The sequence below is a fragment of the Streptodolium elevatio genome (genome assembly GCF_053592165.1).
Window position 1 is genome coordinate 57,672 of record NZ_JBSFVE010000004.1, and the last position, 113,962, is coordinate 171,633.

Consider the following 113,962-nt stretch of genomic DNA (forward strand, 5'->3'; position numbering starts at 1 on the left):
TCCTCGGCGGCACGCTCGGCAACCTCACCCCGGACGAGCGGGCGACCTTCCTCGCGGACGTACGCGCCCAACTGCGCCCCGGCGACGGCCTGCTGCTGGGCGCCGACCTGGTGAAGGACACCGGCGTGCTGGTCCGGGCGTACGACGACGCGCAGGGTGTCACAGCCGAGTTCAACCGCAACGTGCTGCGTGTCGTCAACCGCGAACTCGACGCGGACTTCGCCGTCGAGCGCTTCGAGCACGTCGCGGTGTGGAACGACGCGGACGAGTGGATCGAGATGCGGCTGCGCTCGCGCGGCGCGCAGACCGTGAAGGTGCGCGACCTCGACCTGGTGGTGGAGTTCGCGGACGGCGAGGAGATGCGCACCGAGATCTCCGCGAAGTTCCGGGCGTCGGGGCTGGCGATGGAACTGGAGCGCGCGGGCTTCTCGGTGGCGCGCTGGTGGACGGACGCGGAAAACCGGTTCGGACTGGCCCTCGCGATCCCCGTGTAGTCCGCGCCCGGCGGCGTGCGTCAGCAGAACTTCCGTTCCGCGGCGAAGGGATCGCGCGGGATGCGGAACTTCGTGCGGTCGTACGCCCCGGTGAGGTTGTCCACGAAACGCGACAGGCTCATGGGCTCGCGCACCGACGCCAGGAGCTCCTTCAGGTCGCCGCACGCCAGCGCGCGGCGCGCGGCGGCCAGCGCCTCCGCGGTCACGCCCGGCATCTCGGGCACGTAGGTGACCGACGGGTCGAGCTCCAGGGCCAGCAACCACACCTCGTCCAGCGGTTTCCGGTGGCCGGGCCACAGATGGCCGGGTGCGGGCTCCATGTGCGCGCCGACGGTGTTGGCGAGCCCCCAGAACTCGATGATGTAGCCGTCGAGCGGCACCAACGCGCCCGCGACGCCGAGGTATCCGCCCGGGAACGAGATCCGGCTGCCGCCGTGCACCGGGGCGAGCGGCAGCAGCAGAGGCGGCCCGCCGGCGGGGTCGAGCCGGACGAGTACCGGGCGGTCCGCGGCCAGTCCGGCGTCCACCGCGGCCTTGAGGCCCGGGAAGGCGATCGTCCACCGGCTCGTCCGGTCCGCGTTCCGGGAACCGGTGATCTCGATGTCGCTGATCCGCACGCGAGCCGTCAGATCGGGGTTGGCCACCTGGTGCGCGCCGTCGTTCCACGGCCCGGCGACGGCCACCGCCCACACGGCCGTGGCGGCGGCCACGGCGCCGAGGCGCGGGGTCGCGGGCAGGAGGAAGCCCGGGAGCAGCATGAGGAACAGCGCGGGCAGCAGCATGCGGCCCTGCATGTAGTCGCCGCCGACGCGGATCACGTATGCCGCGGAGACGAGGGCCGCGGCGACCGGGGTGAGGACGACGGCGAGACGGCGGCGGTCACCGCGCACCCGGGGCACCGCCCACGCCACGAGCAGGACGACGAACAGCGCGGCCGGGACGTACAGCGCCACCGGGTCGACGAGGTCCCACACGTAGCGCAGTCCGCGGTCGGCGTTGTCCTCCCCCGCCTCCTTGGTCAGCGCGGGAAGGGGCACCAACAGGCCGTAGTAGCCGGCCCGGAAGATCTCGTACGCGAGCGGCAGCGCGGCCGCGGCGGCGGCGTACCCGGCCGTGCGCCACGGCGACGGCCTCAGCAGCAGCCACAGTCCGACGAGGAAGACCGCGCCGATCACCGCAAAGTCGGGCCGGACCAGGAAGCCGAGTCCGAACCAGACCGCGTGCCACGCCTGCCATCGGGCACCGGGGCGCAGGTAGGAGCGCACCAGCAGCCACCAGCTCCCGCCCAGCCAGCAGGTTCCCAGTCCGGTGTCCAGCCCCGCGGTGGCGAACTCCCAGTACACGGGCAGCCCGACGAGGACGAGCACACCTGCGGGGACGACCCGGCGCGCGCGGCCGTGCAGGAGCAGCCTGCGGGTGGCGTCCAGGCCGAGGGCCACCCCGGCTGCGGTCAGCAGCAGCCCGGTCACGACGGCGGCGAATCCGATGTCGCCGGGGGTGACGGCGCCGATCAGCACCAGGAGCCACTGCCACAGCGTGCTGGTGTTGGCCTCCACGCGTTCGCCGGTGTTCACCACGGGGCCGTTGCCCGCGAGGATCTGCCGGACGGTGCGCAGGAAGATCGTGCCGTCGTCGGTCAGCGCCCGGTCGCGCCAGCCGAGCGCCGCGACGGCCAGCGTGGGGAGGGTCACCGCCGCGACGTTCCAGGCTCTCGTGACCCGGTCGCCGGTGTCCGGCGTCGCCCTGGACGGGGCTTCGCGCGGCGCCTCCGCCGTTTCGCGCGCGACCTCCGCGTCGGCGTTCGCAAGCGCGTCGACGGCTTCCTCGGGCCGGGCGGCTGGGCTGGGGCTGACAGTCACGAATCATTTCCTTCTGGGTATTTCGGGCAGACCGGAGGTGCGTCGGGCCGTGCCGGGACACCGCCTGACCGGCAACTGCCGGACCGTGCCCTGTGGGGGTGTACGTGATGCGCCGCTTGGGCCGAGTGGGGCTCCCGGGTGCGGCTGCGTGCGGCTATGTGCCGCCAGGTGCGGTGGAGTGCCGTGGGTGCGGCGGAGTGCCGCGGGGTGCCGTGGAGTGCCGTGACGGTCAGGCGTCCCAGGCGGGTGAGACCGCGATCGCCTCCATCTGCTCGCGCGTCAGGCCGCCGCCCTGTACCGGGACCGCCTTCTGCTCCTTCGGGTCCAGCACCCCCGAGTCGAGGCGGATCTCCAGGCCGCCCGGGTGGCGCACGGTCAGGACCTGCTGGATGGAGACCCCGTCCTCGACGACGTACGTCTCGGCCTTCACCGGCAGGCCGCCCTGGGTGCGGCCGACTTCGCACCCGCCCCGCTCGCAGACCAGCGGCGTGTTCTCGGCCACCGCCCTCAGGTGGATCCGGACTCTCGTGATGCTCTTGCCCGAGTGGACGAGCCCGTCCACGGTGGTCGGTCCGGCCGCCAGCCATGACATGTACGCGCCGGGGATGCCGGTCTGGATGATCCCGGGCAGGATTCCCGGCATCAGCGCGGCGTGGGGCGTGAGTGCGGCGCGGATGTCGTCCCAGGCAGGACTGGCGGCCACGGCCATGATCTCCGCCTTGCTCAGGACCGGAGCGGCGGCAGGGTCGGACGGCGCCAGGTTCGTCGCCCGGACCACGGTGCGGGTGTTGTCGGGCCCCAGGTGCATCGCCGACCAGGTCGTCATCGGCGGTGACGGCACGTACGTGGTCACGGAGCTGCCGTCCACGCCGTAGCTGACCTCGCAGCCGGAGTCCGGGCAGAAGACATCCCTGGCCAGGTCGGGGCCGCCTTGGGGTCGGTCGATCGAGACCTCGACACGGGACAGGCCGAACGCCTTGAGGAAGTCCGCCGTGACATGCGCTTCGCCGCGCAGCACCAGAGGACCGGACGCGGCGAACGACGTCACACCGTTCGACAGCATGCCGTCGCGCGGCAGGGCCGCGGTGAGGTTGTCGAGGAGGTTCCCGGTCCAGTTCTTCCGCAGGTCGACGGACCGCATCGCGGCCGGGTCGGGGGCATCGTCGCCGCCGGACAACCCGAGGCCACCGGACCTCGTGCCCACCAGCACGCTCCCCACGCAGAGCATCACGACCAGCGCGCCGGTCCAGCGCATCGCGTTCACGCGCCGCTGCCGGCGCCCGCGTTCGATCACCCGGCGCACGAGGTCCGGGCTGGGACCGCGGAACTCGTCCACCGCCGCGCGCATGACCTCGGGCAACTCGCGCTCGAAGCGGTCGGCGGCGGTCGGGTCCTCGGTGCCCCGCCACTCGGCTGCCGCACCGCCCCTGCGCGGCGGCGGTGTCCCGGGACCGGTCAGCACGACGCCGCCAGCAGCGTGATGTCGGCGCCGAGCACCACCCGCAGCCGGTCGAGCGCGCGCTTCGACCGGGTGCGGACGGCTCCCGGGCTGACCCGCAGGATCTCCGCGGTCACCTCGACGGAGCGGTCCTCCCAGTAGCGCAGCACGAGGACCGCGCGGTCCTGCGGCGACAGCCGGGACAACCCCGCCATCAGCGTGACGCGCAGATCTATGTCGTCGGACGCGCCCGCCGCCGTGTCCGGGAGCGAGTCGTCCGGCCGCTCCGAGGAACGCCTGAGCCGCTGCGTGGAGACGAACGTCCGGACGAGAGTCGTGTGCGCGTACGCGACCGGCGACTCCATCGCGCTCACCCGGCGCCACTTGCGGAAGAGCTTGCCGAGTGTGTCCTGCACCAAGTCCTCGGCCAGGTGCCAGTCACCGGTGAGAAGGCACGCGGTACGCAGCAACTGGCCGCTTCGCGCATGCGCGAAGTCCTCGAAGTCGCCCACCCCGCCCCCCGTCATGAAGCCTCCGCCCGTCGACGTCCCGGAGTCATGCGAGTAACGCTTCAAACCATCGGTTGCGTTACCCCCGCGCGCGATTTGGCCGCCGAATCGTTTCCGGAGCGGGGCGCGGACCGGGGCGTGAGGGTGAGGTTGCCGGATTCAGCCGTGGTCGAAGGGAGATGGCCGCGCGGGACGGGCGACGGCGAGTGATGACGGGAGCCGCCGCGCACCGCAGCCGGTGCGCGGCGGCGGTCAGGGGCGGGCCGCGGCGAGGGTCGCGACACCGCCGAGGTCGGCGTCGGTCGCCGCGGGTACGAGGACGAGCTCGTCGACACCCGCCGCCGCGTAGGCGGCCATTCGGGCCGCCGGTTCGCCGGTGACGGCCACGACGTCGACGATCTCCGGCGGGATCGCGGCCAGCAGGTCCCGGGGGTGGGGTCGGGTGCGGGCGTACGCGACCACGTCGCCGAACCCGGCCCGCGCGAACATGTCGCCGTACCCCGGGGCCGCAAGGTACGAGACCAGTCCGCGGCGCAACTGCTCCACACCCGGACCGGTCCCGCCGCCGAGCGCCGCGCACGCCCACAACGCCACCGTCGGCCGCGGACGGCCCGCCGCGCGGGCCGCCTTCTCCAGGTCCGCGACCAGGTCCGCGGCGGTCTCCGGCGAGACGAGGTTGAGCACCAGCCGGTCGGCGTGCCGGGCCGCGGTACGCAGCGCCGCCGGCCCGAACGCCGCGACGGTCAGCGGCCCGGAAACGGCCGGCAGGCGCAGGCGATAGCCGCTGCTGCGCACCACTTCCCCGACGCCGTCGGAGCGGCCGCCCGCGAGCAGGGTGCGCACCGTGCGCGCCGAGTCCTCGAGGGCGCGGGCCGCGCGGGCGCGGGAGCGGCCGTGCCAGTCCTCGACCACCACGGTCGACGACGTGCCGAGCGCGACGGCGACCCGGCGGCCCGTCAGATCGGCGACGGAGGCGGCACCCGCCGCGATCATCGCGGGGTCGCGCACGGTGACCGCGATCGGGCCGAGGACCAGCGGGATGCGGGTGGTGCGCGCGGCGACCGCCACCGCGAGGGCGAAGGCGTCGTACGTCGCCATCTCGCCGATCCACAGCTCCTCGTAGCCCAGCCGGTCGGCCGCCTCCGCGGTGCGCAGCGCCTCCTGCGGCGGCCGGTCCTGCCAGAGTCCGAGGGAGACCGAGAGCTTCACGCGACCGCCTCCAGCACCACGGCGCTGCCCAGGCCGGCCGCGCCGCTCACGGCGGCGACGCCGTAGCGGGCGTGCGAGCGGGCGAGTTCGTCGGCGCAGGCGCCGATCAGGATCGCGCCGGTCGCGCCGAACGCGTGGCCCATGGCGATCGTGCCGCCGTTGACGTTGAAGCGGTCGGCGCCGAAGCCCAGGTCGCGCTGGATCTTGACGCACAGCGCGGCGAAGGCCTCGGCGTACTCCACGACGTCGACGTCGCCCGAGCGCAGGCCCGCCCGCTCGATGGCGCAGCCGACCGCGGTCTGCCCGGCGACGAGCATGCGCACCGGGTCGGCCCCCGCGGTGGCGGACGAGGCGATCCGGGCCATCGGGGTGATGCCGAGGCGCTCGGCCTCCCGGGCCGTGCCGATGAGGGCGACGCAGGCGCCGTCGGCGAGCGACGGCGAGGTGCCGCGGGTGTGCACCAGGCCGGTGCGGTCGACCAGGGCGTCGAGGAGCTGCCGGACGAGGTCGAGGGGTGTCACCGAGGCCAGTCCCCCACGCTGCGTGGACTTGCCGCGCGGGGTCCGCACGTACGCGAGCAGGTAGGCCTCGTCGAGTGCTGCCGTCACGCGGCCCCTCCCCGGGAGATGACGGTGGCGACGGCCGTCGTGAAGGAGCCGCCGATGTTGACGGTGAGCGCGGTACGGGCGCCTTCGACCTGGATCGGCCCCGCGGTGCCGGCGACCTGGCGGGCCGCGTCGACGGCCATGCGCACGCCGGTCGCGCCGACCGGGTGGCCGAGGGCCAGCAGGCCGCCGCCGGGATTGACGGGCAGCGAGCCGCCCGGGTCGGTGACCCCCTCCTCGACGACGCGGCCGCCCTCTCCCGGCGCCGCAAGTCCGATGTGCTCGAAGGCGACCAGCGAGCTGATGGTGAAGCAGTCGTGCAGTTCGGCGACGTCGAGGTCCGCGACGCCGCCGATGCCGGCCCTGCGGTACGCGTCCGAGACCGCGCCCGCGAGGTGCGGGAACAGCGGGCCGCCGGGGTCGCGTCGGGCGAGCTTGTCGGCGAGCAGCAGGCTGTCGGTGCGGTGGCCGAAGCCGCGCAGGCAGGGTACGCCGCTTAGTTCGCGGCCTCGGGCGCGCGCCCAGGCGGCGGCGTAGCGCGGGGACGCGAGCAAGAGCGCGGCCGCGCCGTCGGTGATGCGTCCGCAGTCGGTACGCCGCAGGCGCCCTTCGACCAGCGGGTTCGCGGTGTCGTCGGGGGTGAAGGCGGCGGGCTCGAAGTTCCAGTCGCGGGCCTGGGCGTACGGGTTGCGGCGCGCGTTCGCGAACGCGCCGCGGGCGATGGCCCCGAGGTGGGCCGGGTCCAGGCCCCAGCGTTCGTCGTACGCGTCGGCGACCTCGGCGAACAGCGCGGGCCACGGGAACGTCGCGCCGACCGCCTCCCGACCCGCCCATGCGGCGCTGCCGAGGTTGGCGGCGGCGGCGTCCGCCGAGACGTTGCGCATGAGTTCGACGCCCACGACGAGCGCGAGGTCGTACCGGCCCGCGCCGAGGTCGGCGTCGGCGGCCAGCAGCGCGGTGCCGCCGGAAGCGCACGCCGCTTCGTGGCGCGTGCTGGGGAGGCCGGTGAAGGCGGGTACCGCGCTGACCGTGAGGCCGCCCAACTGCGATTGTCCGGCGAACAGTTCGCCCGCGTGGTTGCCGACGTGCAGCACCTCGACGTCGGCGGCGTCGACGGACGCGTCGGCGAGCGCGCCCTCGACGGCTTCGCGCAGGAGGTCGACGAGGCCGAGCCCTTCCTTGGCCCAGTTGCGGGCGAAGTCCGTCTGGGCGCCGCCCAGGATGTACGCGGTCATGTCGCCTCCTGGCCCGTGGGGTCCGTGGGGTCCGGCGTACCGGCATAGCGGGCGCGGAGTTCGGCTTTGAGCACCTTGCCCACCGGGTTGCGCGGCAGCGCCTCGACGAGTTCGAGGCGCTCGGGCAGCTTGTACGTGGCGATCCGGCGGTCCTTCAGGAAGCCCACCAGTTCGTCGAGCGTGAGCGCCGCACCAGGCTTCGCCACCACGACGGCGCAGGCGCGCTCGCCGAGCACGGGGTCGGCCACGGCGACCACCGCGACATCGGCGACGGAGGCGTGGGCGAGGATGTGGCCTTCGAGTTCGGCTGCGGAGATGTTCATGCCGCCGCGTACCACGATGTCCTTGGCGCGGTCGACGTAGCGCAGGTAGCGCGGGTCGCCGTCGGCGTCACGGGCGTACGCGAACACGTCGCCGGTGCGGAACCAGCCGTCCTCGTCGAACGCGTCGGCGCGGTTACGGCCCAGGTACCCGGCGAAGACGTTCGGCCCTTGCAGCCGCAACTCCCCAGGCACGTCCGCCTCGTGGATCTCCGCGCCGGTGGCGAGGTCGACCAGGCGCGTGCGCATCCCGTGCGCGGCACGGTTGTCCCAGGTGTGGTCGGGCGAGCCGAAACGCGGGAAGTAGTGGGCGCGTTCGCGGTGGTCGGGGACGGTTGCGGGGCCGGAGACGAGGCTCGCCCCCTCGTTCGACCCGAAGAAGTTGAGCACCTCGATGCCGAAGCGCTCGTGCCATCCGACGGTCACCGCCTCGGTCAGCGGTGCGGAGCCGGAGCCGACGACGCGCAGGCTCGCGAGCGCACCGGGCGGGAGGGCGTTCTGTGCGTCCTGGGCGAGCACCATGGTGAGCAGCGCGGGCGGGACGACGGTGTACGTGACGCGCTCGCGGGCGATCTGGCCGAAGAACGTCTGCGGGTCGAACGGCTGGTGCTGCACCAGCACGGCGCCCGTCATCAGCCACGGCACGAACATGCCGCCGATGCCGGCCATGTTGACCATCGGAAACGGGTTGAGGAGCACGTCGTCGGCGGTCAGATCGGCGGCGTCCACGCTGCCGAGCGCCATCGGCGTCCAGTCGTCCGGGCACCGGGGCACGCCCTTGGGCACGGCCTCGGTGCCGGAGGTCCAGCAGATGGTGACGCAGTCGCCCGGGTGTGCCGTGAACGACTTTAGGTGTGCGGCCAGCGACTCGGCCGCCCTGGCGTCGGTTGCGCGGGAGTCGGCGTCCCGGGCGGCCGCGTCCCCGGGCGCGGCGAGGGTCGCGTCCAGGCCGACGATGCCTTCGACGCCGTCCGCGGCACCGGTCGCGTCGCCGAACGCGAGCACGCGGATGGTGTCCGGGTAGACCTCCCGGGCGGCGCGGGCGGATGCGCGGGTGCCGATGCGCGTCGCGGTCACGAAGGCGGTGACACCGGCGAGTTCGCCAAGCGTCCCGATTTCGTGCTCGCGGTGCTGGACCGGGAACGGCGTGACGATGCCGCCCAGCCTGGCGACGGCGAGGTAGACGGCGGCGAGTTCGACGCAGTTGGGCAGTTGCACGCCGACCACGGATTCGCGGCCCACTTCGTGGTCCAGCAGCATGGCGGCCAGCCGGTCGACGAATGCGTCCAGTTCGGCCCAGGTCAGGCGTCGGGCCGAGCCGTCGAGGTGCGTCGCGCGGTTCGCGGGGTCGACGACTGCGGTGGCGTCGGGGCGTTCCGCGACGCGGGCCCGGAACAACTCGTCCCAGGTGGGCACTCCCCACCAGCCGGCCTCGGTGTACGCGGCCTCCCGCTCGGAGGGATGCAGTCTCACCGCGCCTGCTCCAGCTGCTCGGCGCGGATCCAGCACGAGTGGAAGCCGGTGGGCACGCGCTGCGGCAGCAGGATGCGGCACACCGGGCCCGCGCCCAGGTCGGCGGCGTCGAGCACGACGACCTCGGAGCGGTCCTCGCGCTCGTCGTGCACGAACGACACGAGGTAGCCGTCGTCTTCCGCGGTGCCGCCGTCGCGTGGCGCGAAGGGGGCCTCGGAGCCCCACCTGCCCGGTCCGAAGCGGTGGTCCTGGCGTTCGCCGGTGTGCAGGTCGTAGCGTACGAGGCCGTCGAACAGCAGGGTGTCCTCCCGGGCGATGTGCACGGCGTACCCGAAGCGGTTGCGGCGGCCGGTGACGCGCGAGTCGATCATCGGGAACTCGGTGTTGTCGTCGTCGCGCGGGCCTTCGGTGGTGGTGCCGGTGCGCAGGTCGAACCGGTAGCGCCACAGCTGCGCGTCGAGGCGCAGGTACGCCAGCATGCGGGCGAGCGGGTGGCTGATGCGCGGCTGGTGCTGCGGGTCTTTCACCCGGCAGACGTCCATGACGATCTCGTGGCCCTCCTCCCACGCGTTGACGACGTGGTAGATGTAGCCGGGCCGCGCCTCGAACCACCGCACCGACGAGTTGTCGCTGCGCCTCGGCAACACCGCGAACCGGGACGGGAGTTCGCGGTCGAAGTGGATGCGGTAGCGGCCCTGGCGACGCGCCTCCTGGTCCTGGACGAGCGGCAGGTCCATGAGGATCGCGTGGTTCTCGGTGATCGCCATGTCGTGCGGCAGCCGGGGAGCGGGCAGGTCGATCGCGGCGACGTGCTCGACGACTCCGGCCGGACCGACGATGCCGTACCTAAGGTACGGCGGCTCGGGTCCGTAGTCGAACCAGAACAGCTCTCCGGTCGCCTCGTCCACCTTGGGGTGGGCCATGAAGTCGCCGGCCAGGGTGCCGAGGAAGGTCTCGGCGCCGATCGTCCGCAGCGACAGCGGGTCGAGGCTCATCGGGGTCCCGCACAGGTACCACGTGGGCAGGACGCGGCCGTTGAAGAAGACCACGTCGGTGTTGGCGGAGTCCTTGATGCCGAGGCCGTGGCCGTTCCCGAACGGGTTGCCCTTGGGGTCCTCCATGACGCCGGACCACAACGCATGTCCGGCCGCGGTCTCGGCGTCGAAGGCGGCCGTACGCACCCACCGGTTCATGTACCTGGCGCGGCCGTTCTCGAAGTGCAGGCCGTGGATCATGCCGTCGCCGTCGAACCAGTGGTAGCGGCCGGGCGCGGCGAAGCGCCGATTGGGGCCGTTGCGCAGGTAGACGCCGTTGAGGTCCCTCGGGATCTCACCGATTACTTCCAGATCGTCTGCATCGATCTCGGTCCCGACCGGGGCGTACACGCCCAGCAGGTACGGGTTCTCCTCGCCCTCCGGCACGGCGCGCTCCGCGGAGTCGTCGCGCTGGATCCGGTTGATCTGTGGGACTTCCGTCATTTCCGCCTCCGCCGAGCACATGAACCTGATCGGGACATCCGGGTGGTGCGGCGTGCGACGTGCGCTTGCGACGGTACTTCGTCAATCGGGATACTTCCAGAGTGAAAGTGACTGCTCCGGCTCCCACCTCGCTCGGGCACGGGCTGCTCGTCATGGGCGACCTGTGGAACCTGCTCATCGTCCGCACGCTGCTCACCGAGGGCCCCGCGCGCTTCGGCGACCTGCGGACGCGCCTGGGCATCTCGGACCCGGTGCTGACCCGACGGCTGCGCGACCTGGCGTCGGACGGGCTCGTCGAGGCGCACGAGTACCACGCCTCGCCCCCGCGCCACGAGTACCGCCTGACGCCGTCGGGCGAGGAACTGTGGCCCGCGCTGGCGGCACTGCACGCGTGGGACCGGCGCTGGGCGCCCGGCTCGGCCCTCCGGCTGCGCGGCGCGCTGACCCACGCGGCGTGCGGCAACCGCACGGACCCGGTGTTCGGCTGCGGCGCGTGCGGCGCGATCGGCCTCAGCGCGCGGGACACGACCGCCTCCGTCGACAGATCGGTGCCCTTCGCCTCGACCAACCCGCGCCGCCGCTACCACCGTTCGGCCTCGGTCGGCGGACGCGACGGCACCGCGCCGCACAACGGCTCCGCCCCCGCCCCGGACGCGCCCGTGGCGGGGGCGGCGGTGCTCGCCGACCGCACCTCCACATCGCTGCTCGCCGCCGCGCTCCTCGGCCACCGCCGCTTCGGCGACTTCCAGGCGCTGCTGCACGACACCGCGCCGCACACCGTGACCACGCGCCTGACCCTGCTCACCGACCAGGGCATCCTGGATAGAACACCCCTACGCGACGGCGGTCGGCGACACGGCTACCGACTCACCCCCAAGGGCCACGACTTCTTCCCGACCTTCGCCTTCCTCATCGCCTGGGCCGCCCGCTGGTTCCACCAGGACGGCCGCCCCGGCGTACACATCACCCACCGCGCCTGCGGCGCCGACCTCCTCCCCCGCTGGACCTGCAACGCCTGCAACGGCGAACTGACCACCTTCACCCTCACCCCGCCCCCAGAACCCACCTGACCGTGGCAGGGCCGGCGGACGGGCCTCGACCCATTCAGCCGCGAGGACCTGAGGGCGTGAGGATCTGAGGGCGTGAGGATCTGAGGGCGTGAGGAATGAGGGTGGAAGCCGTGATGACGTCAAGCCGCGAGGTTCGTGAAGCCGTCGGCGGGGCGAGTGTGCGGGGGGTCAGTCGCGGGCGGAGGGGGCGGGGCCGGTGTTGCCGCGGGCGGTGTACATGGCGACGGTGAGGTCGCGGATGAAGTCGGTGCGGCCGTCCTCGTCGAGGCGTACGAGCGCGCGGCGGGTGAACTGGTCGACGGCCTGGGAGACGGTGTCGACGACGTCGTCCAGTACGGCGGTGCGGGTCGAGGCGTCGAGGGCGGCGATGCGGCGGCGCAGCATCGACTCGGCGACCTGCGGCGCGTAGTCGATGTGCAGCGCCTGGGCGGAGAAGACCTGGACGCCGGCCGCGGTCATCGCGCCGGACAGGCGCCGGGTCATCTCGTCGTTGACGTGCTCGGTGTCGCGCAGGGACGCGGCGCCGCGGGTGAAGCTGTCGCACGGCAGGCTCGCGGTGACCGCGCTCACCGCCGCCTCGATCTGCTGCCGGAGGTACTGCTCGTGGTCGCGTACCGCGAACTTGGCGCGCGCGGTGTCCCGGACCTGCCACACCACCAGGACCATGACCTGGAGCGGGGTGCCCTGACGGTCGGTCAGGTCCATGGGGCGGCTGCGCCAGTGGCGCAGGCGGGCGTCGACCTTGCGGCGCCGCCGGAGGGGCACCGCCCACACGAGGCCGGTGCGCCGGACCGTGCCCTTGTAGCGGCCGAACCGGCTCATGACGCGTACGGAACCGGCCGGCACGACGAACATGCCGAGCAGGAGCACCAGGCCGAGGACCGCCGCGCAGGCGCCCGCGGCGACGGCGGCCGGTTCCGAAACGTCCAGGAGTGCGCTGCCGCGCAGCTGGTCGGGCAGCCGCGAGTCGACGTGGCCGGACGCCGCGACCGCCCACACGACGCCGCACACGGATGCGAGCAGGGCCGTGCCCGCGAGCCAGCCGGGCAGGACGAACGCCGGGCGTTCGCGGAGCTCCTGGTCGGCGCGCGGGAATCGTACGCGGGTGAGGGAGGGGGAGGGGTCCTCGGGGGCGGCGACGAAGTGCGCGTCACCGAAGGTCGCGGTCGCCGCCGCCGTGGTCGCCGGTGTGGCCGGTGCCGCGGACTTGCCGGCCGGGACCGGGGCGACGGCCGCGTCGGTCTGCGTGCGGGTGCTCTTGGTGGCCATGTCCTTGCCCCGTTCCGGCGGGTCGAGCGGGTCACGTTGCGGCGCGTACGGCATCGCGGCGTCGGCTGCGGTGCCCACGGGGCTCGCCGTCGCCGAGCCCAAGCCGGCGGCGGACAGCGCACGGATCTCGGCGGTGTCCAGGACGCGGCCGTCCAACGGCGTTCCGCCGGAGCTGTCGGCGCGGTCCAGGACGGTCACGATCACCGGCGCGGCGCCGCGGCTCGGTCCCGTTCCGGAACCGGCCTCGGTGGTGTATTCGGTACCGGTTCCGGTGCTGGTTCCGGTTCCGGCGCTCGTACCGGCGCCGGTTGCGAACCCCGTGCCCGTGACGCTGCCGACGCCTGTGCCGAGCCTGCGGCGGCCTCCTGGCCCCGTCCATTCCCCTGTCGAGTCTTCGCGTGTCACCTGTGCTCCTCACGCGTCGCCGTCGACGCCGGTCCGGTGGCGGCGGAGCCTCGGGCCGCCGCCTGGTGGTTCTGGTGATGGTGCGTCAGCAGTGGGGTGCCGATGCCGGGACCCCGGTGCCGGAACTTCAGTGCCGGGACTTTGCCGCCACGACTTCGGTGCCGCGACACCGGTGTTGTGACGTCACCGCATGAGCAGGGCCCACGTGTCCTTGCCCGGTATTCCGTCGGCGTCGGCGCGGGTCCAGCCCTGCGCACGCTGGAACGCGGCCGTGGCCTGCTGGTCGGCCGTACCCCACGACGGGCCGGGCCCCTCGCGGTAGTAACTGCCGTACCCCTTGCGGACCAGTGCCTGGCCGAGCTGCGTGATGTACGCGTTGGACTTCCCGGGCCCGAAGTACTCCGCGCCCGGGAACGCGGTCGCGCCGGGAGTCGTGGGTGGCGGAGCGGGGTTGCCGCCGCCGGCTCCACCTCCCGTTCCGCCGCCGAGTCCGGCCATGAGGCGCGCCCACGTCTCGCGTCCGGGTATTCCGTCGGCGTCGGTGCCGGTCCAGCCCTGCGCACGCTGGAACGCGGACGTCGCCCGCTGGTCGGCCGTACCCCACGACGGGCCGGGCCCCTCGCGGTAGTGACTGCCGAACCCCTTGGCGACGAGGGCCTTGCCGAGTTGGGTGATGTACGCGTTGGACTTGCCCGGACCGAAGTACTGCGCGCCCGGGAACGGGGTCGTGGCGGGGGTGGTCGTACCGCCCCCGCTGCCGGTCCCGGCGTCCCCTTCGACCACGTTCTTGTAGCGGTACGCCTTGTAGCTCGACGAGTAGTTGAAGTACGCGTACGGGATGGTGCGATGCTTGGTGCCCGGCTGCGTCTGCTCGTAGCCGACGTAGCTGCCGCGCGACGCATCGGTCCACCGCTCGAAGATGACGACGTGCGAACCGCGCACCGGGTTGGCCGCGTTGTGGAAGAGCAGGATGTCGCCCGGCTTGAGGTCGCCCTTGGCGATGGGCGCGGCGTAGTCGGCGAGGTTGCCGGTCCACGCGTTCTCGGCGAGCCCCCAGGCCATCGAGACAAATCCGGAGCAGTCGGTGCGGTAGCCCCCGCGGTAGGCGGACTGGCTGTACGGCACGGCCACGTCGGACCACGATTGGGCCCGCTCGATTATCTGCTCGCGCGTCACGGTCGCGAGGCCGGTGCGGGCGGGCGTGGCGAGGACGGGGGCGACGCTCTTGCCGCCCGAGGAGCCGAGGCGCAGTGGGCCGGGCTCGCCCTGCGGTGAGTCGTAGGTGCCCTCCCAGACGGCCGGGTCGGGTGCGTGCGGGGGGAGTTGCTCCTGGTCGACGAGCGTGTCGGCGAGGGGCTGGCGGGGTCCCTGGTCGTCGAGGCTCTTGTCCGGGTCGAGGGCGCGAGCGGCGGCGGGTGCGACGCCTGCCGCGACGAAGCCGGCGGTGACGACGGTCGCGGCGGTGCGACGCGCGCGACGCGCCGGACTGCCGCCGGAGCGCAGGGCCATGGCCTCCTGCCGACGCGTCGCGACACACGCAAGGCACGTGCAGGACGGGTCGGCGATATCGTCGAATACGGGGGCTTCCATGCGCACCTGCCTCGCCGTTGTACCAGTGACTTGGATGATCAACACGATTGAACACCATTAATCACACAAGTCACGCCCATTCGTACTAATTCGGACATCAATTGACCCGGGCCCGGTAAACCTTGAATCACCCGAACAGCCCTACGTACCACGGGTGGAGGGGCAGCGAAGGGGCTCAAGCGGCACACACGGGGAACGAGTCATCGCGGTACGGGTGACGGGCGTGGCGCCGTGCCGTCGAGGTATCCACTCGTACGCCCGCCCGGCTCGGCCGTCGCTCGCCACCGAAAGAAGCTCCGGTGGACGAGAGCCTGGCAACGCGGTCCGCAAAGCGCCGTCAAAGCACGCGCAGGCCCGTGCCTGAGGGGCTGGTGACAGTTCGTCAGGCACGGCATACTGCGCCCGATGTCACCTGCGGGGAGGGGCACAGAATGCACACGCGCGACTGGATCGACGCGGAGACGTACCACCGCGACATCGTGCCCGGGCTGCTCGCCGGCGAGCGGGGACTGCTCGCCGCGACCGGCCTCGCGGGGCTGCGCCCGCTGACGCTGGTGGTCGGCGAGGCGGCGTGGACGTACCGTGCGGTGGACGGACGTCTGCGGGTCGATCCCGCGGCGGAGGCCGGCGCCGCCGACGCCTGCACCTGCCTGATGTCACCCGGCGCGTGGACCGACTTCGTCACCCAGATGCGCACCGGAGCGGCGCTGGCCATCGCGGGCGAGGTCGCGGTCCGGGACGGAACCGTCCTCGACCTGTTCGCCTGGGAGCCCGCGCTGCGCGCGCTCTACATGGGCGTCCCGATCTACCAGCCCACCGGCGCCCCGCCCACCGACGCCGCCGGGCGACCGGTCGACCTGGAACGCGCCTGGACGCTCGCCGACTCGGACGCCGACCTGGCCGCGTTCTTCGACGCGACCGGTGTGATGCGGGTACGCGGAGTCTTCACCGCCGACGAGGTCGCCGCCTTCAACGCCGAGGTCGACCGGCTCGCGGCGGACGCCCGCGTCGGCGACGACCGGTCGTGGTGGGCCGCCACCGAGGACGGCGAGGACGTCCTGTGCCGCCTGGTCTACGCGAGCGAACGCTCACCGCTGATCGCGGAACTCGCGCGGGATCCGCGCATGCTGCGCCTGTCGTCGCTGCTGCACGACGACCTCGCGGCGTCCACCGACCGCATGGAGGGCGTGGGCGTGCTGCTCAAGCCGCCGGGGCGGCTCAAGGGGCTGGCGAACATCCCGTGGCACACGGACTGCGGGCTCGGCGGCCACCACATCATGTGCCCGTCGGTGGCGATCGGCGTGCAGCTGACCGGGTCGTCGCCGGAGACCGGGTGCCTGGAGGCGGTCGCGGGCACGCACGGGAAGACCTGCCCGCCGCCGGACCAGGGGGACCTGGCGGACCTGCCGTACATGCTGATCCCGACGGATCCGGGCGACGTCACCGTGCACATCGCCGACGTCTTGCACGCGTCGCCGGCCCCGACCGGGGTCGGCGGGCGGCGCACGATGTACGTGACGTACCACCCGCCGTCCCTCTTCGAGAACGTCGGACCCGGGCTCGCGGTCAACGACCTGATCCGCAGCCGCAGCGCGGACCAACTGGACGCGGGCCTCGGCCGCTGAGCACCGCGGCCGCGGTCGGTTCGCGAGCCGCGGTCAGTTCTTGAGCAGCTCCGGGTGGAACTTCTCGACCATGCGGCGCATGCCGTCCTTCCAGTGCACGTCGGTCGTGCCGATGATCTCGTGCATGCGGGTGACGTCGAGTGCGACGCTGCTGATGGTCTGGTCAGTCTCCTCGAACTCCGGCTGAAGGCCGGTCAGTTCACCGAGGTAGGCGCACCACTCCTCGATGCTGACCGCCTCGCTGCCGCCCCAGTTGACCACCGTCGCGGGCGTGGACGCCGCGGCGAGCAGCTTGGGCAGCGAGGCGACGATGTCCTCTTCGTGGATGGGGTGGTACACGCTCGGGGTGTCGCTGTGCACCTGGACCGGCGCTCCCGCGATCATCATCTCGAGGTGGATGGCCGGCCAGCCGCCGTTCTCGCCGTACGGGACGCTCAGGCGCGCGATGGTCGTCGGCAGCTGGTACTTGGCCGCCCCCCAGCGCGCCGCGCCTTCCGCGGCGATCTTGCAGATGCTGTACGTCTCCAGGAACGACCACACGCGGTGGTTGTCGCCCAGCGCGTCCGACTCCTTGAACGTGCGGTGCCCGTTGGGCTGGTAGACCGCCGTCGACGAGCAGTGCAGGAACGCGCGCGCACCGCGCAGGTGGTCCATGAGCCAGAGCACGCCGCCGGCGTTGCCGTCCAGGTCGGCGCCCCAGTCACCGCTCTTCGCGACCGCGAAGTTGACCACGTAGTCGGCGTCGGCGGGCAGGGCCGCGACGTCGCCGGCGGCCAGGTCGATCTTGACGCAGTTGACTCCGGCGGCCTCCAGGCGCGCGCGGGACTCGTCGTCGTTGAAGCGCGCCGCGCCGTACACCTCGTTGTCGCGTGCGAGGAGCTTGGCGACCGGCTCGGCCACCTGGCCGGTGACCCCGGTGACGACGATCTTGGAGCCTTCGAGTGCCATGCCAAGCCCTCCTGCGCAACAACTACGGGTATTGGGCCGCAACGTAGCGCAGACACTTGACCGGGGCAATGATCAGGAACACGCGTAGGATGCGCCCTCGTCGCACGCGGATTCCCGTACGCTACAGCCCGCTTCCGGCCCCTTCAGGCCGCTTCACTTCAGCCGGCTTCGGCGGCGCGCTCGCGCGGGTCGTCGGCGGCCAGCGCCTCGTCGAGGTCGGGATGCACGTCGAACAGCCTCCGCAGGCCGAGCGCCGTGAACACGCGGTTCACGTGGTGCTCGCCGCTCTCCGGCATCACCAGCCGCAATTGGCCCGAGCACGAGCGCAGCAACCGCCTGGCCCCCACCAGTGCGCCGATCCCGGTCGAGTCGCAGAAGACAACCTCGGTGAGTTCCAGGATCAGGTGGTGGCGCCCCTGGGCCACCGCCCGTCTCACGTGTTCCCCCAGCTCCGGGACGACGGCGAAGTCGACCTCCCCGGCGACGAAAAGCACGGTCCAGCCTTGGCGGTCCTCGGTGGTCACCTGAAGGTTCACTCGCGGGCGCTCCCTGGTCGGCAGGCGGGCACCGCCCGTGCGGACCGCTTCCAAGGCCGCGCGGCGCGGGGCCGGGCGGGAGACCCGGCCGCGATCCACCGTAGTCCTCAGTGGATGACGTGGCGTAGGCGGCACGGTCACGCCACGGTCTCGTTTGTTGGCCGAGTTTGTCACCGCGGCAATGCAAATGCGGGTGTCGCCAAGCAATGTGACGTGGAGTCAGGATACGTCGCACCCTGCCCTGCCCGGCGTGTCGCGTGGCCGCGCGTGGCCCGGATCCGAGCGGCCCGGATGACCGCGACCGGCCCCGGCCGCACGGTCGGCGGACGGCGAATCAGGCGCCCCGCAGCCGCAATTCCGGCAAATCGGCCACCACCGTGCAGGAGCCCGGCGCGATCTCGGTGAACCCCGCGTCGCGGACCAGCGGCAGCCCGGAGTCGGTGAGCGCCGGCCACGTCGTGACGGGAGCGCTACGCACCGCGAGGCGGAAGCCGTCCGCCGCCCAGCGCTTGCGGGCCTCGGCGTCCAGTCGCATCCAGGCCAACTGCGCACCGTGACCGGCCTGTGCCATCGCCTTTCCGGCGCTCATCTCGAGGCCCGGGTTGAACCACAGCACCGGAATCCCGCGGGCGGGGGCGGGCGGCGGCTCCGGGTCGTCGAGTTCGGTGCCGGAGACCTGGAGCCGGGCGAGTTCCTTGGGCCACGCGTCGAGCGGAACGGGCGGGAAGACGCGTACCTCGGCGCCTTCGTGCTCCAGCGTGATGCCGTCCAGCGCGGAGGCGCGCCGCCATTCGGCTCCGCGCGCCCGGCGTACCACCTTGCGGATGCGGCCGTCGGTCCACTCCGTGACGCGCTCGGCCCACTCCCCCTCGGTAGACCGCTCGTCGGCGAGGAAGGCCAGCACGCCGCGGGCGGCGGCCTCCAGGGCGGCGGTACGCGTCGGCGGGGCCTCGCGCTCGATGCGCACCACGAGGGGTAGGACGAACTGCGGGACGGTGTCCCTGTCAACGGCTGGACTCACCCCATGATCATGCCGCACCGGGAACTACGACGGGCGCAGGCCCGGTCGCGTCGCGAGCGGGCGCGCCGCCACCGGTCCGCCTGACCGCCACCGGTACCGTCCCGGCCCGACCGCGGTCGACTCACACTGGAGGGACGAGCACGAAGTACCGTTCGGCGACACTCCGGTCACCCGCGACGGCCAGACGGTCCAGGGGCACCCTGCCCCACAGGTACAGCATCAAGTCCGAGGCGTAGCCGCGTAGTTCCACGTCCGCCGCGGCCGCTTCGCCCGCCTTCCCTCCTCGGGCGGGGTACTCGACATCCGCGCCCGAGAACCGCACCGTCCACGACTCCGGACCGTCCGTCGCGGCCAAGCGGTACGTCTCGCCCGCCCCCTCCGGCGCGGGCAGCCTCTCGCGCCGCCCCCGGGCCATGACCTCAAAGGTCTGCGCCACCGCGTCGCATGCCAACGACCGGTCCATCGGACCCGGCTCACCGACCGAGAGTTCGGCGTCCCAGCGGTGCACGGCGGCCTCGATGGCCTGCATGCGCAGCCAGAAGCCCGCGCTCTGCTCGGGAGCCCATGTCCAGACCCGCGTCGCCGGGTCGGTCTCCGCGAACCTGTCGCCCAACAGCCGCGCGCCGTCGGCGAACCACTCGACCAGCGCGGTCGGGACCGGCCCCGCCGTCGGCCCGCCGCCGGGTTCCGGCCACCCCTGCCGCTCGGCCGGGAGCCCGAAACCCGGATCGGTGCCCTGCGGCGGGTCGGTCAGCCGGGTGCGCAGCACCGCTTCCACCACGCGGTGCACCTGGCCCAGGTGCAGGACCAGATCCGAGACCGTCCACCCCGGGCAGGAGGGCACCGGCGGTGCCTCCGGCTCGGCCGCCGCCTGCCGTACCGCCGCCTCGAACAGGGCGACTTCGTCCCGGAACCGCGCCACCAGGTCCATGGACGGCAGCGTGCCACGCGACGGCGGGTACGGCCGGGCGCCACGCCCGCAAGACGGGTGGGACGATGTCGGCCACGGAGTCGAAGCGGCGGCTCGGGTCGGTGCGGCTCGGGTCGGTGCGGTTCGGGTCGGTGCGGTTCGGGTCGGTGCGGTTCGGGTCGGGTTCGGTTCGGGAAGCGCATCAGCCACTGTGTCGGGCATCCGGGCATCAGGGCCGCGAGCGGCGCATCTCCGGGCTCCATAGGCGGTCAGGTACGCCGCGACCCCGGTGCCCGCCCCTCCCCCGGCGCCCCCACGTACGCCTGGGCGATGTCGAGCCATCGGTCGGCATCCGGCCCGTCGGCCGTCAGCGCCGTGTCCTGCCGGTGTACGCGGCGGGTCGCGAGGAGGGCGAAGTCGTAGCCCGGCCCGGTGACCTTCTGCGGTGCGTCCGGCGGCCCGAACTCCCAGCTGCCGCCGTCCGGGCCGACCAACTCGACGCGGAACTCCACGTCGGGGGCGGCGAGTCCGTGGGTGGCGAACGCGTGGTCACGGGCGTGGACGCCGAGGCGCACGATGTGGCGTACGCGCGCCGTCGGTTCGCGTCGTACGCCCAGTGCGTCCGCGACGTCGCCGCCGTGCGCCCAGGTCTCCATGAGACGGCCGGTCGCGATCCCCGCGGGGCTCATGGGCGGGCCGAACCACGGGAACCGGGTGCCCGGCGGATGGCCCTGGAGCGCCGCGACCACACCCTCGCGACCGGCGCGCCAGCGGTCCAGCAGTTCCGCGCCCTTCTCCTCGTCGCGCCGACCCGACATGCCGTCGAGCCCGGTCGCCAGCGCAGCGACCACGGCCGGCACCGCCGCCCGGAAGGCATCGGGGTCACGTGCCGCCATGATCGCCATCTCGTCGGTCGAGGCCAGATGGCCGATCTGGTCGGCGATCGTCCACCCCGGAGCGGAGGTGGGCAACGACCACTGCCCGTCGTCCAGATCCGCGACCAGGGCGAAGAGCGCATCGCCTTCGGTGCGCAAGTCCTCGAATACGTCGGTGCCTTCATTGGATGCCACGCGCGTGCCTCCTCAGACCGGACGTGCACTTCCCTGACAAAGTCAAGCATGCCGCAACCCCATCCCAGACCGACAGCTCCACCGACGGCCCCCTCGGCCCGACCGCCGAGCCCGGGCCTCGGCGTCCGGCCTCTGCCCCTGCCCCTGCCCCTGCCGGTAGCGTCCCGCCGCTCCCGGCCTCTCTGCCAGACCCGATCCTGCGCGGGTTCCATGCCTCCGCCACAAGCGTTCGCCCCGTTCCCCTGCGCTCCCCGCGGTCGCTTTCAACCCCACTGACCTGCACGGCACTTCGCATCGCCATCGGTGACCGGTACGGTCCCCGGATGAATTTCGAGCCTCGCCCGATGAAATCGGCCGTCGACCAACTCGACGAAGCGTTGAATCCGCCCGACGTCGCCAAGGTCGCCGTCGCCGTCAACGCGCTTCTCACCGCGCTGCCGCTCACCGACCGCGACGACGCCGCCGCGGCGGTCCCGCGGCTGACCGGATTCCTGCCGCACGTGCCGATGGTTCACGAAGGCTTGCTCTCGGTGATCATCGGGGCCTGCGTGGAACTCGGCGCGGACCCCGCCGCCTGCGCGCCGGACATCCTCGACCGGGCACGCGACAACCTGCGCAGGGCCGCCGACTTCCCGGCGGCGTGGTCCGCGGCAGGCGGTGGCGCGCTGCCCGTTCCGGCGTCCGTCGACATCCCGGCCGAGGTCATCGATCGGGTGGGCGGGGCCGACGCGGGCGAGGACGTCCTGCTGAGCCTCATCGCCTGGTGGCAGGTCCAGCAGTGGGAGTTGGCCACTGTGGCGATGCTCTCGCACCGCCCGGTGCGCGACGAACTCACCGCGCGTGCGCAGTTCCGGGCCGAGGCCGAGCGGGTCGCCCTCGTGTGGCACAGCGGGCTCGTGTCGCTGCGCCACATCGTCCGCATGGTCGACGACGAACCGATCCTCGTGCTGCACCGCCCGACCGGCAGCGCGTACCGCATGCGGATGGGCGGGCTGGGCTGCAACCGCCAACTGTCCACACTGCTCGCCGACATCCTCGTCGGCGGCGGCCACCTGCCCGGCACCGCTCCCGACCCGGCAGCCGTCAGCCTGGCGCGGAACGGGCCGTACGGCCCCGGCACCGCTCCCCCGACCGTCTCCGCCTAGGCCGAGTTCGCACTCGCGAACGCCGACGGCACCGCGGTGCTGCTCGACGGCTGCCCCGACGACATCGAATTCGTCGGCGGCACACGGCTCGTGGTGCTCGACCCGCCGCGCGAACGGTACGCGTGGAACGCCGGGCGCCTCTTCGCCCGCGTCGCCGGCGAACTGACCCTGGAGGGCGTGCTGCCCGAAGACCAGGCCCGCGCCTGGTTCGCCGAGATCGCCCCACCCTCTCGGTGACGCCTCGGTGACGCCTTCATGGCGACGTCACGACGCCGTACGGCGCTGTCCCGGCGGCTCGGTCCGTACTCCCGCGCGCATTCGGGTGATTGCGGGGCGTGCGCAGTGGGCAGGCCCTTGATCGCCGGGCCGCAGAAGGGCCGGCGGGCACCAAGCAGGTGCCCGAGACGTGATCGAAGGGGACCGGTCGATGGCGACAGGCACCGTGAAGTGGTTCAACGCGGAGAAGGGCTTCGGCTTCATCAGCCAGGACGGCGGCGGAGCCGACGTGTTCGTGCACTACTCCGCGATCAACGCCACCGGCTACCGCGAACTCCAGGAGAACCAGCGCGTCTCCTTCGACATCGCCCAGGGGGCCAAGGGGCCCCAGGCCGAGAACGTCACCGCCGCGTAGCGGCACCGCTTGCGAGAGGCGGTCCCTGTCGTGTGGGGAAGCACGCAGGGGCCGCACCCGCCTTGAACCGGCTTTGTGGGCCGCTCAGTTGTCGCGCAGGAAGCGGGCCATCGTGGCGAGCGCACGTGTCGACTCCGGCAGGTCGGGGAACACCGTGGGCCACACATGCTGCATGCCGGCGACGAAGTGGGCCTCGACGCTGACCCTGGCCGCGGCGGCCCTCTGGGCGAACTGCGTCGCGTCGTCCAGCAGCACTTCCGAGCCGCCCGCGAAGAGCAGCGTCGCAGGCAGGCCCGCGAGATCCGCCAGGACCGGGGACACCAGGGGATCGCGCGGGTCGTGGCCCTGGAGGTAGAGATCCGAACCGGTGCGAGCCGCCTCCAGGCCGAAGAGCTGGTCCGTCGCGCCACTGCGCGCATACGCTCCCGACTCGAAGGTCTGGTCGAGCCACGGAGAGAGCAGCATCAGCGCGACCGGCGCCGGCCGTCCGGCGTCCCGGATCGCCAGGGCAAGGGCCGCCGCGAGGCCACCCCCCGCCGAGTCGCCGCCGACGGTGACCGGGCCGAACGCGGTAAGCACGGCGTCGTACGCGGACGCGGCGTCGCGCAGCGCGCCCGGGAACGGCGCCTCCGGCGAGAGCCGGTAGTCGACCAGCACAATGCGCGCATCGGCGGCCGCGGCCAACCGGGACGCGAAGCCGGTCCACCCCGCCGCCTCGCCCAGCCGATAACCGCCGCCGTGCAGGTAGAAGACGGTGCGCACCGGATCGGGCACGGCGACGACGAGCGAGGGCACGCCCCCGAAAGCCTCCTGGGACACCGTGGTGCCCGGCTCGACCTGCTGCGGGATCGCGGAGATCGCCTTGCGGCGCTCGGCGAGGTCGTCGGGCGCCGGCCGTCCCGCGCGCTCCCCCGGCAGGTTCCATGCGTCGAGCCCCATGAGGCGGCCTCCCTTGCGTCCGCAGCCCGCGTCGTGCGGCCTGCCGTGCCTGCGGTGACCCCGTGATCACCGGCTTGCATCGCATCGTGGCACGGATGGCGCAAGGTTTTGAGGGGCGGGGGCCAGGGTGTGGAAGAGCCGGGTCGTGGTCGCCGAGCTGTGGACAACGCGCTGGTGGCCAGGGTCGGTGCAGATACCCTGCCCGGCCGACCGGGCTCACAGCCGCCGTGCCGACGATTCGTCAGGGCGCGCTGCGACGGTTCGGCGGGGGTTCGCCGGTCAGCAACTCCCGGGTCTCGGTGTCCGCGGTATCCGTGATATCCGCGGCGTCCGCTTCGGCGCTGTCGGATTCGCCCCCCGGACGTGCGCCCCTGGCATCTGACGCCCGAGGGCCCGAGTCGTCGGCCGTCTCGGTGTCGCCCCGACCGACCGCCCGGTCCACCGCGGCGGATCCGTCGGTGGCGAGACGGCGTTCGTCGCGGGCTGCCGCCTGCTTCTCGGCCGGGGTCGATCCGGGATACCCGGAGCCCGCCACATCGGCGCGGGCCTCGGCAGGCAGGGCGGAGCCGTCCGACACCACCGCATCCTGGGTGCTTTCGGCGTCGCGCCCGGCGTTTTGCCCGGCGTTCTCCTCGGACACGTCGTCGTGGTCGTGGCGGCGGCGGATCATCTGCGGCGCTCCCTCGGACGGTTCCCGCGGCTCCTGGCGACGGGTACGACGCTCTCTCGGACGCTGCGCGGCTACCCGCACGCCCGCAGCCCATGCCCGCGCGGCGGCGGCAAACGCACACGGCCTGACGACCGGCGGGGTGGCCGCAATGCGCGAACCAAGGAGGACGCAGCCGACGACGGAAGTCCGGCTACGCGGCGGGGCCAGGGGCGGAACCGCCGCCGGACCCACCGTCGAGCCCGCCCTCGGACCTGCCCTCGGGCCTGCCCTCTGACCCGCCGCCTGACCCGCCGCCGGACCCGCCGTCGGACCCGCCGTCCGCAGTGTCGGCGGGACGCGGCTCCAGAACCACCACCGCGGTCTCCGAAGGCCGTCGCGCCGCGAAGGTGTCGAGGTGTTCGGTGACCTCACGCCAGCGCGACCACAGCCGTTCCCGTTCGTCGCCGGTGGCTGCGCGGGCGCGTACGAGCCGCGTCCCGTCCACGAGTTCGAGGGTCGCGTCGGGATCCGCAAGCAGGTTGAGCCACCAGGCGGGCTCGGCCGCGCCCCAGCCGTTCATGGCCAGGGTGACCAGGTTCGGGCCGTCCTCGAAGTACCCGACGATGACGCTGCGCTGCCGTCCGGTACGCCGCCCGGTGGTGGTCAGCCGCAGGGTGCCCCACTTGTCGGCCTCGTCGTCCGGTCGCCACAAGCCGATGCGGCCGCGGAAGACCCGGTATAGGCCGCGGTGCACGTACCACGCCGTCCGGATGAACCAACGCGGCGGCAAACGCGGGGACTTCGGCTTCTTCTCGGACGACATCGCGCACTCCTCACGCCGTGCCTGCTCCGGCTACGGACAGGACAGTAGCCCCCGGCGCCCGCCCCCGCGGCCGTATCCGCAGCCCCGGCCGACCGGCGTTCGGCGTTCGGCGTTCGGCGTTCGGCGTTCGGCGTTCGGCGTTCGGCCGACAGCGTCAGCGGTCGCCTGCGCGGGCTGCCACGCCGTCGACCACCAGCGCCGTCAGGGTGTCCACGAAGCCCTCCGGAATGTCGATGTCGTAGTGCGCCACCGCACGCGTGAAGACCGCACCGAGGACCGCGTCGAACAGGACGTCCGCGTCGGCGTCCGCACGCACCGCCCCCCGCTCGCACGCCGCCCGCACCAGCGCGCGGAACTGCTCGCGCACCCGGTTCTCCAGCCCGTCGATCACCTCTGCGCGCAACTTCGGGTCCTGGCTGAGGTCGGTGAGCAGGCCGGGCAGTGCGGCGCGGGCCTCCGGGCGGGCGTACGACGCGACCGTGTCCGTGATCATCCGCCGCACGTCCGCCGCGAAGTCCCCGGTGTCCGGGATCAGCACGGCGGAGTCGCTGCGCGCCGGGAAGACCGCCTCGTGCACCAGCTGCGGTTTGGACGACCAGCGCCGGTAGATGGTCGGCCGGGTCACTCCCGCGCGGCGCGCGACGGTCTCGAAGCTGAGCCGCCCGTACCCCTCCTCCGCCAGCAGTTCGCGCACGGCGGTCAGGATCGCGGCGTCGATCTGCGGGTCGCGGGGGCGGCCGCCGACCGGGCGGCGCGCTGCGGAGGTGGGGGTCGGCACGGTCCGGGATTCTTCCAGCGCGGTGGTTCCCTTGACTAGTTCACCTAGTTAAATTACAACCTGCATCATAACTACCTGAGCATTTCCGACAGCAAGGAGACGGCCGTGGCCGATCTGCTGGTACGTGGAGGAACCGTCGTCGACGGCACGGGCGCACCCGCCGTCCGCGCCGACGTCCGCATCACCGACGGCGTCATCGCCGAGGTCGGCCCCGACCTGGAGCCGCGCGGCGAGCGCGAGATCGACGCGACCGGGGCGTACGTCTCCCCCGGCTTCATCGAGGCCCACACCCACGTCGACGGCGCGATGTGGTGGAACCCCGACCTCGACCCGCTGCCCGCGTACGGCACGACCACCGTCGTCTTCGGCAACTGCGGCATGTCCGTGGCCCCGCTGCAGAAGGAGGCGCGCGGCCCGGTCCTCGACCTCTTCACCTTCCTCGAGGACCTGCCGCTGGACGCCTTCACCACCCACGTGCCGTGGACCTGGGAGCGCTGGCCCGAGTACCGCCGCGCGTGCGAGGACCAGAAGACGACCGTCAACGTCGCCGGCTTCGTGGGCCACCTCACCCTGCGTACGACCGTCATGGGCGCCGAGGCCGCGTGGGAGCGCGCCGCGACGCCCGAGGAGATCGCCGAGATGGCCGCGCTCCTCGACGAGTCCCTCGCACACGGGGCCATCGGCATGTCGACGAACGTCTTCGACAAGGACCGCTACCTCAAGCTCGTGCCGACGCGGCTCGCCGAGGACGCCGAGTTCGAGGCGCTCGTGGACGTGCTCGCGAAGCACCCGGGCGCCACGCTCCAGATGATCACCCGCTTCAACGAGCCCGAGAACATCGACGCCGACGTCGAGCGCTTCGCGAACATCTGCGGCCCGCGCGGCGTGCGCGGACAGTGGACGGCCATCCCGTCGACGGTGCGTGAGGACTACCTGCGCGAGCAGACCATCGCGCTGCACCGCCGCATCCGGGAGAGCGGGGTCGACTTCTGGCCGAACGTCCCGCACAAACCCCTTGAGCCGTTCTTCAACTTCGAGCGCGCGCTGACCTTCCAGCGCGTCGCGGCGTGGAACGAGTGGATCAACGGGCCGGCCGAGACCAAGCTCGACATACTGGCCGACCCTGAGTGGCGGGCCCGCGCCCGCGAGGACTACGACAACAGGGTCAGCTCGTCCACCTCGCGCCTGGACCGTCCCGAGTCGCTGGTCTTCGCGATCTCCGAGACCGGCGCCGGCCCGCTGGACATCTCGTGGCGGGCGTACGCCGAGCAGGAGGGCAAGCACCTCTCCGACGCCCTCGCCGACTGGATCCTGGCGAACGGCATCAAGTCCTGCATGAAGGGCATCCCGGACGACTTCGACGAGCCGGTCATCGCGGACCTCTTCAAAGAGCCGCACACGCTGACCAACATCAACGACTCCGGGGCACACCTCCAACTCTTCTGCGGCTCCGGCGAGAACGTCTACCTGCTGACGCGCTTCGTCCGCGACACGGGCCTGCTGAGCGTCGAGGAGGCGGTGCACAACCTGACCGGCAAGCTGGCCGGCTTCTTCGGCCTCGGCGACCGCGGCGTCATCGCCCCGGGCAAGGCGGGCGACCTCGCGGTGTTCGCGCTCGACGAGATCGAGGTGCGCCCCGAGGTGAAGCTGTACGACAACCCGGACGGCTCGTGGCGCTTCAGCCGCGGCAACTCCGGGGTGCGCGCCACCGTCGTCGGCGGCGTCCCGACCGTCCTGGCCGCCGAGCCGACCGGGGCCCGCCCGGGCACGATGATCGGCCGCAGCAACTGAGCGGCGGCAACCGACCGGCGAGACCGACCGACAGGGCTGACCGACAAGGCTGACCGACAGCGCCGACCGGAGCGTTGCGCTCCGAACAAACGACGCGAATCGAATACGCACACCTCACGGCCCCTTTACCCGGCCGGGGGGATCCTTGAGGCACGGCACCGACGCCGGGCCGGGCACCGCCCGGCCCGGCGTTTGTCACGTACGTGTCACAAAACCTACAAGCGATGCCCGTTCGACCCCGATTCGGCTCTTCAGAGGCCTGTTCAGGAGGGAGGGGATTTGGCACAGGGCGTATGCGAAGGGCAACCTTGACGGTACGAGCTGATGTTTCTCGTGACCATGAAAGACCCAGTAACCATCCGATTTCGGTGATTTGTACGCGCTGCCATGGTCAAAGAGTCGACCAGGCATAGAGCGCAATGACCCTCAGTCTAGGTAGCATCCGCCGAGTGCCGCCCGCTACCGACGGGCACGCCCCCGACAAAGGTTCTCGATGAGTGACGATTCCCCCGCGCCGACCCTCTCAGCCGCACCGCAGACCGGCAGGTCCGTGCGCCTCGCCAAGGGAGCTTCTCCCTGGCTGGTGCCGACCGCGCTGACCGCAGCGGTGACCGGTTGTGCGGCGCTCCGCTCCCGGCGCTGGGCCATTGCGGCCGTGCCGACGCTGGCGCTGACCGGCGGCATGCTGTGGTTCTTCCGCGACCCGGAGCGCACTCCGGTCGAGGAGGGCATCATCGCCTCCGCCGACGGCGTCGTGCAGAGCATCGACCCCTGGCCCGACGGGCGGACCAGGGTCGCGACGTTCATGAGCCCGTTGAACGTACATGTGAACCGCGCTCCCCTGACGGGTGTCGTCAAGTCCGTCGAGCACAAGCCGGGCGGTTTCGTCCCGGCGTTCAACAAGGAGAGCGAGCACAACGAGCGCGTGGTGTGGGTGTTCGACACGCCGCGCGGCGATGTCGAACTGGTGCAGATCGCGGGCACCGTGGCCCGGCGCATCGTGCCCTACCTGGAGCCGGGCCATGAGGTCGAGGTCGGCGAACGCATCGGCCTCATCCGCTTCGGCTCCCGCGTCGACGTGTACCTCCCGCCGGGCATCGAGCCCGCAGTGCAGGTCGGCCAGCGCACCCGAGCCGGGGAGACGCGCCTTGACCGGGACTGATTTCGACAAGTTCGACGGCTTCGAGCCGATCGAGTACGCCGACGAGCACCCGATTCCGCGCACCGACCCGGTTGCGGAGGAGACGCCCCTGTCGTCGCGCATCTCGGCGGCGGACGTCCTGACGCTGGGCAACGCCGCGTGTGGCTTCCTGGCGGTCTACTTCCTCGCCGTGGCCACCGTGGCGCAGCACATGGACGGGTACGGCGTACCGGCCGACCGCCGCAGTGCCGCCGCGGCGGTGGTCCTGATGCTCATCGGCGCGCTGTTCGACCTGTGCGACGGCCTGGTGGCGCGCAAGCTGCGGCGCTCGGCGCTGGGCGCGGAACTGGACAACCTGGCCGACGTCATCACCTTCGGCGTGGCCCCGGCGTTCTTCGTGGTCACCTGGGCGGCCATCCCGCTCGGCCCGGGCAAGACCCCGGCCGTGCTGGTGGCGCTGTCCGTGCTGATCGCGGGCGTGCTGCGGCTCGCCCGGTTCGCCTCGACACCCGGTCGCCCGGGCGTCTTCCAGGGCATGCCGATTCCGTTCGGCGCCCTGACGGTGGTCTCCATCGTGCTGCTCGACCTGCCGTTCGTGGTGGGCGCGGCCGGCATTCTGCTGACGGCGTGGCTCATGGTCAGCCGCATCGAGTACCCCAAGCCGCAGGGCAAGCTGGCGATCCTGACGATGCTGTTCATCGCGGCGAGTGTCAGCTGCCTGACGCTGTGGGCGACGGACTCGCCGGGCGGCGACGCGATGCTGACGATGGGTGCGAGCCTGCAGATCTCGCTGGCGCTGAGCATCCCGGTGGCGGCGATGACGCGGCGCGGCGCGCGGTTCATCGGCGTACGCATGATCCGCTAGCTCGACCGGCACCGAGCCACGCAACGCCCCCGGCGGTCCCCTGCGGACCGGCGGGGGCGTTTCGTCGTCCCGGGCTCCCGGGTACCCGGGAGCGATGCGCTTCGTTCAGCCAGGGCTCAGGGCCGTCCGGGTGGGCTGGTCCTGTTGCCGGACCGACATCGGCCACTTCTCCGCCGTGCTGCTGGGCCTGGCCTGCTACCCGCTCGCCGGCGGCCGCGGTACGTGGGACCCCGCCGCCTGGGCCCGCGGCGTACGCGCCCAGATCGCCACGGCGAGGGCCGCCCGCGCGACGCCCCGACCGAAGCGCCCTGACCGCTACAGCCTGACCGCGACGACCTGACCGACCCGTCGCGTCCCACGGCCGACGCACCACCGACCAAAGTCGATCGGATACCCGACTTCCGCCGCTGCCGCGGTGCCCGCACCCGTGGCTAGGCTCGACGGGCAGGATCGGCCCTGCCCCGCACCAGGCACGACACGAGGGAGTTCGGGAGATGTCCGGAGCCCCCGGTTCACACGTCGCGCGATGGGCGCACGGGCTGCGGCGCACCCGCCGGCAGTGGCGCAACGACGCCGCGCTCGGCGTCGCCGCCTTCCTCCTCGGCGTGCTGCTGCTGCTCGCGACGATCACCGACGACCCGCAGGCCCGGAACCACCTGCCGCTCCAGGTGACCGCGGGCACGCTCGCGGCCCTGGCGGTCACGCTGCTCCGCCGCAGGCACCCCACGGTCATCGCGGTGTTCTTCGCGGTGGCCGGGTTCATCGTCGTCCCGATCATGGGAAGCGCGATCGCGTCGTTCTTCAGCGTCGCGTCGTACCGCCGCGCGCGCACCGCGGTTCTGGTCGTCGGGCTGCACGTGGTGCTGGTGCTCGTGCTGTTCCGGATGGCGACGATCTCCTGGAGCGAGTACTGGCAGGCCAGCGGCACCTTCCTGTTCCTCGACGCGGTGGCGCTGACCAGCGGCATGCTGGTCCGCTCGCTGGGTCTGCGCGCCCGGCAGGCCGAGAACGAGCAGCGCCTGCGCGTCGACGAGGCACGCCATCTGGAACGCGAGCGCATCGCCCGCGAGATGCACGACGTGCTCGCGCACCGCATCTCGCTGCTCGCGGTGCACGCCGGCGCGCTCGAGTTCCGCGCGGGCGCGTCGCCGGAGGAGGCGCGCGCGGCAGGCGTGATCCGCCAGTGCGCGCACGACGCGCTGGAGGACCTGCGCGACGTGATCCGCATGCTGCGGACCGACGAAGGCGCGGCCGAGGCCGACGACGCCGGTGAAGCGGACCGTCCGCAGCCGACGCTCGCGGACCTGCCCTCGCTGGTCGAGCAGTCGCGGCGGGCAGGCGCGGCCGTCGAGTTCGCGTTCGCCGCCGTGGGCCGGGCACCCGACGCCGTGCCCCCCGACGAGGCCACGGCAAATGCGACGGCCAACGGGACGACCTACGCGACGGCCGACGGAGCCGGCGGCGGCAGTGGTGTCGCCGTCGGCGTGGATCCGTCCGCGGTTCCGGCGAGTTTGGGGCGGCACGCGTACCGCATCGTCCAGGAGGGCCTGACCAACGCGCGCAAGCACGCCCCCGGCGAGCCGGTTCGGGTACGCGTCGACACCACGGGCACGTCCGGCCTGCGCGTCGAGGTCGTCAACCCGCTGCCGACCCTGCCCGCACCCGGCGGTCCGATACCGGGGGCGGGCGCCGGCCTGATCGGTCTGGCCGAGCGCGTGACGCTGGCCGGAGGACGCCTCGAACACGGACCCGGCGGCGGAGAATTCCGACTGCGCGCCTGGCTACCGTGGACCCCGTGACCCCACACGAGCAGGATCCCCCGGCCACGCAGGACCCCGTACCGCAGGACCCGGCACCGGTCCGCGTCCTCCTGGTCGACGACGACGCACTCGTGCGCGCGGGGCTGTCGATGATGCTCTCCGGGCCCGAGGACATCCTCGTGGTCGGCGAGGCCGCCGACGGCAGCGAGGTCGATGCCGCGGTGCGCGAACACCGGCCGCACGTCGTGCTCATGGACATCCGCATGCCGACCATGGACGGCCTCGCCGCCACCGCACGGCTGCGCGGGCGACCGGATTCGCCGCAGGTCATCGTCATGACCACGTTCGACACCGACGACCACGTGCTGCGGGCGCTGCGCGCCGGGGCGGGCGGATTCCTGCTCAAGCACACCCCGCCCGCCGAGATCGCCCGCGCGATCCGCCTGGTGGCGTCCGGCGAGCCGATGGTGTCGCCGTCCGTGCTGCGCCGCATGATGCGCTACGTCGCCGACTCGGGCGGCAACCCGCGGCGCGACCGCGCCCGCGACCTGCTCGCCCGGCTGAGCCCCGGCGAACGCGAGGTCGCCCTACTGGTCGGACGCGGAGCGACGAACGCCGAGATCGGCCGCGAGCTCTCGCTGAGCGTGGCCACCGTCAAGGCGTACGTCTCCCGGCTGCTCACCAAGCTCGACCTCAACAACCGCGTGCAGATCGCCCTCCTGGTGCACGACGCCGACGAACGCCAGGACGGCGGCGACCCGGGCACCGTGACGGACGGACCGCGCGCGTAGCCTTTGGTCGCGCGGCAGTCGACGTACGGCCGATGCCGCGCGCCGGGTGGCGTCGGCAGGCTCGAAGGCATGATCCGAGTCGAACACCTCAGCAAGCGGTACGGCGACCACCGTGCCGTCGACGACGTCTCGTTCACGTGCGAACCCGGCACGGTGACCGGCTTCCTGGGCCCCAACGGAGCCGGCAAGTCGACGACCATGCGGATGATCTGCGGCCTCACCCAGCCCAGCGCCGGGACCTCCAGCGTGCTGGGGGTGCCGTACGGGACCATCCCCAACCCCGGGCGCCACGTCGGCGTGCTGCTCGACGCGTCGGCCCGGCACCCCGGGCGTACCGGGCGCGAGACGCTGACGCTGGCCGCGATGCTGCTCGGCGTTCCGCGTACGCGCGTGGACCAGGTCCTGGAGGAAGTGGGCCTGGCGGCGGCCGCCCGCCGCCGCGTGGGCGGCTACTCGTTCGGCATGCGCCAGCGGCTCGGCATCGCGCAGGCGGTGCTGGGCGATGCGGGCGTGCTGATCCTCGACGAACCGTCGAGCGGGCTCGATCCCGAGGGCATCCACCAGATGCGCGTCCTGCTCCGCGACTTCGCACGCCGCGGCGGCACGGTGCTGCTGTCGTCGCACCTGCTCTTCGAGGTCGAGGCGATCGCCGACCGCTACGTCATGATCGCGGGCGGCCGGATCGTCGCGCAGGGCCCCAAGGACGAGCTGCTGCGCGGGCGTTCCGGCGCGGTCGTACGGGCCGGCGACCCGGCCGCGCTCCGCGAGGCGCTGGACCGCACGGGCCTCGAAGTGCGCGACACGCACGCCGACGGCTCGATCGTCGTCGGGGCGGACCCCGAGCAGGTCGGCCTCGCGGCGGCCCGGCACGGCGTCGCACTCGTCGAGCTGCGCGGCGCGGAGGACCTGGGCCTGGAGGAGCTGTTCCTGAGCCTCACCGGCTCGCAGACCGCCGAGGAGGCGAAGGCGCGATGAGCCTGCACACCACGACCAGGCGGGATCCCGTGGAGACGGTCTTCGTGCCGGAGACGGCCCCGGCCGCGCCCACGCAGTGGATGTTGACCAAGGTCGAGTTGCGCAAGATGACGGACACCCGGTCCGGACGCTGGGTGCTGGCGGTGATCGTCCTCGCGATGATCGCGATGGTGTGCCTCATCGTCTTCGCGGGCGCGGACGGCGACCGCGAGGTGCCGGAGCTGTTCCTCGCCTCGCAGCTGGGCCTGTCGGTGCTGCTGCCGGTGATCGGCATCCTGTCGGTGACCGCCGAGTGGTCGCAACGCAGCGGCCTGTCGACGTTCGCGCTCGTCCCGAAGCGGCATCGCGTCGTGTTCGCCAAGTTCGCGGCCGGCGTGATCATTTCGGTCGCGGGCATCGCGCTGAGCGCGGTCGTGACGTACGGCGGACAGGCGCTGGCCATCGCCACCGACAACGCCGAGGGCGGGTGGGGCATCCCCGCGGATCTCGTCGCGACCCGCCTGCTGGACTGCGTCATCGCGGTCGCGTCGGGCATCGCCTTCGGCATGCTGCTGTCGAGCCCCATGCTGTCGGTGCTGACGTTCTACGGGTTGCCGCTCGTCCTGGGCATCCTCGGCGGCACGGTCGCCGCGACGGCGGACACGATGGAGTGGGTCAACCCCGGCCAGGCGATGTCACCGCTCAGCGAACGCGGCGGCATCTCGGGTACGGAGTGGGCGCGGGTACTGTGCAACACCGCCGTGTTCGGCGTGGCCCTCTTCGTCGCGGGCCTCTACCGCACGTCCCGCCGCGAAGTAACCTGACCGGCGAGGGCCACCGGCGCCGATGACCGGCGCCTCGCACGCCTCCGCCGCTCCGAACGCCTCGGCCGCCGGGCGCGGACGCCGTTCCGGCGGCGTGGCCGCCCGGGCCCGGCCGTGAATCCCATTCCGCGCAATACCCGCCGGTCGGACGCGTGATCGCGAACGAGGAGGACTGTGTACGACATCAAGGACCCGCAAGCCGCCGCGCACGCCGTCAGCGACGCGAACCGCGTGTGGGGGCTGCGGTTCGGGCTCGGCGAACGGTTCGCGGACGGGCTCCAGGGCGGCGCGTGGAACCTCGCCGAACCCGGCGGGCGACGCGCCGTCCTGAAGCTGCGCCGCGCCGACCCCCGCATGCCGATCGGCGACGTCGCGCGGGCCGTCGAACGCGTGCGCGGCGCCGGCTATCCCACGCCGCGGTGGCTCGCCACCGGCGATCCGGGCGGCGGGCTCACCTACCACGTGCAGGAGTTCGCGTACGGCAACGCCTCGACCCCGTTGACACCGGACACGATCCGCCCGCTCCTGGACACACTGGAACTGCACGCCGGGCTCGACCCGCTCCCCTCCCGCGACAGGTCCGCCGAGGCATCGGCATCGTCGACGGGCGAGGGGCCCGGCAGCCTCCGGCGTGCCGTGGCGGCGCTCGGGGAACCGGGCACCGCCCTGCTCGACCGCTACGACCGGCTCCTCGCCGCGGCCGGGCCCACGCCGCTGCCCGGCGGAGACCTCGTGCACGGGGACTTCAACAGCGTCAACATCCTCCTGCGCGCCGACGGCACCGTGTCCGCGGTGATCGACATCGACGAACTCGGCAGCGGCACGAGAGTCCTCGACTACGCGGCGCTGCTGCGGGAGGCGTACGTCGAGGGCTACCACCCCGACGTCGCCGCGCGCATCCGCGCAGCCGCCGTACGCGTCGCCGGCCCCGCCGTCCTGGCCTGGTGCGCCGCCCCGGCGGCCTTCTTCATCGCCCCCTTCAAAGCCCGGCACCAGCCCCACCGGCTCGCCGCGACCCTCGACCACCTGCACACCCTGGCCGACGACCTGGCAAAAGCGTTCTAGCCGACCGCCCCACGCATCACACACCACCCAGGCGGTGGTCGAGGCCGGTCCAGCGTTTGCCGGCGGAGACCGTGCGGACGGCTTGGCCCAGGGCTCGGCGTGAACCCACCAGGACCACCAGTTTCTTGGCGCGGGTGACCGCGGTGTAGAGCAGGTTGCGCTGCAGCATCATCCAGGCGCTGGTGGTCACCGGGATCACGACGGCCGGGTACTCGCTGCCCTGGGAGCGGTGGATGGTCACCGCGTACGCGTGCGCCAGTTCGTCGAGTTCGGCGAAGTCGTAGGGGACTTCCTCGTCCTCCTCGGTGCGCACCGTCAGCTTCTGGTCGTCCGGGTTGATGCCGGTGACGACTCCGCCGGTGCCGTTGAAGACGCCGGACTCGCCCTTCTCGTAGTTGTTGCGGATCTGGGTGACCTTGTCACCGACGCGGAAGGTGCGTCCGCCGAAGCGCTTTTCGAGGAGGCCGGGACGCGACGGTGTCAGGGCCTCCTGCAGGAGCAGGTTCAGCGCGCCCGCTCCCGCCGGGCCGCGGTGCATCGGGGCGAGCACCTGGACGTCGCGGCGCGGATCGAGGCCGAACTTCCCCGGGATGCGACGTGCGACGACGTCGACGGTCAGCGTCGCGGCTTCCTCGGCCTCCTCCACCGGGAACAGGAAGAAGTCGGCGAGGCCGTCGGTGACCGGCGGGCGTCCGGCGTTGATGCGGTGGGCGTTGGTCACCACGCCGGACTGCTGCGCCTGCCGGAAGATCCGGGTCAGGCGTACGCGCGGCAGCGGCGCGGCGGCCAGCATGTCGCGCAGCACCTCGCCGGCGCCGACGCTCGGGAGCTGGTCGACGTCGCCGACGAACAGCAGGTGTGCGCCCGGCGGCACGGCCTTGACCAGGCGGTTCGCGAGAAGGAGGTCGAGCATCGACGCCTCGTCGACGACGACGAGATCCGCGTCCAGCGGGCGGTCCTGGTCGTACGCCGCGTCTCCCCCCGGCCGCAGCTCCAACAGCCGGTGCACGGTGGCCGCCTCACACCCCGTCAGCTCCGCCAGCCGCTTGGCGGCGCGCCCGGTCGGGGCGGCGAGCACGACCTTGGCCTTGCGGGCGCGGGCCAGTTCGACGACGGAACGCACGGTGAAGCTCTTGCCGCAGCCGGGCCCGCCGGTGAGCACGGCGACCTTCTCGGTCAGCGCGAGGCGTACCGCGGCTTCCTGCTCGGGGGCCAGTTCGGTGCCGGTCAGGCCGCGCAGCCAGGCCAGCGCCTTGTCCCAGTCGACGGTGGCGAACGCCGCGAGCCGGTCGTCGCGGGCGCCGAGGAGACCGCGCAGACGCGATGCGAGCGAGAGCTCCGCGCGGTGGAACGGCACGAGGTAGACGGCCTCGACCGGGTCGCCCTGGGATCCGGACGGCGTGACCGGCCCCGGCATCTCCTCGCGCACGACGCCCTCCTCGGCCACGAGTTCGTCGAGGCAGCCGCGTACGAGGTCGGCCGCGACGTCGAGGATCTTGACGGCGTCGTCGACCAGTTCGTCCTGCGGGAGGTAGCAGTGGCCGTTGTCGGCCCCTTCCGAGAGCGTGAACTGCAGTCCGGCCTTCACGCGTTGCGGTGAGTCGTGCGGTATGCCGACGGCCCGGGCGATGGCGTCTGCGGTCTTGAAGCCGATCCCCCACACGTCGGACGCGAGGCGGTAGGGCTCGGTGCGGACTATCTCGATCGACCGCTCGGCGTACTCCTTCCAGATGCGCACCGCGGGCGACGTCGAGATGCCGATGCCCTGCAGGAAGACCATGACCTCCTTGATGGCCTTCTGCTCGACCCATGCGGCGGCGATGAGGTCGCGGCGCTTGGGGCCGAGGCCGGGCACCTCGATGAGGCGCTGGACGTCCTCCTCGATGACGTCGAGCGCGTCCACGCCGAAGTGCTCGACGATGCGGTCGGCCATCTTCGGGCCGATGCCCTTGATGAGCCCGGAGCCGAGATAGCGGCGAATGCCCTGGACGGTCGCGGGAAGCACGGTCTCGTACGCGTCCACGAGGAACTGCTTGCCGTACTGCGGGTGGCTCCCCCATCGCCCCCACATGCGCAGCGACTCGCCGGGCTGCGCGCCCAGCAGCGGGCCGACGACGGTGAGCAGTTCGCCGACGCCGGCGCCGCGCCCGGTGTCTACGCGCCCGACCGTCCAGCCGTTCTCGTCGTTCTGGTAGGTGATGCGCTCGAGCACCGCTTCCAGGCGCGCGGGCGACCCCTGCCCGGGGCCCCCGGGCGCGCCGCCCCCGGGCGTGGCCCCCGCTCGGGGGCCGCCCGGCACGCCGGGCGAGGCGGCCTGCGTACCTGCTGTCATGACGCTTGAGGCTAGTCCGTCACCCGGACACGCACGGCGGGTTGTCCACAGGCCTTCCGGGCTGGGGACGGCCGCCCGCCCCGGCGGCGGACGCGCCGCTCAGGGACGCGTCACGCCGATCGGATTGGGCACCGGCACCGCCTCGGTGTCGATCAGATGCCGGGCCAGTGGCGTGGCCAGCGCGATCGCCTCCTCGGCGGCGTACTCGCCGAGCGCCCGGATCGGCGCCGAGGCGAGGCGGTTCGTGGACTGCTCGACCGAGGCGCGCAGCGCCACCCCTGCTTCCGTGAGGTTGCCCTCGGTGTCCAGAACGCCGCGCCCGATGAGCTCGACGAGTGCCCGCTCCCACTGCTTCTCGGTCCAGCCCCGGGACACCAGCAGCCGCTCCCCCGGCGCCAGTCCGGCGGCGGCGTGGGTGACGGACGCCTGGAGGCCGTCCAATCCGTGGTCGACGGCCGTGAACACATGGCCGTCGCCCCGGTGTTCGCGCAGCACGGTGGCGGCGAGCCAGACGCGCAGGCGAGGGTGGGCGTCCTCGGGCAGGCGTACGCCCGACCACGCCGCCGCCAGCGGCCGCGCCCCGAAGTCGCAGGATCCCGCGGCGTGTTCGAGCAGCGTCGCGAGGCGGGTCAGGTCCGCGTCGGCCGGCAGGGCGCGGGCCAGCGCGCGGTCGACGGCGTCGAGGCGGGAGTCCAGGACCTCGCGCGGCGAGGCGAAGGACCACGCGTCGGGCAGCGCGCGGGCCACCTTGTCCGGGGCGAAGCCGAAGAACATCGCACCGACCGCCTCGGGGCCGATGGCGCCCAACGGGGCCGCACGGCCCGCGAAGTAGCCCATGAACCAGCCCTTGAGGCCCGCCTTCGTGGCCGCGTCGCCCACCTCGGGCGCGAAGTAGACCAGTGCGTGGATGGGTTCGATGCCCGCCCACAGGCGTCGCGCCGGGTGGTTCTCGTAGGACCCGCCGTCCGCTCCGGCTGTCGTGTCGCGTGTCATGTCGCCCTTCCTGTCTCGACGCCCAGCACCGCGCGCCCGGCTTCTCGCGCCCAGCTTCTCGCGCTCAGCTTCTCGCGCCCGGCTTCTCATGCCCCGTCGGTCGCGCACACCGGCCGGCCTCACGCCCGATCGGCTGTCTCCGCGACCGCCGTCGTCGTCTCACCGGCACGGTACGCCGCCGGACCGCCCGGTGCCGCGCCCCTCCGCCGCCCGGCGAGCAGAACCGACACGGCGGAGGCGCCCAGCGACGCGCCCGCCAGCAGATACCAGAGCCGGTCGAAATCGTCCGCCGCCCCGTCCCCGGCCATCGGGCTGCCGAGCACCACCACCGCGAGCGACACCCCGAGCACCGAACCGAGTTGGCGCAGCATCGTCACCACACCCGAGCCGGTCGCCGCGTGCTCCTGGGGCAGCGCGGTGACCGCCGCCGCGACGAGCGTGGGCAGCATGAGGCCGACGCCGAGGCCGGTGAGCATCATGCCGGGCAGCATCGAGGCCGCGTACGCGCTGTCCGCCTCCAGGGTTGCCGCCCACCACAGCGTTCCGCCCGCGAAGAGCGCGCCGCCGACCGAGGCGAGCAGTCCCGGTCCGGTGCGGGCCGCCCACTTGCCGGCCAGGATCGCGGTCGGCGGCACGAGCAGCGGTCCGGGCGTGATCGCAAGCCCGGTGCGCAGCGCCGACCACCCCCAAACGCCTTGCGCCCACAGGGTGATGCCGAGCAGCATGCCCGCGAACGCCAGGCCGAACAGCACCGACGCGACGCCCGCGACGCCGAACGCCCGTACGCGCACCAGTGCGGGTTCCACGACCGGGCGGGGGTGCCGGGCCGTGCGCACCACGAACCACGCTGCCAGCACCGCGAAAACGGCCCACGCCGCGAGCGCCCGCGGTGACGCCCAACCCCACTCGTCGGCCTTCACCAGCCCCAGGGCCAGCGCCCCGATGCCGACCGTCACCAGGGCCGAGCCGAGCAGGTCGGGCAGCGGGCCCCGCTCGCCGACCGGCGGCCCAGCGGGCAGGACGCGCGCCCCGACGACGACCGCGGCGATGCCGATGGGCACGTTGACCAGGAACACCCAGCGCCACCCGGGCTCGGCGAGCAGGCCGCCGAGCACCGGGCCGACGGCGGCCGCGACTCCGCCGACCGCGGTCCACACGCGCACCACCGCGGCACGCCGCTCGGGCGGGTACGAGGTGAGCAGCAGACCGAGCGAGGACGGCATGAGCAGCGCGGCGCCGGCGGCCTGCAGCAGCCGGGCGCCGACGAGCCACCCGACACCGGGAGCGGCGGCGCAGAGCACCGACGCGAGGGTGAAGACCGCGGTGCCGCGCAGGAAAACGGTGCGGTGTCCGCTGCGGTCGGCGAGGCGGCCCGCGGGCACGAGCAACGCCGCGAACACGACCGCGTAGCCGTTGAGCACCCACGAGAGGTCGGCGAGGTCGGCACCCGGCCAGGTCTCGGCGATCGACGGGACGGCCACGTTGACGATGAACAGGTCGACGTTGACCAGGACGACACCGGCACAGACCACGGCGGCGACCAGCCCGCGGCCCCGGGAGGGGTCGCGGGGCACGGATTCGGACATCGGCTCCCCTTGCCTGCTACTTGCCGGTCACGCGCCTGCCGCTTGCCGAGTGGCGCGTGCTGCGTGCTGCGTGCTGCGTGCCGGCTCTTGCTTGCCTGCCTGCCGCCCGGCGCCCGGCGCTTCGTGCCGCCGGTGCGTACCGCCCGGTGAGTTCCATGACGCAACTCACCGTAGAGACAGTGAGTCCTTTCACGCAACCCACTACGCTGGGTCCATGCGCCGCAAGAGCTTCGAAGACATGCCGTGCTCGGTCGCCCAGTTCTTGGAGGTGGCCGGGGAGTGGTGGAGCATGCTCGTGGTGCGCGATGCCTTCCTCGGCGTCACGCGCTTCGACGACTTCCACGCGCGCCTGGGCATCTCGCGCAATGTGCTCGCACAGCGCCTCGAACACCTCGTCGGACACGGGGTGTTGGCGCGCCAGGCGTACCAGGACAATCCGGTGCGGTACGACTACCGCCTCACCGACAAGGGCCGCGCCCTGTGGCCGGTGCTGACCGCGATGCGACAGTGGGGCGACGAGTGGGCCGCTCCCGACGGGCCCCCGCTGGCCCTCGTGCACAAGTCCTGCGGGCACACCATGACCGCCGTGATGGTGTGCGAGGACTGCGGTGAGCGCGTGGGCCCCGGGCAGGTCAGGGTGTCGTCGGGACCCGGCGATCCGGAGGGGTCCGTTCTGCCGCCCCACCTGCACCGCAAGGACCGCACGCCGGCGGAGTGACACCCTGCGCGACCGGCCGCGGGAACCCCCGACGACGCCGTCACGTTCCGTTGGGTGGTGGACGCAGACACCATTGACTGTGCCAAATATCGGCGATAGCTTCACGGCACCCGGAACCTGCGGCGGCAATCGTGCGCGCTGGTACACGCACACAACGCGGCCAGGCTCCCAGCTTCACCCGCGAACTGCGATAACCGCACGTGGCGGTCCGCCCGCCCCCGTGCCGAGCAGAAGGACCATGCGCATGCCTGTCATCAACGAGCAGATCGAGATCGCCGCCGCGCCCGAGGCGGTCTGGGAGAAGCTCGCCAACTTCGGCAACTTCCCCCAGTGGATGGTCCCCCACGTCGAGTTCCCCGGCGGAGGCCCGGAGAAGCTCGAGGCCGGCGTCGAGTACGACGAGAAGATGAAGCTCATGGGCTTCCCGGCGGACATCAAGTGGACGATCAAGAACGTCGAGCCGGGCGTCCGCATCGACCTCGACGGCAAGGGCCCGATGGGCGTCAGCATGGTCGAGTCGTTCATCGTCGAGGCCGCCGGCGACGGCACGCTCTTCAAGATCGACTCCGAGGTCAAGGGCGGCGCGGTCTCGATGATGGCCGGCAAGGTCACCAAGGCCACCCAGGAGGCCCTGGTCGAGTCCCTCGGCAAGTTCAAGGCGCTCTTCGCCTGAGCCTTCGCCTGGCGTGAGCATCCACGCGCCCCGCACCGGACGCCCGCCTGACCTGTGATACTTGACCATTCGTCATGTCTCACTGGACTCAAGGTGGGTCGCCGGTACGGGGCGCGTTGCGCGTTCCCCGGGCGTCCCGGAAGGGACGTGTCTTGCCCGCGAATCCCCCCGCGACATCCCCGGGGAACCCGTTCCCGTGGCCGATCCACCAGACCACGCTCGGTAACGGCCTGCGTGTGGTGGTCAGCCCGGACCCGTCCGTCCCACTGGCCGCCGTCAACCTCTGGTACGACGTCGGCGCACGCCATGAACCACCCGGCAGGCACGGCTTCGCGCACCTCTTCGAGCACCTGATGTTCGAGGGCTCCGCCCATGTCGCGAAGGGCGAGCACTTCGCGTTCGTGCAGTCCTGCGGCGGCGACGCGATCAACGCGTCCACCAGCCCCGACCGCACGAACTACTACCAGACCGTGCCCTCCGGGCAGCTCGAACTCGCGCTGTGGCTCGAGGCGGACCGCATGGGCTCGCTCGCGCTCACCCAGGAGACGCTGGACAACCAGCGCGACGTGGTCAAGAACGAGCGGCGCCAGCGCTACGACAACGTGCCGTACGGCCGGTGGAGCGAGGTGATGGTCGAACTCGCCTACCCCGAGGGCCATCCGTACGCGCACTCGACGATCGGCTCGATGGCCGAGCTGGACAGCGCGACCCTCGCCGACTTCACCGAGTTCCACGCCACCTACTACGCGCCGGACAACGCCGTGCTCACCGTGGTGGGCGACGTCGACCCCGACAACGTGGTCGCCCTCGCGGAGCGCTACTTCGGACGCCTGCGGCCGCGCGGGACCTTCCCGGCCCCCGAAGCCGCCGAGCTGCCGCGTCGGTTCGGGGCGGGCCGCGCGGTGACGCTCGTCGAAGACGTGCCGCTGCCCCGGGTGTTCCTGTGCCACCGCGGCCCCGCCTGGGGCTCGCCGGACTCCGCCGCGGCCGAGATCCTGGCCACCGTGCTCGGCCGGGGACGCGGGTCGCGGCTGTACCGCGGGCTCGTGACGGACCGTCGACTCGCCCAGTCGGAAAGCGGGTTCATGGCCTCCTGGGGGCTCATGCACCACGCCTCCATGATCATGGGCGCGTGCGCGCCGCGCGAGGGGATCGAGCCGGAGGCGGTCGTCGCGGCGTACGCGGAGATCTGCGACGAAGCCGCGCGCGGCGGCGTCACGGCGGCCGAACTGGAGCGCGCCCGCGCCATGCTCACCGGCGACTGGCTGCGCGAACTCGCCACCGTCAACGGCCGCGCCGACGCGCTGGGACAGTACGCGACGCGCTTCGGCGACGCCGCGAGCATCCGGGACCGCGTCGCCCTGCTCGACGCGGTGACCGCCGAGGACGTGCTGCGCGTCGCCGCCGACACCTTCCGCCCCGACAACCGCATCGTGCTCAGCTACCTGCCGCAGGCGAAGACCGCGGGCGAACCCGAGGCCACCGACGCCGATACCGATGCCGATGCCGACACGGGTGCCGACGACGCCGTCGACGGGACCGGCGACACCGCGCGCGGCACCTCGGCCGCCGACGAGGAGGACGCAGCGTGAGCACCACCACCCCCGCGGGCGACCGGGCCACCGACGCCGCTGCGGACGGGACTTCGTCCGCCGAGCTGCTGGTCGCCGAGCGCCCGTTCGGCGCCGGGCCGCGCCCGTACACCTTTCCCGAGGTGCGGCGCGTGCGCGTGGCGGGCGGCGAGATCGTCGCCGCGCACCTGCCCGGCCGTGCGATGGCATGGGCGGGCCTCGTCCTGGAGGCCGGCGCGCTGCACGAACCTCCGGGCCTGGAAGGGCTCTCCCGGGCGACCGGCGGCCTGCTCGACGAAGGCACCGAGAACTATTCGGCCGACGAGTTCGCCCTCGCCGTCGAGGGCATGGGCGCCCGCTGGACCTGGGGTCACGAGTGGGAGACGCAGAGCATCGGCGTCGACGTCCCGGTCGCCCGGCTCGCGGACGGCGTCGACCTGCTCGCCGAGGCCGTACGCCGCCCCGCGTTCACCGACCAGGACGTCGAGCGGTTCCTCGCCGACATCGCAAGCTCCCTCAAGCACCAGTGGGCGCAGCCCGGAACGCGGGCGCTGGAGACGTACCGGCGGGCGCTGTTCGGTCCGGACAGCCGCTACGGCAGCCTGCTCGACGGCACGCCGACCAGCAACGCGGGGGTGACGGCGGAGCACATCCGCGACTTCCACGCCCGGCGCATGACCTCCGCCGGGACCCTCGTGGTGGCCGCCGACCTCGACGCGGTGGACCTGGCGGGGCTCGGCCGCGCGGTGTTCGACGGCGCCTCCGGGCCCGACGGCCGGGCGGACGACTCGCCCGGCCCGCAAGACCCGGCGGGCGTACGGGTGCTGCTCGTGGACCGCCCCGGCGCGGTGCAGTCCGTGCTGCGCATGGGCCACACGGCACCGCCCCGGTCCACCCCCGACCTCGTCGCCATCGACCTGTTCGCGGAGGTGCTGGGCGGCTCGTTCACGTCGCGGCTCAACCACCAGCTGCGCGAGGTCAAGGGCTACACGTACGGCGCCGGCGCATCCTTCGCGCACGGCCGCCGGGTGGGCACCTTCACGGTGGCCGCCTCGGTGCACACCGAGGTCACCGCGGACGCCGTCGCCGACGCGCTCACCGAGGTCCGGCGCATGCACGAACACGGGGTGACCGAGGAGGAGTTCGGCACCACCAAGACCCACGTACTGGGGAGCGTGCCGATCCGCCTCCAGACGCCGCGCGGCATCGGAGGCCGGGTGCGCGAAGCGGTCGTGCACGGGCTCCCGGACGACCATGTCACGCGGCAGTACGCCGAGATCGTGGCGGCCGAGCCCGCGGAGGCGACCCGTGCCGCGGCGACGTACCTGCGCCCGGACGCACTCACGGTCGTGGTCGAGGGCGACGCGGCCAAGGTGCTCCCGGGCCTGGAGGCGGCCGGGTTCGACGTGACGCGGGTGGCCGACTGACGCAGCTGTACGCCGGGCCCGCGAGACCGCGCCCGGCCGTCACTCCCCCGGCGCGTCGCGCACGTAGTCCTGGCGGTAGGCACTCCACACCGCCGGGCCGAGGTCGTGCGTGACCGTCGGGGGCAACGGCCAGATGGGGCCCTGGAGTTCGCACAGGACCACGTGGCGCCCGGCACCGGCGTCGAACCACCGCACCCCGACCGCGCCGACCGAGGGCAGCAGCGCGGGCACCGCATCGGAGTCCAGCCACCGCGCCACCGCCCGGTCGTCGCCCCGCACCGCCAGGTGCAGCAGCTTCTCCCCCGCCGGGAACAAGCGGGCGACGGACACCGCCGGCCAGCGGCGGCGTTCGCGGCACACCAGCCGGATCCCGTCGAGTTCGGCCGTCAGTTCCAGGGGCGCGGTGCTGCCTATCGCGGTCAGGCCCTGGAACTCCGGGGTGTCCAAGACGTCGGGGTGCTTGAGGTCGTACAGCGTCAGGAACCGGGCCGGCTCGGGCAGATCCGCAGCGTCGTCGTCGGCCGTCGGTACGTCCGACAAGGCGGACGCGCGGGACGCGCCCGACGCGCCGGAGACACCGGGCTCGCCGGATGCGAACGCACCGACGAGCTCGAACCGGCGTACCCGCCGCACACCCGGGACCCGCAGCACCAGACCGTGGTAGCGGTCACTCCACGGAGTGAACGAACCGTCCGTGGCGCTGGGGAGATCGGACCGTACGTGGAGGAGGCCGGCCCCGAACTCGAAGCGCGCGAGGGCGTCCCATGTGCCCGACTCCCCGCCGCCCATCGCACCGCCTCCGCCTCCTCGGCGTCAGCGTTACTACCCGGCGGGAGGGAAAAGCATGTCCTCTTTGCCGAACATCCGGGCCGTGTCGGCGGCCGACGGCGTGCCCGCGTTCGGGTCGGCGCCCGACGCCAGGAGCGCCCCGGCGATCTCCGGCTCGTTCTTGAACACCGCGCCCGCCAGCGGCGTCTGGCCCCGGTCGTTCGCCCGGTTGGCGTCCGCGCCCCGCTTGAGCAGCACCTGAACGGCGGCAAGATGCCCGTGGTACGCGGACAGCATGAGCAGCGTGTCGCCTGCGTCGTTGGCCAGGTCGACCGGCAGCCCGGCGTCGACGTAGCTCGCCAGCATCTCGGCGTCCCCGCCCCGTGCGGCGGCGAACACGCGGGTCGCCAGCTCCTGCATGGCGGCCTCGTCGGTGTCCGGCTCCTCCGGCCGCTGCCGCCACGGCTCGTTCGCTTCGGTCACGCGTCGCACCCTTCTCTCGTCTCCCGGGCCCGCCGATTCTGACAGGATCGATCATCAGGTCGGCCGGACCCGGCGTCCCGGAAGGAAGACTATGTCGCTCTCGAAGAACGTCCAGATCACCGAGGCGCTGTACACGTACATCCTCGACCACTCGACTCCTCCGGACGCGGTCCAGGAGGAGCTGATCGAGCGCACCCGGACGTCGCTCGGCAACCGGGCGGGTATGCAGATCCCGCCCGAGCAGGGGACCTTCCTGACGCTCCTGACGAAGCTGGTGGCCCCGCGCTTCGCGGTCGAGGTCGGCACGTTCACCGGCTACTCCGCGCTCGCCATCGCGCGCGGCCTCCCCGAGGGCGGGCGGCTGCTGTGCTGCGACGTGTCGGAGGAGTGGACCGCGGTCGCGCGCGAGGCGTGGCTCAAGGCGGGGGTCACCGACCGCGTGGAACTGCGCATCGCCCCGGCGCTCGACACCCTGAACTCGCTTCCGACGTCCCCGCACATCGACATGGCCTTCGTCGACGCCAACAAGGACGGGTACGTCGAGTACTGGGAGGCGCTCATCCCCCGCATGACCCCGGGAGCCCTCGTCCTCGCCGACAACGTGCTCTACAGCGGCGACGTCGTCAGCCCCGCCCCCGGCGGAGCCGCCGAGGCCGTGCACCGGTTCAACGAGCACGTACGCGCCGACCCGCGCGTCGAGGCCGTCATCCTGCCGGTCGCCGACGGCCTGACCTTCGCCCGCGTCCTGGGCTGAGCGGCGACCGGGCGCCGCCCAGCCGCCGTACAGCCCTCGTACAGACGCTCACACCTGCTCACACAGTCCTCAAGCGGTCGTTACGCGGTGCTCAGGACGGTGTGCAGGCGCCTCCCCTCGACCGTGATCCGCGAGGTGCCCTTCGCGGTGACGAAGGGCTCCAGGCCCGGCAGGAGGCCGCGGGCACCGCTGCGCGCCGCGGACTCGGCGGCGATCGCGAGGATCTCGCCGAGGCCCGCCGGACGGCGTTCGGCGGCGAGCAGCGGCGGCAGGAAGCCGGTCATGAGGTCCCAGGTGGCGGCGTACGCACCGGCGCTCGCGACCTGCTTGAGCGAGTCGACAACGCGGGTCGTCTTGACCCGGTCCATCGCGACAAGTCGCGCGAGTACGCCGCCCGTTGCCGAAGCGTCCCACGGCGCATCGGGGCGGGCGGCGAGGGTGAGGTACGCGTCCGCCGCCCGGGTGCGGTCCTCCGGATGCCGGGCGCCCAGCCCATAGGCCACGGCAAGTGCCATACCCGGCCCAGGAGTTCCGTCTGCCTCGGCGAGCAGGGGCAGGATCTCGGTGTGGCCGCGGTGGTCGTCGGCGGTGACGATGAGCGGGACCGCGGCGTGCGCGGCGATCAGGTCGCGGTGGGCGGGGGCGACAAGGGCCCAGCACGGCATGTCGAGGTGGCTCTCGTAGCCGTTGACGTCCTTCCACCGGCCGTCTCCCTCGGGCACGTCGCACAGGTGCGGCGCGAGGTTGCCGTCGGCAAAGGCCCCGGGCGTGGGTCCGACGGCGGCCAAGAGGTGATGGTGGACGATCTCGGCGCCATCCCGCGTCTGCCACCAGTGCGTGTCCTGCTTGCGGGTCCCCTCCCACTGCGTCACCGCAGGTGCCGGCATGCCGCCGGCGGCCATCACCTGGGCGGCCCACTCGCCTGCGGGTGAGGCCAGTTTCCCGGCCCGCGCCACGGTGTCGGCGTCGATCTCGCGCGGCAGGCGCAGCAGGGCCTGTTCGAGGTCGCAGGCCCACGGCGTACGTCCGGCGGCCTCCCACTCCTCCAGGCCGCGCACGAATTCCGCCGGGTCGACGTAGCCCGACGCCGTCACCGGCTTGGCGAGGTATGGCCCGGCAACCGGGACGCGAAGGCGCTGCGCGACCTCGTGCAGGCGGGTCACCAACACGTGCTGCGGCCCCGGAACCCCCGCGCCGCGCTTGGCGCCGACGCCCTCGCCCTTGCCGAACAGGCTGCGGAACCAGCCCTGTTGCCCGGACTTTCCAATGGTCGCGGTGGCCATGGCGGCGACGGCGGTGTACGCGTTGGTCACGTCGGTGCCGAACCACGTCATCCGCCCGGCGTCCAAGGCCCGTTCCACCATCGGGCGCAGGCCGTCGGCCAGCGCCTGCCGGTCGCGCGCCGATTCGCGGAGCAGGGCTTCGACGAGGCGCTCGACGGCGATCGGGTCGGTGGCCTCGGCCCTGCTCGACCACATGTTGCGGGTGGTGGCGAGGTAGGCGTTGAGCTCTTCCGCGAGTTCGTCGACGGAGCCGATCGGCGGCGGGAGTTCGCGCGGTGTGAACGGCGGCATCTCGGGGGCGGGTGCCGTGGGTGCGGCCTCTTCGCCCAGCAGCGCGGCGGCCGCGCCGAGGCTCGGCTCGACGAGGAAGTCGAGGGACGCCCGCAGTTCGGCGCGTACCGCGAGGGCCTGCTGCTCGGTCAGCTTCGGCAGGAACTTGGCGACGGACTTGAGCGCGCGGTCGTGGAGGTCGGAGGCGTCCTGGGTGAAGACGGTCGCCGCGGCGGTCAGGAGGTCGCCGGCGTGGTCGGGGTGCCGGCGTACGGCCTTGTCGACCCAGGTGAACTGGGCCCGCACGAACTTCTTCTCGGGCCGGAACATCACCGCACGGGTGGCTTCGACCACCTGGTCGCCGGTGAGACGCCCGGCCTCGTCGAGGGCGCGCAGCGCGGCCTGGGCGATCGCGGCGGCAGCCGGCGGTCCGTCGGGCAGGAGCCGCAGATAGGTGGTGACGCGCGCGGCCTTCTCGTCCTCGGTGGGCTCCAGCGCTTCGTAGAGGAGGGCGAAGCCCCGGGCGTCCGGCGGCTGGACGCCGCGCAGGAAGCGGGACAGGCAGGCGTCGAGGACGGCGTCGCGGTCGACGAAGCCCGAGTCGGTCAGCGCCCGGAAGGCGTGTGTCCAGGTCCGCGCGGGTTCCTGGTCCCGCCAGCGGTCCTCGCCCTCCATGCGGCGACCGATCTGCTCGACGTCGAACAGCCGCAGCAGCATGACGGGAGCCAGCGGATCGGCGCGCAACGACTCCGGCAGGGGCTGTTGACGGCGGTGCGGCTGCCGGGTGTGGTCGGCGAACCAGCCGGTCGTGTACCGCTCCGCGGTCGGCGGCTCGGCACCGCAGGCCCGCACGAGCCGGTCGACCAGGTCCCAGTCGCTCACCCACAAGTCGTCCCCGAGTCGCGCGGCCAGGCGCTCGGCGATGTCCGGGATCCAGCCCGGCTGACGCTCCATCAGGACGGCGACGACCTGCTCGTTCGCCGAGGCCTTCCAGTCCCCTTGAAGGTCGCGCCTCGCCAGCCACTGGCTGACCGAGGCCGCTCCGCCGATGCACGCGGCACCGGCGATCCGCAGCGGTGCGACGACCGATTCGTCGCCCCACCTCCCGCCCCGGGTCTTGAGGGCGTCCTTCAGTTCCGGGACCACGCCGCGCCGCTCGGCCTCGGTCAGTCCCGCGAAGAGCGCCGGGAGTTCCTGGCGTCCGCCCTTGCGCCTGGCGGTGAGCAATATGTACGGCCAGGTAGGCACCGTCACCGGCTTGTCTCCGTTCCCGTCGTCGTGGCCCCCGTGTTCGCCGCCGTGCTCTGCGCCGTGTTCACCGCCGCGTTCGCCGTGGCGGCCGTGCCGGCGGTTGTCCCCGAGCCGTCCGCGCCCGATGCGGCCCGCCGGGCGACGATCTGCGTCGCCAGCACGTGCTTGCAGGGACCGCGCCCTCCACGGTGCTTGGCCCACCACTCGCACGTACACGTGCCGTCGCCCGCCATCCGCACCTGGTACGTCGTCTCCCGGCTGCGCACCTGTGCCTTCTCGCCGTCGACGGCCACGGCCCCGCCGTCGACGAGCGCGTGCGCGTCGCGCAGCCGCGGGTTCATCCGCTCGGCACGGCCCGTGTCATAGGGGAGTTCGCGATGGAAGTATGCCGCCTCCGCGACGTCGTAGCCGATCCGCCCCGAAGTCCCCAGGCGTACGAGGGCGGCCCGCACCCGGTCGGCGTCGATGCCCGCGTCGCGCGCCAGGTCGCCGACCTCGACGCGCGGCTCCCAGGCGAGCAGCGCCGACACGAGGTCGGCGTCCTCGGCCGCCTGGTCGGTGGCCAGCGCGTCAAGTACCGCGCCCTCGCCGGAGAAGCCGCGCGCGGCGTCCGGCGAGACGGTCAGGGTCAGCCGCATGCCCGGGAGTTCGACCTCCCAGGCGGAGGCGACGGCAGGGTTGCCCGGTGCGACGGCGGGCCCGTACACGCGCAGTGCCTTGGCGTGCCTGAGGATTCGGGCGAGGGCGCGCAGCCGGTCGGGGCCGGCCAGGCACACGGCGCCGACGGCCGGGCCGGGTGCCGCGCGCAGCGTGCGGCCCGTCGGCCTCACCCACAGCACTTGGCGGTTGTTCTTGGGCAGCGAGCGCAGGAAGCGCACCGCCTCGACGGCGCCGAGCTCGGCGCGCAGGTCGAAGCGCGAGGCCAGCACCTGTACTTCGGCGAAGCCGCGCAGCCAGCGGTCGGGCAGCGGGACCTTCTTCTCCACGATGGGTCCGTCGAACGTGGTGACGGTGACGTCGTCCGGACCGACGGCCATGTGCAGCGGATCGGAGCCGCCGACCATCGCAAGTGCCTCGCGCAGCGGCGCGTTCACGTCGACGTTCGTCGTGCCGGTGCCGAGCATCTCCCCGTCGATGCCGTCGGGCAGGACGTCGAGGCGCGCGTACACGCCGCCGCAGCCGCTGAACGACTCGAAGCGCAGCCGGTCTCCGTTGCCGGTGACGACCGGATCCAGCCAAGCCCGGTTCTGCGGTTGGTAGTAGCGTGTCGCGGCGACGTCGGCGACCGCGAGAAGGCCGCCGGCCGCGGCTTCGGGCGCGGTGAGAAATCCGGCGAAGAACCGCGGAAACGGCGAGAGTCCGTGCGAAGTCAGGCCCCCGCAGGTCTCGAGAGAGAGCCGCGGTGCGCCGTCATCGGCCAGAAGTGCGGACGAGCGCAGATACGTGAAAGAATGAACGCTGGACGACATGCCCGCAACGTACGGCGAAGGTCCGACACGCCGTACACGGGCCCGGGTTGGGGGATCGTGGTGAGGCGGTGGGGTGGCTTGGCGGGGCTGTTGCCGTATGCGGCACAACCTTCGGGCGCCTTCGCGGGTCTCACTATCCGACACCGTGTGTCCAGGGTCCGACACACCGTCAGGTCGATGATCCTTCACGGTGATCGTGGTACGTAGCAAGATGGCGTGAAGCAACCGTTGATCCCGCGTTTCGGGGACACGCGAGATGGCGCTGTCATACTATGCGCTGGTCCATTCTGCCGGAGGTAGGACGTATGCCCACAGCGCAGCCGGGGAGCGGCTCGACGGTTCGCCGTATTCTCCTCGGCTCCCAACTTCGTCGTCTCCGCGAGGCCCAAGGCATTTCGCGGGAGGACGCGGGGTACGAGATCCGGGCCTCCGAATCGAAGATCAGTCGAATGGAGCTGGGCCGTGTCAGCTTCAAAGACCGCGACGTCGCGGACCTGCTGACGATGTACGGCGTGACGGACGAGACGGAGCGTGAGGCTCTGCTGAACCTTACCCGGGAGGCGAACGCCACGGGCTGGTGGCACAGTTACGGCGACATCCTGCCGAGCTGGTTCCAGGTGTACGTCGGCCTGGAAGAAGCGGCGTCGGTGATCCGCACCTACGAAGTGCAATTCGTCCCGGGCCTGTTGCAGACGGCGGACTATGCGCGAGCGGTGATTGTCGCCGGCCAGCCGAACGCCGCGGCGCCCGAGATCGAGCGCCGCGTGGGCCTGCGTACGCAGCGTCAGCTGATCCTCGAGCGCGATCGGCCGCCCCGACTGTGGGCGGTGCTCGACGAGGCCGCGCTGCGCCGCCCGATAGGCGGTCGCGACGTGATGCGCGGTCAGATCCAGCATTTGATCGACGCGGCCGCGCATCCACACGTGACGATTCAGGTGATGCCGTTCCGGTTCGGCGCGCACGCGGCGGAGGGCGGGCCCTTCACGCTGCTGCGCTTCCCCGAGCCGGACCTGCCGGACGTCGTCTACCTCGAGCAGTTGACGAGTGCGCTGTACCTCGACAAGCGCGACGACGTCGACCAGTACACCGAGGTGATGGAGCGGCTCAGCGTCGACGGCCTGCCGCCGGACCGAAGTGTGGACCTGCTCGCCAGGATCCTCAAGGAGACCTGACAGTACGGGCCGCGCCGGTCACCCGGTGCGGCCCGTCTGCGTTGTCCCCTCACCCCGTCGCGCGGGGCCACGACCCGCGGGTCCCGTGCCGGACAGGCACGTGCCCACGCGGTGGGTCGGGCGCGGTCAGGCGATGAGGTTGTCGAAGTCGCCGTCCTTCGCGCCCAGGATGAGGGCCACGATCTCGGCGCGGGTGTAGATCAGGGCGGGCCCTTCCGGGAACCGCGAGTTGCGCACGGCTATGTCCCCGTCAGGCAACGCGGCCATCTCGACGCAGTTGCCCTGCGAGTTGCTGCGCCGGCTCTTCTGCCACGTAACCCCGTGCAGAGACCCGGCCGGCATCCCGTTGTGCGTTCCGTGCATGACATGTCTCCTGGACCTCTTGCCGGGCGAACCGGCGACGATTGCCCACCCCCGGTGGTACGACCTGTGCCGTTCGTCGCGCCCGGAGCCGACCGTACGGGAGGCTCCCGCCGTTCCCGACACCGTTCGCCGTGTCCCTGCCACTTGTATCTGCACGTGCATCTGACCATGCAAATGCAGCGTACGGAAGTGATGATAGCGCACGCCCACACATCGCCACACAAGCTCCGGACGCCCTATAAGAAGCATTACAGAGCGCGCCTAAGAATGGCTTAAGAAATGGGCGCACGATGCGGCGGAAATCGTTCACAACGATCATGGGACAGCAAATCGCCCAAGCCGGGCGGAAAATTCCGGACATTCCGGAGCGCATTGCCGGAAGGCACTCGCCGAGTTTCCGGAGGGAAGAATGACAAATAGCACAGTGAACGCCGTTCGCGATCACCCGTATACGCACAGGAAGCACGGCGGGTTGCCGTACTTCCCTAACTCGCGTCAAATTTCCCCGGCTATTGCCCGGGTATCCGGAACATCGCCCAGACCACTTTCCCGGTCCGTCCGGCGACACCGGTCAACGGAAACCAGCCCCACGAACTGCTGAAGCATTCGACGATATGCAGACCGCGCCCGGTCTCGGCGCCGTCGCCCGGATCCCGCGGGGCCGGAAGGCCCTCCCCGGGGTCCTGGACCGCGCACATCACACGCATCCCCTTGCGCAGCAAAGCCAGTTGCACGGGGTGCCCGACGGTGCCGGCGCCGGGGTCGTCCCCGCCGCCGGGCCCGCCTGCGACACCGTGGCACAAGGCGTTGGTGACCAGTTCGGACACCACGAGCGAGAGATCGTCGGACAACTGGGCGGCTCCCCAGCGTGCCAGCGTGTCCGCGGCGAAATCTCGCGCCGCCTTGACCGAATCACGGCGCGGGCCCAGGGCCCGCACGGCGATGTCGGTGACGGCTCCGCCCTCGGACGCCGGGGAGTCCCCACCCGGCATGTCCATGCGGAAAAGGGTGGCCACGGAGAATCCCGCGGCGCTGACGGCGGTCATGCGCACCTCCGGGCGGGCAGCCGACCCAGGCGCGACCCCCGCGCCTCTCGTAAGCGCACCGGGCCCGCTCCGATGCAGCGGTGGGGCGTTGCGACCACCGTCTTGCCTCCCGCGAATCGAACCGGCCCGCCGACGCGTATCCGCGCGCTTACCGATCGCGCGTGCACCCTGTTCATTATGGCGATGCTCACGGCGTGTGCAAGACCAGATGCACGTGCAGTCTCGATTTATGCAGCTGCATGACTCGGATGCACGTGCATCGTAAGGGTGCACGCGGCAAAGCGGCATGATTTCGAGCGACATTTCCGTTTTGTTGATCGTGTCCTGCGTCACACCAGCCACCGGGGCCCCTCCCGGGCGATGTCCATCCGGCGAGGACCGGCCAACGCTCCGCGCCTACCGGACGTAGTCGCCGCGGAAGCCGGCCCTGGATCGGCGCAGGCGCCGCCGCGGGAGCGCCCGGCGGTTTCGGGGGCGTCCGGCGGAACCCGCAAAACGCAGCCGGGCGGCCCCGCGAGTTGCGCGGGGCCGCCCGGTGTCGGAGCGGTGGTGCGAGGGGCTGTACGGGCCCGCGGAAGGCCGCGTACGACGGTTCCGTCAGGCGCGCGGCGCCGAGCCGACGGGCGAGGCGCCGGCGGGGGTCCCCGACGACGGCGGGGCCGACGGCGTGCCGCCGTCCCGGCGCCCGATCGGCAGCAGTGCCGCACCCGCGACGACGATGAGGCCGATGCCCGGGATCATGAGGTACCACGGCACCTGGCTGACCGGCGTGTCCTCGGTCGGGATGCTGTCGGCGTCCTTGAAGCTCTCGATGTTGCGGCCGATGTCCTCGACCATGCCGTCGAAGCGCCCCAGGATGCGCGGCAGCTGCGCGAGGCCCTTGCCCAGGTCCTGGTACTGCGACGCGAGGCCCGCGGTGTACTGCTCGGGGGTCTGCCCGGCGGTCGTGGCCAGGAAGGGGATGACCTCGGTCTGCATCTGCGTGGCCATGCCCTCGAGCACGTCCAGGTCGGTGCGCGCCCGGTTGTAGCCCTCGTCCGTGAAGGTCGGGCGGAACGCGTCGAACATCTTCTCGGCGGACTGCGTCTTCCCGATCTGGTCGGTGACCAGCGTGCCCACCACGATGACCGCGCCCATGGCGACGGCCACGCCGAGCGCGATCGTCGGGACCACCGAGCGGCCGGGGCGGCGGAACGAGAAGAAGAGGCCCGCGGCACCGACCACCGTGAGGATGATGCCGGGGATGAGGAACAGGTAGGTCACCGCCGTGTTCGGCAGGTGCGACGTGGGAATCTCGTCGGCTTCCCGGAAGTTCTGCCCCTGCTGCTCCATCACCAGAACAAGGTGGTCGAAGCGGGGCATGATCTCGTCGACCTGTCCCAGGCCCGCCCCGACCTTGTCGAAGCGCGCGCCGAGGAATTGCTGGGTCTGCTGGGGGTTCATGCCGATGCGCGCGCCGAGCGCGGGCAGGGTCTCGCCCTGCAACTGCGCCAGCATGAGCTGCATCGTGACCAGGTCCTCACGACTGGTCTTGAGCCCTTCCTTGGACATCGCGTCGCGGAAGGTGTCCTGGACGTTGTCGACGCCCTGGGTCTTCTTGGGCAGGCCGTCCGCCAAGGGGAAGACGATCAAACCGATCCCCAGCAGAAGCACCAGTGCCAACGCCACGCGGCGGAACGTACGCACAGCCGATCTCCCTTCACCCACCGGGGCCGAGCGGACCGGGTCGGGGTCTCCGACCGGATCCGGCCTCCGCATGAGTGCTGTTTCTCCGGATTGTCACTCGCGCCGTCGATCTTGTCAGCCGCAGCCGGTGCGGTCACCTACCGACGAGTAATGTCACGAGATCGAGATCTTGCCGCATGGATGCGGTGCACGTCACGGCCTGTTTGACCATGTCAATCGAGGGGGTCGGCCGCTACGGTGCCAAGGTGGACTTGGAACTGACGGAGGACCAGAAGACGGTCCGGGACGCCTTCGCGAGGTTCTTCGCGGACCGCTGTCCCATAACGGTCGTACGCGATGCCGAGCCCCTCGGGCACGCCCCCGCCCTGTGGGCCCGGCTGCGCGAGACGGGCGCGCCCGGCATGGGCGTGCCGGAGAAGCTGGGCGGCGGTGGGGCGACCGCGGTCGACCTGGTCCTGCTCATGGTCGAGGCCGGCAAGGCACTCGCCCCCGTGCCGCTCGCGGAGCACGTCGCGGCGATGCGCACACTGGCGCGTACCGCCGCCGGCAGCGGGGCGGGGTGGTTCGCGGAGGCGGTCGAGGGCGACATCGTCGCGGTGCCCGCGCTGCATGCCGCGGTGGACGGCGTGGCGCGGCTGGTGCCGGGCGGCGCCGTCGCGGACGCGGTCGTCGGCCTCGACGGAGACGACCTGGTCGCGGTGCGCTCGGACGCCCCGATGACGGCTCCCCCGAACCACGCGTGCGCGCCGTTGGCCGACCGGCCGCTGCGCGGCGACGCGGTCGCGGAGCGCATCGTCCTCGCGAGCGGCGGCGAGGCGCACGCCCTGCACGCGCGCATGCGTACGGACTGGCAGCTCGGCGTCGCCGCGGCACTGACCGGCGTCGCGACGCGAGCGCTGGAGATCGGCATCGCCTACACCCTGGAACGCCGTCAGTTCGACCGGCCCATCGCCGCCTTCCAGGCCGTGCAGCAGGGACTCGCGGACCTGGTCGCGCCGTTGGACGGCGTCGGCCTGCTGACCGCGAGGGCCGCGTGGACCGACGACGAGGGCGACGCCGACGAGGCGGGCCGCCTGACGTCCATGGCGTTCCTGGCCGCGACCGACGTGGCGCGCAACACGACGTACCGCGCGCTGCACTACCACGGGGGTTACGGCGTGACGCTGGAGTACGACATCCAGCTCCACTACCGGCGGGCGCGCGGCTGGCCGCTGGTGCTGGGCGATCCCGACGAGGAGTACTTGGCGCTGGCGGACCGGCTGTTCGGCCCGGTCGGCGCCCCAGGCGCGGCCGGCGGCGGCGCGGCACACTCGATCGACGCCACCGGCGCCATCGACGCGGTGAGCACGGAGGAAGCGCACTGATGGACTTCGCACCCAAGCCGTCCGTCGAGGAGTTCCGCACCTCGATCCGCCGCTTCATCGCCGACCACCTCACCCCCGAGATGGTCGAACGCGCCCACCGCACCGGCACGTTCCACGACTGGGAGTTCCACCGCGCGCTCGCGGCCACCGGCATCATCGCCGAGGGCATGGCGGGCGCGGGCCGGGCCACCGGGCGCGATCCGCTCGAACTGTACGTGCTGTTCGACGAGATGGGCCTCGCCGGTGCCCCCTTCTACGGGCTCGCCAACGCGATGCTCGTGGCCGGGATCATCGAGCAGATCGGCAGCGACTTCCACATCAGCGAGGTCCTGCCGCACTTCCACAGCGGCGAGGCCATCGCCGCCCTCGGCTACTCCGAGCCCGGGTCCGGCTCGGACGTGGCCGCCGCCGCGACGCGCGCCGAGCGCATCCCCGGCCACCCCGGCGACGAGCCGGTGTGGCTGGTCAACGGGCAGAAGATGTTCACCACGCTGGTTCACGAGGCCGGGTACGTCATCCTGCTCACGCGCACCGACCCGGACCTGCCCAAGCACCGCGGCCTCACGATGTTCCTGCTACCGATGGACCTGCCGGGCATCGAGTTCCAGGCCGTCGACACGATGGGCGGCGACCGCACGAACATCACCTACTTCACCGACGTGCACGTGCCCGACCGGTGGCGGCTCGGCGAGGTCGACGGCGGCTGGGACGTCATGAAGGTCGCACTCGCGTACGAGCGCGGCGTGTTCGGCAACATGAACCAGGGCGTGACGCTGCTGCGCCGCTTCGCCGACTGGGCCCGCACCGCCGAACGGACCGACGGCACCCGTCTGATCGACGATCCGGGAGTGCGGCGCCGCCTGGCACGCATCGCGGTCGACAACGAGATCACCGCACTGCTCGCGGTACGCCCGGCGCTGCTCGCCAGCCAGGGCAGACTGCCGACCACCGAGGGTTCGGTCGCGAAGCTGTTCGCGAGCGAGGCGTACAACCGCGCCGCGGAGGCCTGCCAGGAGATGGCGGGCGCGGCCGGCCTGCTCTCCCCCACACACGGGGCGGGCGAGGACTGGGGGTTCGTGGACCTCGCGGCGCGTGACGCGCCGGTGACCACCATCTACGGCGGCACGAGCGAGATCCAGCGCAACAACATCGCGGAGCACCGCCTCGGCCTGCCTAGAGCCCGCTGATTTCGGACGGATGTGCCACGCCGTCACGCGCGTGACGCGGGGCATATCCGTCCCTTGCGGTGTCGCGCCGTGCGCGTGCCGTGACCGCTCCCGGCCGCCGCCCGACACGCCCGCTCCGGTCAGCGGAGCTACCGGCGCGTACGACGGACCGTCAGCAGGCGTTGACCGGGCGCCCGTTGGTGATGCGCCAAAACGGCCGCCCGACATCTGGCAGACTGCGTCCCCGTCCGGTGGGGCGGAAATCTCGGCCTGGTGCTGACCACCGTTCCCACAAGGTGGCCTGTGTGGGGCAACGGCGTGCGGCGCCGCCGCCCGGGCCGAGTGAGGGAGTGCGATGCGGCCGCTGCACAAGGACGATCCGCGGCAGATCGGCGGCCACCGCCTGGTGGCCGTGCTCGGGGAGGGCGCCACCGCCCAGGTCTTCCTCGGCGCGACCCCTGAAGGCCGCCCGATCGTACTCAAGGCGGTACGCCCCGTGCCGGCCCGCGACCCGGCGTTCCGCACGCGCTTCGCCCACGACGTCGCTGCGGCCGAACGCATCGCATGCCCCTACGCCGTGCCCGTGCTGGACGCGTGCACCGACGGACCGGTGCTGTGGCTCGCCACCTCCTACACGCCGGGACCGGGACTGGGCGAGGCGGTCGCGAAGTACGGGCCGCTGCCCCCGCGTACCGTCCGCACGCTCGCGGCCGGACTCGCCGCCGCACTCGAGGCGCTGCACGGCGTCGGCCTCGTGCACGGACGCCTCGGGCCCACCCAGGTGTCGCTGGCACCGGACGGACCCCGCGTGGTCGACCTCGGGGTGGCCCGCAGCCCCGACGGCCCGTCGGTGACCGAGGCCGGGGTCGTCGTCGGCACGGTGCTGCCCTCCCCCGGTTTCCGCGCGCCCGAGCAACTCGACGGGCGCCGGGTCGGCCCGGCCGCCGACGTGTTCTCGCTCGGCTGCGTCATCGTCCACGCGGCCACCGGCACCGGCCCGTTCGGCGCCGACACGGCGCCGGGCGTCACCGAGCGGGTGTTGTACGGGATCCCCGAACTGCGCGTCCTGCCGTCCTGGCTGCGCGAGTTGGCCGCCGCGTGTCTGGCGAAGGCGCCGGAGGACCGGCCCACTCCGGCCCAGGTGTACGCGGCCACCGCGAGCGAACTCGACGGCCCCGGCTGGCTGCCGCACGGCATCGCGGCGGAGGTGGCGCAGCGCGCGGCCACGGTGTGGGCGCACTCGGGGGCGGAAACGCCGGGGACGGGCCCGACGATGGTGCCGCGTACGCCGCCTGGTCCGCCCTCCCCGTCCGCCCGTTCGGCCGGCGCGGCGCCGACGCAGCCGTTGATGCGGCCGATCACGGAGTCTGTGACGCAGTCGGTGACGCCGGTCGTGGCGCGGTCGTCGGCCGCACCGCCAACGCCTGTGACCGCGACGCCGGTTGCCGCGACAGTCCCGCCGGCGGGCAATCCGCCCGGCAACGCGCCGGGCACTCCGTCGCGAGTTACGCCGCAGCCGAGCGTGCCGCCGGGAGCCCGGCCGTTCCGGGACGCGTCGGCACGGTCCGCGAGTGCCCCGGCGACGGTCGCACAAGGCGCGGTTGCGGACCGGAACACCGATGGCACGACTGCCGACAGCCCGGGCATCGCGTCCGGAGTGGGCCCGAGCGGCGCCGCGCGCCCGGTGTCCGAGGAAGCGCCCGCATCAGGCGCGCCGAACCGCGACCTGCCGCCGGCGCGGCAGCCGAAGATGATCGGCGGCCCGGGCGCCGCACTGCATGTCGAGAGGGCGGCCGCGGAGGCCCGCGCGGCGGCGGATGCCGCTACCGCCGACGGCGCGGTTCCCGGCACTGCGGCGGCCGACGTACGCGAGACGCCCGAACCGGCGACGCCACCGGCAACTCCCGCACCGGAGCGGCGGTTTCCGATGCCGATCCCGCGCGGCCCGGGCGCCTCCACGCGCATCGGGCCCTCCCGCGGTCGGCGGGTGGGAGCACAGCAGCAGCCGGCGGGCCCGGAAGCCGCCGGGCAGGCGGTGGTCGGCGGGCCGGGCGCGGGTACGTTCACCGCCGACCGGGGCTCCGCCATCTCGAAGGTGGCGGAGCCCGCGGCCACGAGTGCCGCCCCGGCTCCGAAACCGGCCGCGGATCCGGCCGCGGCACCGGAAGCGGCTGCCAAGGCGAGGCCAGGCGACGGCTCGGAGGGCCGTACCGCAGAGCGCGGCTCCTCGGACCAGCCCCCGGGCGACGGCGGATCCGGAGCTCCGCAAGAGGCGGCGTCCACCGCATCGGCGGCGCCGCGCCGGCCGGTCGGCGGACCCGGCGCAGGGCAGTTCACCAAGCCGACCGCCACCCCGTTGCCGGGGAAGCCGGGCACCGCCGGGTCACAACCGGCCGCCGAAACCCTCGACGCCGTCGAAGGTGCCGAAGCCACAGAAGTCCTTGAAGCAGCCGAAGCCGTTGAAGCAGCCGAGACATCGTCGGCGCACGAGGCCGCCTCGCCGATGCCGAAGAACGCCGCCAAGGCCGCCAAGTCCCCCGGCCCCGCCGAGAACACGACGTCCGCCGAGTCCCGGCAAGCCCGCGGGCGGGCCGCACGGCCCGAGCCCGACGGGCCCGTCATCACGGTCGAGACCGTCGAAACCGCCCTGCCCGCCGACGAGATCCTCGACGCCGAAATCGTCGAGGCCGAACTCGTGGACGACGACGAGCCGTTGCCGCCCCGCGCCTCGGTCACCGCACCGCCCGGCGTCACCGACCTCCCCGGCAAGCCCGCGGGGGCCGTACGACGCGGTCGCAACGGACAGCACGGCGGACAGTACGGCGGGCAGCGCGACGGACAACGCGGCGAACCGCACGATGCGACACGCGAAGGCTCACGCGGCACACGCCGCGCGTCGTCCACCGGTCACGCCGGTCACGCCGGTCACGCCGGTCACGCCGGACAGCCCGGCCACCCCGGTCGCCCGGGCGACGACCGGGAGCGTACGCGCGGTCGCGGCCGTACCGACGACCGGAGCCGCGAGCGCAACCACGACCGCCCGACCGGTCCGAACAACTCGCGCCCGCGCGCCGCGGACGCCCCACGCCCCGACACCCCGTCGAAGACCGGCGCCTCGGCGACCGCCCCCGAAGCCGCGAACTCCGCGGCCGCACGGCAGCGTTCGGAGGCCAAGGCCGAGCGGCGCCGCTTCCTCGCCTGGGTCGCCGGTGGCGCGGCGGTGCTCGCGGGGGCGGCAACCGGCGCGGTGCTGTGGGGCGACGGCGGCAGCAAGAAGCCGGTACGCACCGCGCCGGTCGCGGCCCCGCCCGCCGCGGTCCCCGGCCCCGCCGCGCCCGCCCCGGCGGCACCGCTTCGCGCGTGGTTCCGGCAGGGCTCGGTGACGGCCGGTCAGCTCCAGGAAATTGCCGAGGCGTTGCGCGGGACCGACAGCCGCCTGCGACTCGCGGCGGAGTCGAAGGAGTCGTCCGGCTACGCGCAAGCTCTCGTGTCCGAACTCGGCACCGGCCAGGACACCGCGCCCGACGTGTTCGAGGTCGACATCTTGTCGTTGGCCGCCCACCAGGCGGCGGGCCGCATCATGGACCTCGCCCCCTACCAGGACCGCTTCGACACCGGCGCATGGCTCCCGGCGGTCCAGTCCGCGGTCAAGGCCGGCGACCGGTTGCTGGGAATGCCGCTGACCGCTTCGGCTCCCGTGGTGCTCTACCACCAGGGCATGTTCGCCGAGGCGGGCGTCGCGGTCCCGAGCACCCGCGAGCAATGGGTCGACGGTCTTGAGCAGTTGCGTACGCAGTTCGCCGACGACCGCGAGTTCCGACCGCTCTGGCTGCCCGGCCGCTCGTGGCACGTGCTCGCGTCGCTGATGTGGGGTTCCGGCGGCGCGCTCGCGCTGCGCGAAGGGGACACGTGGCGGGGCGCGTTCGACCTCCCCGGGTCGATCGACGGGGTCCGGTTCTTCCGCCGTTTGCAGCAATACGCCCCGGAAGCCCAGGACTTGACCGAGGACGGTCTCAAGGTGGGCGAGCTGTTCGCCCGCGGCCGGGCCGCCTCCGTCGTCGGCTCCGCCTCCCTGCACCCGACCGCGCTCGCGGCCGACGCGGCACTCGGGCAACAGCTCAACGCGTTCGCGATGCCGGGGCGTACCGCCGACGCGCCGGGGGTGGTGGGTGTGCAGGGGACCGCTCTTGCGGTGTCGGCCAAGTGCCGCGACGTACCCGCGGCCGTGGAGTTGCTGGCGCTGCTCGCGACGGACTCGTGGCGCGACCAGGTGTCCCGGACGGCCGGCGCGCTCTCGCCGCGCACGGTGCCCGAGCAGGCGGTCTTCGGGCCCAACCCGATGCTGCGCGCGGGCGCGTCGGCGGTGCGTACGTCCGGCCGGGCATACCCGGCGGCGCCGGGCTGGTCGGAGCGGCCCGTGTTGGAGTTCGGGCGCGCGGTGCTCGCGGGGACGGACGCGATGGCGGCGGCGGTGAGCGCGAACCAGTTGGTGGCAGCGGAGTTCGGGCGTACAACAGGGTGACACGGGCGGGGTGACACGGCGGGGTGACCCGGCGAAAGTTCGGCACCTCCGTTCGGGCGTCTGTGCGGAGCGGCTCATGGGATACACCCCGTCCCCGGTGGTAGACCTTGGGCTACCGACAGGAAGGGACAATCACCATGCCACTCACCGGCGAGTACGAGCCGAGCCCGACCAAGTGGGTGCGCGACCAGGTGGAGCAGTACGAGAGCTCCGGCGGCACCAAGGGCACGACCATAAGGGGTATGCCCGTCGTCGTTCTGACGACGCGCGGCGCCAAGAGCGGCAAGCTCCGCAAGACGCCGGTCATGCGGGTCGAACACGACGGCGTGTACGCGGTGGTGGCGTCGCTCGGCGGCGCGCCCAAGCACCCGCTCTGGTACCACAACGTCGTCGCCGACCCCCAGGTCGAGCTGCAGGACGGCCGGGAGCGCCGCGACATGACGGCGCGTGAGGTCACCGGGGACGAGAAGGCGCTGTGGTGGGAGCGCGCGGTCGCCGCGTACCCCGACTACGCCGACTACCAGAAGAAGACCGACCGGCAGATCCCCGTCTTCGTCCTGGAGGCGAACGACGGCGGCTGACGCGCTCGGGCACACCGCGGGGCGCCTGCGTACGCACCCGGGCATGCGCCCCGCTCGTGTGTCCGAGTGCGTGCACGCACGTTCCTGAGTGCGTGCATCGAGATGTGCCGTGGTGCGTCGTTGCGTGCCGCCGGGTGCACTGACACGTGGATCCGTGCGCGCGCCGTGCAACCGCACGGGGTCGCCCTCGCCCCACGAACCTCGCAGGCAACTGGTCCACGTTACGCCGCGCTTGTCCCCGCGCGATCCACTTCGCCCGAACCCGGGCTCCGTGCACCCCCGTGCGCCCTACGTTCATGAGGCTCCGTCCTCGCGACCGGCACCGGTGACGCCCATCAGTCCGCCCCCGGCCGGTCACGCTCCGAGTCCATGAGGGTGCGTTCCGCCATGCTCAGGTTGTCCGGGTGCGACATATGAACAGCAATCAGGCGCCGCAGTGGGCCGCCGACGTCCCGCCCGTCGACCGGGTGCCCGCCCAGGTGTCCGGGCCCGTGCCGCCGCAACCCACCGCTCCCCCGGCCGGTCCGCACGAGCCGCTCGACCCGCGGCTGATCCAGGAGAGCCTGGCCGCCGTGGCGCCGATGGCCCACGACCTGGTGTCGCACTTCTACGCGCTGCTGTTCATCGACCGCCCCGACCTGCGCGCGATGTTCCCGCCGATGATGGACGCGCAACGGGACCGCCTCCTCGCCGCGCTCCTGCGCCTCGGCACCGGTGCGCACGCCCCGGAGGCGCATCGCGAGTTCCTGCGCCAGCTCGGCCGCGACCACCGCAAGTACGGCGTCCTGCCCGAGCACTACGCGGCCGTCGGCAGCGCCCTGATCGGCGCGCTCGCCCGGTACTCCGGCGGCCGCTGGAACGCCGCCACACGTGACGCGTGGACGGCGCTCTACGGGTGGGCGGCCGGGATCATGATCGACGCCGCCGAGCAGGACGCGGCCGCTTCGCCGCCGTGGTGGGACGCGCGCATCGTGGCCCACGAGCACCGCGGACCGGACATCGCGATCATCACGGTGGCCCCCGACCGCCCGCTCCCCTACCGCCCCGGCCAGCACGTCACCGTCGAGACGCCCTGGTGGCCCCGCGTGTGGCGGCACTACTCGATAGCCAACGCACCGCGCGCCGACGGCCTGCTGGAACTGCACGTACGCGCGCTCCCGGCCGGCTGGGTCAGCCAGGCCCTCGTGCACCGCGCCCGCGTCGGCGACCACATACGACTCGGCCCGGCGCGCGGCGCGCTGGTCATGCGCGGCGAGTCGCTGCGCCGGGCGCTGTGCATCGCGGGCGGCACCGGCCTCGCCCCGATCAAAGCGCTGGTCGAGCACATGGCACAGCGCCAGCTCGCGCACCAGGCCTATGTGTTCATCGGCGCGCGGCACAGTTCGGAGCTGTACGACGTACGCTCGCTCGCCCTCATGTCCGAGATGTACTCGTGGCTGCACGTGGTGCCGGCCGTCTCCGACGAGCACTCGTTCGACGGCGCCCGCGGCACGCTGCCGGACATCATCGCCCGCTACGGCAACTGGCACGACCACGACGTGTTCATCAGCGGTTCCGCGGCGATGGTGCGCGCGACGACCAGCCGGTTGACGCTGGACCTGGGAGTCGCGCCGGGCCGCCTGCTGACCGAGAGCCTGGACACCGTCTCCCAGGGGGAGCGCGTGCTCGGCGCTGGATAGCGGCGGGCGTACCGTGTACTCGGCATCGGCACGAAAGGCAGGCGAGGACATGGTCGGCAAACCACCGGTCGGAGACTTCGACGACAGCGGTATGACGGTGGGGTCGCCGAAGCGGTACGCCGCGGGCGTGCCCGCGGTCCTTGCCACGCTCAAGCACGCCGGCCGGGAGATGGGCGTACGCCGCAGCGCGCTCACCCTCCTCAAGGTGAACCAGAAGGACGGCTTCGACTGCCCGGGGTGCGCGTGGCCCGAGGGCGAGCACCGCAGCCCGATCGGCGAGTACTGCGAGAACGGCGCGAAGGCCGTCGCCGAGGAGGCGACGCTGCGCCGGGTGACGCCGGACTTCTTCGCGGCGCACTCGGTGGCGTCGCTGGCGGAGCGCACCGACTTCTGGCTGGGGCAGCAGGGGCGGCTGACGCACCCGATGTACCTGGCGGACGGGGCATCGCACTACGCGCCCGTCGGGTGGGACGAGGCGTTCGGCATCATCGCGGAGGAACTGGCCGCGCTCGGTTCGCCGGACGAGGCGGCGTTCTACACGTCGGGGCGGACGAGCAACGAGGCGGCGTTCGCCTACCAGTTGTTCGTGCGGGCGTTCGGCACCAACAACCTCCCCGACTGCTCGAACATGTGCCACGAGTCGAGCGGTTCGGCGCTGAGCGAGACGATCGGCGTCGGCAAGGGCAGCGTGTCCCTGGAGGACATGCACCGGGCCGACCTGATCCTGGTCGTGGGCCAGAACCCGGGGACCAACCACCCGCGCATGTTGTCCGCGCTGGAGAAGGCCAAGCGCGCGGGTGCCCACATCGTGGCCGTCAACCCGCTGCCCGAGGCGGGGTTGATGCGGTTCAAGAACCCGCAGCGGCCCAACGGAATCGCGGGCCACGGCACGGCGCTGGCCGACGAGTTCGCGCAGATCCGGGTGAACGGCGACCTCGCGCTGTTCCGTGCGCTGAATCGATTGCTCCTGGAGGCGGAGGACACCGCGCCGGGCACCGTCCTCGACCGCCCGTTCATCGACGAACACTGCGCGGGATTCGACGAGTTCGCCGCCGACGTGCGCGCCACGGACTGGGACGACGTCCTGGCGGCGACCGGACTGCCCCGGGCGCAGATCGAGCGGATCCACCAGCAGGTCCTCAAGTCCCGGCGGGTGATCGTGTGCTGGGCCATGGGCCTGACCCAGCACCGCAATTCGGTGCCGACCATCCGCGAGGTCGTCAACTTCCTCCTGCTGCGCGGCAATATCGGACGCCCGGGCGCCGGCGTGTGCCCGGTACGCGGGCACAGCAACGTGCAGGGCGACCGCACGATGGGCATCTACGAGAAGCCGTCGGCCGCCTTCCTGGACGCGCTGGAGGCCGAGTTCGGCTTCGCGCCGCCGCGCGAGCACGGGCACGACGTCGTGGACACGATCCGGGCGATGCGCGACGGCCGCGTGAAGGTCTTCATGGCGGTCGGCGGCAACTTCGTGGCGGCGACGCCCGACACGGCCGCGACGGAGGCCGCGCTGCGCGGCACCGCCCTGACGGTCCAGGTGTCGACGAAGCTGAACCGCTCGCACGCGGTGCCGGGGCGGCGGGCGCTGATCCTGCCGTGCCTGGGGCGTACCGAGGCCGATGTGCAGGCGGGCGGCGAGCAGTTCGTGACCGTCGAGGACTCGATGAGCGCGGTACACGCGTCGACGGGGCGGCTCGCGCCCGCGTCGCGCGAACTGCGCTCCGAGGTCGCGATCGTGTGCGGGTTGGCCGAGCGCGTCCTCGGTGACCGGGTCGCGGTGCCGTGGCGGGCGTTCCGCAACGACTACGACCTGATCCGGGAGCGCATCGAGCGGGTGGTGCCCGGATTCGCGGACTTCAACCGGCGCGTCCGGGTGCCGGGCGGCTTCGTGCTGCCACACGGGCCGCGTGACGAGCGGCGGTTCCCGACGGCGACGGGCAAGGCGAACTTCACGGTGAACGCCCTGGAGGTGTTGCAGGTGCCGACCGGGCGGCTGGTGCTCCAGACCGTGCGGTCGCACGACCAGTACAACACCACGATCTACGGCTTGGACGACCGTTACCGGGGGATCAAGGCGGGGCGCCGCGTGGTGTTCGTGCACCCGGCGGACCTGGCCGAACTGGGCGTCGCGGACGAGGCGACGGTCGACCTGGTGAGCGAGTGGACGGACGGCGTGGAGCGGCGGGCGCCCGGGTTCCGCGTGGTGGCGTACCCGACCGCGCGCGGGTGCGCGGCGGCGTACTTCCCGGAGACGAACGTGCTGGTGCCGCTGGACAGTACCGCCGAGGTGAGCAACACCCCGACGTCGAAGTCGGTGATCGTGCGACTGGAGCCGCGCGACGTGTGACCGACGGTCTTGGGCCTGGTCGACCCGCTCGACGTACGCGTCAGGCGGGCCGACACACGGGGTCCCCAGCGCGGATGGTTCCCAGTGGTTCCGCGCGACGGTTCTGCGCTGTGATTCTGCGCTGTGTTCCCCGCGGCTGTCGGTGCGGCGTCGTCAGCAGCCGCAGTCGCAACCGCAGTCGCAGCCGTCGCAGCAATCGCCGCAGTTGCAGCACTCGCAGCAACCGGGGTCGCAGTCGCAGTTGTTGCAGCAGCCTTGACGCTGTTGGCCCGTGCAGGGGTCGGTGAACTCGTCACGGCAGCAGGCCTGGCAGGTGCAGCACAGGCCGACCCAGATGAGGCACGCGACGAGGGCGTTGTGGCGCCGCCCGGGTCCGCGGCCGGGACCACCAGGGCCGCCGGGACCGCCGGGACCGGCCGGACCGATCGGCGTACGCCACGGGTCACCCGGCTGCTGCGGCCCGAACGGGTTTCCGGGACCGGAGGGCGGAGGCTGGTGGCCGGGCGGGCTCTGCGGCCAGGAAGCCACGACCTCGGTTCCGTCCAGAAGGCCGGTGGCGCCGGGCCCGGAGGCCGCACGGGGTTCTGTCCCGGTCGCACTTTTGCGTGCCGAACATGAGTGCCCGCGCGTCCGCTTCATCGGGAACCCGGCGTGCTCGAAGGTGCGGTCCACGGCCGTGTCGACCTCGTGCACAAGCAGCGTGTGCACGAGACGCTGCTCGACGAAGGTGACGTCACGCAAGGCGAGGCGGATGCCGTGGGCGGCGTCGCGGCAGAGCCGGTACGCCTCGTCCGGACCGGTCCCGGTGGCCAGCAGCGGGTTCCAGGAGCCCGACTCGCGGTCCTCCCATACGTCCTCGACCGCGTCGAGCAGGTGCGCGAGGCGGCCGAAGAGGCGGCCGGCCTCGGCGAGCGACTCTGCGTTCTCGGGCCGTCCGGCCAGTACGGCCGTGTGCGCGAAGGCGGCGGCGGTGGCGGTCTCGGTGGGCTCGGTGACGACGAGGACGGACGTACCGGGACCGGCCAACGCCTCGATCTCGCCCTGCCTGCCGACCGCCTCGGTCAGCACGGCCGTGTCGAACCCGACGTCGTGACCTGTCCCTGCGCCCTGCCGCGCCCAGCGGGTCGCGATGCGGCGGGCGCCTCCCGCGACGCCCCGGCGGGCGAACACGCCGTCCCCGTCCTCGACGTGGTCGCGCATCTTCGCGGACGCCAGCACCAGCGAGACCGCGGCGGCCAGGCGCGCGCCCTCGCCCTTCGCGATCTCCGCGGTGCGCATGCCGCGCAGCGGGCACGGTCCCGCCTTGCGCCGCCCGGACGCCGCCTTGTCCGGCTCCGCCTGGGCCTCGACGAGAACCGAGATGATCAGCCCGTCGTAGTTGGTGGCGATGCGGGCCGCCTGCCCGTGGTCGTCGCGCAGCGCCAGGCACAACCCGCACAGATGCGCCATCCACGCCTCGCGCAGCCCGTCGGTCAGCCGGTGCCGACACGGCCTGATGATCCCGAACACGCGTGTCCCTCCCCGTTGCCACTTGGATGCCGCCCCCGGCCGTCCGCGTCGGCCCGGCAATGGTGCATCAGGGTAGCGATCAGCGCGATCTCCCGTCCGCCCCCGGGCGGCGGGGTCGAGCGGCTCGACCGCGGATCGGCGCTGCCCGCGCACAGCAGACCAGTTCAGGGCGCGCGCCGCTGCGGGGCCGTCGCGTCCGGGTCACTCTTGGCAGCAAGTTGGCCGCCCGTTGACCGACTGTTGACGTACGGAGGGTTGCCCCGGACTGTCCCGGCCCGTCCCGGCGGGACCGCCTTGCGGGCGTCTGCCGTGCGAGCGTTTGCCGTGCGGCCTTGCCTTGGGGCCCGCCCCGCGGGCTACCGTCCGGCGAGCAGGCCGACCAACCGTCGCACCTGCGCATCGGCGCGTACGGCAAGGTTGCGGTACGTCTCGATCGGTTCACCGAGCGGATCCGCCAACTCGTCGTCCGCGCGCGCCATGCGCCGAACGTCACGCAGCGCGTCGACCTCGGCGACCCACTCGCGCAACGGAGCGTCGCCGCGTGGGCCCACCTTCTCACCGAGTCGGGCCAGCTCCCCCAGCACGAACGCGCGCGGCTCCGCGTCGGACGAGCGCGCCGAAATTCCCCAGATGTGCTCGCGGGTCATGCCGAGCACGACGTCGGCGGCGTCCAACATCTCGGGGGTCAGCTTGCGGCTCGTGTGGTCGTGCGCGGCCACGCCGTACTCCTCCAGCACCTGCGCGCTCTCCTCGGTCATCGACGCCGAGCCCCAGCCGAGCGTGCCGGCGGACGCCACCGGCCAGTCGCGCAGCCCCGCCTCGGCGAGGTGGTGGCGCAGCATGGCCTCGACCATCGGCGAGCGGCAGATGTTCCCGGTACAGACAACAAGGATCACGCGGTCACCGTACTGCCGCCCCCGGCACCGGCCGTCGGCGGGACGTCCCGTCCGCGCCGCCCCGGCCCGTCCGCCTTCGGTTCCTGACGCCGCGTGAGAAGCCGGTGACCTGGGGCCTCTTCGGGCTTCTCGTTGCTTCTGCCGGCTGCTGTGTGCATCGCCGGACTTCTCTACGGATTGCTATCCGGTCACGTCCGGCGTCACGGGGGCGGTCTTGTCGCCGCGCTGGACTAGCATCGCCGTCCGCCACACACAAGCAACTGGTCTGTCGCACGCCTTCAGCCGCGTGTGCGCCACGGGGGAACGGATTTCACGGCTATGTCGCATCGCACCGCGTCGACCGCCAAAGGCATGCTCGGAGCCGTCATGGGCCTGCTCCTGATCGGCGTCATCGCCGTCGGCGGTCTCATCGGATACCGGCAGTTCGTCGCCGACGACGGCGAGGGCTCGGACAGCAGCGCGCCGGTCTCGTCGGTCTCGGACCGGCCGTACCCGACCGGCCCCGCCGCACCGAACGCCGCACCGACGGCCCCACCGCCCTCCTCCGCCCCGCCGTCGACCTCCGCGTCGCCGTCGCCGACCGCCGCCGAGACCGGGCCGGGGTCGGGCACCCGCGTACCGGAGTTGCAGGCCGCCGCGGAGCAGGCGACCGCGGGCAAGCCGCAGGCGTCGCTGGTGGCGCTGAACATCCACACCGGCGAGATCGTCGCGACCGTCAAGGGCGACACCGGGATGTCGGGGGTGATCGCACCGGGCTCCACGTTCAAGATCGTCTCGTCGGCGCTGCTGCTCAAGAAGGGTGTCGTCACCCCGGACACGAAGGTGCCGTGCCCGAAGACGGCCGTCGCCGGGCAGGCCTTCCACAACGTCGACAACTTCGAGATCCCGGACGCCACCTTCCGGCAGGACTTCGCGCGGTCCTGCAACACCGCGTTCGTGGAGCTGCGCTCGAAGATCGGCGACTCCGAGCTGTCCGCCTTCTCCACCGACTACTTCGGCCTCAACAGCAACGCCTGGCAGGTCGGCGAAGGCGGGACCACCGACGGCACCGTGCCGGCGGCCACCGACGACGCCGACAAGGCGGCCCAGATGATCGGGCAGGGCGCGCTCAAGATGAACCCGATGACCATGGCCTCCGTGGTCGCCACGGCCGTCACGGGGCAGTTCCACCAGCCGATCCTGGTCCGGGGCGGGGAGACGTACAAGAACACCAGGCCGCTGCCGAAGAACGTGGTGTCCGGCATCAAGGACATGATGCGGGCCTGCGCGACCAGCGGGACCGCGGCGTCGACCTTCCGCGGCATGCCCGGCGTCGGTGCCAAGACCGGCACCGCCGAGGTCGGCAACGGCACGAACGGCTGGATGGTGGCCTACCGGGGCGACATCGCGGTGGCCGTGGTCGTCATCGGCGGCGAGTCGGGCTCGGGCTCCGCGGGACCGATTGTGCGGAGCTTCCTGTCCGCAGTCCCCGCATGACGGGCGCCGCCGCGAGGGACGGGGCCGGGTGCCTGCCGCGACGTGAGGAATCTCGTGGTCGTGGGCCATCGCTCCGGACCCCGCCATCTGGCACCATGACCAGGTGAGCGATCTTCCCGAGGACCGCCCGGTCGCCTTCGCCGGCGGCCGCGCCGAGAGCTTCGTCGACCTGCTGAGCCTCGACGAGATCGAGCAGAACATCTTCCGCGGCACCTGCCACGCGGGGGCGCCGCTGCGCGCCTTCGGCGGGCAGGTGGCCGCGCAGGCCCTCGTCGCGGCCGGGCGTACGGTCACCGCCGACCGGCACGTGCACTCCCTGCACGCCTATTTCCTGCGTCCGGGACGCACGACCTCGCCGATCATCTACCTCGTCGACCGGGTGCGCGACGGCCGCTCCTTCACCACCCGGCGCGTGATGGCGGTGCAGAACGGCGAGACGATCTTCACCCTCTCGGCGTCGTTCAAGGTCCCCGAGGACACGCCCGAGCACCGCCGCGCGATGCCGGACGTGCCGCGCCCCGAGGACCTGCCCGACCCGTACGAGGGCCTGCCGCGCTCCGCCCGCGACCACTACGAGGTCTCCCAGACCCGGCTGGTCATGGACATGCGGTTCGTCCCCAAGGACCCGGAAGCCGTCACGCACCTCACCGACGGCATTCCGCACCAGCGGGTGTGGATGAAGGCCGCCGAGAAGCTGCCCGACGACCCGTTGCTGCACGTGTGCGCGATGGCGTACATGTCCGACCTCACCCTGGCCGGCACCGCCGCGGCCCCGCACATCACCGACCCGCAAAACCTCCAGATGGCCTCGCTCGACCACGCGATGTGGTTCCACCGCCCTTTCCGGGCCGACGAGTGGCTGCTGTTCGCGCAGGCCTCCCCGACCGCCCAGGACGCGCGCGGCTTCGCCATCGGCGAGTTCTACAACCACGACGGCGTCCTGGTCGCGCACGCCGTCCAGGAAGCCGTCATCCGCCAGCACTGACCGGCGGGACCGTGGGCCTCCGGATCGGTCGGCTCGGCGGCCGGGCTTCCCGAAATGCTAGGGGCGAGTTGCGCCCCGCTTCCACGCTTCCAGCTCTGCTTGCGCCTGCACGACACTGCCGTGCTCGGCTCCCAGCACCTCCGTGACGCGCGGGAGCAGATCGCGCATGAGCTGTGCGGCGCTCTCAAGGTTGCCTGTCTCGGCGGTCCAGCGAGCGTGCGCCAAGCACGTCTGCAAGGTGTCGGGATGGCGCGGTCCGAGCACCCGCGCGTAGTCCGTGACGAGCTGGAGCAGTATCCGGGCCCCTGCGGTGAGGTCGCCCGACTCGCGCAAATAGTAGGCCAGTTGCGCGCGCACGCTCAGGGTTTCGGGATGATCCGGACCGAAGTGGGCGGTGTATTCGCGAAGAAGGTCGCGCAGTCTCGCAACAGCTCGGTCGGGGAGAAGGCGGGGGACCTCCGCCAGACGGAACATCAGGGCCTCCGTCCTGTCGCTCGCCGATGGCACGGGTGCGGCGAGGGAAGGCGGAGGCTCGTCCGACAACATGGCGTCAATAATGCGCCGCACTTCTCCCGCAGTCTGCGGGCGTTCGCCGGGGTCTTTGGCCAACAGTGCAAGGACGAGGTGGTCGAGCGCCGGGGCAATGTCGGAGCGATACCGGGATGGCGGTTCAGGGATCACGTGTACGTGCCGGAACAGGAGGGTCGTGAGGTCGCCGCCACTGAACGGCGGCCGACCGGCGAGTAGTTCGTACAACAGGCAGCCGAACGAATACAGGTCCGAACGGCGGTCGACGGCCGCTGAGTTGGCCTGCTCCGGAGAAATGTATGCCGGCGTGCCGATGAACGTGGTCCCGTCGAGTCTCCGTGACAAGCCCAGCCGGTCGGACCGTTCCGGTCCGCGCAGGAAGCGCGAGAATCCGAGGTCGACCACCTTCAGCTGGTCCCGGCTGGTGACCATGACGTTCGCCGGCTTGATGTCGTGGTGCACCAATCCCTGTTCGTGGGCGGCCAGAAGGGCGTCACAGAGCTGACCCGCCCAGCGCAGGACCCGCATAACCGGCAACGGTCTCTCCTCGGCACTGATCTGCGCGAGAGAGCGACCGCTCACCAACTCCATTGCCATATATACGACTTCTCGCCCTGCGGGCTCTCGGGGTGGCGGTGTGGTCGGGTCATTCTGATCACCCGCCTGCAAGTAGCCCGTGCCGGACTCATGGATGGAGACAAGGTGCGGGCTGGACACGCTGGCCGCGGCGGCAACGCGCAGGTCGCGGGCCATGAGACGCCTGTTGTGCGCGCGGGGTACGTCGTGGAACAGCTTGAGCGCGACCAGTCGGTGCCAACGAGTGTCCTGAGCGCTCCAGACCTGGCCCATACCGCCCGAACCGAGCCGACTGATCAAGCGGAACCGACGGTCCAGCCACCAAACAGTGCCTTCTGGCAGCCACACGGGGACGTCGGCACGGACAGCGGCGGAGGTAAGGCGGATCGTGGTGGGCTCGGCCGACCTCGCAGTCGGGGCCACCGGAACGGAGCCAACGCCGGCACCCGCGTCGATATTGAACGCACGCATCGCATACGGCGCGAGATGGGCGAACGCCCCCTCTTCCTGGGGCGATTCGAGTGGAGCGACCCATGCGGCGAAGTCCGCCGACCTTCCTCTGAGTTGCACCATCCGCTCCCCCACCAGCTCGGCGCAGGCGACCAATTCCGCCGTCGGAACCGAGTCGAGGAGCATCTCCTTCGCCTCCGGTGCGAAGTCGAACCGACGGTGCCGGGGGGCGGCAGCCACCGAGGAAGCCGGGACAGGCCGCATCAGGCCGCCGAGGAGCACCTCGACGAGAGGTGCCATGTCGCCATCACCTGGAAGGCAGTCGTTGACCAGTTGCATGACGGGAACAGTGATCGGTGCGGCTGCCGCCAGATGCGCGGCCAGGCGCACGGCCGCGGGCGATGCGACGCGGCCGAAATGCCTTGCGGTGACGTCGGCGGGGGGTGTCGGATCGGCCTGGTCGACGGTGGGCTGCGGTGACCACACTCGAAGGCTCACAGGGCTTCGCACCACCGTCATCAGCGCGGACCACGCGGCCAGACTCGCGGGCGTCGGCTCCAGGATCGGGATCGGCGTGCCCTCGAATGTGCCGATCCCCGGCGGCAGCACGGGATCGGCGGCATGCCACGCAACGTTCGCCGCGCCGGTGTTGGCCGTGGAAACCTGCCACCGCTCCCCGGTGACCGCCGCACCGGAGCGGAGGGACCGTGGCAGCAACTGCAAGATCGCCGTGGGCCCTTGGCGGCCCCAAGCGGTGAGCCAGTTGTGCATCGTGCCGTCGCGCCATGCTGTTGTCGTGCCGTTGGTCAGGCAGAGCACCATGGTTCTGCCCGGCGCGTCGACCAGCTCGTTGGGCCGCCGAACGCGCTGATCGTTGCCCGACGGAGGCCCCAACCCCATGGGACGCCCGGAAACGTCGTACCGAATCTCGTGCACCTGGACCCGGCGGAACGCACCGCTGCGTTCCATCAACGCCTGGATCTGCCTGCAGTGGCGCCCCCAGAGCATCATTGACACACCGCCGTCGACGACGAGCGCCAGCGACATCCAGCGCTCCCGTGCGGGACGCAGGACCGGCGAAGGGCGTCGTGCTTCGGCGGATGCGGTCGCCGTGGCTGCCTCGTCGAGGTCCTCGTGGCGTGCCGTCGGCGTGCGGCGCTTCAGCGGGCGCAGAGCCCGCCCGATGGCCAATTCGTCCGGCAGCGCCTTGATCCCGGGCAGACGTACCCCCGCCGGCCCCTGCCCGGACGCGGGCGGGGCCGCCGCGACCGCGGCCCAGCCGTGCGTCGGATTCTCGCGCGGTTCCCGGGGCCCGCCGACGCCGGGTCGGGCAGCCGGGACATCACCCGCGTACTCCTCGCCGATGCCGACGACATCGTTGCCGTCGGGAGCGCCGACGCCCCCTCGACCGGACACCGTGCCGGTCTCCGCCGTCCGAGCGACGGCGAGCGGGGAGGCGGCCCCGCGCGGCAAGGACCGTGCCAACCAGAGGGCGTCGAGCAGTTCGAGGCCGGTGACCGGGAGTCCGGCGCCCTCCAGGACTCGCAGCGCGTCCTCAATCGTCATCCGTCACCCGTCCGGGCTGAGCTGGTGCAGGACCGTTTCGAGCAAGCCGCCGGGGGCCAGATTGACGCCTCCGAGGCGCAGGAAGACGGCGTTGAGGAGTTGGTCAGTGGCCAGACCGCCGACCGCCCGCTGGGCCAGGAACTCGCTGATCAGCTCGTCGGCTCCGTGGAGCGCCGCGTCACCCAGATGACCCGAGATGATGGCGCGCAGGCGCTCCTCGTCGGGGTCCGCGAAGTGGAGCGGGATACAGCGGCGCCGGAACGCCGGCGGGAAGTCGCGTTCTCCGTTGCTGGTGATGACGACAACCGGAAATTCGGTGCAACGCACCACACCACGGTGGACCGTCGTGCACCGATGCGGATCCGCGGTCAGCACCTCGACCTTCGGCTGCGTTTCCGGCAACCGGGACAACTCCGGGATCTCGAAAAACCCTTCCTCGAAAACGGTGAGCAGATCGTTGGGGAGGTCGATGTCGCCCTTGTCGAGTTCGTCCACCAGCAGGACCCGGGGACGACCGGTCGGGGCGAGCGCCGTACCCAGCGGTCCCAGCCTCAGGAAGTTGCCGATGGGAGGGGTGGTTCGGGGCTTCCCGTGCTCATCCACAGCACCGGTCAGGTTGGTCTCCTGGAGCCGGCCGATCGCGTCGTAGCTGTACAACGCATCCCGAACCGTCGACCGGCTGCTGATCGGCCAGTGCAGGACGCTGCCGAGGCCGAGTTCGTGGGCGAGCGCCGCGGCGAGCGACGACTTCCCGGTGCCGGGATGCCCGGTCACCAGCAGCGGGCGGCGCAGGTGGAGCGCCGTGTTGACCACGTCGCTCTCGGCCTGTCCGATCACGTAGTGCCGCGCGAGAGACCGCTGCGAGCCGGGGGAGGATTCCGGCTCGGCCCCGGACGGGCCGCGGTCGAAACGACGCCAGGGCGGCGGCTCGGGCATGTCTGGCGTACGCCGCACCCCGTCCCCACGGAAGATCCGCCATGCGGCGGTGTCCGGGTCCGCCGAGGCCGACACGCTGCGCCCGCCGGGGAGGTCCTTCGCTTGCTCTGCAGTCATCAAGCCCTCGCTCGGTCGGCTTCCAGGGGTTCGGTCAGCAGCAGGACTTCGGGCAGCGGACGATCCGCGTCCTCGCACAGCAGCGCGGGGCACACCGGATGCGTGTCGGGATTCTCCAAGGACTTCGCCCGGTAAAGCCGCAAACGTTCCGGCAGGCCGAACAGGGACCCGTCCGGCCGCAGCGCCGCCAAGTGCCCCGTGTCGTCCCCGGCCGCACCGCTTCCGCGATCCCAGATGATCACCGGATAGCCGAGCCGCACGGCGACCGCCAAGAGCCTTTCACGGCCGGGTGGTCGGGCATGGATCACGACACGCGACGCTGCGGTCTCGGACTTGAGCGCACCGTACGCGGCGTGCCCCACGACATGGGAGTCGCCCAGGTGGACAACGACGCGCTGCTCGCGATCCCGCCAGCGTGCGGCGAGCTGCCGTGTCCGGTACGCCTCGTGCCTGTCCACCGTCAGCGGCGCGCACCGCAGGACCAGCCGCCGCTCCACGCCGATCAGCCGCGGTACTTCGTCCGAATCGTCGCTCGCGTCCCAGGCTTCGACGGGCATGTGCAGAGTGTCGAGGGACAGGACGACCTCCACGAGGGGGTCGGTGCCGGGTCCCAGGGAGTGGATGACGTCCTCGATGTGCCCAGCCACCTCGCTCGTGGTGACCGGTCCGGGCATCTGCTCCGCGGCACGGATCAACGTCCCGTCACCCTCGTCGACCCAGGTGACGCACGCCACGAGGGTGTCGGGGGCCCGAGCCTCCGGGCGGGGATCCCCCGAGGCGATGTCGAGCTGCACGACGAGGCGCGGTGGTGACACGTCGCGGCGCCCGCGGTGTTCCGCCCAGACAGCCGCGTCCGCCCGTCTTTCGGAGACGGCCCCCCGGTCGATGCCGAGGCGACACGCCACGTGATCGACCCAATCGTGCAGTTCCGCCGCGACTTCGGGACAGATGACGGCAATGTGTTCGACGAACCTGAGGACTACCGGAACGACGCGCATCTGCCTCGCATCCGGGGCACCCGCGTACGCTTCGAGGGCGGCAACGGCGTCGATGAGCGCCTGCGGGCCGTACGTCTCCCGCGGCTCCTCCCCGAAAGCGCGAACCGTGCCGCCGGCGCCCAGGGGGAACACGGACGACATCAGGGACCGCAGGTCGGCGTGGGACACAGGCGGGACTTGGAGAAGCAGTTCGCGGATCCCACGGAACTCGTTCGGCGACAGCAGACCCGGCAGACCGTGCGATCGCGAAATTGCGAGGAACGCCGCGGCGGCATCCCGATATCCGGCGTTGAACAACACCTCGGTGAACGCGGCCATGGCACGTGGCTGATGTGCGACAAGCGCAGCAAGGCCGTCGCCGGTCGCCGCGAGGGCCGGGTCCACTGCCTCGTGTGCGGCCGCCAGCCGCTCGACCACGATCCGGCGTTGCTCCGGGTCGACGAGCATACGGTCCAACACCAACACCAACTTCGCCACCAAGCGGGGGTCAGCGGGCGGCAGAGTGCGCGGCACAATCAGGTCACTCGTCGACCCGGCGAGAGTCCTGACCCGCAACGCAATCGGGGACTGGACGCTGTGGCCGTTGGCGACGAGAGCCTCGAAATGGCCCGTCACATGCTGACACAGTGCGTCCCAGTCCGCATGGCACGGACTCGCGTTCCCCTCGAACCAGTTGAGCACAGCAAGGGAGAACTCACCCGACCGCGCGGCTGCGTTGGAGGCCGCGACCCGGCCGTCGGCGGCGGCGTGCAGCACCAACTGTTCCGTGACCCGCCGCGGGTGCTCGGGGAAGGTCGCGAGGGCAGGTCCGGAGCCGAAGCGATCCGCCTCCAGAAAAGTCGCGCAGGTGTCGACCAACATGACTTGCCTTTTGAATACCATGAGTTCGGTGCGCGTCAGGTACTCGCGGAGGTCGTTGGCGTCAATGCATCGCAGGTCCCGCCGCGATGCGTCCGGGGACAGCAGCAACCGGCGATCGCCGTGCCCGAGCAGCCCGTGGCCGCCCCAGAACACGTACAGGACATCGGCCTTTCCACCGTTGAGCCTCGGTTCGGAGAACGCGTTCATGTACTCGTCGCGGTTCCACGCCTCGGTGTAAGACACCTGCGGATCGAGCATCGCTCGCGAGGCGTCGAGGGGCGCCAGCAGCACGCGCACGTTCGCGGCGGGGACACCGCCGTCCAGGAGCCAGCGCGCGAATCGTGTCGCGTCCCCCGCCGCACCCGGCAAGTCCCAGCCGGGCTCTTCGCGGTAGCGCTCGATCCCGACGACGACGGCATGGACGTTCTTGACCGCGTCGGTACAAGGGGCGGGGTCGTGAACAGACATCAGATCAGCCATGTGTCCACGGCGTCCCAGAACTTGGCATTGGACCAGTAGGCGCTGTGTGAGGCCGGGAACGGTTGGCCGTTGTCGAGCATATGGTCGTACGCGCGCCCCGGGAACACCGTCGCGGCGGCGTACGACAAGAGGTCGCGCTCGTCGTAGACGTTCAACCAGCGTCTCGGGAAGTGCCCGGGCAGTCCGGCGGGATGCTCGACGGACACGAGTGCGCCCAACTCGTACAAATACGGCGCCTGGGATCCGACCGTGATGAGCTGGTCCACGCGCGGCAGTTCCTCCTTCACCAGGAGGTCGACGCTGGCCACCCCGCCGAGGCTGTGCGCCAGAAGAGTGACTTGGTCACCCTGCGCGGCGGCGATCTCGCGTCGGAGGACCTCGTGAACGGCCCCGGATCGCGCCTGATACCGGAGGATGTCGCCGAGTAGTTCGCCGCTTCTGTCGGTGATCCCGGTGCGGCGTCTGGTCATCCACGCGGTGGCGGCGACGGCAGCCACCCTCTTCACAGGGCCGCCGAGGGCCCTCCCCTGTGTGTGCAGGTCCGCGCTCACGGCAGCCAGGAGCGAGTCCCGGGCCACACCGTCGACAGCGTTCGCGCCGTTCTCCAGCGCGATTGCCAGGGTCGCAGCGACGGTCGCCCTGGCCACCGCGTGCCGATGTTCGTAACCGTTGACGTCGATCGTTTCCGCCGCTTCGGCCAGTTCCGGACAGGCGCGGATCTGGTGGAGCCCGTACTCGAACGCCTCCTCGAGGTTGCGACGGCGAAATGCGGCGACCGTTTCGGGCGAGGCCCGATAACCGCGCACAGCCGCCAAGAAGGCATCCCGTGGTGGCAGCGACCGGGTTGCCCCGACGTCAGGGGGTGCTTGTAGGCCGAGCAGCCGGAGTTCGTACGCCGGGTCGGCGTACAGCGCGGCCCATAGGGCGATCTCATCCTCCTGCGGCGTGGGTCGCCCGCGGTCGGCGTAGCCCGGCACGGATGCGCCGTCGAGCGCCAGACGTGCGCCCGCCTCGTCGCCCCAGTAGCAGCCGCGCACATCGATGCCTGGACGCAGGCGTCCCAATTGCCGCCGAATGAGCTCGAACGTGTCGCGGAATGCCGTGGCACGCACGCCCGTTCCGTGCACAAACAGCACCGTGCGACCCATAGTCCCCCCAACCGTGCGCGAGCCGAGTCCTTCGCCCCCTCGGCGTCGCACGACGAGGCGCCACGTCCCATGATATTCGCCCCTTCTACCCCCCAGGGGCGGTTACGGCGTCCGGGGGACGGGCCGGAACTGCGGCGCGGGTGCGGCGTTGAGCAGGGCATGTCCAGTTCCGAAGACACCGCGGCGGACTCGACCGGGAGGCCCGCCGGGGATCCCGCGCCGGACCGCCGGGGCGCGACGCCCATGAAGATCGCATTCGCGCTGCGCGAGTCCGGTGCCGAGATCCCGCTCCCGGAGGCGGTGGTCGAGGTGGACACCGGCTCCTACCCGACGTTGCTGAATCAGGCGCAAGAGAGCGGCTTCGTCCCCGCGTTCGGCGAACCGCCCGCCACGAGCGCCGAAGTGCAGTTACGCAGCGGGCAGTTCACCAGCCTGCTGCTGCTCGGCGAGCGGCAGATCTGGGAGATGGACCCGCCCGCGCCGGTCGCGAGCGCGTGGACCGACGCCGCGGCGCACCACGGCATCGCGATCGTCTCGGTGGTGCCGCCCGGGACCTGGCCCTCCGACATCACCGGCCTCCCGCCGGCCGAGGCCGCCGCCCGCTTCGCGCACAGCCTGGAGCAGGCACGCGACGCCCACCACCTCCTCCACGGCACCGCCCGGGTGGTACACACCTGAGCGGGGCGCGAGGACTGGTCAGGTCAGGTCGGTTCGCCTACGCCGGCGAAGAGCCGGCGGAGGCGTTGGGGTCGGGGTGATGCGTGCGCAGTTTGCGCACCTGGTCGATCTGACGGATCTGACGGAGACAACAGGGCTGCAAATTCGGATCGTTCCGTTCACCAGCGGATCCCAGGGGGTAGGGGCCGTGGAGACGACGCTGTTCGGGTTTCCGGGCGAGGCACACGCTTCAACGGCCGCGACCGAAGTGTTCGGCGCAACCGTTCTCACCGAAGCACCGCGCTCGGTGCGGTTCGTGCGGAAGTCGTTCGAACGGCTCGACAAGGTCGCGCTGTCACCGGTCGACTCAATGAACTTGATCCGAAGCCGATCGCAGGAGCTGCGCAATGCATAGGCACGCGGTGGTGCGCCAGTGGCGGAAGTCGTCGTACAGCGGCAGCGGCAACGGGCAGTGCGTGGAGGCCGCTTGTCCGGCTGTCGGGCTGTTGGTGCGGGACTCCAGAGCCACGGTCGGCGGGACTCTCCGCTTCGCCCCGGAACGGTGGTCCTCACTCGACCGCCGGTTGAGGTAGCGGGAATGCCTCTGGTCGAGGCCTCGGTCGAGGTGCCCGTCGACATCGCGACCGCCTTCGCCGTGTCACAGACAACGGGCGACGTGCGCAAACGCTGGGATCCGTTCATCCGTCGGCAGCGGTTCCTCGACGGTGCAACCGAACCGGCCAAGGGCGTACGGACCCTGACGGTCCATCGGGCCGGGTTTCGCATGGTCAGCGAGTACGTGTCCTACCAGCCGCCCACCAACGTCGGTATGCGCATGGTCGAAGGCTCGTGGTTCTTCGCCAAGATGGGCGGTGGTTGGCGGTTCACGCCAGTAGAAGGGCATCCCGACCGTACGCTCGCGGTCTGGCGGTACAACTTCGGCTGCCGCCCCAGCTGGCTCGCGCCGCTTGCCGACCGGATCGGCACCGTCGTCCTGCGGCGTGAGATCAGGCGCCGGATCGCCCACTACGCGCGGGGCTGCTCCGATCCGGTCGTGCTGGCGGCGGCGCGGGGCGCGGCGCCCTCAGAGAGCTGATCCGCTCGCCCGCATCGCGGCGATCTCGTCTGCGGAGTAGCCCAGTTCGGCCAGCACCGCGCCGGTGTGCTCGCCGAGGGCCGGGATCGCGCCCATGGGCTGTTCGTAGCCCGCGACGACCGGCGGCGGCAGCAGGGCCGGGGTCGGGCCGCCGGGGGTTTCGACGGTGCGCCAGCGGTCGCGGGCGGCGAGGTGCGGGTGCGCGATGACGTCGCTGGGCGTGTTGTAGCGGGAGTTGCCGATGCCGGCGTCGTCGGCGCGGCGCTGCACGTACTCCAGCGGGTGCCGGACGCACCATGCGGCGATCGCCGCGTCCAGCACGTCGCGGCTGCGCACCCGGTCGGCGTTGCCCGCGTAGCGGGCTTCGTCGGCGAGGTCGGGGCGCTCGATCAACTCCCTGGCCAGCCGCTGCCATTCGCGGTCGTTGGTGGTGCCGAGGACGACCGTGTGCCCGTCGGCCGTGCGGTACGCACCGTACGGCGCCACCGCGGGCGAGCCCATCCCGATCGGCACCTGGTCGACGCCGGAGTGTCGCGTGTACGTCAGCGCGTACCCCATCATCTCGGCCATCGTGTCGAACATGCTCACCGACACCGCGGGTCCGGCGGCGTTCCCGTTTCCGAGACCGCGCCCGGCAAGCAGCGCCAGTACCGAGATCGCCGCGTACAGACCCGTGCACACGTCGGCCATCGGCGGTCCGGGCTTGGCCGGGGCGCCGGGGTGACCGGTGATCGAACAGGCCCCCGACTCGGCCTGCACCAGCAGGTCGTACGCCCGCTTGTGGGACAGGGGGCCGCCCGGGCCGTAGCCGTCGACCTCGACCGCGATCAAGTCGGGGTGCCGCGCGGCCAGATCGTCCGGCGTGATGCCCAACTTGGCGGTGGCGCCCGGCGCGAGGTTGGAGACCACCACGTCGGCGCGGTCCAGGAGGCGGTGCAGCACCGCCATCCCGGTAGGGTCCTTCAGGTCGAGCGCGACCGACTCCTTGCCCCGGTTGAGCCACACGAAGTGCGCCGCCTGACCGTGCACGACGTCGTCGTAGTGCCGGGCGAAGTCGCCGCCTTTCGGGTTCTCCACCTTCACGACGCGGGCGCCGAAGTCGCCGAGCGTACGCGTGCACATCGGCGCGGACACCGCTTGTTCGAGGGTCACCACCGTGATCCCGGCCAGAGGTCCGGCGGACGGCTGCTCCGAGGTGGTCATGAGCGCATCGTAGTCACGCCGTGCCGCGGACGGCCGGGCTCGGGGCCGGAGTTCGCGGCGCCTCGGGGCTCCGGACCTCGCGGCCGGGCAGCGTGGCGGCGATCACGGCGGCCAGCAGGGCCATGCCGCAGCCGAGGAGCATGCCGACGCGGAAGCCGTTCTCGGACGGCAGCAGGTGGCCGCCGAGGTCGGTGGTCATGTGCGACAGGATCACGCCCACGACAGCCGCCGCGACCGCGGTGCCGACCGCGCGCATAAGCGTGTTGAACCCGTTCGCCGAGGCGGTCTCCGTCGCGGGCACGGCCGCCATGATCAGGGCGGGCATGGCGCCGTACCCCAGGCCGATCCCGGTGTTGACCACACAGGTGACGATCATGATCGTCCACGGCGAGTCCATCAGGAACAGTGACGAGCCGTAGCCGAGAGCCATGACCAGCGCGCCGACGACCAGCGTGGTCTTCGGCCCGCGCGCGGCCGACAGGCGTGCGCCGACGGGCGAGAGCAGCATCATCATGAGGCCGGCCGGGGCCATCCAGAGGCCCATCGCGAGCATCGACTGCCCGAGGCCGTAGCCGGTGGACTCGGGGAGTTGGAGGAGCTGAGGGAGGATCAGCGCCTGGGCGTACATGGAGAATCCGAGGACGACCGAGGCCGCGTTGGTCAGCAGGACCTGGCGGCGGGCGGTCACCCGCAGGTCGACGAGCGGGTCGCGCGTACGCAGTTCCCACCACCCCCACGCGAGCAGTGCGACGACGGCGACCACCAGCAGGCCCATGGTCGTGCCGCTGTCCCAGCCCCAGTCGGAGCCCTTGGAGACGCCCAGCAGCAGGCAGACCAGGCCGATCCCCAACCCGACGGCGCCCACGAAGTCGAAGCGGCCCACGTCACGGCGTGGCTCGGTGGCCGGGATGCGGAACCAGATCAGGGCCGCGACCAGCGCGCTCAGCGCGGCGGCGGCCCAGAAGAGGATGCGCCAGCTGGTGTTCTCGGCGACGCCTGCGGCGAGCGGCAGGCCGAGTGCGCCGCCGATGCCCATCGAGGAGCTGATGAGCGCGATGGCGGAGCCCATGCGCTCCGGCGGCAGCAGGTCGCGCAGTGCGCTGATGCCGAGCGGGACCATGCCGGTGCCCAGGCCCTGGAGCGCGCGCCCGACGACCATCGGGGCGAGCGAGTCGGCCAGCGCGCAGACGACGGAGCCGATGATCAAGGGGATCGAGCAGATGAGCAGCATGCGGCGCTTGCCGTACATGTCCCCCAGCCGCCCGGAGATCGGCGTCGCGACGGCGGCCGACAGGAGGGTCGCGGTGACGGCCCAGCTGGCGTCCGCCGCGGTGGTGTGGAGCAGGCGCGGCAACTCGCCGATGAGCGGCACCACCAGGCTCGACATCAGGGAGGCGACGATGCCGGCGAACGCGAGGACACCGACGATGCCGCGCTCCCGTCCGGGGGGCGTGGGGTTGTCCACCGATGAGTCTCCGATCTCCGGCAATCCGGATGTGCACGATGCATGAGATGTGTTCCATGCACATGATGTGCAGTACACATATCATGTGCAGAGCACACAAGGCATCCGGCGGCCACGGCCTGTGTAGGCTCGCGGGCGGGCCGACAGACGGCAGCGGAGCGCGGGCACAACCGAGGAGAGCACGGGCAGAGCGGTGGGAGACGGAAAGCACATGGACAAGCCCACGCACCTGATCGAGTTCGAAACCATGCTGCTCACCCGGCATACGCACATGTCGGCGCGGTCACGCGGCGACGAAGGCCACCTCGACCGGACCAGCTACGTCCTGCTCAGCCGCATCAGCGTCGAAGGCCCCATGTCCATCCGGCAGTTGAGCGAGGCGTTCGGCCTGGACGCCTCCACGCTCAACCGCAAGACCGCGTCCCTGCTCGCCGTCGGCCTGCTGGAGCGCATCGCGGACTCGGAGGGCGGCATCGCCCGCAAATTCCGCATCACCCGGGCAGGGCAGAGCCGCCTGACCGCGGAACGCGACGAGATGGTCAGCGGCCTGGACAAGGTGCTCGCCGACTGGACCCCTGCCGAGGTCACCGCATTCGCCGCTATGCTCCAGCGGTTCAACACCTCGATCGAAGACCTGGCAGGGCTCCCCTGGCCCCGGCCGTGAACGTACCGGTGCGCCCCCGGAATTGACGCGCCCGCGTACGCCGGGCCCGCGATCGGGACCGACGTACGCGGACACGCGGACACACGCGGGAACGTGGCTAGAAGACGACGACGGAGCGGGCGGTCTCGCCGCCTCGGAGGGCGTCGTAGCCGTCGTTCACCTCGTCGAGGGTGATGCGGCGGGACACCAACTCGTCGAGGAACAGGCGGCCTTGGAGGTAGAGGTCGACGTAGCGCGGCATGTCGACGGTGAAGTTGTTCGAACCCATGTGTACGCCGCGGACGGACTTGCCCTGGCCCCACAGCGCGTAGCCGGGGATGTCGACGGTGGCGCCCATGCCGCCGATGCCGACGACGTACATGGTCCCGCCCGGCCGGGTCATCGCGAGGGCCTGGGTCGTCGTCGTGGCGTTGCCGACCGCGTCGAAGACGTGGTCGGCGCCGAGGCCGCCGGTCAGCGCCGAGACGGCCGCGACCGGGTCGCCTTCCGCGGCGTCGGTGGCGCCCACGGACCGGGCGAGTTCGCGCTTGGCGTCGAGCAGGTCGACCGCGACGACGCGGCCCGCCCCGCGCAGGCGTGCGCCCTGCACGATGTTGAGGCCGATGCCGCCGCAGCCGATGACCACGACGGTCTCACCCGCGCGGATGTCGGCGGTGTTGAACGCCGCGCCCACGCCCGTGGTGACCGCGCACCCGATGATGGCCGCGAGGTCGAGCGGCATGTCCTTGGCGATGGACACGACGGCGTTCTCGTGCAGGAGCATGCGCTCGGCCAGGCCGCCGACGCCCGCGTTCGCGCCGACGGCCGTGCCGTCGGGCAGGGCGAGCCGCGGTGGCAGGGCCGCGGTGCGCTGGATCGCCTGCTTGTCCTGGCAGAGCCACGTCTCGCCGCGCAGGCACAGCGCGCACCTGCCGCAGAACGCCGACAGGCACGCGATGACATGGTCGCCGGGTACGACGCGGGTGACCCCGGGGCCGACGTCCACGACGATGCCGGAGGCCTCGTGTCCGATGATCGCGGGCGCGGCGATCGGGATCTTCCCGTCGAGCAGATGGATGTCGGAGTGGCACAGGCCCGCGGCGGCGGTCGCCACCAGGACCTCGTCGGGGCCGGGTGCGGCGGTGTCGACGTCGACGACGGCCAGTGGTCGGCCGGACTCGCGGAACAGCGCTGCGCGCATGCTTACTCCTCCGTACTCCTCGGACATTCCCTCGGACGTTCCCTCGGGTGCCCCCGCGGACCTACCCGCAGACGTGCCGTCGGACGTTCCCGCGGGCGCTGCCTCGGACGTTCGCGTGGACGTTCAGTTGCCGCCCGGCGTCGCGTACGCCCACGCCGCCGGGACGTTGACGTTATGCCGACCGAGTTCAGAGAGGGTGCGAATACCCATGAGAGCCATGTCACGCTCGACTTCGGTGTTGAGGATGCGCAGCACGGTGTCGACCCCTTCGCGTCCTCCGGCGGCGAGCCCCCACACCCACGGCCGCCCGAGCATGACCGCCTTCGCCCCGAGCGCCAGCGCCTTCAGGATGTCGGTGCCGCGGCGTACTCCCCCGTCGAGCAGGACCGCGACGTCGGTGCCGGCCAGGGCGTCGACGACCTCGGGGAGGGCGCGGACGGCCGCGGGCAGGCCGTCGAGTTGCCGGCCGCCGTGGTTGGAGACGATCACGCCGTCGACTCCCGCGGCACGGGCGCGGCGCGCCTGTTCGGCCGTGGTGATCCCCTTGACCAGCAGGGGGCCGTCCCAAATGCGTCGGACCAGGGCCAGTTCGGCGGCGGAGAACCCGGGCACGAACTTCGCCTCGAACCTGGTCGCCTGGTGCACCGCGTTCATCCCGCCGGTCGCCCCGGTCTGGGCGATATTGCCCATCCGGATCCCCGGTCCGGTGGCCAGGGTCCGGATCCACCGGCCGAACCGGACCGGGTGGCGCACGACTTCGCCGATGTTCTCGCGGCTCAGGTGCGGCGGCATGGTGAACCCCGTACGCCGGTCCGCCTCGCGGTTGCCGCCGACCGGGGTGTCGAGGGTGACGACCAGCGCCTCGCAGCCCGCACGCGCGGCGAGTTCGACGTACGGCGTGAAGTCGTCGGCGTTGCCCCACGGGTACAGCTGGAACCACAGCGGCCCGGGGCACTTCTCGGCGATCGCCGTGACCGAGTGGCTGGACGCCATGCTCACCGTGAAGACGGTCCCCGCCGCGTGCGCCGCGCCGGCACCCGCGAACTCCGCGTCCCGGTGCTGGATCCCGGGCATTCCCGTGGGGGCGAGCAGGACCGGGGAGGCGAGCGTACGGCCGAACAGCTCGACGGAGCGGTCGCGTTCGCGCACGTCGGTGAGCAGGTTCGGGCGCAACGTCAGCTCCTCGAACGAGCGGAGGTTGGCCCGGTGCGTCGTGAAGTCCTCGGCGGCGCTGTCGACATAGCTGAACGGGAGGGCGCACGAGCGTCTGCGGGCGAGCGCGCGGACGTCCTCGATGTTCAGCGGCCCCGCGGCGGGGCCGCCGCGGCCGGTCGCCAGCCTACCGAGGTCGGCGAGCAGCGGGCGGGCGAGTGCGGTGAGACCGCCGAACCGGTCCTTGGCGGCCGCGTTGTCGGTCATCGGGCCACCGCCGGGGTCTTGGCGCGGTACTTGGCGGCGATCGCGGCCAGGCGGCCGGGGTAGTCCTCGGGGTCGAGGACGGCCTCGATCAGCACGAGGCGGTCGCGGTTGCGGTCGGCTTCCGCGAGGGCGGCGTCGAGTTCGGCCGCCGTGGTGGCGCGCCGGACCACCGCGCGGTCGCCCGCGCCGAAGGCGGCCGGCAGGTCGGTGTAGCGCCAGGGCGCGATGTCGTTGTACGGCGCGTCCGTCGGGTGGATCGCCCGCTCGATCGAGTAACCGCCGTTGTTGAGCACCAGGACCACCGGCGCCGCACCCACCCGGGCCATCGTGCCCAGTTCCTGCGCGGTGAGTTGCAGCGACCCGTCGCCGATCAGCAGCAGGGTCCGCCGGTCCGGGGCGGCCACACACGTGCCGAGGGCGGCGGGGAGGGTGTAGCCGATCGAGGACCACAGCACCTGGCCGACCACGGTCACCCCCGCCGGCATCCACGTGTCGACCACGCCGAAGAACGCGGTGCCCTGCTCGGCGACGACGACGTCCCCCGCCCGCACGAACCCGGCGAAGCGGTCGCCCAGGGCGGCCTGGGTCAGCGGGGCGTGCGGGTCGGCGTCCGCGCGTGCGCGTACCGGCCGTTCCGGCGGCGCGAAAGCCGGCCGGTCCATGGACTCCCGCACGACTGCGGTGAGTACCGCGAGCGCCTCGGCCATCGGCAGGTCGCGGAAGACCGCGTCGTTGATGCGCGTCTCGTACGCGCCGACCTCGATCGTGCGGCCGGCCGGGAACACGTGTGTGAAGCCGCCGGAGTTGCCGTCGCTGATCAGTACGCCCACCGCGACGAGGCAGTCGGCCTGCTCGACGACGGCGCGGGTGCCGGGCGCGCTCGCCGCTCCGACGTACATCCCGGCGAACGTCGGGGCGCTCTCGTCGACGACCCCCTTGCCCATGTTCATCACGGCGACCGGCAGCGGCCCGGCGGCGACGAGTTCGGCCAGCGCCTCGTGGGCGCCGTGCCGCTCCACGAGGTGGTCCGCGAGTACGGCGGCGCGCGCGGCACCGGCCAGCAGCTTCGCCGCCTCGGCGCGGAACGCGGCGACCAGTTCCCTTGGCACCGGGGGCGGTTCGGGCAGCAACGGGTCGTCGGGGGCGGGCGCGGGGGCGTGCACGAGATCGGTCGGCAGCGCGATGCGGACCGGGCGCTTGTGCTCCCAGCAGGCGCGCAGCACGCGGTCCATCTCCTCGGCGGCGTGTTCGGCGGTCAGTGTCACGCGGTCGCAGGTCACCTCGGCGTGCAGCCGCTCGAAGCGGCCGAAGTCGCCGTCCGCCATGGTGTGGTGCATGGGCAGGCCGGCGTCGACGGCGCGGGTGGACGGCGCGCCGACGATCTCAACGACCGGGACGGATTCGGCGTACGCGCCGCCGATGCCGTTGACCGCGCTCAGCTCGCCCACGCCGAACGTGGTCAGGACCGCGCCCGCACCGCGCAGGCGGGCGTACCCGTCGGCGGCGTACGCGGCGCCGAGTTCGTTGCACGTGCCGACGAAGGCCAGCTCGGACGCGTGCACCTCGTCCAGGAACGCGAGGTTGTAGTCGGCGGGAACGCCGAACAGGTCCTCGACGCCCAGTTCGCGCAGTCGCGCGATCAGCCGGGTGGCGACGGTGGTCATCGGGCGGCCTCCGAGGGACGGTGCGGTCGAGCGTGCCCCCGGGCAGGGGCGGTGCGGTCGCGGGTCGGCGACCGGGTTAGCCAATGGCTAAACGCGTGAAGAGTCAAGTCCCGCGACACGCCGTCCGCCCGAAGGCCGGGGAGGCGGACGGGCGGTTTAGGGTGATCTCGGTCGTCGCGGTTCCGACGGTGATGTCCGAATCGCACGCCCGTCGCAGGTCGGCGGCAGCACAGGTTCCGGGATGAGGTGGCCGCGCATGTCCGGTGAGCCCTGGCAGCCCGGGGTCCACGGCGAGGCGTACCGCGAAGCTCCCGGCGCGCAGCCCGCCGACCGTCTCTACCTCGACGCCGACACCGACACCACGCTGTCGCGCGACTCGGCGCTCATGGCGAGCTGGCAGAGCTTCTGCCACATCATCCGGCACCGCATCCGGCATGTGTTCTGGAAGCTTCCGGAGGCCGCGGACCGCAGCGGCCTCGGCCCCGGCGAGATCCCGCCCGCGGACATCCTGCGGGAGATCGGCGGGATCATCGCGCAACTCGATCTGATCCGTACGATCCCGCCCGACCACGAGCTGTGGCGGGCGCGGTGGCACCACCCGGACGAACGCGTCGCCACGGCAAAGGCAATGGGGACTCTGCCCGAACGGCTGTCCACACGCTCCAACCGCATGAGTCCCGCCGGCATCCCGATGTTCTACGGCGCCACCAGTGCGGACACGGCCCGCGCCGAGGCGGTGGCCGCCCCGGCGCCCGGAGCGTCGCTGACCGTCGGTGCGTTCCGGGTGAGTCGTCCGGCCACAGTCGTCAACCTCACGGAACTGCCGCCGGTGCCTTCACCGTTGGATACCGGGCTCGGGCACCTGAGCCAATGCGTGGCGTTCCTGCGGGACTTCGTCGAGGATCTCGCCCGCGAGGCACGGCCGGACTTCACCGAGATCGACTACGTCCCGACTCAGGTGGTCACCGAATTCCTGCTGCACGCCTGGGACTACGGGGTCCCGGTGGACGGGATCGCCTACCGCTCCACGCAACACGACGGCCAGTGCGTGGCCCTGGACGTCAAGTCCGAGCAGTGCGTGGACCCCGGCACCCCCGCCGACGGAACCGACGTACTGCGCCTCACCCTGGCCCCGGAAACGCTGCGGTCATACGCCGCCGCCGACGCCCCGCCCTCCCGCGGCCCCGGCCCGGCGTGACGCCGCGGCGCGGCGCACCCGCCTGGCAACGCGCCGTGACCGAGGGCCGGCGCGGCCGCCCGGGCGGCCGCGCCGCCAACGCGCGGTGGTTTTCGGTACATTCGTCTCTCTCCCGCCCGACCATGATGGCAACTCCCGGGCGGCCTGATGCGAATGCTCGGTACGCGTTCCGCAAAACACCTCAGTGCCGCACGGACTTCGGCAGCAGCCACCAGGCCAGTACAGCCGTCGCCGCGAGCAGGACCGCTTCCCCGACGGCGGCGGCGCGCATGCCCGGGAGCGAGAACCCGGTGCCGTCCGAAGCGACCACCAAGGCGCCGAACACCGCGACCGCGAGCGCGCCGCCCGTCTGACGCAGCGCGTTGAGGAGCCCGGACGCGGTGCCGACCCGCTCCCCCGGCACACCGTCCATCAGTTGGGCGGTGAAGGCCGGGACGGAGAGCGCGCCGCCGATGCCCAGCGGGACCAGCAGGACGATCACCAGCCAGATCGGCGTACGGGCGTCCAGCGGCAGCAGCGCAAGCATCGCCACCGCCATGATCAACTGACCCGCGGCGATCACCGGCCGCCGCCCGACACGTTCCGCGAGACGCGGCGACACCAGGTTCGTGGTCGTGATGATCGCGGCCATCGGGACGAACATCAGACCGGCCTCGAGGCCCGACATGCCGCGCAGCTCCTGGTAGTACAGGCCGAGCAGGAAGATCCCGCCGTAGAACGCCGAGTTGACGGCGAACCCGAACACCAGCGGCAGCACGACCGGACGCTCGCGCAGCATGCCCAGCGGCACCATCGGCGCACGGTGCCGCCGCTCGGCCACCACGAACAGCACCGCGGCCAACACCGACGCGGCGAGCGCGGCCGCCACGCGCGGGTCGGTCCAGCCCACGTGGCCGCCCTCGATGACCGCGTACGCCAGCCCCGCGAGCGCGAGCACCGCGGTCACCTGGCCGCCGAGGTCCAGCGGCGCCGGCCGACGCACCGAGCGCTCGGTGCGGGTCAGCAGCAGCAGGATCACCGCGCCGATCGGCAGGTTGAGCAGGAACACCGCCCGCCAGCCGGGTCCTTCGGTGAGCAGTCCGCCCAGGACCGGCCCCGCGGCCATCGCGACCGAGCCGCCGACCGTCCACAGCGCGATCGCCCGGGCGCGCTGCCGGGGCTCGTCGTAGGTCTGCCGGATCAGCGCGAGCGACGAGGGGATCACGATCGCCGCCGCGGCGCCCTGCGCGACACGCGCCCCGATCAGCGTGCCGATCCCGGGAGCCAGCGCGCATGCCAGCGAGGCCAGTGTGAAGAGGGTCACGCCCCACGCGTACGCGCGCCGCGCCCCGGCGCGGTCCGACAGCGCCCCCGCCGACAGCATGAGCGCCGCGAGCATCAGGGTGTACGCGTCGACCACCCACTGCAGCCCGGTCATCCCGCTGTGCAGCGAGGAGCCGATCGAGGGCAGGGCGATGTTGACGGCGGAGACGTCGATGGAGATCACGGTGAAGCCGAGCAGGGCCGCGACGAGGGCGTACGGCGAGGTCCGGCGGCCGGCCCCGGGCAAGGACCCGGCGGACTCGGCGGACCGGGCAGACTCGGCGGACTCGGCGGACTCGGCGGACCGGGCGGACCGGGCGGACCGGGCGGACCGGACGGACCGGGCGGACCGGACGGACCGGGCATCGGCAGGCTCGGTCGGCAGGGCGGACCGGGTGGGCCAGGTGGACTCGGTGGTCGGCATGGGCGGGTCTCCGTGGCGTGCGGACTGCGGAACTGCACGAAAGCAGTACGGAAAGGGCGGGCGGCTCCCGCCACCGGGTCCGCGGTCCGGTGCCGTGCACCCCCTGGGACCCCGGCGGCCGGGCCGCCCGCGATTTCCACACTTCCGTGCCGCCGCCCGATGCGGCAGACCGCGTCGCACCGGGGCGCCGCGTTCCCGGGTGTGACACGGCCCCCCACGCGCACACCTCGCCTGGGACAATGAGCCAATGGCACAGAGCACCGAACTGGGCAAATACCTGCGGGCACGCCGCGCCCTCGTGCGGCCCGAGGACGTGGGACTGCCCGCCGGCGCCGGGATCCGGCGTACGCCCGGGCTGCGGCGCGAGGAGCTGGCCACCCTCTCAGGGGTGAGCGTCGACTACTACACGCGCCTCGAACGCGGCCGGGAGACCAATCCGTCACCGGCCGTGATCGACGCGATCGCCCGGGCGCTGCGCCTGTGCGGTGACGCGTACGCCCGACTGCACGAACTCGCCGACCTCGCCGCCGGCCGTACTGCCCCCGGGGACGTCGGCGCCGACCCGGGCCACGGCGAGCGGACCGTCCGCGAGCCGGTGCTGCGGGCGCTGGAGGCGTTGCGCCCGCTGCCCGCGTACGTCGTCAACCGCTTCAACTTCATGCTCGCCGCCAACGTGCCCGGTCGCCGCCTGACCCCGGGGCTGTGGGATCTGCCGCCGGAGCAGCGGAATCTGACGCGCTATCTGTTCCTGCACCCGGTGGGCCGCAGGCTCTACCGGCCGTGGGAGGAGACCGTGGCCTCCTCGGTCGCACATCTGCGCGCGGTGGCCGGTGCCGACCCGGACTCCCCCGAACTGGCCGCGCTTGTCGGTGAACTGCTGCTCAAGTCGCCGGACTTCGCCCGCTTGTGGGAACGCTACGAGGTGTTCGAGCGCGGCGGCGGCAGCAAGACCTTCGACCACCCCAAGGTCGGCGTCATGACGCTGGACTTCGAGGTGATGCAGTTGGGGCGCACGGGCGGCGTGCGCATGGTCGTCTACAGCGCCGAGCCGGGCGGTCCGGACGAGGCGGCCATGCTGCGCCTCGACTCGGCCGCACGGCGGTCGGGCGAAGCCGACGACGTACGCGAAGCCGACCGCCCTGCCGAGGCGGACGCGGACGGCCGGCCCGAGCAAGGCGGCTGACTGCCGCTCACTTCTCGGGCGCCGGCAGGCCCGGGCCGCCGAAGCGGTCGAACGTCACGAACTCCGGTACCGGCCGCCGGGTCAGCTTGCGCGGGTGCCGTTCCGGCACGCCGAGGGCGAGCATCGCGGCCACGGCGTACGGACGGGGCAGGCCGAGCAGTTCCTTGACCTCCGCCTCGCGCCGGCACAGGAACGTGGTCAGCACGCCGCCCAGCCCCTCGTTGCGGGCGGCCAGCAGCACGTTCTGCGCGAACGGGTAGACGGACGCCCCGCCGACCACGCTCTGCCGCGGCAGGTCCCCGTCGGTGACCGCCAGTTGGCGCAGGTCGACGGCGAGGACGGCGACCACCGGCGCCCGCTCCAACTCGTCGACGAACTTGTTGCGCGGCGCCGGGGCGGCGAAGTCGATGTCGGCGGCGGGGCCCTGCCAGCGCCCGTCCTCGCCCGGCGCGAACGGCACGTGTCCGGCGGCGGCGTAGGCGGCGTACTCCTCCCACCCCGCGCGGGAGAGCTCGCGCAGCCGGCTGCGCACCTCGGCCGACCGTGCCAGGACGACGTGCCAGCCCTGACGGTTGCCGCCGCTCGGTGCGAAGCGGGCGTTGTCGAACACGCGCGCCAGCGTCTCGTCGGGCACCGGTTCGTCGGTGAAGCGGCGTACCGCGCCCGTCGTGCGCACCACGTCGGTGAATTCCATACCGTCCTCCTGGCAAATCCCCGGACCACTGCCCGGTCGGCCCTAGTGTGGGTCAGCGGGAGGTCGGCTTCGAGGAGGACACGATGCCACAGCCGGAGGGACCCGAGTTGGACCGCGTACGAGCGCGGCGCGACGATCTGCGGGACCGCTATCTGCACGCCGGCGCCGCCCGCCCGGCCGCGCCCACACGCGGCATCCACCACGCCGCGTTCATCTGCCGCGACGTCGAGGAGACGGTCCGCTTCTACCAGGAGTTCCTGGGCTTCCCGCTGGTCGAACTGGTGGAGAACCGCGACTACGCGGGGTCGAGCCACTTCTTCTTCGACGTGGGCGGCGGCAACCTGCTGGGCTTCTTCGACTTCCCCGGCCACGACCACCCGGCGTTCGGCGAGACGATCGGCGGGATCCAGCACCTGGCGCTGTCGGTGGACGCGGAGGCGTTCACGCGCGTGAAGGGTGTGCTGGACGCGGCCGGACTCACGTACCTCGGGCCGGACCGGGGTGTCGAGGACAGCCTCTACATCGAGGACCCGAACGGCCTGCGCGTGGAGTTCTACCTGGAGGAGCCGGGCGTCTTCCTCGGCAAGCGCCTCGTGGACTGACCGGCGGCTCGTCACCGGCCGCTGTCCTTGTCGGCGGAGCGTGTGCCGGTCATGAGGGCCGCGGCCGACGCGGCGGCGAGCATGATGCCCGCGGAGACCAGGAGGGCGGCGCCGAAGCCGTGGACCGTGCCGTCCGCGGTGTCCGCCCCTTGGTATGCACGCAGGTACGCCGCAGCCGACGTGGTGGCGACCGTGTTGAAGAGGGCCGTGCCCACCGCCCCGCCGATCTGCTGCGCGGCGTTGAAGGTGGCGGACGCCGTGCCCATGTCCGCGAACCCGACGTCCGCGGTCGCCAGGCTGGTGGCCGAGGTGAGGACCACGCCGAGCCCGGTGCCGACGAGCAGTTGCGCGGGGACCAGGTATCCCGCCATGACATGGCTGCTGTCGGCACTCAGCCGGGAGAGCAGCAGCAGTCCCGCCGCCATCGCCAGCAGGCCCGGGACCATCAGTGTGCGGGGCGCGACGCGTGTCAGCAGGCGCGCGGCCAGCAGCAGCGAGCCGACCAGGCTGCCCGCCACCAGGACCATGATGGTGAGCCCCGCCTCCACCGGCGAATAGCCGAGGACGGTCTGCGTGTAGTAGCTGAGGAACAGGAAGCACCCGAACAGCGAGGCCATCATCAGCCCGCTGATCAGGAAGGCGCCGCCGCGGGCCCGGTGCCGTACCACGCGCAGCGGCAGCAGCGGGTCGCGCGTGCGCGCCTCGACGGCGGCGAAGACCGCGAGCAGCAGCGCCCCGCCTGCCAGCAGTGCGAGGACGAACGGGTCGTCCCAGCCCCGGGGTTCGGCCTCGGTGAGGCCGTAGACGAGGGCCACGACGCCGAGGGCGCTGAGCAGCGCGCCGGGCACGTCCAGGCGGCCGGAGTCCGGCCGCGGCGTGTCGCGGTGCAGGTACGGGATGCCGAGCAGCGCGACCGCGGCGATCGGGATGTTGACCCACAGGCACCAGCGCCAGTCCAGGTATTCGGTCAGCAGTCCGCCCGCGAGCAGGCCCACCCCGGACCCCGCCGCGCTCATCGCGCCGAACACCCCGAACGCCCGTCCCCGGTCCCGGGGATCGGTGAACGTGAGAGTGAGCAGCGACAGCGCCGCCGGGGCCATGGCTGCGGCGAACAGCCCCTGCAACGCGCGGGCCGCGAACAGCGTGCCCGCCCCGGTCGCGGCGCCGCCGAGTGCGGAGGCGGCGGCGAAGCCGACCAGGCTGACGGCGAACGTACGGCGGTGTCCGGCCATGCCGCTGATCCGCCCGCCCAGCAGCAGGGTGCCGCCGAAGGCGAGGACGTACGCGGTGACCGCCCACTGCCGGTCGGCGTCCGACATGCCCAGGTCGGCCTGCATGGACGGCAGCGCGATGTTCACGATCGTGCCGTCCAGCACCAGCATCAGCTGGGCGAGGGTGATGACCGGCAGCGCCCACCAGCGCCTTGCGTCCGGACGCGGGTCCGGCGTGTCCGGGACTCCCCCCGGCGTGTCCGGGACGCCGCCGCTCGCGCCTCCCGCCGCTTTCGTCGTCGCTGCTGTGCCCGCTTCCGCGCCGGCATCGAGGTCGCGCGAATCCCGCTCGTGCATGGCCCGCCCATCGCTCGCTCGTACGTTGTACCGGTACCGGTACAACGTTCTAGTGCGGGGAGCATACTAGGCTCACGGCCACGGTCGGGGCGAGGAGGCGAAGGCCATCAACGGCGGACAACCTGGCGCCAAGAGCCGGGCAGCGGCAGGTGGGAGCGGCGCCGGCAAGGGCGGGGCGGGCAAGCGCAGCGTGTGGCTGCGGCCCCCGCGCGCCTCCCGCGAAGGCCCCCCGCTGTCCCAGGCGCGCATCGTCGAAGAGGCCGTGGCCCTGCTCGATGAGCAGGGCATCGACGGCCTGACGATGCGTCGGCTGGCGGAGCGGCTCGGCTCGGGCGTGACCACGCTGTACTGGCACGTCGACACCAAGGACGATGTCGTCGACCTCGCCCTCGACGCGGTCTTCGCGCACCTGCAGACGCCGACCGGGACACCGGATCCGACGCGGTGGCGCGAGGACATCGCGGACCTGCTGCACGACTGGCGCGCCGCGATGCTGCGGCACCCCTGGTCCGCCGCCCTGCTGCAACGCCCCACCCTGGGCCCGAACCTGCTGGCCCGGATGGAGTTCCTCCAGGCGACGCTGGTCGCCACCGGGCTGTCCGGGACACGTCTGACGGCGGCGACGTGGACGCTCTACAACTACGTCATGGGTGCCACCGTGGCCCGCGCCAGCCACGATTTGTCCGACGAGGACCGCGAGGCGGCCCAGCGACGCCTGCACGAACTACGCGACCGCTACCCCACCCTCAGCGCCCACGAGTACATGCTCAAGGACGACTGGGAGGCGGCGTTCACCGCCGGGCTCGGGTACGTCCTGAACGGCATCGCCGCCGACACGGGACCTGCCGCGCACTGAGGTTCGGGGCCGTGCTCGGGACACATTGCGAACGTGTTCGGCACGCCACCGGGCACGCGCCCGATGCGCGGCCGGCGGCGTGCCTCGCGTACGCGCGGGGTGTCGTGCGCGGTCGATAGGTTGGGCGCCATGAGCCTTTCCCTGAGCCTCTTCATCGTCGCCCCCGCCCTGCCCCGCGCCGTGATCGGATCCGGCGACGTGCGTACCCGCCGGGCGATCGGCGGCCGGTTCAAGCGCGACATGGCCCACGACGACGAGTACTTCGCGAGCGAGATCGAGGCGGGCGCGCCGACCCTGTACGAGGCGCTGACCGCGGTCGTGGACGGCGGTCCGTTCGGCGCCACGCACACGTTCCAGTACGGCTACGCGTACCGGATGATTTGCGCGTTCCACGGCCGCAGGGTCGTGGGCAACAGCTTCTCGCCGTTCCGGTTCGGCTGGCTCGCGCGCGTCGACGAGGGGCTGAAGTCGATCGGCGTCGACGCGGTCCAGGTCTCGGAGTTCGGCTACGGGCTGCCGTCGCCGCTGCCGCAGACCGACCTGCCGGGCCACGGCGTCTGGTCGCCGCAGGACTGCGCCGCCGCGCTCACCCAGTACGAGGCGGTGACCGAGGAGCAGTTGGCCGACCTCGACCCCGAGGTGCGCGAGGCGATCGAGGAGTGCGCCGGCTGGTTGCGTGAGGCGCGGGCCCACGAGGGCCGCGGCGTCGTGGGGTTCATGTCCTGACCTGGCGCGTCGCCGATGGCGGCGGACGCGGCGAGATCCCGCGCAAACCCCCGGGCGTACGCCGGCGGCACCCGCCCGGCACCGCGGCCCGCCGTCCCGTACGCGCCCGTGCCGCAGGCCCGGGACCTGCGGCATCCGGACCTGCCCGCACCGCTTTCGGGTGATGATCGGCATCCACCGGTTGCCCGTTCGGCGCAGGTTCGTTGAGAGGGGTAAGCGCCGCGAACCCGCGGTGTTGAGGGTGGAACGGAGAACCACGTGGACACGTTCAAGAAGGCTTCGATCCTGGTGGCGGGCAGCGCCGCCCTGATCATGGCCGGTGCCGGTGCGGCCAACGCCGAGGCGGACGCGGACGGCGCGGCCGTCGGCTCGCCGGGCGTCATCTCCGGCAACCTGGCGCAGGTTCCGGTGCACGTTCCGGTGAACGTGTGCGGCAACAGCGTCAACGTCATCGGTGTCCTGAACCCGGCGTTCGGCAACTTCTGCGCGAACGTCGACGGTCACTGACCGAACGGCGGACGACGGTCGTCCCCGCACCTGAAAACGTCGGCTGACCAAGCCGGTCGAAGCGGGGGCGCCGTCCTGCCGGCAGTTCCTCCATGTCCGTTCGAGCCCCGCGGCGATGCCATCGCCGCGGGGCTCGGACGTTTCCGACCTGAGCCGGGCCGAGACGGCTGAGCCGGGCGGCTGCGAACCGCCCGGCCCGGCACCGCCGTTCCGGCGGTTCAGCGCTTGCGTCCGCCGAAGCGCAGCTTCCACGGCATCAGCGCGGACTCCAACTGCACGGCGAGGCTCATCTTCGACACGCCGTCGGCGCGCTCCTCGAAGCGGATGGGCACCTCGACGATGCGCAGGCCCTGCCGGACCGTGCGGTAGTTCATCTCGACCTGGAACGCGTAGCCGTTGCTGCGGACCGTGCCGACCTCGATGGCCCGCAGGGTGCCCGCGCGCCACGCCTTGAAGCCGGCCGTGGCGTCCTTGACGCCGAGCCGCAGGATCACGTTGACGTAGCGGTTCGCCCACGCGGAGAGGGCCTTGCGGTGCCACGCCCACTGGCTGGCGACCTCGCCCCCGCGGACGTACCGCGAGCCGAGCACGACCGCCGCGCCGGAGTCCTCGGCGAGCGTGGCGACCATGGTGGGCACCACCGATGCGGGGTGCGAGAGGTCGGCGTCCATCTGGACCACGATGTCGGCGCCCTCGTCGAGGGCCCGTGTGATGCCGGCGACGTACGCCCGGCCGAGGCCGTCCTTCTCCGTGCGGTGCAGCACCCCGACGGGGATCGCCGCCTCCTGCCCGAGTTTGTCCGCGACGTCGCCGGTGCCGTCCGGCGAATTGTCGTCGACCACGAGCACGTGCAGGTTCGGCAGCCCCAGAGCCGTCAGCATGTCGACCAGGACGGGCAGGTTGTCCCGTTCGTTGTAGGTCGGCACGACAACGGTGATTTTGGGGTCGGTCTCGCCCATGATCATTCCCACTCGTCGGACATGCGCCCCCAGGGGCAGGCGACCTGACTCGCCGCCGACGAGGTCGCGAACGGTACGGGAACTCTACGGGCCGGGCATCCCCGCGTGCCAACCGGCGGCCCCCGGGAGGGGGCCGCCGGTCTCGGGGCCGTGCCGTTGCCGGTTCGGTACGCCCGGGGTCAGCGGGGCAGTGCCGCGATCGCCTCGTCCGGAGTGCCGTGCCACCACGTGGTGATCGGGTCGTAGACCGCGATGCCGCGTGGCGAAGCGCCGAGCTCCCGGGCGGAGAAGGTGGTGCCGGCGTGCGCGGGGTCGGCCGCGACCGTGAGCGCCCGCACGTAGCGGGCGTTGCCGCTGCGGTCGTCCGTGCTCACCGCGGCGTACACGCCCTCCCCGGGGTCGAGTGCGTGCCGGGCGCCGGCCGCGGGCGGCTCGGGGCGGGCGGAGCCGTCGAGGCCCGCGAAGGTGACGGTCGGGAACCGGTCGACGGTGCACGCCGCGCCTTCGTTCACGACGCGGACCAGCACCACGCCGCGGGCGACCGGCGGGATCTGGTGCGCCTCCACGGACAGGTTGTCCGGCACGCACGGCGGCGGCAGGGCGGCCGCGGACGAGGAGGTGGCCGACGCGGCGCCGACCGTCGGTGCGGCGGCGAGTCCGACCAGCGGAACGAACGCGAGAGCCGCGACGGCGGTGAGGGCACGGGAGTTGCGTGCTGCACGGGGTGTACGCATGCGGTCGGCCTTTCCACCGACCGGTTGGTTATGCCCGCTTTCACTCTTTCGTGTGACCCAGGCAACCCGGGCTCGACTCCAGGACGTCCAAGAAAGGCCAGGAACGTCCCACTTGTAGAGGGGAATCCTTCATGCCCCGAGCACGAATCCGCAGCGCCCTGGTTGCCGTCGCCTGCGCGGGCGCGCTGACCGCCTCACTCTCCGGCCCCGCGTCCGCCGCTCCCGGGTCGCAGTACTCCGCGAAGGAGGTCGGCCGGTTCCTGCACCACTTCTACGGCAAGACCGGCCCCACCCCGTGGGAGCGCGAGCACCTGGTGTCGGAGGACCTCAAGGAGCGCGCCGAGGAGGCCCCGCCCGGCTTCGACCTGCTCATGTGCACGCGCAACGCCCCGAAGGACATCGACATCGGCCCCGTGACCACCGCGCAGTCCGCGGGCGTCGGATGGGCCACGGTGTTCCTCGGCTGGGGCCCCGACCAGGAGATCGCCGCGTTCACGGCGTACGTCGACCTCGACAAGAGCCGGCCGCTCAAGCTGCTCGACGTGAACTGCGAGCCGCCGGAGGCGTGATCGGCGCCGGGCGACCCCGCCCGCCCCACCCGCGCGTCCCCCGACGGACACACCCGCCCCCCAGAACCGCCTGACACGCGCGAGCCCGCCCACACACCATGTGCGGCGGGCTCGCGCGCTATGCGTCGCCGAGGACGCGGTCCAGGGCGGGCCGGATGACCGCGCGGACCGCCGCCGCGTCGTCCAGGTAGCAGCCGACGGCCAGCCCGTCGCGCAGCAGCATGAGTATGTCGGCCGTCTCCGCCGCGCGGGGATCCCCCGCCGCAGCCAGCAGTTCGGTCATCACCGTGCGGAACCACACCCGGTGGTCCAGCACGGCCTGCCGTACCGGATGCCCCGCGTCCGGGAACTCCGCCGCGGCGTTGATGAACGGGCAGCCGCGGAAGCCGGGCTCGCGGGCGATCTCGCCCATGCGGTCGAACACCGCGAGCAGCAGTTCGCGCGGGTTCTCCCCGCCCGACGCCTCGCGCACGGCCGCGACGGCGTCGCGGTGGGCGCGGTACTGCTCGTCGAGGTACGCGTGCACGAGCACGTCCTTCGCCGGGAAGTGGTGATAGAAGGTCGCCTTCGCCACGCCGGCCTCGGCGATGATCCGGTCGATGCCGACCGCATGCACACCTTCCGCATAGAAGAGCGCGGTCGCGGTGTCGAGTACGCGGCGCCGGGCCGGACTCTCGCGGCGGCGCACTTCCTCTTTCTTCGTCACCACATTGACGTTACCAGACAGACCTGTCTATGCTCGGGTTCTCAGCCAGACAGACAGATCTGTCTGCCAAGTGTTCGAGCACGGCATACCCGAGGGGCTTCCCATGAGCATCTACACCGCCATCGCCACATCCGCCGGCCGCGACCAGCGCGCCGTCAGCTCCGACGGTCAGCTCGACGTTCAGCTGGGCCTGCAGAAGGAGCTGGGCGGCACCGGCGTCGGCACCAACCCGGAGCAGCTCTTCGCGGCCGGGTACGCGGCGTGCTTCGCGAGCGCCATGCAGCTGGTCGCGCGCCGCCAGAAGGTCGACGCGGCGGACGCCTCGGTGACCGCCGAGGTCGGGCTGGACGCGAACGGCGAAGGCGGCTTCTCGCTGTCCGTGACACTGCGCGTCGAACTGCCCGGACACCTGTCCGAGGCGGAGGGGCGCGCACTGGTCGAGGCGACGCACCAGGTGTGCCCGTACTCGAACGCGACGCGCGGCAACATCCCGGTCGAACTGGTCGTCGAGTAGGCGCGGCAGGTCCGTCGTCCGCCCCGCCGCGGCGCGGCACCGCGTGCGGTCCCGCGCCGCGGCCGAGGACCGCGATCCCTTCAGCACGGCTTCAACAGGCCTCAACACGGCTTCAACACGGCCTCTTCAGGTCGAGTCGACGAACTCCGCTATCGCTCTGGCCAGTTCGTCCGGCTGGTCCTCCGGTATCAAGGTGTAGCTGTCGGTGATCCCGACGAACCGGGCATCGGGGAACAGCCGCGCGAGGCGGCGGCCGTGGTCGACCGGCATCATGCGGTCCTCGACGGCCCACACGATCAGCACCGGGCGCTCGAACCGCTCGCTGCGCCGGGCGAGTTCCAGCAGGACCGTGCGGCTCGGCACGGACCGCGCGTACTTGCCCAGGTCGCGGCGCACCTGCCGGTTCGTGGTCGCGGGCCGGAACCAGGCGTCCATGACCTCCTTGGGCACCGGGCGCTTGCTCATCCACCCCCACCCGCCCGGCGCCCGCCGTACCGCACGCAGCCTCAGCGCCTGCATCACCAGGAACAGCCCGCCGGGGATGTGCGCCGCGACCGACAGCGGCCGGGCGGGCCGGGGCGGGTAGTTCTCGAACGCCTCGGACGAGGTGATGACCAGACGCGCGACGCGGTCCACCGAGCCGACCGCGATCAGCATCTGGGCGCCGCCCCAGTCGTTCTGCACGAGGGTCACCTCGTGCAGGTCGGCGGCCTCCAGGAACTCGCCTATGAGATGGCCGAGTCCGGTGAGCGAGAGATCCGCGTCCTGGTTCATCGGCCTGCGGTGGCCGCCAAGCGGGAGCGTGGGCAGTATGCAGCGGTAGTTGTCGCGCAGACGGTCCACGACGTGCCGCCACACGGTGCCGTCCATGGTCAAGCCGTGCAGGAAGACCAGTACCGGGCCTCGTCCCCCGGTGTCCGTGTACTCGACGGTTCCGGCGGACAGTTCCACTTCGGGCATGGCTCACCTCCGTGTCGACGTGTGCGACCGGCTCACGGCAAGCATGCCCGTCCGAAGGCCGCGAATCCGCAGATACTTGACTGTGTCAGACGCCCGTGGTCCGATGCGCGGCATGAGCGAGCAGAGCGGAGCAATGGCACGGCCGCGCACGTCGACCCGCGACACCGGGGAGGCGCAGGCCGCCGTACGCGCGTGGCTGCGCACCCGGGTGCCCGATCCCGACGCGGAGGTCCTGGACCTCGCCGTCCCGTCCGCGAACGGCATGTCGAGCGAGACGCTGCTGCTGACCGCCCGCTGGACCGAGAACGGCGGACCCGTCGAGCGCCGTCTCGTCGTACGCCTCGCGCCCCGGGTCGACGCGATGCCGGTCTTCCCGCGCTACGACCTGGCCGCGCAGTTCGAGTCCATGCGGCTGGTCCGCGACCACGTACCGGTCCCGGACGTGCACTGGTACGAGCCGGACCCGGCGCCGCTCGGCTCGCCGTTCTTCGTGATGGAGCGCCTGGACGGCCGCGTCCCGCCGGACATCCCGCCGTACGTCTACGGCTCGTGGGTCACCGAGCTTTCCCCGCAGGCGCGTTCGCGCATGCAGGACGCCACCGTCGAGGCGATCGCCGCGCTGCACCGCATCCCTGACGCCCCGTCACGCTTCGCGTTCCTGGACCGGGAGACGCCGAACGGCCGTTCCACGCTGCGCCGCCACGTGGACGCGACCCGGGCGTTCGCCGACTGGGCCGCCGCCGAGCACCCGTCGCCGCTCATCGACCGGGGATTCGCCTGGCTGGACGCCAACTGGCCGAGCGAGGAAGGCCCGACCGTGTTGTCCTGGGGGGACTCCCGGGTCGGCAACATCATGTACACCGAAGGCACCGACGCCCTGCCCGCCGCCGTCCTCGACTGGGAGATGGCCGCACTCGGCGTACCCGAACTGGACCTCGCCTGGCTGGTCGACCTGCACCGCATGTTCCAGACCGGTGCCGAGCGGCGCGGCGTACCCGGCCTGCCGGACTTCCTGCGTTGGGACGACGTGGCCGCCCGCTACGCGGAACTCACCGGCTACCACCCGCGCGACGAGGAGTTCCACCGCGTGTACGCGTCGCTCCGCATGTCGGTCATCTCGCTGCGCACCCAACTGCGCGCCGTGCACTTCGGCGAGATCGCGATGCCGGACGATCCCGACGACCTCATCCGCGCCCGCTGCGACCTGGAGGACCTGATCACGGCGTGAGGCCCCCGGACGCGCACCCGGCCGAAGCCGTCGCGCGCGTCCGGAGCGGTCCGCGGAGAGAGTTCAGCCGCCGACCTTCGCGGGCAGGTCCGACGCCCGGATCTGGGCCGCCCACGGGTAGCGCAGCGGGTCGATCAGCCGGTACGGCGCGTCGACCACCACCTCGGTCGCCGCGTCGTGCGGTTCGGCCGCACGGAGCCGCGCCGCCACCGCGGCCTCGTCGCCCTCGACGAACACGATGTCGAGTTCGAGCCCGTCGCGGGTGCCCGAGGCCAGCGACCACACGCCGTGCACGCCGTCCAGGGCCACCAGGCGCCCGGCACGCGCACGGGCCGCCTCGGCTCCCCCGCGCCGCTGGGTCACCACGATGCCCGTGTGGCCCACGAAAGCGACCTCGTCGGCGGGCAGGCGGATGGCGCCGTCACCGGTGGCCGTCACGGTCGCGAACACGTCGCCGTCCCGCACCGCCTTCTTGTCGGCCGGGAACTCCATGCGCCCGGCCGCCACCAGCACGTCGCGCAGTCCGGTCATGCCCTGGAACGCGGCGACGGGGTCCCCGAGAAGCGTGTAGATGGTCAGGAACGTCGACCTGCCGCCCGCGAACGGCGAGCCTTCGGCGGCGATCCGGGCGTCGTGCAGCTCGGGCGGCGCGACGTACCGCCTGCTCTGGACGACACCGTCCAGCAGCAGGTTCGGCGGTGTGTGCTCCAGGTCGTACCAGCGGTTCCAGTCCTCTATCACGTCGGCGTCGCAGTCCAGCGCCGCGAATATGACACCTGTCGGTCGCATACCGGTTGCTCCCTTCCACCACTGACTGGCTTTGGCCTCCGGCCACGTGATCCGGCCCGTCGTCACCGGGCCGGCACCCGCAATCTGGCCGTCGGCGGAGTCGCGATGACACAAGCGCATAATGCCCCGGCCGTCGTCGGCTTCCCAGCACGTCCGTGCCGGGGGTCCGGGAGGAAGCAGCCTGCGCGGGGGCGCGATGCCGGGGCAACCGAGCGACCGCCTTCGAAGGATTCGGCCCTCGGGCAGGTGAACGCCGCCGAGTCGGAGCGCCCGGGGGCTTACTCCGGCTTGGTCGGGGCGGGCACGTCGGTGCCGGTCTTCGTCCGTCCGACCACCTGCGGCAGCGGGCCCTGCGGCGCTGCCGCGGGTACGGGAACCACGAGTTGGCGGCCTTCGGCGGTTCCGGTGACGGGCCCCGTGGCGCTCACCCCGACGATGTCCCGGCTGCCCGCCGCGACCAGGAACCACGCGCCCGTGCCGGACTGCCACCACGTGAAGCCCACGACGTCGTTGCCCGACCTGCTGCACAGCGGCGCGTCCCGCACCGCCCCAACCGTGCGCGTCGCCGCCGCGTCGGCGCCCGGTGGCGTGAAGACGACGTTGACGGTGCCACCTCCGACCCGGTCGAAGCCGTGCAGGCACGACCACGTCGCCTCGCCGTTCGGCGCTTCCGGCAGGGCGAAGTGCGCGAACTCCCAGTTGTTGACCAGGCGGAGGCCGTGTCCGCGCAGATCGGCGAGCATGCACGCGGTCAACGACCAGGCGTTGAGTGCGCGTTCGCTGGACGCCGCCTCGGACGGACGGCCGGTGTGGGTGAATTCCGGCGGTGGCATGTAGGTGAGGTGGGTAGCGGCCAGTCCGCCGAGGTCGGCGACCAGGTAGGGGTTGCCGTCCGCGGCGCGCGTCGCCCGCAGTTCCAGTACGCCGACTCTGGCGCAGTCCGCGACGTCGAGCAACGCCGGTCCGGTCACCCCGTCCTGATCGACCGTCAGCGGACGCGGCGAAACGCCGGGGCTGCGCAGGTCGCGGACCTGGGCCCCGGTCACCCAGGGCGCGAGCAGCAGCCGCACCCCGTCGGCGCCGCGGGTGAGGACGACCGCCGAGGCCGAGCGCGCGTCCGAGTCGTCGGCGGCGCCGACCGCGAGGGTGCGGACCTGCCCCGCCTCGGTGTAGCGGGCGAGGCGCGTGGGGTCGGCGAGCAGGACGACCCGTTCGCCGCCGACGTCGCCCGCGAAGAGGATGCGGGGGGTGCCGACGGGCGGCCCGGGGGTGGTGCGTACCTCGGTGTGCGGGGTCAGGCCGGGGTCCGGTGTCTGCCACGCCCGCACCGCTCGGTCCGCCAGGGCCGCGTCGCCGGCCAGCGGGCCGCGCGTGCTCCAGACCGCGAAGTCGAGCCGGGTGGTCGACGCCCACGCGTCCGGCGCGACCCGCACGGGCGGCACCGACGCGGCCACCGGCGCCATCGGGGCGCCGACGGGCGCACGGGCGGGCCGCGGGTCGCCGTCGGCCAGGACGACGAGTGACAGGGTCACCGCGAGCGCGGTCACGGCCGCGCCCGCGGCCGTGTGGCGCCTGCGCCGACGGCGCAGCAGGTCCGACGCGCTGACCCGGACCGTGCAGGGGTCCAGCGGCCCCGCGTCGACGAGTTCGCGGACGGGGCGCCTGGAGCCGGGTGCGGACGCGCCGGCCCGCACCGCCTCCGCGACCGCGCCCTCCGGGTCCGCGGCACCGGCGTCCGCGAGCACCGACGCCACGTGGTCGGCGGTGAGCCCGGCGGGGAAGAGCAATGCGTACGCGGCACGGCCGAGCGGCGTCAGCGCGGCGACCTCGCGCTCCACCGCGAGAGCGTCGGGGTCGGCGGTCACGGTGAAGAACCGCAGGCCCCACACCCGTGGCAGCAGGCGGCGCCGGCGGCGTCCGGCGTACCGCAGCGCGCCGCGCACGACGCGGGCGCGCAGGCCGTCCTCGTCCAGCGGCTCGGCGCCGCGGCCGGGCAGGGCGTCCTGCACGATGCCGTGGGCGGCGAGCACCCGCCCGTGGCGCCCGTCCGACGGCGGCAGGATCAGGTACGCGGTGCGCGTCAGTTCCGCATAGTGGCGGACCAGGACGGCCTCGGTTCCGCGTACCCCCGCACCACCCGGCCCCCGCACCCGTGCGCCGAAGTACGCCGCCGCGGCACGCCGCCGCCACGCGTCCCGTGCGTTCTCGCCGTCCATCGCTCCCGCCCCTCCACCCGCGCCGTCGTCCCCGCGGCGGATCCGGCGATCGGTTCCACCACCACGCTGGGCAACGAGCGCCGCCCGAATGGGTCACCAACGGATAGGACAATCCTGTTAGTTGGACCGAGCGGGTGGCGTCCTCCGGGCGTCCGGGCGATTCTCCGCGGCGGCCCGCGGCGACCCCGGCACAGTGGGCGAATGACCGAGCGATCCGCGCCCCCGTCGGCCCCGAGCGGCCCGCCCGCGCGCTACGACGATCTGCGCGCACTGTTCGTCAACTGCACGCTCAAGCGCTCCCCCGAGGTGAGCAACACCCAGGGCGTCGTCGACATCAGCCGGCTCATCATGCGCAAACACGGCGTCACGGTGGACGAGTTCCGCGCGGTCGACCACGACATCGCCACCGGCGTCTGGCCGGACATGACGGGCCACGGCTGGGAGACCGACGCGTGGCCGGAGTTGTACGAGCGGGTCATGGCCGCCGACATCCTGGTACTCGCCGGCCCCATCTGGCTGGGCGACAACAGCTCGGTCACCAAGCGTGTGATCGAACGCCTCTACGCCTGCTCCGGAGAACTCAACACCTCGGGCCAGTACGCCTACTACGGGCGCGTCGGCGGCTGCCTGATCACCGGGAACGAGGACGGCATCAAGCACTGCGCCGCCAACGTCCTCTACAGCCTCCAACACCTCGGCTACACCGTCCCGCCGCAGGCCGACGCGGGCTGGATCGGCGAGGCGGGGCCCGGCCCCTCGTACCTCGACGAGGGGTCCGGCGGGCCGCAGAACGAGTTCACGAACCGCAACACGACCTTCATGACGTGGAACCTGCTGCACCTGGCCCGGCTGCTCAAGGACGCGGGCGGGATCCCGGCGTACGGCAACCAGCGCAAGGCCTGGGACGCGGGCGCGCGCTTCGACTTCGAGAACCCCGAGTACCGCTGACGACGCCGACAGCCCCGATACCCGGCACCTCGGCGCCCACTGGGTACGCCGGGGCCACGACCGGCGGGTTCAGTCGCGCGGCGGGGACTGTTCGGGGAGCGTCGCGGTGTCCAGGAAGAACGCGTCGATGCTGCGCACCGCCCGCGCGAAGTCGTCGAGGTTCATCGGCTTGGTGACGTACGCGTTGCTGTGGTTGCGGTAGGACGCCGCCACGTCCTCCGGAGCCCCGGACGTGGTGAGCACCACAACCGGGATCGCCTTCAGCTCCTCGTCGTTCTTGAGGACGTGTAGCAGCTCGCGGCCGCTCATGCGCGGCATGTTGAGGTCGAGGACGATCAGGTCCGGGGTCGTCGTCGAGGGATCGCGCAGGTATTCCAGCGCGGCCACGCCGTCGGGCACGCGGGTGATCGCCCGGGTGTCGCGTTCGCTCAGCGCTTCCTGGATCAGGACGGCATCGGCCGCGTCGTCCTCCACCAGGAGGATGTCGTAGCCGTGCCGGGCGATGAGGGGGACCATCGGATCGCTCGGGTCCTTTCACGACGGTGCGGGGTGTGCCGTGATCGTACGCGGAGTCTGGTGCCACCGGGACCCGTCGGCCAACCCCCGCGGACGTACGCGCGCGGTGCGGCGCGACGGCAAGGGTAGGCCCCGTGCTCACCCTCAGACAACAACCGTTGTCAGGGATGCGGGTATCGTGTGCGGCGCCGCGCAGGCGCCGCACGCCTCGACGGACGACACGGACAGGGAGGGGCCAGCGCGTGAGGGGATTCCGCAGTCGCGGACGCCAGTCGTGGACGACCCGGCGCTGGCTCATGACGAGCGTCATGGCCGCGCTCACCGTGTTGCTCGTACTCGGGGCGCTGGGCGCCTGGGTCCTGAACCGGGCCTCGGCGGTCACCGACCGGCTCACCGATCGCAGTTCGCCCGCCCTCATAGCCTCGCTGCGCCTGGAGAAGGCGCTGCTCGACCAGGAGACGGGCATACGCGGGTACGGGCTCTCCGGCCAACTGTCCTACCTCGAGCCGTACATGCGGGGTGTGGAGGAGCAGGAGTCCGTGGTCGGGGTCCTGCGGCCGCTGCTGGACGACGATGCCGCCGGACAGGCGGATCTCGCCGCGGTCCTCGCCGCCGTGGAGCGCTGGCAGGCCGACATCGCCAGGCCGGTGGCCCGGGTGGAACCCGGCACCTTGACCGCGGCGCTGGTCGAGCGCGTCGAGGCCGGCAAACCGCAGTTCGACGCGGTGCGCGCCGCCGCGAAGACGCAGCAGGAGCACCTGGAGCAGGCCCGCCGGACCGCGAACCGGGACCTCGACGAGGTCGAGATCCGGCGCAACGCGATATTCGGGGCCATCGCCGTGGTCATCCTGGTACTGGCCGCGCTGGTCTTCGAAGGCCTTCGGCGCGGTGTGACGATCCCGCTCGAACGCCTGTCGTCCGACGCACGCAGCGTCAGCCACGGCAACTTCGACCACCCCATCGAGGCGAACGGCCCCGCGGACCTCCAGCAGCTCGCCCTGAACGTCGAGGGCATGCGCCGGCGCCTACTCGCCGAACTCGACTTCACCCTCAGGGCGCGGGCCAAGCTGGACGAGCAGGCGGAGGATCTGCGCCGCTCCAACGCCGAACTGGAGCAGTTCGCGTACGTCGCCTCGCACGACCTCCAGGAACCGCTGCGCAAGGTGGCCAGCTTCTGCCAGCTCCTCCAGCGGCGCTACTCCGGCCAGTTGGACGAGCGCGCCGACCAGTACATCGAGTTCGCCGTGGACGGCGCCAACCGCATGCAGGCGCTCATCAACGACCTGCTGGCCTTCTCCCGCGTCGGACGCACCGACGGCGACCACGACACGGTCGACCTGGAGCGGACGTTCGCCCGCGTCGCCGACACCATCAGCTTCGCCGTCGAGGAGAGCGGGGCGACGATCACCCACGATCCGCTCCCCACGCTCACCGCCAATCCGACACAAATGACCACGCTGTTCCAGAACCTGCTCTCCAATGCCGTCAAGTTCCGCGATCCCGAACAAGCCCCGCACGTACACGTGTCGGTGACCCAGGATGGCGACATGTGGGACTTCGCGGTGACGGACAACGGCATCGGCATAGCCCCCGAGTACGCCGACCGCGTCTTCGTCATCTTCCAGCGGCTGCACGCCAAGGACAGCTATCCGGGCACCGGGATCGGGCTCGCGATGTGCAAGAAGATCGTGGAATTCCACGGCGGCGAAATCGGGGTCGACCCCGGCCATTCCCCCGGGACCCGGATCACCTTCACACTGCCGGTGTCGGACGGTCCCGACGACGGGACGGACGACGAGACCGGCGACGAGACCGGCGACAAGATCGACGAGGGGACCCAGGCCGATCCCGACGCCGGGAGCGAGACCGGGGTCGACACCGGGGACGACCGAGACGGAGGCCGGAAGTGACAGGCCCTCTGCCGGAACCCGCCAACAGGGCGGACCGGGCCGAGCGCGTGCCCGCGACCGCCGAGGCGCCGTACCGCATCCTGCTGGTCGAGGACGACCCCGGGGACGCCCTCCTCGTCGAGGAACTGCTCGCCGACACCGGGCTCGAGCCCATCCTGCGCTGGAAGAAGACGCTCGCCGACGCGCTCACCGAGATCGGCCGGCAGGCGCCCGACGTCGTACTGCTGGACCTGCACCTGCCGGATGTCTCGGGGGTGCCCGCGGTCGGCGCGGTGCAGAACGCCTGTCCGACCGCCGCCGTCGTGGTGCTGACCGGCCTGGCCGAGTCCCGCGCCGCAACGCAGGCGGTGGCCAGCGGCGCGCAGGACTACCTCGTCAAGGGCCAGGTCGAGCCCGATCTGTTGAGCCGGGTGCTGCGGTACGCCATCCAGCGCAAGCAGGCCGAACACGCCAACGCCGAGCTGCTGGAGAACCGCATCCACGCGCAGGAGAACGCGCGCCTGGAGCGCGGCCTGCTGCCGGCCCCGCTCCTGCGCTCACCGGAGGTCGTGGTCACGAGCCGCTATCTGCCGGGTCGTCAGCGCGCGCTGCTGGGCGGCGACTTCCTGGACGTCGTGCAGACGGCGGACGGGCGCGTGCACGCGGTCATCGGCGACGTCAGCGGTCACGGTCCGGACGAGGCCGCGCTCGGCGTACTGCTGCGCATCACCTGGCGCGCGCTGACCCTCGCGGGCCATCGGGGCGTCGAACTCATGAGCCTGCTCGAAGAGGTCCTGGTGGCGGAGCGCCCGCGCTCCGACATGTTCACCACCTGCGCGACCGTCGTCCTCGATCCCGAGACGGACCTCGCGACGGTGACGCTGGCCGGGCACCACCCGCCGCTGCTGTGCGCCGACGGCACGGCGCGCGAGATGGACGCGGCGCTGGGCATCGCCCTCGGGATCATGCCGGGGCACGGGGTCTGGCGGCCCACCGAGTCCCATCTGCCCGGGGTCGACGCCCTGTTGCTCTACACCGACGGCCTCATCGAGGGGCACACCGGCCGGGGGCGCCGGCGGCTCGGCACGTCGGGTCTGATCGACCTGGTCAGCGGGGTCTCCGAGACGGACGCGGACGGTCTGCTGGACCACCTGGTCACCACCGCGCAGCACCTCAACGCGGGCCGTCACGCCGACGACCTCGCGGTGCTGCACCTGGCGTGGTCCGCGCCGGGGACGCTGCCCGCGCAGCGCGGACGTTGAGCGGACATCGGGCAGGGCCGGGAGGAGCCGCGGGCGGGCGTCCGCACGGCAACAACCGTTGTCGTACGGCGGGCACGGCGCCTAGGGTGGAACGGCGGGCGGAGGTTGGCGTGCCCGTGCGGATACGGTGCGTTCGCCCGTCCGCCCAGCCGGGAACGGGTCAGACCGGGTTTGTCATCCGGGCCGTTGCCTCTTGTGAGTGGAGTTCCCGATGGCCGGACGACCCTTTGACATCCTCTTGGTCGAGGACGATCTCGCGGACGCGCTGCTGATCGAGGAGGCGCTGCTGCGCGGCGGCACGCCCCGGCGGATCGCCCAGGTCTCGGACGGCGTCGAGGCGTTGGAACGCCTCAACGACCCGGACGCGCCGCGCCCCGACCTCATCCTCCTCGACCTCAACATGCCGCGGATGAACGGGCGCGAACTGCTCCACGTCCTCAAGAACGACGAGAAGCTGAAGGTGATCCCGACTGTGGTGCTCACCACATCGGGCGCGCCGGAGGATGTGGCCGCCGCGTACCGGAATCACAGCAACGCGTACATCACCAAGCCGGTGAATCTTGACGATTTCACCCATGCGGTGCGCAGCATCGACGCGTTCTTCCTCGACACCGCGGCGAGTCCGAATTCTCCTGAATGACCACCTTTGCCGGAGCCAATCCGGCTGGTCGCGGAAGTCGCCTCGGAAATTCCCGGCTTGACGGAGTTTCAGCTCGGCTGATTGGGTATGGCCCTGTCAGGTCGCCGAGCCCGCCGAGCGGGCGCCCGACCACCAGGGCGGTACAGGTGCCGCCCGCCAAGGCACGCGACACGTGCCGGGGCTCGCTCGCCTGAAGAAGCCGGGCGCATAGCGAAGCCCTCACCCACGGATGTGCCGTGCGCACACTCCGGTGCCGATACCGCCTCTGCGGTGTGCCGGAACGCGCCGACCGTGGGTCTTCGGACTCTTGAGGAGCCGAATATGTCCGCGCCCACCAGCGCTGTCGCTCAGTCCACCACGCAGCACACCTCGCGGATCCCCGCCGGCACCGCCGCGCGTACCACCACGCGCGCCACCAGCCGCACGTCCACACCCGACGTCCGGAAGCTGTGCCCCGAACTGCCTTCCCGTGAAGAACTGCGCTCCCTCGACAAGGCCCAGGTCCGCCAGCTGACCGAGCAGTTGCTGCGGCGGCTGCGCAGTCTGGACCACGGGTCCGAGGAGTACAGCCGCGTCCGCGGCACCGTGGTCGAGCTCAACACCGCCCTTGTGCACTACGTCGCGCGGGGATTCGCGCGGCGGCGGGCGGCGTACGACGACATCTTCCAGACCGGGACCGTCGGCCTGCTCAAGGCCATCGACGGCTACGACGTGGACCGCGGTTCGGAGTTCGCCTCCTTCGCGCTGCCGACCATCTCCGGTGAGATCAAGCGGTTCTTCCGGGACACCTCGTGGGGCGTCCACGTGACCCGCACGCTCCAGGAGCGCTTCCTCGCCGTGACGCGCACCGTCGACCAGCTCGAACAGGACCTCGGCCGGGAGCCCACCGCGCCCGAGATCGCCGCGTGCCTCGACATGACCGTTCCCGAGGTCAACGAGGCCCGTGAGGCGTCCCGCGCCTACCTGGTCGACTCGATCGACGCCGCACCGAGCGGCAACGACGGCTCGGGACGGGACCGCACGCCGCTCGCCGACATGCTCGGCTACGACGAGTCCGAATTCTCCCTGGTCGATTTCCGGGAGTCCGTCAAGCCGCTCCTCAGCGCGCTGCCGCAGCGCGAGAAGCGCATCCTCGAGATGCGTTTCTGGCAGGATCTGACGCAGCGTGAGATCGGGGAGGAGCTCGGCGTGTCCCAGATGCACATTTCGCGGATCCTGAACACGACCCTGACGCGGCTGCGCCGCCAACTGGAGGCCGACGTCATGCCCCGCCCCCGCGCGCTCCACCAAGCCGCCTAGCCCGCGGCGCGCGAAGCCGCGGAAAGCCGATGCACAAGACTCCCGAGACACTCGTCGTCGAACTTGACGGCTCCGCGGGTTCCGTACGCGGCGCACGGCAGGAGACCCACCGTTTCCTCGCCGACGCCGAGCGGACCGCCCGGATCGCCCCGGACACCGCCAGGGACGTCCTGATGGTGGTGGGCGAGCTGGTGGCGAACGCCTGTCGGCACGCGCCGGGGCCGTGCCGGCTGAGTGTCGAGGTCGCATCGGATTCGGTCGACGTCGCCGTGCAGGACTCCGGGTCGTCCCGGCTCGGTCCGGCACGGCGGCGTCAGCCGCCCGGCTACGGGCTTTGGATCGTCGCGCGCCTCACCAAGGGCATCCATGTGCTGCCGGTTCCCGGCGGCAAGGTCGTCCGGGCGTCCGTCCCCCTGGCAGGATGAACCGGACGGGAGCACCCGGGGAGGAACCGCATGCCCGAGCCCTACCAGCACGAAGACGGACAGGAAGACGAGGAGCGCGTCGTGGACGCCGACAACGTGGTCGAGCGCGACGGCTGGACCGTCGTGCCGGTCCGCGGCGACCTCGACTTCTATTCCGCACCCATGTTCGCCGAGTCGGTGCGCTCGCTCGCCGCGCCCGGCCCCCGCCGGGTGGTCCTGGACCTGGCCGACGTGGAGTTCATGGACTCCACCGGACTGCGCCTGCTGCTGGGCGTGTCCCGGGATCTGCGCGAGGCGGGCGGGGCGCTGCGCCTGGCCGGACCGGGCGACCTCGTCCTGCGGCTGCTCGAGGTGACGCAGGTCGCCCCGCTGCTGCCCGCGTTCCCTGATGTAACGTCGGCGTGCAGTGACTGATTCGACCGCACCTCGCTCCTCGTCCCGACGATCCGCTTCCACCTGGTCCGCCACGTCCGAGGCCGCCACGCTCACCGCCACCGTGGACCGGCTCCGCGCCGAGGTCGACGGGCTCCGCCGGGCCATGCGCTCACGCGCGGTGATAGAGCAGGCGAAGGGCCTGCTGATGGCACGCATGTCGTGCAGCGCCGACGAAGCTTTCGGACATTTGGCGCAATTGTCGCAACACACCAATA

The 113,962-nt window shown here is 72.3% G+C and carries 101 protein-coding genes (2 of these 101 only partly in view); 51 read left to right on the plus strand and 50 right to left on the minus strand.

Annotated features, from left to right (window positions below):
• Positions 1-494, plus strand: the 3' portion of a protein-coding gene (gene egtD, locus ACWD12_RS09960) for an L-histidine N(alpha)-methyltransferase (protein ID WP_450099374.1). It extends 436 nt beyond the left edge of the window; only the last 494 of its 930 coding nucleotides appear in the window; the start codon falls outside the window, past its left edge; the stop codon is at positions 492-494.
• Between the two features lie 20 nt (positions 495-514).
• Here the strand turns inward: egtD and ACWD12_RS09965 are convergent, their stop codons facing one another.
• From ACWD12_RS09965 to ACWD12_RS10000, 8 genes are all read right to left on the minus strand, one after another.
• Entirely contained in the window at positions 515-2,353 is a 1,839-nt protein-coding gene (locus ACWD12_RS09965; RefSeq protein WP_450099104.1) for an ArnT family glycosyltransferase, read from the minus strand.
• Between the two features lie 229 nt (positions 2,354-2,582).
• A complete protein-coding gene (locus ACWD12_RS09970; protein ID WP_450099105.1) occupies positions 2,583-3,815 on the minus strand; it encodes a hypothetical protein in 1,233 nt (410 codons plus the stop codon).
• On the minus strand, positions 3,809-4,318 hold the full coding sequence (locus ACWD12_RS09975) for a SigE family RNA polymerase sigma factor (protein ID WP_450099106.1): 510 nt from the start codon (positions 4,316-4,318) through the stop codon (positions 3,809-3,811). Before ACWD12_RS09975 ends, ACWD12_RS09970 begins: the two co-directional genes overlap by 7 nt.
• Positions 4,319-4,552: 234 nt before the next feature.
• Entirely contained in the window at positions 4,553-5,509 is a 957-nt protein-coding gene (locus ACWD12_RS09980; protein ID WP_450099107.1) for an LLM class F420-dependent oxidoreductase, read from the minus strand.
• Entirely contained in the window at positions 5,506-6,117 is a 612-nt protein-coding gene (locus ACWD12_RS09985; RefSeq protein ID WP_450099108.1) for a beta-ketothiolase, read from the minus strand. Before ACWD12_RS09985 ends, ACWD12_RS09980 begins: the two co-directional genes overlap by 4 nt.
• The gene (locus ACWD12_RS09990) at positions 6,114-7,349 is read right to left on the minus strand and encodes an acetyl-CoA acetyltransferase (RefSeq protein ID WP_450099109.1); all 1,236 of its coding nucleotides are present in this window, start codon (positions 7,347-7,349) and stop codon (positions 6,114-6,116) included. The genes ACWD12_RS09985 and ACWD12_RS09990 overlap by 4 nt, the downstream gene beginning before the upstream one ends.
• Positions 7,346-9,142, minus strand: a complete 1,797-nt coding sequence (locus ACWD12_RS09995; RefSeq protein WP_450099110.1) for a class I adenylate-forming enzyme family protein — start codon at positions 9,140-9,142, stop codon at positions 7,346-7,348. Before ACWD12_RS09995 ends, ACWD12_RS09990 begins: the two co-directional genes overlap by 4 nt.
• Entirely contained in the window at positions 9,139-10,620 is a 1,482-nt protein-coding gene (locus tag ACWD12_RS10000) for a carotenoid oxygenase family protein (RefSeq protein ID WP_450099111.1), read from the minus strand. Before ACWD12_RS10000 ends, ACWD12_RS09995 begins: the two co-directional genes overlap by 4 nt.
• A 101-nt stretch (positions 10,621-10,721) precedes the next feature.
• On the opposite strand from ACWD12_RS10000, the gene ACWD12_RS10005 reads away from it, so the two are divergent.
• Entirely contained in the window at positions 10,722-11,690 is a 969-nt protein-coding gene (locus ACWD12_RS10005; RefSeq protein ID WP_450099112.1) for a winged helix-turn-helix transcriptional regulator, read from the plus strand.
• A 168-nt stretch (positions 11,691-11,858) separates the two neighbouring features.
• Here ACWD12_RS10005 and ACWD12_RS10010 read toward each other — a convergent pair whose 3' ends face one another.
• On the minus strand, positions 11,859-13,364 hold the full coding sequence (locus ACWD12_RS10010) for an SPFH domain-containing protein (protein ID WP_450099113.1): 1,506 nt from the start codon (positions 13,362-13,364) through the stop codon (positions 11,859-11,861).
• A 183-nt stretch (positions 13,365-13,547) separates the two neighbouring features.
• A complete protein-coding gene (locus ACWD12_RS10015) occupies positions 13,548-14,954 on the minus strand; it encodes a peptidoglycan-binding protein (RefSeq protein ID WP_450099114.1) in 1,407 nt (468 codons plus the stop codon).
• 431 nt (positions 14,955-15,385) lie between these two features.
• Here ACWD12_RS10015 and ACWD12_RS10020 point away from each other — a divergent pair, with 431 nt between their 5' ends.
• On the plus strand, positions 15,386-16,579 hold the full coding sequence (locus tag ACWD12_RS10020) for a phytanoyl-CoA dioxygenase family protein (protein WP_450099115.1): 1,194 nt from the start codon (positions 15,386-15,388) through the stop codon (positions 16,577-16,579).
• Between the two features lie 33 nt (positions 16,580-16,612).
• Here the strand turns inward: ACWD12_RS10020 and ACWD12_RS10025 are convergent, their stop codons facing one another.
• From ACWD12_RS10025 to ACWD12_RS10045, 5 genes are all read right to left on the minus strand, one after another.
• The gene (locus tag ACWD12_RS10025; RefSeq protein ID WP_450099116.1) at positions 16,613-17,527 is read right to left on the minus strand and encodes an NAD-dependent epimerase/dehydratase family protein; all 915 of its coding nucleotides are present in this window, start codon (positions 17,525-17,527) and stop codon (positions 16,613-16,615) included.
• A 158-nt stretch (positions 17,528-17,685) separates the two neighbouring features.
• Positions 17,686-18,063 (minus strand): STAS domain-containing protein, encoded by a 378-nt coding sequence (locus tag ACWD12_RS10030; protein WP_358356019.1) that lies wholly within the window; start codon positions 18,061-18,063, stop codon positions 17,686-17,688.
• Positions 18,064-18,397: 334 nt separating this feature from the next.
• Positions 18,398-19,084, minus strand: coding sequence for a peptidyl-tRNA hydrolase (locus ACWD12_RS10035; protein WP_450099117.1), 687 nt, complete (start codon positions 19,082-19,084; stop codon positions 18,398-18,400).
• 121 nt (positions 19,085-19,205) lie between these two features.
• Entirely contained in the window at positions 19,206-20,015 is an 810-nt protein-coding gene (locus ACWD12_RS10040) for a maleylpyruvate isomerase family mycothiol-dependent enzyme (protein ID WP_450099118.1), read from the minus strand.
• Between the two features lie 248 nt (positions 20,016-20,263).
• Positions 20,264-21,064, minus strand: coding sequence for a TIGR03084 family metal-binding protein (locus ACWD12_RS10045; protein WP_450099119.1), 801 nt, complete (start codon positions 21,062-21,064; stop codon positions 20,264-20,266).
• A gap of 344 nt (positions 21,065-21,408) precedes the next feature.
• On the opposite strand from ACWD12_RS10045, the gene ACWD12_RS10050 reads away from it, so the two are divergent.
• From ACWD12_RS10050 to ACWD12_RS10060, 3 genes are all read left to right on the plus strand, one after another.
• The gene (locus ACWD12_RS10050) at positions 21,409-22,209 is read left to right on the plus strand and encodes a hypothetical protein (RefSeq protein WP_450099120.1); all 801 of its coding nucleotides are present in this window, start codon (positions 21,409-21,411) and stop codon (positions 22,207-22,209) included.
• 36 nt (positions 22,210-22,245) lie between these two features.
• Positions 22,246-22,446, plus strand: coding sequence for a hypothetical protein (locus ACWD12_RS10055; RefSeq protein WP_450099121.1), 201 nt, complete (start codon positions 22,246-22,248; stop codon positions 22,444-22,446).
• Between the two features lie 190 nt (positions 22,447-22,636).
• Complete coding sequence (locus tag ACWD12_RS10060) at positions 22,637-22,840, plus strand: cold-shock protein (protein WP_358356028.1); 204 nt, start codon at positions 22,637-22,639, stop codon at positions 22,838-22,840.
• 84 nt (positions 22,841-22,924) lie between these two features.
• Here the strand turns inward: ACWD12_RS10060 and ACWD12_RS10065 are convergent, their stop codons facing one another.
• The 4 genes from ACWD12_RS10065 to ACWD12_RS10080 form a co-directional block, all read right to left on the minus strand.
• Positions 22,925-23,779: an alpha/beta hydrolase fold domain-containing protein gene (locus tag ACWD12_RS10065; protein WP_450099122.1), complete on the minus strand. Its 855-nt coding sequence runs from the start codon at positions 23,777-23,779 to the stop codon at positions 22,925-22,927.
• A gap of 241 nt (positions 23,780-24,020) precedes the next feature.
• Positions 24,021-24,449: a hypothetical protein gene (locus ACWD12_RS10070; RefSeq protein ID WP_450099123.1), complete on the minus strand. Its 429-nt coding sequence runs from the start codon at positions 24,447-24,449 to the stop codon at positions 24,021-24,023.
• Positions 24,450-24,639: 190 nt separating this feature from the next.
• Positions 24,640-25,251 (minus strand): nitroreductase/quinone reductase family protein, encoded by a 612-nt coding sequence (locus tag ACWD12_RS10075; protein ID WP_450099124.1) that lies wholly within the window; start codon positions 25,249-25,251, stop codon positions 24,640-24,642.
• A 154-nt stretch (positions 25,252-25,405) separates the two neighbouring features.
• The gene (locus ACWD12_RS10080) at positions 25,406-26,029 is read right to left on the minus strand and encodes a TetR/AcrR family transcriptional regulator (RefSeq protein WP_450099125.1); all 624 of its coding nucleotides are present in this window, start codon (positions 26,027-26,029) and stop codon (positions 25,406-25,408) included.
• A gap of 105 nt (positions 26,030-26,134) precedes the next feature.
• Here ACWD12_RS10080 and ACWD12_RS10085 point away from each other — a divergent pair, with 105 nt between their 5' ends.
• The 9 genes from ACWD12_RS10085 to ACWD12_RS10125 all read left to right on the plus strand — a co-directional run bounded on the left by ACWD12_RS10085 (position 26,135) and on the right by ACWD12_RS10125 (position 35,220).
• Positions 26,135-27,820, plus strand: coding sequence for an N-acyl-D-amino-acid deacylase family protein (locus ACWD12_RS10085; protein ID WP_450099126.1), 1,686 nt, complete (start codon positions 26,135-26,137; stop codon positions 27,818-27,820).
• Between the two features lie 493 nt (positions 27,821-28,313).
• A complete protein-coding gene (locus tag ACWD12_RS10090) occupies positions 28,314-28,982 on the plus strand; it encodes a phosphatidylserine decarboxylase (RefSeq protein ID WP_358355085.1) in 669 nt (222 codons plus the stop codon).
• A complete protein-coding gene (gene pssA, locus ACWD12_RS10095) occupies positions 28,969-29,826 on the plus strand; it encodes a CDP-diacylglycerol--serine O-phosphatidyltransferase (RefSeq protein ID WP_358355083.1) in 858 nt (285 codons plus the stop codon). Before ACWD12_RS10090 ends, pssA begins: the two co-directional genes overlap by 14 nt.
• A gap of 94 nt (positions 29,827-29,920) precedes the next feature.
• Positions 29,921-30,166, plus strand: coding sequence for a rhomboid-like protein (locus ACWD12_RS10100; RefSeq protein ID WP_450099127.1), 246 nt, complete (start codon positions 29,921-29,923; stop codon positions 30,164-30,166).
• 154 nt (positions 30,167-30,320) lie between these two features.
• Positions 30,321-31,625, plus strand: a complete 1,305-nt coding sequence (locus ACWD12_RS10105; RefSeq protein WP_450099128.1) for a sensor histidine kinase — start codon at positions 30,321-30,323, stop codon at positions 31,623-31,625.
• On the plus strand, positions 31,622-32,377 hold the full coding sequence (locus ACWD12_RS10110; RefSeq protein WP_450099129.1) for a response regulator transcription factor: 756 nt from the start codon (positions 31,622-31,624) through the stop codon (positions 32,375-32,377). Before ACWD12_RS10105 ends, ACWD12_RS10110 begins: the two co-directional genes overlap by 4 nt.
• A 69-nt stretch (positions 32,378-32,446) precedes the next feature.
• On the plus strand, positions 32,447-33,352 hold the full coding sequence (locus tag ACWD12_RS10115; protein ID WP_450099130.1) for an ABC transporter ATP-binding protein: 906 nt from the start codon (positions 32,447-32,449) through the stop codon (positions 33,350-33,352).
• Positions 33,349-34,155 carry an ABC transporter permease gene (locus tag ACWD12_RS10120; protein ID WP_450099131.1) on the plus strand — a complete coding sequence of 269 codons (807 nt, stop codon included), beginning with the start codon at positions 33,349-33,351 and terminating at the stop codon, positions 34,153-34,155. Before ACWD12_RS10115 ends, ACWD12_RS10120 begins: the two co-directional genes overlap by 4 nt.
• A gap of 174 nt (positions 34,156-34,329) precedes the next feature.
• The gene (locus ACWD12_RS10125; RefSeq protein WP_450099132.1) at positions 34,330-35,220 is read left to right on the plus strand and encodes an aminoglycoside phosphotransferase family protein; all 891 of its coding nucleotides are present in this window, start codon (positions 34,330-34,332) and stop codon (positions 35,218-35,220) included.
• A 16-nt stretch (positions 35,221-35,236) separates the two neighbouring features.
• Here ACWD12_RS10125 and recD2 read toward each other — a convergent pair whose 3' ends face one another.
• The 3 genes from recD2 to ACWD12_RS10140 form a co-directional block, all read right to left on the minus strand.
• Positions 35,237-37,552 carry an SF1B family DNA helicase RecD2 gene (gene recD2, locus ACWD12_RS10130; protein ID WP_450099133.1) on the minus strand — a complete coding sequence of 772 codons (2,316 nt, stop codon included), beginning with the start codon at positions 37,550-37,552 and terminating at the stop codon, positions 35,237-35,239.
• A 99-nt stretch (positions 37,553-37,651) separates the two neighbouring features.
• Positions 37,652-38,545, minus strand: coding sequence for an SCO6745 family protein (locus ACWD12_RS10135; protein ID WP_450099134.1), 894 nt, complete (start codon positions 38,543-38,545; stop codon positions 37,652-37,654).
• A gap of 119 nt (positions 38,546-38,664) precedes the next feature.
• Positions 38,665-40,131, minus strand: a complete 1,467-nt coding sequence (locus ACWD12_RS10140; protein ID WP_450099135.1) for a DHA2 family efflux MFS transporter permease subunit — start codon at positions 40,129-40,131, stop codon at positions 38,665-38,667.
• Positions 40,132-40,345: 214 nt separating this feature from the next.
• Here ACWD12_RS10140 and ACWD12_RS10145 point away from each other — a divergent pair, with 214 nt between their 5' ends.
• From ACWD12_RS10145 to ACWD12_RS10160, 4 genes are all read left to right on the plus strand, one after another.
• Positions 40,346-40,849 carry a winged helix-turn-helix transcriptional regulator gene (locus tag ACWD12_RS10145; RefSeq protein ID WP_450099136.1) on the plus strand — a complete coding sequence of 168 codons (504 nt, stop codon included), beginning with the start codon at positions 40,346-40,348 and terminating at the stop codon, positions 40,847-40,849.
• Between the two features lie 244 nt (positions 40,850-41,093).
• Complete coding sequence (locus ACWD12_RS10150; RefSeq protein WP_358355065.1) at positions 41,094-41,522, plus strand: type II toxin-antitoxin system Rv0910 family toxin; 429 nt, start codon at positions 41,094-41,096, stop codon at positions 41,520-41,522.
• Between the two features lie 152 nt (positions 41,523-41,674).
• Positions 41,675-43,114, plus strand: coding sequence for a M16 family metallopeptidase (locus tag ACWD12_RS10155; RefSeq protein WP_450099137.1), 1,440 nt, complete (start codon positions 41,675-41,677; stop codon positions 43,112-43,114).
• The gene (locus ACWD12_RS10160) at positions 43,111-44,520 is read left to right on the plus strand and encodes a M16 family metallopeptidase (protein ID WP_450099138.1); all 1,410 of its coding nucleotides are present in this window, start codon (positions 43,111-43,113) and stop codon (positions 44,518-44,520) included. Before ACWD12_RS10155 ends, ACWD12_RS10160 begins: the two co-directional genes overlap by 4 nt.
• Positions 44,521-44,559: 39 nt before the next feature.
• Here the strand turns inward: ACWD12_RS10160 and ACWD12_RS10165 are convergent, their stop codons facing one another.
• Both ACWD12_RS10165 and ACWD12_RS10170 read right to left on the minus strand, forming a co-directional pair.
• Positions 44,560-45,309, minus strand: a complete 750-nt coding sequence (locus ACWD12_RS10165; RefSeq protein WP_450099139.1) for a hypothetical protein — start codon at positions 45,307-45,309, stop codon at positions 44,560-44,562.
• Between the two features lie 33 nt (positions 45,310-45,342).
• Entirely contained in the window at positions 45,343-45,708 is a 366-nt protein-coding gene (locus ACWD12_RS10170; RefSeq protein WP_358355090.1) for an ankyrin repeat domain-containing protein, read from the minus strand.
• A 154-nt stretch (positions 45,709-45,862) separates the two neighbouring features.
• On the opposite strand from ACWD12_RS10170, the gene ACWD12_RS10175 reads away from it, so the two are divergent.
• Positions 45,863-46,525, plus strand: a complete 663-nt coding sequence (locus ACWD12_RS10175) for an O-methyltransferase (RefSeq protein WP_450099140.1) — start codon at positions 45,863-45,865, stop codon at positions 46,523-46,525.
• A gap of 80 nt (positions 46,526-46,605) precedes the next feature.
• Here ACWD12_RS10175 and ACWD12_RS10180 read toward each other — a convergent pair whose 3' ends face one another.
• Complete coding sequence (locus tag ACWD12_RS10180) at positions 46,606-49,332, minus strand: hypothetical protein (protein WP_450099141.1); 2,727 nt, start codon at positions 49,330-49,332, stop codon at positions 46,606-46,608.
• Positions 49,329-50,798, minus strand: coding sequence for an SWIM zinc finger family protein (locus ACWD12_RS10185; protein ID WP_450099142.1), 1,470 nt, complete (start codon positions 50,796-50,798; stop codon positions 49,329-49,331). The genes ACWD12_RS10180 and ACWD12_RS10185 overlap by 4 nt, the downstream gene beginning before the upstream one ends.
• 305 nt (positions 50,799-51,103) lie before the next feature.
• Between ACWD12_RS10185 and ACWD12_RS10190 the strand changes: the two genes are divergently transcribed.
• On the plus strand, positions 51,104-51,970 hold the full coding sequence (locus tag ACWD12_RS10190) for a helix-turn-helix domain-containing protein (RefSeq protein WP_358355054.1): 867 nt from the start codon (positions 51,104-51,106) through the stop codon (positions 51,968-51,970).
• Positions 51,971-52,096: 126 nt separating this feature from the next.
• On the opposite strand, the gene ACWD12_RS10195 is transcribed toward ACWD12_RS10190, so the two are convergent.
• The 3 genes from ACWD12_RS10195 to ACWD12_RS10205 form a co-directional block, all read right to left on the minus strand.
• Positions 52,097-52,333, minus strand: a complete 237-nt coding sequence (locus tag ACWD12_RS10195) for a DUF397 domain-containing protein (RefSeq protein WP_235052153.1) — start codon at positions 52,331-52,333, stop codon at positions 52,097-52,099.
• Between the two features lie 509 nt (positions 52,334-52,842).
• Positions 52,843-53,379, minus strand: coding sequence for an ATP-binding protein (locus tag ACWD12_RS10200; protein WP_358355052.1), 537 nt, complete (start codon positions 53,377-53,379; stop codon positions 52,843-52,845).
• A 597-nt stretch (positions 53,380-53,976) separates the two neighbouring features.
• The gene (locus ACWD12_RS10205) at positions 53,977-55,047 is read right to left on the minus strand and encodes a hypothetical protein (RefSeq protein ID WP_450099143.1); all 1,071 of its coding nucleotides are present in this window, start codon (positions 55,045-55,047) and stop codon (positions 53,977-53,979) included.
• A 227-nt stretch (positions 55,048-55,274) separates the two neighbouring features.
• Between ACWD12_RS10205 and ACWD12_RS10210 the strand changes: the two genes are divergently transcribed.
• The 6 genes from ACWD12_RS10210 (at position 55,275) to ACWD12_RS10235 (ending at position 66,724) form a co-directional block, all read left to right on the plus strand.
• Entirely contained in the window at positions 55,275-56,429 is a 1,155-nt protein-coding gene (locus tag ACWD12_RS10210; RefSeq protein WP_450099144.1) for an acyl-CoA dehydrogenase family protein, read from the plus strand.
• On the plus strand, positions 56,429-57,616 hold the full coding sequence (locus ACWD12_RS10215) for an acyl-CoA dehydrogenase family protein (RefSeq protein WP_358355046.1): 1,188 nt from the start codon (positions 56,429-56,431) through the stop codon (positions 57,614-57,616). Before ACWD12_RS10210 ends, ACWD12_RS10215 begins: the two co-directional genes overlap by 1 nt.
• Positions 57,617-57,950: 334 nt before the next feature.
• A complete protein-coding gene (locus tag ACWD12_RS10220) occupies positions 57,951-62,117 on the plus strand; it encodes a protein kinase domain-containing protein (RefSeq protein ID WP_450099145.1) in 4,167 nt (1,388 codons plus the stop codon).
• Between the two features lie 137 nt (positions 62,118-62,254).
• Complete coding sequence (locus ACWD12_RS10225; protein WP_450099146.1) at positions 62,255-62,698, plus strand: nitroreductase family deazaflavin-dependent oxidoreductase; 444 nt, start codon at positions 62,255-62,257, stop codon at positions 62,696-62,698.
• A 413-nt stretch (positions 62,699-63,111) separates the two neighbouring features.
• Positions 63,112-64,377, plus strand: coding sequence for a globin domain-containing protein (locus ACWD12_RS10230; protein ID WP_450099147.1), 1,266 nt, complete (start codon positions 63,112-63,114; stop codon positions 64,375-64,377).
• 49 nt (positions 64,378-64,426) lie between these two features.
• A complete protein-coding gene (locus ACWD12_RS10235; RefSeq protein WP_450099148.1) occupies positions 64,427-66,724 on the plus strand; it encodes an FdhF/YdeP family oxidoreductase in 2,298 nt (765 codons plus the stop codon).
• A 153-nt stretch (positions 66,725-66,877) separates the two neighbouring features.
• Here the strand turns inward: ACWD12_RS10235 and ACWD12_RS10240 are convergent, their stop codons facing one another.
• Both ACWD12_RS10240 and ACWD12_RS10245 read right to left on the minus strand, forming a co-directional pair.
• Entirely contained in the window at positions 66,878-68,233 is a 1,356-nt protein-coding gene (locus ACWD12_RS10240; protein WP_450099149.1) for a DUF5685 family protein, read from the minus strand.
• A gap of 356 nt (positions 68,234-68,589) precedes the next feature.
• The gene (locus ACWD12_RS10245) at positions 68,590-69,129 is read right to left on the minus strand and encodes an arsenate reductase/protein-tyrosine-phosphatase family protein (protein ID WP_450099150.1); all 540 of its coding nucleotides are present in this window, start codon (positions 69,127-69,129) and stop codon (positions 68,590-68,592) included.
• A 318-nt stretch (positions 69,130-69,447) separates the two neighbouring features.
• On the opposite strand from ACWD12_RS10245, the gene ACWD12_RS10250 reads away from it, so the two are divergent.
• Together ACWD12_RS10250 and ACWD12_RS10255 are read left to right on the plus strand one after the other, a co-directional pair.
• The gene (locus tag ACWD12_RS10250; RefSeq protein WP_450099151.1) at positions 69,448-70,605 is read left to right on the plus strand and encodes a penicillin-binding transpeptidase domain-containing protein; all 1,158 of its coding nucleotides are present in this window, start codon (positions 69,448-69,450) and stop codon (positions 70,603-70,605) included.
• A gap of 103 nt (positions 70,606-70,708) precedes the next feature.
• Positions 70,709-71,590: an acyl-CoA thioesterase gene (locus ACWD12_RS10255; RefSeq protein ID WP_450099152.1), complete on the plus strand. Its 882-nt coding sequence runs from the start codon at positions 70,709-70,711 to the stop codon at positions 71,588-71,590.
• A gap of 57 nt (positions 71,591-71,647) precedes the next feature.
• Here ACWD12_RS10255 and ACWD12_RS10260 read toward each other — a convergent pair whose 3' ends face one another.
• The 4 genes from ACWD12_RS10260 to ACWD12_RS10275 are packed head-to-tail and all read right to left on the minus strand — an operon-like array spanning position 71,648 to position 79,250.
• Positions 71,648-74,710, minus strand: a complete 3,063-nt coding sequence (locus ACWD12_RS10260; RefSeq protein WP_450099153.1) for an SAV_2336 N-terminal domain-related protein — start codon at positions 74,708-74,710, stop codon at positions 71,648-71,650.
• Positions 74,711-74,713: 3 nt separating this feature from the next.
• Positions 74,714-75,763, minus strand: coding sequence for an AAA family ATPase (locus tag ACWD12_RS10265; RefSeq protein WP_450099154.1), 1,050 nt, complete (start codon positions 75,761-75,763; stop codon positions 74,714-74,716).
• A complete protein-coding gene (locus ACWD12_RS10270) occupies positions 75,763-78,090 on the minus strand; it encodes a VMAP-C domain-containing protein (protein ID WP_450099155.1) in 2,328 nt (775 codons plus the stop codon). The genes ACWD12_RS10265 and ACWD12_RS10270 overlap by 1 nt, the downstream gene beginning before the upstream one ends.
• Positions 78,090-79,250: a hypothetical protein gene (locus tag ACWD12_RS10275; RefSeq protein WP_450099156.1), complete on the minus strand. Its 1,161-nt coding sequence runs from the start codon at positions 79,248-79,250 to the stop codon at positions 78,090-78,092. Before ACWD12_RS10275 ends, ACWD12_RS10270 begins: the two co-directional genes overlap by 1 nt.
• Before the next feature lie 159 nt (positions 79,251-79,409).
• On the opposite strand from ACWD12_RS10275, the gene ACWD12_RS10280 reads away from it, so the two are divergent.
• The 4 genes from ACWD12_RS10280 (at position 79,410) to ACWD12_RS10295 (ending at position 81,003) form a co-directional block, all read left to right on the plus strand.
• Positions 79,410-79,928 carry a hypothetical protein gene (locus tag ACWD12_RS10280; RefSeq protein WP_450099157.1) on the plus strand — a complete coding sequence of 173 codons (519 nt, stop codon included), beginning with the start codon at positions 79,410-79,412 and terminating at the stop codon, positions 79,926-79,928.
• A 79-nt stretch (positions 79,929-80,007) separates the two neighbouring features.
• Positions 80,008-80,322, plus strand: coding sequence for a Scr1 family TA system antitoxin-like transcriptional regulator (locus tag ACWD12_RS10285; RefSeq protein WP_450099158.1), 315 nt, complete (start codon positions 80,008-80,010; stop codon positions 80,320-80,322).
• On the plus strand, positions 80,315-80,500 hold the full coding sequence (locus ACWD12_RS10290) for a DUF397 domain-containing protein (RefSeq protein ID WP_450099159.1): 186 nt from the start codon (positions 80,315-80,317) through the stop codon (positions 80,498-80,500). Before ACWD12_RS10285 ends, ACWD12_RS10290 begins: the two co-directional genes overlap by 8 nt.
• Before the next feature lie 5 nt (positions 80,501-80,505).
• The gene (locus ACWD12_RS10295) at positions 80,506-81,003 is read left to right on the plus strand and encodes a type II toxin-antitoxin system RatA family toxin (RefSeq protein WP_450099160.1); all 498 of its coding nucleotides are present in this window, start codon (positions 80,506-80,508) and stop codon (positions 81,001-81,003) included.
• Here the strand turns inward: ACWD12_RS10295 and ACWD12_RS10300 are convergent.
• Together ACWD12_RS10300 and ACWD12_RS10305 are read right to left on the minus strand one after the other, a co-directional pair.
• Positions 80,992-82,206, minus strand: a complete 1,215-nt coding sequence (locus ACWD12_RS10300; RefSeq protein ID WP_450099161.1) for a CaiB/BaiF CoA transferase family protein — start codon at positions 82,204-82,206, stop codon at positions 80,992-80,994. The two genes, ACWD12_RS10295 and ACWD12_RS10300, sit on opposite strands and share 12 nt — an antisense overlap.
• 13 nt (positions 82,207-82,219) lie before the next feature.
• Positions 82,220-83,671, minus strand: a complete 1,452-nt coding sequence (locus ACWD12_RS10305; RefSeq protein WP_450099162.1) for an MFS transporter — start codon at positions 83,669-83,671, stop codon at positions 82,220-82,222.
• Between the two features lie 211 nt (positions 83,672-83,882).
• On the opposite strand from ACWD12_RS10305, the gene ACWD12_RS10310 reads away from it, so the two are divergent.
• Positions 83,883-84,335 carry a MarR family winged helix-turn-helix transcriptional regulator gene (locus tag ACWD12_RS10310; RefSeq protein ID WP_450099163.1) on the plus strand — a complete coding sequence of 151 codons (453 nt, stop codon included), beginning with the start codon at positions 83,883-83,885 and terminating at the stop codon, positions 84,333-84,335.
• Between the two features lie 97 nt (positions 84,336-84,432).
• On the opposite strand, the gene ACWD12_RS10315 is transcribed toward ACWD12_RS10310, so the two are convergent.
• The 3 genes from ACWD12_RS10315 to ACWD12_RS10325 all read right to left on the minus strand — a co-directional run bounded on the left by ACWD12_RS10315 (position 84,433) and on the right by ACWD12_RS10325 (position 88,598).
• The gene (locus ACWD12_RS10315) at positions 84,433-85,515 is read right to left on the minus strand and encodes a Zn-dependent alcohol dehydrogenase (protein WP_450099164.1); all 1,083 of its coding nucleotides are present in this window, start codon (positions 85,513-85,515) and stop codon (positions 84,433-84,435) included.
• Positions 85,516-85,638: 123 nt separating this feature from the next.
• On the minus strand, positions 85,639-86,934 hold the full coding sequence (locus ACWD12_RS10320) for an alpha-hydroxy acid oxidase (protein ID WP_450099165.1): 1,296 nt from the start codon (positions 86,932-86,934) through the stop codon (positions 85,639-85,641).
• Positions 86,931-88,598 carry an alpha-keto acid decarboxylase family protein gene (locus ACWD12_RS10325; RefSeq protein WP_450099166.1) on the minus strand — a complete coding sequence of 556 codons (1,668 nt, stop codon included), beginning with the start codon at positions 88,596-88,598 and terminating at the stop codon, positions 86,931-86,933. The genes ACWD12_RS10320 and ACWD12_RS10325 overlap by 4 nt, the downstream gene beginning before the upstream one ends.
• A gap of 256 nt (positions 88,599-88,854) precedes the next feature.
• On the opposite strand from ACWD12_RS10325, the gene ACWD12_RS10330 reads away from it, so the two are divergent.
• Entirely contained in the window at positions 88,855-89,796 is a 942-nt protein-coding gene (locus tag ACWD12_RS10330) for an RES domain-containing protein (RefSeq protein WP_450099167.1), read from the plus strand.
• 181 nt (positions 89,797-89,977) lie between these two features.
• Here the strand turns inward: ACWD12_RS10330 and ACWD12_RS10335 are convergent, their stop codons facing one another.
• Positions 89,978-91,522: an MFS transporter gene (locus ACWD12_RS10335; RefSeq protein ID WP_450099168.1), complete on the minus strand. Its 1,545-nt coding sequence runs from the start codon at positions 91,520-91,522 to the stop codon at positions 89,978-89,980.
• Positions 91,523-91,769: 247 nt separating this feature from the next.
• Here ACWD12_RS10335 and ACWD12_RS10340 point away from each other — a divergent pair, with 247 nt between their 5' ends.
• Positions 91,770-92,705, plus strand: a complete 936-nt coding sequence (locus ACWD12_RS10340) for a helix-turn-helix domain-containing protein (RefSeq protein ID WP_358355007.1) — start codon at positions 91,770-91,772, stop codon at positions 92,703-92,705.
• Positions 92,706-92,712: 7 nt separating this feature from the next.
• On the opposite strand, the gene ACWD12_RS10345 is transcribed toward ACWD12_RS10340, so the two are convergent.
• Positions 92,713-93,399 carry a nitroreductase family protein gene (locus ACWD12_RS10345; RefSeq protein ID WP_450099169.1) on the minus strand — a complete coding sequence of 229 codons (687 nt, stop codon included), beginning with the start codon at positions 93,397-93,399 and terminating at the stop codon, positions 92,713-92,715.
• 83 nt (positions 93,400-93,482) lie between these two features.
• Here ACWD12_RS10345 and ACWD12_RS10350 point away from each other — a divergent pair, with 83 nt between their 5' ends.
• Positions 93,483-94,001 carry a VOC family protein gene (locus tag ACWD12_RS10350; protein ID WP_450099170.1) on the plus strand — a complete coding sequence of 173 codons (519 nt, stop codon included), beginning with the start codon at positions 93,483-93,485 and terminating at the stop codon, positions 93,999-94,001.
• Positions 94,002-94,012: 11 nt separating this feature from the next.
• On the opposite strand, the gene ACWD12_RS10355 is transcribed toward ACWD12_RS10350, so the two are convergent.
• Positions 94,013-95,569, minus strand: a complete 1,557-nt coding sequence (locus ACWD12_RS10355) for an MFS transporter (protein WP_450099171.1) — start codon at positions 95,567-95,569, stop codon at positions 94,013-94,015.
• 262 nt (positions 95,570-95,831) lie between these two features.
• On the opposite strand from ACWD12_RS10355, the gene ACWD12_RS10360 reads away from it, so the two are divergent.
• The 3 genes from ACWD12_RS10360 (at position 95,832) to ACWD12_RS10370 (ending at position 97,658) form a co-directional block, all read left to right on the plus strand.
• Entirely contained in the window at positions 95,832-96,425 is a 594-nt protein-coding gene (locus ACWD12_RS10360) for a TetR/AcrR family transcriptional regulator C-terminal domain-containing protein (protein ID WP_450099172.1), read from the plus strand.
• Between the two features lie 129 nt (positions 96,426-96,554).
• Positions 96,555-97,151, plus strand: a complete 597-nt coding sequence (locus tag ACWD12_RS10365) for a DUF7691 family protein (protein WP_450099173.1) — start codon at positions 96,555-96,557, stop codon at positions 97,149-97,151.
• Positions 97,152-97,409: 258 nt separating this feature from the next.
• Positions 97,410-97,658 carry a chaplin gene (locus ACWD12_RS10370; protein WP_358365204.1) on the plus strand — a complete coding sequence of 83 codons (249 nt, stop codon included), beginning with the start codon at positions 97,410-97,412 and terminating at the stop codon, positions 97,656-97,658.
• 218 nt (positions 97,659-97,876) lie between these two features.
• On the opposite strand, the gene ACWD12_RS10375 is transcribed toward ACWD12_RS10370, so the two are convergent.
• Positions 97,877-98,617, minus strand: coding sequence for a polyprenol monophosphomannose synthase (locus tag ACWD12_RS10375; protein ID WP_450099174.1), 741 nt, complete (start codon positions 98,615-98,617; stop codon positions 97,877-97,879).
• Between the two features lie 179 nt (positions 98,618-98,796).
• Positions 98,797-99,351, minus strand: coding sequence for a DUF4232 domain-containing protein (locus ACWD12_RS10380; protein ID WP_358348874.1), 555 nt, complete (start codon positions 99,349-99,351; stop codon positions 98,797-98,799).
• Between the two features lie 131 nt (positions 99,352-99,482).
• On the opposite strand from ACWD12_RS10380, the gene ACWD12_RS10385 reads away from it, so the two are divergent.
• Positions 99,483-99,920, plus strand: a complete 438-nt coding sequence (locus tag ACWD12_RS10385) for a hypothetical protein (protein WP_450099175.1) — start codon at positions 99,483-99,485, stop codon at positions 99,918-99,920.
• A 118-nt stretch (positions 99,921-100,038) separates the two neighbouring features.
• On the opposite strand, the gene ACWD12_RS10390 is transcribed toward ACWD12_RS10385, so the two are convergent.
• The gene (locus ACWD12_RS10390) at positions 100,039-100,626 is read right to left on the minus strand and encodes a TetR/AcrR family transcriptional regulator (RefSeq protein WP_450099176.1); all 588 of its coding nucleotides are present in this window, start codon (positions 100,624-100,626) and stop codon (positions 100,039-100,041) included.
• Positions 100,627-100,729: 103 nt separating this feature from the next.
• Here ACWD12_RS10390 and ACWD12_RS10395 point away from each other — a divergent pair, with 103 nt between their 5' ends.
• Positions 100,730-101,140: an organic hydroperoxide resistance protein gene (locus ACWD12_RS10395; protein ID WP_358348881.1), complete on the plus strand. Its 411-nt coding sequence runs from the start codon at positions 100,730-100,732 to the stop codon at positions 101,138-101,140.
• Between the two features lie 126 nt (positions 101,141-101,266).
• Here ACWD12_RS10395 and ACWD12_RS10400 read toward each other — a convergent pair whose 3' ends face one another.
• The gene (locus ACWD12_RS10400; protein WP_358348884.1) at positions 101,267-102,100 is read right to left on the minus strand and encodes an alpha/beta fold hydrolase; all 834 of its coding nucleotides are present in this window, start codon (positions 102,098-102,100) and stop codon (positions 101,267-101,269) included.
• Positions 102,101-102,212: 112 nt separating this feature from the next.
• Between ACWD12_RS10400 and ACWD12_RS10405 the strand changes: the two genes are divergently transcribed.
• On the plus strand, positions 102,213-103,328 hold the full coding sequence (locus tag ACWD12_RS10405) for a phosphotransferase family protein (protein ID WP_450099177.1): 1,116 nt from the start codon (positions 102,213-102,215) through the stop codon (positions 103,326-103,328).
• Between the two features lie 63 nt (positions 103,329-103,391).
• Here ACWD12_RS10405 and ACWD12_RS10410 read toward each other — a convergent pair whose 3' ends face one another.
• Together ACWD12_RS10410 and ACWD12_RS10415 are read right to left on the minus strand one after the other, a co-directional pair.
• Entirely contained in the window at positions 103,392-104,117 is a 726-nt protein-coding gene (locus tag ACWD12_RS10410) for a hypothetical protein (RefSeq protein ID WP_450099178.1), read from the minus strand.
• Between the two features lie 278 nt (positions 104,118-104,395).
• Positions 104,396-106,333 carry a hypothetical protein gene (locus ACWD12_RS10415; RefSeq protein WP_450099179.1) on the minus strand — a complete coding sequence of 646 codons (1,938 nt, stop codon included), beginning with the start codon at positions 106,331-106,333 and terminating at the stop codon, positions 104,396-104,398.
• Positions 106,334-106,534: 201 nt separating this feature from the next.
• Between ACWD12_RS10415 and ACWD12_RS10420 the strand changes: the two genes are divergently transcribed.
• A complete protein-coding gene (locus ACWD12_RS10420; RefSeq protein WP_450099180.1) occupies positions 106,535-107,281 on the plus strand; it encodes a flavodoxin family protein in 747 nt (248 codons plus the stop codon).
• A 69-nt stretch (positions 107,282-107,350) separates the two neighbouring features.
• Here ACWD12_RS10420 and ACWD12_RS10425 read toward each other — a convergent pair whose 3' ends face one another.
• A complete protein-coding gene (locus ACWD12_RS10425; protein WP_450099181.1) occupies positions 107,351-107,797 on the minus strand; it encodes a response regulator in 447 nt (148 codons plus the stop codon).
• Between the two features lie 296 nt (positions 107,798-108,093).
• On the opposite strand from ACWD12_RS10425, the gene ACWD12_RS10430 reads away from it, so the two are divergent.
• The 7 genes from ACWD12_RS10430 to ACWD12_RS10460 all read left to right on the plus strand — a co-directional run.
• On the plus strand, positions 108,094-109,707 hold the full coding sequence (locus tag ACWD12_RS10430; protein ID WP_450099375.1) for a sensor histidine kinase: 1,614 nt from the start codon (positions 108,094-108,096) through the stop codon (positions 109,705-109,707).
• Positions 109,704-110,948: a SpoIIE family protein phosphatase gene (locus ACWD12_RS10435; protein WP_435838980.1), complete on the plus strand. Its 1,245-nt coding sequence runs from the start codon at positions 109,704-109,706 to the stop codon at positions 110,946-110,948. The genes ACWD12_RS10430 and ACWD12_RS10435 overlap by 4 nt, the downstream gene beginning before the upstream one ends.
• Positions 110,949-111,159: 211 nt before the next feature.
• Positions 111,160-111,588, plus strand: coding sequence for a response regulator (locus ACWD12_RS10440; RefSeq protein ID WP_358348908.1), 429 nt, complete (start codon positions 111,160-111,162; stop codon positions 111,586-111,588).
• Between the two features lie 321 nt (positions 111,589-111,909).
• Positions 111,910-112,887 (plus strand): SigB/SigF/SigG family RNA polymerase sigma factor, encoded by a 978-nt coding sequence (locus ACWD12_RS10445; protein ID WP_450099182.1) that lies wholly within the window; start codon positions 111,910-111,912, stop codon positions 112,885-112,887.
• Between the two features lie 29 nt (positions 112,888-112,916).
• Positions 112,917-113,312: an ATP-binding protein gene (locus tag ACWD12_RS10450; protein WP_358348913.1), complete on the plus strand. Its 396-nt coding sequence runs from the start codon at positions 112,917-112,919 to the stop codon at positions 113,310-113,312.
• Positions 113,313-113,342: 30 nt separating this feature from the next.
• Positions 113,343-113,726, plus strand: a complete 384-nt coding sequence (locus tag ACWD12_RS10455; protein ID WP_358348915.1) for an STAS domain-containing protein — start codon at positions 113,343-113,345, stop codon at positions 113,724-113,726.
• Positions 113,719-113,962 carry the 5' portion of a SpoIIE family protein phosphatase gene (locus tag ACWD12_RS10460; protein ID WP_450099183.1) on the plus strand. The gene runs 2,504 nt beyond the window's last position, so the window shows 244 of its 2,748 coding nt (coding positions 1-244); the start codon lies at positions 113,719-113,721; its stop codon lies beyond the right edge, outside the window. The genes ACWD12_RS10455 and ACWD12_RS10460 overlap by 8 nt, the downstream gene beginning before the upstream one ends.

What these genes read in the sequence shown, in the direction of transcription:
- ACWD12_RS10425 (WP_450099181.1), bottom strand. Translation starts at nt 107,797, where the DNA reads ATGGTCCCCCTCATCGCCCGGCACGGCTACGACATCCTCCTGGTGGAG.
- ACWD12_RS10365 (WP_450099173.1), top strand. Translation starts at nt 96,555, where the DNA reads ATGAGCCTTTCCCTGAGCCTCTTCATCGTCGCCCCCGCCCTGCCCCGC.
- ACWD12_RS10375 (WP_450099174.1), bottom strand. Translation starts at nt 98,617, where the DNA reads ATGGGCGAGACCGACCCCAAAATCACCGTTGTCGTGCCGACCTACAAC.
- ACWD12_RS09990 (WP_450099109.1), bottom strand. Translation starts at nt 7,349, where the DNA reads ATGACCGCGTACATCCTGGGCGGCGCCCAGACGGACTTCGCCCGCAAC.
- ACWD12_RS10335 (WP_450099168.1), bottom strand. Translation starts at nt 91,522, where the DNA reads ATGCCGACCACCGAGTCCACCTGGCCCACCCGGTCCGCCCTGCCGACC.
- ACWD12_RS10090 (WP_358355085.1), top strand. Translation starts at nt 28,314, where the DNA reads ATGAGTGACGATTCCCCCGCGCCGACCCTCTCAGCCGCACCGCAGACC.
- ACWD12_RS10280 (WP_450099157.1), top strand. Translation starts at nt 79,410, where the DNA reads ATGTCCAGTTCCGAAGACACCGCGGCGGACTCGACCGGGAGGCCCGCC.
- ACWD12_RS10260 (WP_450099153.1), bottom strand. Translation starts at nt 74,710, where the DNA reads ATGACGATTGAGGACGCGCTGCGAGTCCTGGAGGGCGCCGGACTCCCG.
- ACWD12_RS10290 (WP_450099159.1), top strand. Translation starts at nt 80,315, where the DNA reads ATGCATAGGCACGCGGTGGTGCGCCAGTGGCGGAAGTCGTCGTACAGC.
- ACWD12_RS10215 (WP_358355046.1), top strand. Translation starts at nt 56,429, where the DNA reads ATGGACTTCGCACCCAAGCCGTCCGTCGAGGAGTTCCGCACCTCGATC.
- ACWD12_RS10420 (WP_450099180.1), top strand. Translation starts at nt 106,535, where the DNA reads ATGACCGAGCGATCCGCGCCCCCGTCGGCCCCGAGCGGCCCGCCCGCG.
- ACWD12_RS10070 (WP_450099123.1), bottom strand. Translation starts at nt 24,449, where the DNA reads ATGATCCGCCGCCGCCACGACCACGACGACGTGTCCGAGGAGAACGCC.
- ACWD12_RS10350 (WP_450099170.1), top strand. Translation starts at nt 93,483, where the DNA reads ATGCCACAGCCGGAGGGACCCGAGTTGGACCGCGTACGAGCGCGGCGC.
- ACWD12_RS10135 (WP_450099134.1), bottom strand. Translation starts at nt 38,545, where the DNA reads ATGACACGCGACACGACAGCCGGAGCGGACGGCGGGTCCTACGAGAAC.
- ACWD12_RS10020 (WP_450099115.1), top strand. Translation starts at nt 15,386, where the DNA reads ATGCACACGCGCGACTGGATCGACGCGGAGACGTACCACCGCGACATC.
- ACWD12_RS10385 (WP_450099175.1), top strand. Translation starts at nt 99,483, where the DNA reads ATGCCCCGAGCACGAATCCGCAGCGCCCTGGTTGCCGTCGCCTGCGCG.
- ACWD12_RS10235 (WP_450099148.1), top strand. Translation starts at nt 64,427, where the DNA reads ATGGTCGGCAAACCACCGGTCGGAGACTTCGACGACAGCGGTATGACG.
- ACWD12_RS10295 (WP_450099160.1), top strand. Translation starts at nt 80,506, where the DNA reads ATGCCTCTGGTCGAGGCCTCGGTCGAGGTGCCCGTCGACATCGCGACC.
- ACWD12_RS10000 (WP_450099111.1), bottom strand. Translation starts at nt 10,620, where the DNA reads ATGACGGAAGTCCCACAGATCAACCGGATCCAGCGCGACGACTCCGCG.
- ACWD12_RS10345 (WP_450099169.1), bottom strand. Translation starts at nt 93,399, where the DNA reads ATGGAATTCACCGACGTGGTGCGCACGACGGGCGCGGTACGCCGCTTC.
- ACWD12_RS10060 (WP_358356028.1), top strand. Translation starts at nt 22,637, where the DNA reads ATGGCGACAGGCACCGTGAAGTGGTTCAACGCGGAGAAGGGCTTCGGC.
- ACWD12_RS10275 (WP_450099156.1), bottom strand. Translation starts at nt 79,250, where the DNA reads ATGGGTCGCACGGTGCTGTTTGTGCACGGAACGGGCGTGCGTGCCACG.
- ACWD12_RS10450 (WP_358348913.1), top strand. Translation starts at nt 112,917, where the DNA reads ATGCACAAGACTCCCGAGACACTCGTCGTCGAACTTGACGGCTCCGCG.
- ACWD12_RS10430 (WP_450099375.1), top strand. Translation starts at nt 108,094, where the DNA reads ATGACGAGCGTCATGGCCGCGCTCACCGTGTTGCTCGTACTCGGGGCG.
- ACWD12_RS10320 (WP_450099165.1), bottom strand. Translation starts at nt 86,934, where the DNA reads ATGACCGACAACGCGGCCGCCAAGGACCGGTTCGGCGGTCTCACCGCA.
- ACWD12_RS10330 (WP_450099167.1), top strand. Translation starts at nt 88,855, where the DNA reads ATGTCCGGTGAGCCCTGGCAGCCCGGGGTCCACGGCGAGGCGTACCGC.
- ACWD12_RS10340 (WP_358355007.1), top strand. Translation starts at nt 91,770, where the DNA reads ATGGCACAGAGCACCGAACTGGGCAAATACCTGCGGGCACGCCGCGCC.
- ACWD12_RS10050 (WP_450099120.1), top strand. Translation starts at nt 21,409, where the DNA reads ATGAAATCGGCCGTCGACCAACTCGACGAAGCGTTGAATCCGCCCGAC.
- ACWD12_RS10065 (WP_450099122.1), bottom strand. Translation starts at nt 23,779, where the DNA reads ATGGGGCTCGACGCATGGAACCTGCCGGGGGAGCGCGCGGGACGGCCG.
- ACWD12_RS10170 (WP_358355090.1), bottom strand. Translation starts at nt 45,708, where the DNA reads ATGCAGGAGCTGGCGACCCGCGTGTTCGCCGCCGCACGGGGCGGGGAC.
- ACWD12_RS10445 (WP_450099182.1), top strand. Translation starts at nt 111,910, where the DNA reads ATGTCCGCGCCCACCAGCGCTGTCGCTCAGTCCACCACGCAGCACACC.
- ACWD12_RS10405 (WP_450099177.1), top strand. Translation starts at nt 102,213, where the DNA reads ATGAGCGAGCAGAGCGGAGCAATGGCACGGCCGCGCACGTCGACCCGC.
- ACWD12_RS10175 (WP_450099140.1), top strand. Translation starts at nt 45,863, where the DNA reads ATGTCGCTCTCGAAGAACGTCCAGATCACCGAGGCGCTGTACACGTAC.
- ACWD12_RS10040 (WP_450099118.1), bottom strand. Translation starts at nt 20,015, where the DNA reads ATGGACCTGGTGGCGCGGTTCCGGGACGAAGTCGCCCTGTTCGAGGCG.
- ACWD12_RS10120 (WP_450099131.1), top strand. Translation starts at nt 33,349, where the DNA reads ATGAGCCTGCACACCACGACCAGGCGGGATCCCGTGGAGACGGTCTTC.
- ACWD12_RS10185 (WP_450099142.1), bottom strand. Translation starts at nt 50,798, where the DNA reads ATGTCGTCCAGCGTTCATTCTTTCACGTATCTGCGCTCGTCCGCACTT.
- ACWD12_RS10190 (WP_358355054.1), top strand. Translation starts at nt 51,104, where the DNA reads ATGCCCACAGCGCAGCCGGGGAGCGGCTCGACGGTTCGCCGTATTCTC.
- ACWD12_RS10105 (WP_450099128.1), top strand. Translation starts at nt 30,321, where the DNA reads ATGTCCGGAGCCCCCGGTTCACACGTCGCGCGATGGGCGCACGGGCTG.
- ACWD12_RS10230 (WP_450099147.1), top strand. Translation starts at nt 63,112, where the DNA reads ATGAACAGCAATCAGGCGCCGCAGTGGGCCGCCGACGTCCCGCCCGTC.
- ACWD12_RS10100 (WP_450099127.1), top strand. Translation starts at nt 29,921, where the DNA reads ATGCGCTTCGTTCAGCCAGGGCTCAGGGCCGTCCGGGTGGGCTGGTCC.
- ACWD12_RS10310 (WP_450099163.1), top strand. Translation starts at nt 83,883, where the DNA reads ATGGACAAGCCCACGCACCTGATCGAGTTCGAAACCATGCTGCTCACC.
- ACWD12_RS10440 (WP_358348908.1), top strand. Translation starts at nt 111,160, where the DNA reads ATGGCCGGACGACCCTTTGACATCCTCTTGGTCGAGGACGATCTCGCG.
- ACWD12_RS10315 (WP_450099164.1), bottom strand. Translation starts at nt 85,515, where the DNA reads ATGCGCGCAGCGCTGTTCCGCGAGTCCGGCCGACCACTGGCCGTCGTC.
- ACWD12_RS10300 (WP_450099161.1), bottom strand. Translation starts at nt 82,206, where the DNA reads ATGACCACCTCGGAGCAGCCGTCCGCCGGACCTCTGGCCGGGATCACG.
- ACWD12_RS10325 (WP_450099166.1), bottom strand. Translation starts at nt 88,598, where the DNA reads ATGACCACCGTCGCCACCCGGCTGATCGCGCGACTGCGCGAACTGGGC.
- ACWD12_RS10145 (WP_450099136.1), top strand. Translation starts at nt 40,346, where the DNA reads ATGCGCCGCAAGAGCTTCGAAGACATGCCGTGCTCGGTCGCCCAGTTC.
- ACWD12_RS09975 (WP_450099106.1), bottom strand. Translation starts at nt 4,318, where the DNA reads ATGACGGGGGGCGGGGTGGGCGACTTCGAGGACTTCGCGCATGCGCGA.
- ACWD12_RS10380 (WP_358348874.1), bottom strand. Translation starts at nt 99,351, where the DNA reads ATGCGTACACCCCGTGCAGCACGCAACTCCCGTGCCCTCACCGCCGTC.
- ACWD12_RS10025 (WP_450099116.1), bottom strand. Translation starts at nt 17,527, where the DNA reads ATGGCACTCGAAGGCTCCAAGATCGTCGTCACCGGGGTCACCGGCCAG.
- ACWD12_RS10195 (WP_235052153.1), bottom strand. Translation starts at nt 52,333, where the DNA reads ATGCACGGAACGCACAACGGGATGCCGGCCGGGTCTCTGCACGGGGTT.
- ACWD12_RS10225 (WP_450099146.1), top strand. Translation starts at nt 62,255, where the DNA reads ATGCCACTCACCGGCGAGTACGAGCCGAGCCCGACCAAGTGGGTGCGC.
- ACWD12_RS10355 (WP_450099171.1), bottom strand. Translation starts at nt 95,569, where the DNA reads ATGCACGAGCGGGATTCGCGCGACCTCGATGCCGGCGCGGAAGCGGGC.
- ACWD12_RS10015 (WP_450099114.1), bottom strand. Translation starts at nt 14,954, where the DNA reads ATGGAAGCCCCCGTATTCGACGATATCGCCGACCCGTCCTGCACGTGC.
- ACWD12_RS10200 (WP_358355052.1), bottom strand. Translation starts at nt 53,379, where the DNA reads ATGACCGCCGTCAGCGCCGCGGGATTCTCCGTGGCCACCCTTTTCCGC.
- ACWD12_RS10075 (WP_450099124.1), bottom strand. Translation starts at nt 25,251, where the DNA reads ATGTCGTCCGAGAAGAAGCCGAAGTCCCCGCGTTTGCCGCCGCGTTGG.
- recD2 (WP_450099133.1), bottom strand. Translation starts at nt 37,552, where the DNA reads ATGACAGCAGGTACGCAGGCCGCCTCGCCCGGCGTGCCGGGCGGCCCC.
- ACWD12_RS10455 (WP_358348915.1), top strand. Translation starts at nt 113,343, where the DNA reads ATGCCCGAGCCCTACCAGCACGAAGACGGACAGGAAGACGAGGAGCGC.
- ACWD12_RS10415 (WP_450099179.1), bottom strand. Translation starts at nt 106,333, where the DNA reads ATGGACGGCGAGAACGCACGGGACGCGTGGCGGCGGCGTGCCGCGGCG.
- ACWD12_RS10165 (WP_450099139.1), bottom strand. Translation starts at nt 45,309, where the DNA reads ATGGGCGGCGGGGAGTCGGGCACATGGGACGCCCTCGCGCGCTTCGAG.
- ACWD12_RS10250 (WP_450099151.1), top strand. Translation starts at nt 69,448, where the DNA reads ATGTCGCATCGCACCGCGTCGACCGCCAAAGGCATGCTCGGAGCCGTC.
- ACWD12_RS10115 (WP_450099130.1), top strand. Translation starts at nt 32,447, where the DNA reads ATGATCCGAGTCGAACACCTCAGCAAGCGGTACGGCGACCACCGTGCC.
- ACWD12_RS10270 (WP_450099155.1), bottom strand. Translation starts at nt 78,090, where the DNA reads ATGTCTGTTCACGACCCCGCCCCTTGTACCGACGCGGTCAAGAACGTC.
- ACWD12_RS10410 (WP_450099178.1), bottom strand. Translation starts at nt 104,117, where the DNA reads ATGCGACCGACAGGTGTCATATTCGCGGCGCTGGACTGCGACGCCGAC.
- ACWD12_RS10400 (WP_358348884.1), bottom strand. Translation starts at nt 102,100, where the DNA reads ATGCCCGAAGTGGAACTGTCCGCCGGAACCGTCGAGTACACGGACACC.
- ACWD12_RS10395 (WP_358348881.1), top strand. Translation starts at nt 100,730, where the DNA reads ATGAGCATCTACACCGCCATCGCCACATCCGCCGGCCGCGACCAGCGC.
- ACWD12_RS10220 (WP_450099145.1), top strand. Translation starts at nt 57,951, where the DNA reads ATGCGGCCGCTGCACAAGGACGATCCGCGGCAGATCGGCGGCCACCGC.
- ACWD12_RS10140 (WP_450099135.1), bottom strand. Translation starts at nt 40,131, where the DNA reads ATGTCCGAATCCGTGCCCCGCGACCCCTCCCGGGGCCGCGGGCTGGTC.
- ACWD12_RS10265 (WP_450099154.1), bottom strand. Translation starts at nt 75,763, where the DNA reads ATGACTGCAGAGCAAGCGAAGGACCTCCCCGGCGGGCGCAGCGTGTCG.
- ACWD12_RS10210 (WP_450099144.1), top strand. Translation starts at nt 55,275, where the DNA reads ATGTCAATCGAGGGGGTCGGCCGCTACGGTGCCAAGGTGGACTTGGAA.
- ACWD12_RS10150 (WP_358355065.1), top strand. Translation starts at nt 41,094, where the DNA reads ATGCCTGTCATCAACGAGCAGATCGAGATCGCCGCCGCGCCCGAGGCG.
- ACWD12_RS10285 (WP_450099158.1), top strand. Translation starts at nt 80,008, where the DNA reads ATGCGTGCGCAGTTTGCGCACCTGGTCGATCTGACGGATCTGACGGAG.